This window comes from Pseudomonas sp. SORGH_AS_0211 (assembly GCF_031453455.1).
In the GTDB taxonomy this organism is placed as follows: domain Bacteria; phylum Pseudomonadota; class Gammaproteobacteria; order Pseudomonadales; family Pseudomonadaceae; genus Chryseomonas; species Chryseomonas aestiva.
Genome location: NZ_JAVIZV010000001.1, coordinates 2164591 through 2278748, shown reverse-complemented (window position 1 = coordinate 2278748; position 114158 = coordinate 2164591). Strand labels below are relative to the sequence as shown.

The window sequence follows — 114158 nt, the reverse complement described above, 5'->3', positions numbered from 1 at the left end:
TCCCGCAGGATCGCACCGACGTCGCTGGGATCGTCCAGCAGCTTTTCCCCTCCGTAATGCCGGATGCGCTCGCTGTGGGTATCGGCGGCCTGTTGCAGCGGCGCGCGAAACAGCCGCTGCAGATCCTTGAAGCCGGCGAAGCCCAGCGCCTGGGCCAGGCGGATGTAGGCGGCCGGGGCGATGTTGGAGCGCCGGCCCAGCTCGGCGACCGTGCTGAGGGCGATCTCGTGCGGATTGTCGATGAGGAAGCGGGCCGCGTCGCGCAGCCGCTCCGACAGGTGCTCGTGCTGGGCGGCTATGCAGTCGCGCAGCTCCGCAAGGGTTTCCGGTAAGGCCATGAAAAACGCTCGGCAGAGGGAAGGGAGGGGCGCCGGTCAGCGCAACTCGGTGATTGCCCGATCCAGCGCGGTGATGAGGCGGTCGATCTCTTCGAGCGTGTTGTAGTGCGCCAGGGACACCCGCACCACCCCACCCAGGGGCGCCAGGCCCAGGGCCTCGATCAGGCGCCGCGCATAGAAGTCGCCGAAGCGGATGCCGATGCGCTGCGCGTCGACCTCGAGCACCACGGCTTCCGAGCGCACGCCTTCCACCACGAAGCTGATGGTGGGGACGCGCGCCTGGACGCCGGTCTTGCCGATGACCCGCACCCCGGGGCGCTGGCGCAGAAAGCCCAGCAGTCGCTCGGCCAGCGCATCTTCCTGGATCTCGAAGGCGTCGAATGCTGCCTGCATCCGCTCGCGCTCGCTACCCTGGACGCCAAGACGGTCGCCAATGTCGAGCAGATAGTCGGAGATGCCGATGCAGCCGAAGGACAGCTCGTAGTTGACGTTGCCGGGCTGCAGTTTGTAGGGCACCACGTCCTGGCCGATGAAGAAGTGGTTGAGGCTGGGAAATTCCAGCAGCAGTTCGCGACGGCCCCAGAGCACGGCGAAGTGCGGGCCGAAGGTCTTGTAGAAGCTGTAGACATAGAAGTCGGCGCCGCTGGCCTGCACATCGACCAGCCGGTGCGGCGCATAGGCCACCGCGTCCACGCACAGCTTGGCGCCCGCCGCATGGACGCGGCGGGCGATCTCGGCGACGGGGTTGATCGAGCCGAGGATGTTGGAGGCGTGGGTCACGGCCACATAGCGGGTCTTGTCGCCGAGCAGCGCCTGCAGGTCGTCCAGTTCCAGCTCGAGGCTGTCGGGATCGACCTGCCAGACGCGCAGGGTGGCGCCGCGGTCTTCGCAGAGCCGGACCCAGGGGCCGATGTTGGCTTCGTGGTCGCAGTTGGTGACGATGATTTCATCACCGGGCGCGATCGAGGGCGCGATGGCGCGGCAGAGTATCTGCAGCAGGTGGGTGGTCGAGCCGCCCATGATGACTTCGTCGGGATGGGCCGCGTTGATCAGCTGCATGACCGAGCGGCGGGCCTGCATCACGCGCTCGCCGGCCGCGACCGAGGGCGGGTAGGAGGCGCCCAGCTGGACGCTGCTGTTGAGCAGATAGTCGGCCACCCGGTCGGCGACCCCCTGCAACACCAGGGAACCGCCAGCGTTGTCCATGAAGACGTAGTCGTCGGCCAGGCCGGGAAACTGCTTGCGAACGTATGCGATATCGAGGGAATTCACGCGACTCTCTCCAGCCAGGATCAGTGGTGCAGGATGGCCTGCAGGAAGGCCCGGGTGCGGGGTTCCTGAGGGGCGGTAAAGAAGGGTTCCGGGGTGTTCTGTTCGACGATGCGACCGCTCTCCATGAAGATCACCCGATCGGCGACGCGCCGGGCGAAGCCCATCTCATGGGTCACCACGACCATGGTGACGCCGGAGCGGGCCAGGTTCTGCATGACGTCGAGCACCTCGCCGACCATCTCCGGGTCCAGCGCCGAGGTGGGCTCGTCGAAGAGGATGGCGCGTGGCTCCATGGCCATGGTGCGGGCGATGGCGACCCGTTGCTGCTGGCCACCGGACAACTGGCTCGGGTACTTGTGGGCGTGATCGCCCATGCCGACCTTGACCAGCAGATCCCGCGCGCGGGCATGGACCTCGCGCCGGTTCAGGCCGCGCACCCGGATCGGCGCCAGCGACACGTTGTCGAGGACGCTCAGGTGGGGATAGAGGTTGAAGCTCTGGAAGACCATGCCCACTTCGCTGCGGATACCGGCGAGGCGCGGTCCGTTCTCGACCCGTTCGCCCGCCACGCGGATATGGCCCTGCTGGTAGTTTTCCAGCAGGTTTATGCAGCGGATCAGCGTCGACTTGCCGGAGCCGGACGGGCCGAGGATGACCACCACCTCGCCTTCCTCGACCTGCAGGTTGATGTCGCTCAGCGCCTGGAAATTGCCGTAGTACTTGTCGAGGTGTTCGATGTCGATCAGGGTGCTCATGCGGTCTTGCCTCCCGCGCCATTGCGTCTTTCGACCCAGCTGACCAGTTGCACCATGGGCAACAGCAGCAGCAGATAGAGCAGGGCGGCGCCCACCAGCGGGGTGGGGTTGGCCGCCAGGGCCTGGGCCTGGGTCGCCTGCTTGAGCAGGTCGGGCATCGCCACCACCGAGGCGAGGGCAGTGTCCTTCATCACGTTGATGCAGTTGCTGGTCATGGGCGGCAGCACGATGCGGATCGCCTGGGGCAGCACGACGTCGCGCATGGTGTTGAAGAAGCTCATGCCCTGGGCGGCCGACGCCTCGAACTGACCGCGGGGAATGGCTTCGATGCCCGAGCGGAAGATCTCGGCGCTGTAGGCGCAGGACACCAGGGAGAGCGCACTGGCCGCTGCCGCGAAGGAGGACAGGCGGATACCGACGAAGGGCAGCGCGTAATAGATCAGGACCAGCAGGACCAGCAGCGGGATGGACCTCATGATGTCGATGTAGATCCGCGCCAGCAGCCGCACCGGCGCGTAGGAATACAGACGCAGCAGCGCCAGCAGCAGCCCGCCGACCAGGCCCAGGACGATACTCACGAGGCCCAGCAGAACGGTCACGCTCAGGCCCCGGATCATCAGGGGCAGCGATTCGACCAGCACGTTCCAGTTGAAGAAGGTTTGCAGAAGATCCATGGGATACCTCGGTCACGGCCCGGGGCGAACGGACCTCGCCCCGGGCCTGCAGCAGCGGCGGGCTTACTTGGGCGCGGCGGAGACCTTCAGGGTGCTCGACTCCTTGTCGGCCTCGGTACCGAACCACTGTTTGTGGATGGCGCCCAGGGTGCCGTCTTCCTTCATCTTGCTGATGATGTCGTTGACCTGGTCGCTCATGGGCCAGCCTTTGGCGTGCATCAGCGAATAGCGTTCACCCGTGGGAATGCGGGCGACGATGGTGAATTGCGGCTTGTCCTTGATGTAGTAGAGGACGGCGGGGATATCGCTCAGGTAGCCATCGATGCGCCCGGAGCCCAGGTCCAGCATGGCCGGTGACAACCCCTCGTAGCGCGAGACGTCGGCGAACTTGTACTCGTTCTGGTGTTGCCCGATCCACATGTCGCCGGTGGAGCCGGTATCGACACCGACGACCTTGCCCTTCATGTCCACCAGGCTCTTCACCTTGGAGGTGGTCAGGGCGGTCAGCGACTGGTCGCTGTCGAAGTAGGGTTGGGCGAAGGCGACCGATTCCAGGCGCTTGGGGGTGATGGTGATGGACGAAATCGCGATGTCGACGCGTTTCGACTGCACCGCGCTGAACAGCCCGTTGAAGGGAATGTTGACGAAATCCACGCTCTTGCCCGCCCGTTTCGCCACTTCCTTCACCACATCGACTTCGAAGCCGACGAAGTCCCCCTTGGCGTCCTGAAACTCCCAGGGCACGTTGCCGACGTTAGCTCCCACCGTCCAGTCGGCCGACCAGGCGGGCAGGGCTACTGCGGCGGTCATGAGCACGCCCAACGCTATCTTCGCTTTCATCTTCACTCCCTATTTTCCGGTGCTGTCAGTGGCTTTTTCCTTACGACGTCGGATCGAGAGTAAGGCTGTGAATTAATTTATTCAACAATAAATTTTATTGGATTTTTTGCTCCAAAATCGTGCGAAGAGTCGCGGTGGAAGCCTCTTCGGCAGGGTTGCAGACGCGACTTAGCAGCGGAGATGCCGGCGAAAGGCCAGCGCCAGACGCCTCGGGGTCGAGCGGCTGGGCGTGCCTGAAAATGAGGCACGCGGCCTCCGGCGCGGAGCCTTGCAGGAGCCCTGGGTCTGCCGTCCGGCGGATCGGCTCTGCGGCCGCGGACAGGCGGCGCACCCCTTTGGCGCAAGGGCCACCCGCTAGCCGGCGAAGCCCGGGAGAGGTCAGGTCTTCTGGCGACAACGGCCAGGACGTGCGGGGACGGTCGGAAAATGCGCGGGTTTCCCCTATGTCCTTGTTGCGACTACAGTTGTCTGACTAATCCAACAAGGCCAACAAGGAAAGTCCGATGTCCGTTCCCTTCTTCCGCACCACCCTCGCCGCCGTTCTCAGCTGCTGCATCGCCCTGCCCGCCAGCGCCGCGCTCGATGCGCGCATCCAGACCGCCGCGGAGCAGGCCAAGGCGCCGACGCTCACCTTGCTGGAGCAACTGGTGAACATCGACTCGGGCTCCGGTTACGCGCCCGGCCTGACCGAAGTGGGCAAGCTCGTCAGCGCGGAATTGAAGAAACTCGGCGCCACGGTGCAAGAGGTGCCCAACACCGCGCCGGACAAGAGCCAGCACCTGGTCGCCACGCTCAAGGGCAGCGGCAAGGCCAGGATTCTCTTGCTGGCCCACATGGACACGGTGTTCAAGGAGGGCACGGCCAAGGCCCGGCCGTATCGCACCGACGAAAAACGCGCCTATGGTCCGGGCGTGTCCGACGACAAGGGCGGCATCGTGGTCGCCCTGGCGGCGCTGGAGATTCTCAAGAAGCTCGACTTCAAGGACTACGGGCAGATCACCCTGCTGCTGGACGCCAGCGAGGAAACCGGCTCCCAGGCCGCCACCGAGCTGATCGCCACCACTGCCAAGCAGCATGACGTGACGCTGAATCTGGAGCCGGGCCGGCCGGCCGATGGCCTGGTGGTGTGGCGCAAGGGCAGCGCCACCGCCGTGGTGGAGGTCAAGGGCAAGTCGTCCCACGCCGGCGTGTCTCCGGAGCTGGGGCGCAACGCCGCCACCGAGGTCGCGCACCAGGTGCTGCAGCTGGGCAACCTGGGCGACGCGGAGAAGAAGACCTCGGTCAATTTCACCGTGATCGAGGCGGGCGAGCGCATCAACGTGATCCCCGATCATGCCGTCGCCAAGGCCGACGTTCGCGCCGCGCTGCCTGAAGAATTCGACCGGGTGGAAAAGGACCTGGCGCGGATCTCCGCCAACAAGCAGATCCCCAATACCGAGGTGACCACGCGGCTGGAGCGCGGCCTGCCACCGATGCCGCAGACCGCGGCGAGCGATCGGCTACTGGCCATAGCCCAGGGCATCTATGGCGAGCTGGGCCGCACGTTGACCGTCGAAGGCAGTGGCGGCGCCGCGGATGCCAGCATCGCGGCGGGTGCCGGCGTACCGACCCTGGACGGCTTCGGGATTGTCGGCGGCAAGCTGCATACCCCCGAGGAATACGTGGAACTGGACAGCGTCACACCGCGCATCTATCTGCTCACGCGGATGCTGGTGGAGCTGTCCAAGGGGCAGTAACTGCCGAAGCGGCTCAGGACCCCTGGGCGGCTGCAGGGCAGCGCCCAGGGCTGGCGATCAGGGCGCGCAGTTGCCCGCCTTGGTGAAGCCTGCCGCCTTCGCCTCGGCTTCGGAGGCGAACGTGACCTGGTTCTTCGGCGACACCTGGGCGTAGCTCGGGCAGCCTTGCGGCAGGTGATAGACGTGGCTGTTGCGGTTGCCGATGATCGCGCCCTGGCTCGCCGCGGCGGGGCTATCGCGCCTGGCCGGCGCTGACGGCGCTGGCTTGGCTGCTGGCAGGGGGCTGACGATGCCGTCACCCACCGGCTGGTAGCCCAGGGTCCAGTGCCGCTCGCCGGACACGAAGGGGTTGCCATGGCCCATCACCGCGGCGATGCGACCATCCCGTTCGCGCTCCCAGGCGGTGACCGGCTGCTGCTTGTCCCAGGCCATGAGCAGTTGCTGCTGCTGGCGCGACATGTTCAGGCCGTAGCGATCGAACATGTAGAAGGTGACCCGGGCGACCAGGCCCTTGACCTCGTCGCGCGGTTCGGCGGCGCGTTCCTGGAAGTCGATCTTCGTCGTGCACCGGCCGTATTGCGGCTGAACGCCCTGGGCCATGCCGTAGTTGAAATTGGCCCGGTCACCATTCACCTCGCCCACGGCGGGGTAGAGGTTGAAGAGGTCGGCCTCCATGGCCCGGAACACCGGGTCGTCCGCCACGCAGTGTTCCCGTCCGCCGTTCTGCCAGCACTGGAGCTGATGACCGAAGGTCCAGGCCGGCACGATGTGCTCCCACTCGGTGCGTTCGCCGCGGGTTTCCTGCTTGCGCGCCTGGAATCCGCAGGAGGCGGCATCGACCCGTCCTCCGGACTTGCCGACCCATTCCCACTTGCAGCCGCAATAGAGGTCGCCCTGGGCGCTGGTGTTCTGATCGAAATAGACTTTTTGTCTGGCGATTACCTTGGCCTCGACAAAGGTATCGGGCGCCGCGGCGAGCGCGGAGGAGGCCACCAGTGTGGCCAGGAGAAGCGAAAGCAAAAGGCGCATGTATCTTCACAGCTCGATTAGGGCGCCGAATTGTATAGCTTTTGCATCGCCGATAGCGGGTGCGAGGTGCGCAGGCCTCAGCGGAGCGCTCTAGCGCGAGGGCCTGGAGAAAACGGGAGCGGAGCTTGCATTCTGCAACAATGAGATTTGCTACGATTTGTGAACCAAATCTCAAAAACTTGTCTGATGACGCAGTCTGCAATCTGTCCGGAGTTTTCTATGAATGGCCCCAACCCCTGCTGTGATCTGGGCGGCATGAGCACCTCGGTGCTGGAAGATGAGCTGGCCGAGCGCAAGACGCGTCTGGCCCAGGCCCAGGCCGATGCTCAGCGCCAGTTCCTGTCCCATGCGGACGACCACGCCTGCATCGCCGTACTGGAGCGGGCGCTGGCCAAGGCTTATCGATTCTTCTAGCGCCCGGCATGAGGTTCCCGGATTCCAGCGCTGGCGGGGCCTGTGCAGGCGCCCCTTGGCTGGCGCGACGGTGGCCGCCGCGCTTCGGTACCAGGTCGAACAACGGCTCAGTTCTGGTCGTAGCAGCCGTTGCCAGACACCAGATAGCCCAGCTCATGTTCCCTGCCGGCGTGATCCAGATAGTCGAGGTGGGCCGGCACGATCCCGCACTGGACGCTCAGGTCAGTCTGGCTGACGACCCTGTCGACGTCGAGCGGGACGAAGAAGCCGGGCTTGTCATGGATCAGGGCGGGATGGTCGGCAGCAGCCAGGGCGGAGCCGGTGGCGAGCAGACCGAAGATACCGAGCAGAAGCGCTTTCATGGAGAGTCCTCTTGAAGGGGTGGGTAGCTGGTTGCTGACCGGGCCACTCTAGGAGGACAGGGGGGACGCCAGGCTGACCGGGTGATGACAAATCGGTCATGGAGGGTGTCGCCTGGCCGCGCGGAAGCGCCGTGATACTCGCGCGGCCCCCTGGCAGGCGGCCAACGCTCAGACCGAGCAGTCCAGCGCCTTGCCCGGCACCTGGCGCCGCCCGCAGGACAGCATGACGAGCACCAGGACGCAGCCGATCAGAATGGCGCCCGCCGACAGCACGAAGAGACTGCGCCGGTCGTTGCCTTCGATGAGCAGACTCAGCAGGGTCGGCGCCGCGGCGGCCGAGGCGACCTGCACCACGCCGACCAGCTTGGTCAGGCGACCGCTTGGGTCGTGGGTCACGACCGACGACATGTAGTAGGACAGCGCCAGGTTCCAGCCGAAGTTCATCAGGAACACCGCGAGCATGAGATCCGCCGCCGTGTGGATGCGCGTGGCCAGCAGATAGATGGCGCCGAGCACGGCCAGGGAGCCGGTGAGGATCATCGGCACGCGGCCCAGGTGTCGCCCGGCCACGCTGGGCAGGGCCGCACCGGGCAGGCCGCCGAGCAGCCCGATGCTGATCGCCCAGCCGATATCCACCGGTGCCACCCCGGCATCGCGGGCGATGCCCTCGACGAAGCCCCACAGCGAGTAGATCGACAGCTGCAGGAACAGCATGCCGAGCAGGGAACAGACGCCGATCACCGTCAGACCGGACCGCAGCGGCGTGGGGAAGACCTGTCGCTCTGCCGGGCTCTGCCTGGCCGGCAGGCAGAGGCTCAGCAGGCACACCAGGGCGAACCAGGCGGCCAGGTAGTAGATCGCCCCCGCGAAACCCTGCCACTCGGCGATCATCGGCATGAGCACCGCGCTGCTGGCGAACAGGGCGGTCTGCACGAACAGCAGGATGCCGAAGGACCTGTCCTGGCCCGGCATGCTGCCCAGCCAGTAGATGGCGTAGGAGTAGAGCACGCCCGAGCAGAGCCCCGAGAGGCCGCGCAAGGCCAGTAGCGGATCGAGGACGGTGACGCTGGCGGTCGCGACGTTGGCGAACAGCAGTAGCAGGGCCGTGCTCAGGGCCAGGGTGCGCGGTCCGAGGCAGCGGATCATCGGCAGGTACAGCAGCGTCCCGACGATGGAGCCGCACATCTCGACGGACAGGGTCCAGCTCTGCTGCGCCAGGGTCAGGTCGAGGCGTTCGGTCAGCAGTCCGATGAAGATCGGCTGCACGCCGATGACGAGAATGGAGGCGGCGGCGATAGCGATGCACGCGGCGCGCACCAGGGTTTGCTTGGCGATGGTCATGGTCGTTTACCTGCCGGATCGGCCACGGCGTGGCCTGCCGCTTCAGTAGAAAGCCTGGCTGTGAGAGAGGTAGCCGGTCAGGTGAGGCGATAGCAGTGGATGGCCACCTGGTCGGCGGCGGGATAGCCCACCTTGCCGATCATCACGCTGCGGACCAGCCAGGCGAGTCTGCCGCTCGCCACCTGGAAGCGCGGTGTGCAACTGCAGTGATAGTTCTCCTCGGCGATCGGCCAGAGGCCCTGGGCGACCTGCGCCTGTCCCCTGTCGCTGAGGGTGATGAGGCCGGTGTTGTGGATGTTGATCCACTCGCCCTGGTCGCTGCGCAGGCTGTAGCGCGCGTCCAGCTCGCCCACGCCGTCGCTGCGCAGCAGATAGAAATCCGCGCCGCCGGCGATCACTTCGCCGCGCACGTTCAGGCCCTCGAAATGCCCGCCGGTGATTCGATAGTTGCTGCGCTGGCCATCCGTGCAGGCGCCCAGGCCATCGGCCGGATCGATGAGGACATGCAGGCTGAGCACCCATTCCAGCGTCGGCACGGCGATCCCGGTTGGTGTCTTGGTATTCATTACGCTCTCCTGTGCCCCACGGGGGCTGTGGTGGCTGGTGGTCAGTAGCGATAGGTGAAGTACAGCTCGAGGGCGCTGAAGCGATCGTTGTCGCCGATCGCCTGGCGGGCGGCCGACCTGGCCTGCACCCAGTTGTACGAAAGCGAGCCGTAGAACTGCCGGTTGGGCGTCCAGTCGAGGTACACCGCGGTCTCGTCGGCGAAGCGCCGATCGCTGACCGCGGCGCCGCGGAAGTTGGCCTGGTCGAGCCAGAACTGGTAGTGGATGACGCCCAGGGTGAGGGTGTCGCTAAGCCGGTTCTTCAACGAGAACTGCTGGACGCGCTCGTTGCTGTTGAACAGCAGGTAGTTGCCCACCACGTCGCCGATCAGCCAGGTACTCCAGTCGGTGAAGCCCTTGCTCAGCGGGTCCCAGGCCTTCTGGCGGTTGTCGGTCGGGTTGTCGTCGCCGGAGAAGACGACGTAGCGATAGCCGAGGGTGGGCGTGAAGGGCAGGTCCTGGAACTGGTAGTCGGCCTGGGCGTACCAGGCCCTGGCGTCGTAGCCGATGGCGCCGTCACCACCACGTTGCACCGCGTATTCGCCATTCAAGGTGAGATTCGGCAGGCCCGGCAGGTGACCGCGCAGGGCCCGCAGGTTGTACACCCGCATGCCGTCGCGGCGTGCCGCGGTGCTGTTGTTGCTGGCCAGGCTATCGACCGTCATGGCCAGGGCGCCGAGGGTCACCTGGCCGTCGAGGTCGTAATCCAGGTTGGCGCCGCTCAGGCGGAAATCGCCATAGTGATCGTCGGTGCGCAGGGTGAAGGCCTGTGCCTGGGCCGGGCCATGCCCCCATGCCAGGATCGCCGAGTCGCGGAAGGCGGTGCGCGGGCCGAGCCAGTAGGCGCCATCGCCGAACAGATCGAGGTTGCCGTCCATGACGATGAAGCCGGTGCCGACCATGAAGTTCTGGCGGCCGGCGGTGAGTTTCCAGTCACCCGCCTGTACCCCGGCGTAGCCTTCTTCCGGGGCGAAGCGGCCGTCGGAGCTACGGGTGAAACCACCGGCATCCCCGTCGCCAAGGGTGGTGGCGCCGACCACCGAGCCGCCGGCGAGCAGGTGGAGGCTGTCGCTGAGCGAATAGTCGAGGGTGACGCCGGGTTTGACGTAGAACTCCTGCCAGGCAATGCGGCTGCCGTCGTTCCTGCCGCTGCGGGCATCCACGCGACCGGCGCCGAAGTTGACGCCCCGGGTGGTGATGGAACCGGCGCCCACCGTCAGGTTGACCGCGCCTTTGAGATTTCCGTTTTCGAATGGATAGCCCGCCAGGGCCGGCTGGCTGGCCAGCGGCAAGCCGAGCGCCAGCAGCACGCCGGAGAGGCGCTTGGTGGTGTACATGTAGAGCTCCTGACTATTTTTCTTGTATTACAGGGCAGTGAAGGGTGGCCAAGGCGACCACCGAATACCTGGCGCAGCAGGAGGGAGCGCTGGCCAGCCGGCGCTCGTCGATCTCGTTAGGGATGGATCAACCGCGCAACTGGGCAGCGATGGCGCGCAGCAGCCGTACGGTATCGATGTCCAGTTCGGTGACCGCCTCGGGCAGTGACGACTGCTTGACGATCACCACGTCGGCGCTGAAATCGACGAACAGGTACTGGCCGTGGATACCGCTGGCCATGATGGCCGGACTGTGGTCGTTGAAGACGTACCACTGGCTGCGGTAGGAGGCACCCGGGGTCCAGTCGGCGAAGTCCTGGTGCACGCCATAGAGGGCCGGATCTCCACCTGCCGCGATGGCCTCGACGACCGCCTGGTCGATGACCCGCTGGCCGTCGACCAGACCGCCGTTGGCCAGCATCAGGCCGAAGTGGCCCATGTCGCGCAGGGTGGCGTTGAAGCCGGCACCGGCGACGCTACGACCCCAGGGATCGGCCATGAAGTAGGCGTCGCGCTCGCAGCCGAGTTGCTGCCAGATCCGCTGCAGCTGCTCGGCGCAGCCCAGGCCGCTGGCGCGCTCCATCACCCAGGCCAGGACCTCGGTGGTGGCGGTCACGTAATGGAAGAGGCCGCCGTGCTCGCACCTTTTGCGCAGTGACGGCAGGTACTGATACAGCGACTCGTACTGGGCGTAGTCGGGCAGGGCCGGCTTGAAGCCACAGGCGTAGCCGTACTGGGAGCTTGCCGAGGTGGGATCGTCGTAGAGCTCGGTGTAATGGACGCCCACGGCCATGTCGAGCAACTGGCGGACGCTGGCGTCGCCGAAGGCACTGCCGGCCAGTTCCGGCACGTAATGCCTGGTCAGCGCCTGGGCATCGAGCAGGCCGTCGTGGATGAGTTGCTCGCCGAGTACGCCGATCAGCGACTTGGTCACCGAGAACATGATGTGGCGGTCGGTGGCGACCTGGCCGTTGAAGTAGCGCTCGTACACTACGCGGCCTTGGTGCAGCACCAGGAAGCCGTCGGTCTTGCTGGCGCGCAGATGGTCGAGGGCGCTGACGCTGCGGCCGCAGCTGCTCTCGAATCTCAGCGCTTCCAGGGCCACGGGCGCATGGGCCAGCACCGTGTCCGGTCGCGGTCCGGCAGCCACCTCGATGGTAGGGCGCAGGCGCGCCAGATTGCGAAAGCCCCAGCGATTGAACGGTGGTGACATCCAGTTGGCCCAGGTCACACGCTGGTCCGGCTCGGCCGGAAAACCCTGCATCAGTACGGGCTCTTGTTCTTGTTGGTCGTACATCTCGCTGACTCCCCGATTGCGGGAAACCAGGGAGCGGTCGAGGCTCTGGTTCATCAGACTCATCCTGGCAGTGGCCCTGCGTAGAGCAGGTACGGGAAAATAATTAACCCTGTTAATTTCTTTAGTCAATAAAATATTTTCTCTACCGAAGCCTGGCCAGCTATCCTCTCTGGCATCCCCGGAATCAGGAGCGACGGTGAGCGGCCTACGCGAACGTCAGAAGGAATTACGCCGCACCGCCATCTCGGCCGCGGCGGTCAAGCTGTTCCAGCGTCAGGGCTTTCGCGAGACCACCGTCGAGCAGATCGCCCGCGAGGCCGGTGTCTCGGCGCCCACGGTATTCAAGTATTTCGGCAGCAAGCACGAGATCATCCTGGAGATGATCAAGGAGTCCGATCGCCGGGCCCTGATCGACGTGCGCCGGCACCTTCGCGACGTCGCGGATCCCGTCGATGCGCTCTGCCACCTCGAACACCTGCTCGTCAGCTACGCCCTGGACGTCCTGCCTGCTGCCCTCTGGCGCGAATTGCTGCCGCTGGTGCTGGTGGGGGGCGACAGCGGGCTGCCCCGGGCCTATCGGCAGATGAACCGCGGCCTGCAGGGCGAGATCGCCAAGGTGCTGCGCGAGCTGCAGACCGCAGGTAAATTGCGCGCCGATCTGGACGTGGAGCTGGCGGCCTTCCTGCTCAACGACTACTCGCATCTGCAATTGCTGCGCCTGACGGCCAGTGACGAGATGGATCGCGAAGGCCACGCGGCCACCGTGCGCAACACCACGCGCCTGATCTTCGAGGGCATGCGCGCGGTACCGGCGTGAGGCGCTAACGGCTTCATCAGCCTTCGTTGTCTTCCCGGGCCGGCTGGCGTCTCGACAGGTCTCGCTCAGGGAGCGTGGCGGGATATCCGGCGAGCCGATTGCGAGGTCAGGGGGAAGGCGAAGCGGATCGCGGCGCCAACCCAACAGTGCGCCGAACAGGATGGGTATCTTTCGCTGATCTCGGCATGGACTTGCCCAGCCATTTTCAGATGCGCCTATAGTGATGCCGCGCGTAGCCGGGGAACGTCAGACAGCCTGACCGGCAGTGATCACCGCGCTTGCGGAAGGGGCGACAGCCAACGGGCCGGTCCGGCTCGCGCCGGCCAGGCATGGCCGCGCAGCCTCACAGGCGGGTTGTTGAGAATAACAAGGTAATTTGGGGTGGCTATGAATGTAACGGGTTTCCTGACACTGGTGGGTTGCTACCTGATTGGCACCTATATGACGAGCTTTATAGGGGGCATTCCGGCCAGTGTAATAGGGATCATCGTTCTCTTCGCGCTGCTGATGTTGTTGCGCAGAGTGCCCGAAGGGGTGGAGAAGATGGCGGGCCATCTGCTTGGTTACCTTCCCTTGATGCTCGTGGTGCCGGCGGTTGGCATCGTCGATTTCAGCGGCCTCGACGCCTCGGTGTGGTTGCGCCTGGTACTGGTCATTGCCCTGTCCCTGCTGGTCACCGTGCCCCTGTGTGGCTGGCTGCTGCAGTACCTGATCGGTAGAAGCAAAGACCATGTCTGACCCAGCCCTCGCATCCCTGTTGGCCCTGTCTCTGACGCTCGCGGCCTATCAGCTGGCGCTTGTGCTGCAACAGCGCCTGCGCCTGGTCATGCTGCAACCGGTGCTGATCACCACCGCCATCGTCGCGACCGCGCTCTTGATCGGCGGGATTCCCTACGACAGGTATCGAAGCGCCAGCGGTCTGCTCTCGATGCTGCTCGGACCCACCACGGTGGGCCTGGCCGTTCCGCTCTACAAGAACGTCCAGCGCGTGACGGCACTCTGCCGGCCGCTGCTGATAACCCTCACGGTGGGCGGCGTCGTAGGTGTCTCTCTGACCCTGGCCCTGGGCTGGCTGTTTGGCCTGCCGGAGACGCTGCTGATGAGTCTGCTGCCGAAGTCGGTGACCATGCCGATCGCCTTGCCCCTGGCGGATCATTTCGGTGGCGTGGCGCCGCTGACCGCGGTGATCGTGATGCTGACCGGCGTCATCAGCACCACGCTGGCGCTGCCACTGCTCAAGGTCTTCAAGATCGAGGATCCCGCGGCCCGGGGTCTGACCCTGGGCATGAACGGCCATGCCATAGGCACCGCCCACGCCTTGCGGGAAAGTCAGGAGACCGCTGCGTTCTCGGCGCTGGGCATGATCCTGCTCGGGATCGCTACCGCTCTGGTACTGCCGCTGGTGCTCGGTTGAGCGCCAGCGGCCTGTCGAGCAGCGCGGGTGCGCCAGCACCTCGCCGCCAATAGGTGGGCCGAGCGAAATCCCGAGCCGAAGACCTCGAAGCGCTGCCAACTGCCGCTCAGTCATCATTCTCGACACTTCATGCGATAACCGTTATGTGAGTAACGCCCGCGCGAAAGATGATAGCACTAGGCCAGCCGGCGATCGGCAGCCGTGCTTACAGGGAAGACGTCATGGGCATGGAAGACAACGAATTTCAGACCACCCTCCAGCAACTCGGTCAGCTGAATCTGGACCGGATCATGGAGCAGGCCCGCGTCGATCGGGACTTCATGAAGCGTGTGGTGACCGTGCTGGAAGAGTGTGGCGTGGACGATCGTACCGACGAGGAAAATTCCCTGCTCGAATGGGCCCGTGCCTTCCAGCGCCTGCCGGGTAAGGATGCTGATCGATAGGCGTTTTCGTGCCGGCCGCCCTGGTCTGACGGGGCGCGCCAGCGACTGATTTCCGCAGCGCCGCCTGGTGGCGCTGGTGTCAGGCACGGCTCCGGTGCATTCAGTCAGCTATGTCCGGTGAATCAGCGCTGACCACTGGCGTCCTGTGCGCCGCTTGCTGTGATCGGACCCAGTTCCAGGGGCGTCAGCAGGGCCGTCTCGGCCACCATGTCGGCGACCCGCTCGTTGAGATCCTGCACGGCCTGAAGGACAGCGCGGACGTTTGGATCGTCGCAGTCCACCGTGCCCAGCCGCTTGGCGTTTTCCTGTAGCTGGCGATGAAGGCCAAGTAGCGCCTCGCGGGCGTGGCTCTGGGGATCAGGGTGCATAGGGCGGTCTCGGACTTGGTTCTACCGGGGTGGCACCGGGCCACTATGGCTCTGCTGTTTGTATATCGCAATAAACATTAAGGCGATGTCGCTGCAGGGCGACGAGCGGTGGCTGCATGCACGCGTATCGGCCGCCGAGGTCGAGCGCCTGGGGAGGCGGGCTGCTGCTACGCCGCTGATCCGCTACCAGGCAGGGGCAGGGGCAGGGCAGTGGAAGGTGTACCCGGATCGCCACGACAGGGCTGGATGTCGCTGCGGAAACTGCCCGCCCCAAGGGATCGCGCCCACCCCTGAAGGATCCTCGAATGGCGCAGCTGCGCCTCACCGGAATGCGGTCGCCCAGGGGCAGGACCACAGGCCACGGCTAGTGGCCTGGGGTGCACGGCAGCGCCGGTAGCGGCGCCGTCGCTGTCGGCTTCAGTAGCCGGCCACCAGGCCGTCCTTGCGCGGATCGGAGCCGCCCACGTAGCCCCCGGCGACGCGCTGGATGATCTGGGCACCGCCGAAGGCGAACACGCCGGAGGGCTCTTCCACGGTCACCTCGTGGCCCAGGGCCCGCAGCGCCGCCAGGGTGGCCGGATCCAGGCTGCTTTCCACGGCGACCCGGCGGCCGCCTTCGAGGCGCCAGCGCGGGGCATCGGCGGCGGCCTGGGGATTCTGCCGGTACTTGAGGATGCGCAGCATCAGCTGGAGGTGCCCCTGGGCCTGCATCGGGCCGCCCATCAGGCCGAAGGCCATCAGCGGGGTACCGTCGGCATTCATGGCGAAGCCGGGGATGATGGTGTGGAAGGGCCGCTTGCCTGGCGCCACGCTGTTGACGTGATCCGGCGCCAGGGTGAAGCCAGCGCCGCGATTCTGCAGGCTGATGCCGGTGCCCGGCACCACCACACCCGAGCCGAAGCCCATGTAGTTGGACTGGATGAAGGAAATCATCATGCCGCTGTCGTCGGCCGCGGACAGGCAGACGGTGCCACCGGGGCGCGGTGCGCCATAGCCGGGATCGCCGGCACGTGGCCCGAGCAACCCGGCGCGTTCGCGCAGGTAGCCCGGGTCCAGCAGGTGCTCGGCCTGGATGCGCATGTGCGCGGAGTCGGTGACGTGCTGGTAGAGATCGGCCAGCCCCAGCTTCATGGCCTCGATGGACCGGTGCAGGGTAGCGGGGCTGTCCACGGGATCGGCGCCGATGCCGGCGGCCTCCAGGATACCCAGGCCGGCGAGGGTGGCGATGCCCTGACCGTTGGGTGGCAACTCGTGCACCACGGCGCCGGCGAAGGGCACCGAGAGGGTATCGATCCAGTCGGCCCGGTGGGCGCGCAGGTCTTCCTCGTCCAGCACCGCCCCGTGTTCGCGGGCATGGCGGGCCATGGCCTGGGCCAGTTCGCCCTGGTAGAAGGTGGCGCCTTCGCTTTCAGCAATGGCCTCCAGGGTCCGCGCATGATCGGGCAGGCGCACCAGGGTGCCGGCGCGGGGTACGCCGTTGGCCAGGAAGCAGGCGGCGAAACCGGGTTGGTCCTTGAGCTGCTCGGCGCCACGGCGCCAGAGTTCGGCGATCACCGGGGTGAGCAGGAAGCCGTCGCGGGCATAGTGGATCGCCGGGCCGGCGAGGGTGGTCAGCGGCAGCTTGCCGTAACGCCTGGCCAGGGCGACCCAGGCGGAGACGGCGCCGGGCACCGTGACCGCGCCCCAGCCGCGGGCCGGCATGGCGCTCTGGCCGGCGAAGAACTCCGGGGTCCAGCCCCGCGGCGCGCGGCCGGAGGCGTTGAGGCCCTGCACCTTCTCGCCGTCCCAGACGATGGCGAAGGCGTCACTGCCGATGCCGCAGCCGGTGGGTTCCACCACGGTGAGCACCATGGCGGCGGCCACTGCGGCATCCACCGCGTTGCCGCCGCGGCGCAGCATCTCCACCCCGGCCTGGGCGGCCAGTGGCTGCGAGCAGGCCACCAGGTTGCGGCCCATGACCGGCGAGCGAGCCGAGGAATAGGGGTTGTGATAGTCCAGATCGGGCATGGCGAAGGGTCTCATGGGTGACGAGGATCGAGGGCGTCGCGCAGGCCGTCGCCCAGCAGGTTGAAGCCGAGAACGGTGAGGTAGATGCAGACGCCCGGGGCGATGGACATCCAGGGCGCCTGCTCCATGAAGTTCTTGGCGGTGTTGAGCATGGAGCCCCAGGAGGGCATCGGCGGTTGCTGGCCAAGGCCGAGGAACGACAGGCTGGCCTCGGCGAGGATGGCGGCGGCGATGGTCAGGGTGGCCTGGACCACCAGCGGCGAGAGGATGTTGGGCAGGACGTAGCGCCAGAGAATCCAGCGATCCGGCAGACCGATGGCGCGGGCCCCTTCGAGGTAGTCCTCGTGGCGGATGGCGAGCACCTGGCCACGGGTCAGCCGGGCGAACACCGGCATGGCGGACAGGCCGATGGCGATCATGGCATTGCCCAGGCTCGGGCCCAGAAAGGCGCCCAGGGCGATGGCCAGGACCAGGAAGGGACAGGACAGCAGCGCCTCCACCAGTCGCGAGATCAGGGCGTCCAGCCAGCCACCGAAGTAGCCGGCCACCAGGCCCAGGGGGACGCCCACCAGCAGGGCGATGGCCACCGAGACCACGCCGGCCAGCAGGGAGCTGCGCGCCCCCCACAGCAGACGCGAGAGCAGGTCGCGCCCGAGTTCGTCGGTGCCCAGCCAGTTCAGCGCCGAGGGCGCCTTGCGCACCGCCAGGAAGCTGGTCTTGAGCGGATCGAAGGGGGCCAGCCAGGGTGCCAGCAGGGCGGCCAGGGCGAAGGCCAGGATCAGGGCGGCGCCCAGCAGCGCGCCACGATTGGCGCTGAACTTGCGCCAGAAGGGCGAACGCGCCGGCCGCAGGGTGGCCGGGCGGGGCAGGGTCAGGGCGTTCATACGGCTTGCCTCAGGCGCGGATTGATCAGGCGGTAGAGCAGGTCGGCGGCCAGGTTGAGCAGCACGAAGCCCACCGCCACGCAGAGCACCACCCCCTGGACCACCGCGTAGTCGCGGTTGAACACGGCGTCGACGATCATCTTGCCGAAGCCGGGGATGCTGAAGACCTGCTCGGTGAGCACCGCGCCGCCGAGCAGTTCGCCGAACAGCAAGGTGGTGAGGGTGACGATGGGCATCAGCGCATTGCGCAGCGCATGGCGCAGGATCACCACCCGCTCGCGCAAACCCTTGGCCCGGGCGGTGCGCACGTAGTCGGCGCGCAGCACCTCCAGCATGGCCGCCCGGGTATGGCGCATCAGGGTGCCGGAGAGGCCGGCGCCCAGTACGAAGGCCGGCAGGACCAGGGTGCGCAGGTTGCGCAGCGGGTCTTCGTGGAAGGGCACGAAGCCGGAGGCGGGCAGCCACTGCAACTTCACCGCGAACAGCAGGATCAAGAGGATGCCGAGCCAGAAGTGCGGGATGGAGATGCCGGACAGGGCCACCAGGTTGGCGCCGTAGTCGACCGCCGTGCCACGGCGTACCGCGGCGAGGATGCCGGTGGGGATACCGATGAGCAGGGCGATGACGATGGCCAGCAGCGACAGCTCCAGGGTCACCGGCAGCTTTTCGGCGATCAGCGCCGTCACCGGCTGGTCGGTGCGCAGCGAGACGCCCAGGTCACCCTGCAGCACCCCGCCCATCCAGTGCAGGTACTGCACCGGCACGGGGTCGTTCAGCCGGTATTTCTCGCGCAGGAATTCCAGCACCTGGGGATCGCGCTCCTCGCCGGCCATGGCCAGCACCGGATCGCCCGGCAGCAGTTGCTGCAGGGTGAAGACGAACAGCGACACCAGCAGCAGGGTCGGCAGGGCACTCAGCAGGCCACGCAGGAAGAGGCGCAGCATGGCTATTGTCCGCGGGTGACGCCGGCCAGGCGAATCAGGCCGTCGGGGTTGGGGATGAAGCCCTTCAGGTCGGCGCGGGTGGCGATGATGCGCGGATCGAAATAGAGATAGAACACCGGCAGTTCCTCGCGCAGCAGGGTTAGGGCCTGGGCATAGAGCGCCTGGCGCTGCGTCTGGTCATTGGTGGTGCGGGCCTGGTCGAGCAGCTGATCCAGCGCCGCGTTGCAGTAGCGGCCGTCGTTCTGGTTGCCCTTGCAGGTGACGAACGGGTGCACGTTGCCATCCGGATCGGGACGGCCGGACCAGGCGCTCAGGCCGAGCTGGAAGTTGCCGGCATGCTGTTCGGCCAGCAGCGTGGCGTATTCGGTGGCGACCAGGTTGACCTCGAAACCGGCCTCGGCGGCCATGGCCTGGATCAGCTGGCCCACCTGCTGGGCGATGGGGTTGTTGGCGATCTTCAGCTCCACCTTGACCGGCAGGCTGACCCCGGCCGCCTTGAGCAGCGCCTGGCTGCGCGCCACGTCGCGGGCCGGGACGGCGAAGGCCTTGTCGTAGTAGGGACTGCTCTGCGGGAATGGCTGCACGCTGGGCGCATAGAGACCCTCGAACACCACCTGGTTGAGCGCCTCGCGATCCAGCGCCAGGTCGAAGGCCTGGCGGACGCGCTTGTCCCCAGCGAAGGGATTCTTCGCCCGGTCGCCGTTGGCCATGTTCACCATCAGCTGCATGTAGCCCAGGCCCGGGGTGTTGTAGAGGGTGAAGCCGGCCTGGCCCTGCAGGCCCTTGACGTCGGTGGGCGCGACTCGCTCGACGATGTCCAGGTCCCCCGAGCGCAGGTTGGCCAGGCGCACCGAGGTGTCGGGGATGGGCAGAAAGATCAGCCGGTCGAAGTGGTAGGCGCTGGCGTTCCAGTACTGCGGGAAGCGTTCCAGCACGATGCGGTCCTGCTGCACCCGCTGCACGAAGCGATAGGGCCCGGAGCAGACCGGCTTGCTGCCCACGTCGCCGGTGGACGCCTTGGGCGCGAGCATCATGCCGGCGCGGTCGGAGAGCTGGGCGAGCAGGGTGGCATCGGGTTGCTTGAGGCGGATGCGCACGGTCTGGGGATCGACCACCTCCACGGCATCCACCGACGCCAGTTCGCTCTTGCGCAGCGAGTCGGGCAGGGTGCGGGCGCGGTCCAGGTTGAATTTCACCGCGGCGGCGTCGAAGGCCTCGCCATCGTGGAAGGTCACGCCCGGGCGCAGTTGCAGCGTCAGGCTGCGGTTATCGTCGCCCCACTGCCAGGCGGTGGCCAGTTGCGGGACCAACTCCAGTTGCGGCGAGACATCCACCAGCTTGTCGCACAGGGCGGTGTAGACCAGGCGCCCGGAATAGGTCCGCGAGCGATGCGGATCGAGCACGTCGGGATCGTCCTGGATGCCGATGCGCAGGGTGGTCTCGGCCAGGGCGGAGCCGCCGGCCAGGAGCAGAAGGGTAGCGGTGAGCCAGGCGGAGGCTTTCATGGGGTGGACTCCAGAAGGGACTGATGACGGTTGAACAGGGCCAGGCGGCGCGTGAAGGCCGCGCTGGTGGCGATCAGCGGCGGCGGTGAGGCGCCTGCACCTGCGATCTCGCGCCAGAAATGACAGGCCACCTGGCCTTCCCCGGCGGCGGGCTGCAGCACAGGCTTGGCCTCGCGGCACAGCGACCGGGCGTGGGGACAGCGGGTGTGGAAGCGGCAGCCACTGGGCGGTGCCGTGGGGCTGGGCAGGTCGCCGCCGAGCAGGGTGCGCGGTCGCCGCGCGCGTGGATGGCTCACCGGCACCGCGGCCAGCAGCGCCTGGGTATAGGGATGCAGGGGCGTCTCGAACAGCGCCTCCACCGGCGCCAGCTCGACGATCTCGCCCAGGTACATCACCGCCACCCGGTCGCTCATGTGGCGGATCACCCCCAGGCCATGGGCGACGATGATCAGGGTCAGGCCGAAGCGTGCCTTGAGGTCTTCCAGGAGGTTCACGACCTGCGCCTGTACCGAGACGTCCAGTGCCGAGACCGGTTCGTCGCCGAGCAGCAGGCGCGGCTCGGCGGCCAGGGCACGGGCGATGCCGATGCGCTGGCGCTGGCCGCCGGAGAATTCATGGGGATAGCGGCCGGCCAGTTCCGGCGCCAGGCCCACCGTGCGCAGCAGCTCCGCCACGCGCTCGGCGCGCTGACCGCGGTCCAGCGGCTTGTGCAGCCACAGCGGTTCGCCAACGATGTCGGCCACGCTCATGCGCGGATTCAGCGAGGCGAAGGGGTCCTGGAAGATGATCTGCAACTCCTGGCGAACCTGGCGCAGCGCCGTCGGACTGAGATTGCCCAGGTTGCGGCCTTCGTAGATGACGTCGCCGGAGGTGGGCGCGAGCAGGTTGAGCAGCAGGCGGCCGAGGGTCGACTTGCCCGAGCCGGACTCGCCCACCAGCGCCAGGGTCTCGCCGCGCCGCACGGCGAAGGAGACATCGCTTACCGCCTGCACCGGTGGGCGCGGGCGTTGCAGGAAACCGGCCTGGCCGCCGAAGTGCTTGGTCAGGCCGATGGCTTCGAGAATGGGGCGTTCGACCGCTTTCATGCACTGGTCTCCAGATGCTGTTCCAGGGGCGCGCGGAGGCAGGCCACCTGCTGGCCCGGAGCGAGTTCCACCAGTGGCGGCGGGGCCAGGCGACAGGCGTCGAGGACGAAGGGGCAGCGGCTGGCGAAGCGGCAGCCGGCCGGCATCTCGGCGGGCGTCGGCACCCGGCCGGCGATGGTCGCCAGCCGACCCGTGCGCGGCCCCAGCGAGGGCATTGAGCCCATCAGGCCGAGGGTGTAGGGGTGCTGCGGATCGTCGAACAGCTGGGCGACCGGGCCGGACTCCACCACCCGGCCGGCGTACATCACCGCCATCTCGTCGGCGACCTCGGCCACCACGCCGAGGTCATGGGTGATGAGGATCATGGCGCTGCCGGTCTCGGCCTGCAGACTGGCGATGAGTTCGAGGATCTGCGCCTGGATGGTCACGTCCAGCGCCGTGGTGGGCTCGTCGGCGATGATCAGCGCCGGATCGTTGGCCAGCGCCATGGCGATCATCACCCGCTGACGCATGCCGCCGGAGAGTTCGTGGGGATAGGCCGCCAGCCGCTGCGCTGCCGCCGGCACCCGTACCTTCTCCAGCATGTGCAGGGCGCGCTGCCGGGCAGCCGACTGACTGCCACCACGATGGCGCAGCACGATCTCCATCAGCTGCGCGCCGACGGTGAAGGCCGGATTCAGCGAGGTCATCGGCTCCTGGAACACCATGGCCAGACGGTCGCCACGCAGGTCACGGCGGCGTGCCTCGGGCATGCCCAGCAGGTCCTCGCCCATGAAGCTGGCCTGGCGGGCGCGGACCTGGGCGCTGGCCGACAGCAGCCCCATCAGGGCCATGGAGGTCACGCTCTTGCCACAGCCGGATTCGCCCACCAGGGCCAGGGTACGGCCCGGCTGCACGGTAAAGCTCAAGCCTTCCACCACCGCCGCTGGAGCGCCGGCGAAGCGCACTCTGAGGTCGTTCACCACCAGCACCGGGGCGCTCATAGGGCCTGCTCCAGGTTCTGCTGCAACACGCTGTCCAGAGCCATTTGCAGGGCACGCAGATGGGCGCGCATCACCGCCGCGGCGCGGACCGGATCGCGCGCATCAAGGGTTTCCACCAGGGCCTGGTGGTCATCGTGATAGGCCAGCAGGCGCTGGGCGTTGCGTGCGCGGTGGCGCAGGTCACGCCAGGTCGGGTCCAGGCGGATGGCGTCGAGCATCTCGAAGAGGTCCAGCAACAGGCGATTGCCGGCGGCCTCGGCGATGCTGCGGTGGAAGGCGCTGTCCCACAACTCGATGGCGTCGGCGTCCTCGCTGCTGCCCAGGCGCTCGAAGGCGGTGCGCTCGGCCATGCGACGGATCAGGGCACGCTGTTCACCACTGGCACGCTGGGCGGCCAGGGCGGCGAGATTTGGCTCCAGATGCAACCGTGCCTCCATCACCTCGCTGAAGTTGGTGCGCGCGGAGAGCTGGGTGAGGGTGAGGGCCGCGCTCGGCGGCGTAGGACCCACGTAGGTGCCCTTGCCCTGGCGGCGCCAGACCTGGCCCTCGGCTTCGAGCACCGCCAGGGCACGGCGGATGGAGCGGCGGCTGACCCCGAATTCGCCAGCCAGCTCGCGCTCCGGTGGCAATGGCTTGTCGGGTACGCTGCTCTGCTGGGCGACCAGGTTGCGCAAGGCATCCAGGGCCAGGCGAGCGCTGTCATCGGTATGGATCTGCATCGAACCTTTGCCTCTTAGGTCTGGGCTGTCTCCCGAGGCGAAGCGCGCTACCAGTGCCGTCGCCGGGGAGATCCGGATACCTAGGGTGGGTGCAAGGCCGATGCCATTTGAAATTGGTTCGCCGGTTCTTTCGGCGCGAGGCTCTGGGGCGATGCCTCGATTCCGCTCGCGGACCGGACCCGTGGCATTGGTTCACGCTTGGGCGAACCTTTGCCCGCCTGGTCAGAAGGCGCTGCGCCAGGATGGAGCCAGGTTGCACCGCGGCGGCGCGTTGGGGCGCCGGCCAGGGAAGGCGAAGGTCAGCGCCGTGTGGCTGCCCATGGACTCGGGAATCAGCCCGGCGATGCTGGTGGCCAACGCGCCGATACCTGGATGAGGATCCCTCCTGCTTCGATGGCAGTCGCTACAGCGAACGCCGAGGGAACATGAACGCTGTGCGGGCAATGTAGCCGACGCCGCTGAGGTTGATGGTCGCATCACCATTCTCGGCGGCGAGCACCGCTCAGGTAGCGAGCGCGGATGGTCATGGCGGCCGCGCTCAAAAGGTGCGGGTGCTGCGGATCCTGATGTCCTTCTGTCACGCGACTACTTTCATGCCGCTTCGCTTCAACGTTTGGAGGGGCATTGATCGGGGCAAGCCATACCTTCGACTCGACAGTTCATTCCTTTGCAGCATTGAGGTGGCTTTCCACCGCGCGGAACGTCAGCAACAGCAGACCGGCGATGCCGAGCGTGAGGGGTGCGCCTATGGCGCTGGCGAGCAAGCCCGCGAGCAGGCCACCCACTGCCTCGAAGCCGAAGCGCATGGCGATGTACAGGGCGATCACGCGGCCACGCAGCGCTGCCGGGGCATCGCCCTGCAACAGCATGTTGGTGCTGACGTTGTTGGCGGTGATGCCAAAGCCCAGCAGGGCCAGCAACAACAGCGCGAAGGGAAGCGGTAGCTTGAACGCCAGCAGGCAGAGCGCCAGGGCGCAGCACAATTCGGCGATGAAGATCACGCGCCGCAGGCGGTGCAAGGCGCCGACGAGAGCGAGCATGATCGTGGCCACGAAGGCGCCGGCGCCGGCGGCCCCCCAGAGCCAACCCAGCATCCGGGCGTCGCCGAGGTAGAGCGTCTTGGCCAGTACTGGCAGCAGGACGCTGTAGTTGGAGGCGAGCAGGTTGACGGCGATCACTCCCAGCATCAGGCGCCGGACGGAGAAGGTACTCCAGACGTAGCCCAGGCCTTCACGGAACATCTGACTGGTCGAACCGCTGGCTCTGGTGGTCGCGCTGCCCTGAACCTTGGTCAGGCCCAGCAGCAAGGTGGCGAAGGCAATCGCCGTGATCAGGAAGCAAAGCGCTTCGCTACTGGCGGCGATCAGGGCGCCGGCCAACGGAGGGCCGATGAAGCGCGCGGCATTGATCAGCATGGCATTGAGTGCGAGGGCGTTGGGCAAATCGCTGGAATCGGCCACGAAGCTACCGATGAGTGCCTGTCGGAGCGGCGTTTCCAGGGCATTCAGCAAGCCGAGGAGCAGCCCCATGGCAATCAGGATCGGCGCGTCGATCCAGCCCTGCCAGCTCAATAGCGCGAGTGAAAGCGATTGGATGGCCAGCAGCGACTGCGCCGCGATCAGGAGACGGCGTTTATCGTGGCGGTCGATCCAGGCGCCGGCGATCGGACCTACGAGCAATTGCGGGGCGAGCGTGAGAAAGGTGATTACGCCCAGCAGGGTGGCGGAAGCGGTGACGTGATAGGCCATCCAAGACAGCGCGACCTGCTGCACCCATTTGCCCAGGGTCGATACGCCCTGGCAGGCAAAATAGATCTGGAAGTCACGATGGGCGAGAGCCCGTACAGCAGCGGGCCAACGTGAGGGCGTCGTAGATTTCGCCAATACGGCTGTCTCCAGATTGACTCGGCGGGAAGCGACCGGTCCGGCATGTGACGTGCGGTACCGCTACAACCAGCACGGCGATGATTGGCACGAGGGCGGCTGTCCTTGGCGCTCGTGTCATGCAGGGCGGACAGCGCGCAGAATCCCACAGTCGTCAGGCAGGCCGTTTCAAGGTGAGAGATACAATCCGCTAGCGGTTGTTTTTTAGAATGTCATTTCGTTTTGTTTTTGCAACGATCAGACGCCCTGGCAACAGCCAGCCTGCCAGCCGCCCGTGCGAGATAGCGGAAATCTGCTTCCGTTAACCAGGAACCCGGGCGATATCGCGGCTAATCCGAGCGGTCGGGCTGGCAGGCGCTGGTGCTGGCGAGACGGCATTATCCTCGCCCGGCCATAGCGGCTGGAACGGCGCTGCCATCGAGCATGCGCTAAAGAAGCCGGCCGACGTGGGAGTGAGGGTCTTCAGTCCCGGCGTGGGGTCGATGCCGGGGAGGGAGCCTCTTTTTCCGGCAACGCTCCGTGACGAAGCAGATGCACCACCTCGTCCTGCGTCTGGTTGACCGCCCCGAGCCGCTCGATCAATTCGGCCGCGCGGCTGCCGCGCAGGCCGGCGGTGGTGAGCTGGCCGGCATGGACGTAGGTGTATACCCCGGACACGGCGAAGGCCTTGAGACAGGCGATATGCCGCGCCTGTTCGGGCAGGCTGCTGCGGAAGACATCGCTGGCGAAGAAGCGCCGACGGTCCAGCGGCGAGGCGAAGACGATCTCCACCATCGACAGCATTGCGCGGATGGCATCGGCCCTGTGCGCCACCTCTGGCGATGGCGGATGTTGACCGTCGTTGACGAAGGGCACGCAAGGGTGCACGCGCACTTTCAGGACGGCCGATTGTGCGGCCAGCCAGGGGCCTAGCTGACTCAGCAGATAATTGTTCAGGTCCTTGAGGCTGTCGCGGGGATGCAGGTGCAGCTGGAGGCGATCCAGCGGGTCGGGGCCGTTATGCTGCTCGTCCGCCAGCGTGTTCTTGAGCGCGTGCGAGCCATTGGGCAGATCATAGGCAAGCGTCTCGGCGAACATGTTCTGTTCGTCACGGAACAGCACGGGGCTGGCCGCCTGGAAGGTACGTTGACGCCTCTCGTCAGCGAAGCCGATCTCGACCATCCCATCCAGTTCGTAGTCGGGAATTTCCCGGATGCCCTCGGCCAGCGGCCACAGATGGGCGTCCTGCTCTCGGTCGAAGTGGTACTGCACGTAGTGGCCGAGGCCCGGCAGGCGGGCGCACAAGGGGCCGTGCACGTCACGCCAGTAGTGCGCGAACAGGTCATGGGGGACGCGTTCGCGACGCTTGACCGTGGTGTAGCTGTTGCGGGTGATCATGGGGTGCATTCCTGTAGGCGAGGCTAGGAAAGTGGACCCCTGATTCCGGCGATAAGCTCCGGACTTTCGCGCGACATCCCTGGCCACGGTGCATGCCTGCGCGCCTGCGCCAAGACGCTCTCGACCCGTGGGGCTTGCCTGATCGGCCATGAGCGAGATGCCTGTCAGACCTGCGCCATGCCACCGTCGACCGGCAACTCGGCGCCGGTGATGAAGCTGCTCTGGTCGCTGGCGAGAAAGAGCGCGGCCGCGGCCACTTCGTCGACGCGTGCCATCCGGCCGAGCGGGATCAGCCTGTTCAGCTGCTCCCGTACTTCTGCCGAGGTCGCGGCCATCATGGCAGTGTCCGTGGGTCCCGGCGCAACGACGTTGACGCGGATGTTGCGGGGTGCCAGTTCGTTGGCCCAGGTGCGTGCGAAGGAGCGCACCGCCGCCTTGCTCGCCCCATAGACGCCATAGCCCTGGGTGCCGATCGCCGCGGCGATGGAGCCGATCAATACGATGGCGCCGCCATTGGGCATGATCGCCGTCGCCGCCTGGGTGGCGAAGAGCAGGGCACGTACGTTGAGTGCGAAGGTCCGGTCGAAGTGCTCTTCGCTGAGGGTCTCGAGCGGCGCGAACTCCGAGATGCCCGCGTTCACCACCAGGACATCCACCCGCCCGACCTCGCGCCGTACGCTGTCAAAGAAGGCTGCGAGCGCCATCACATCGGACGCATCGAGGCTGCGATCATGCAACCTGCCCGCGCCGAGTTCGACGTCGCTGGCCTGGGTGCGCCGACTGGTGGCGTAGACAGCGGCGCCCGCGGCCGCGAAGCGTTCCGCGATGGCCCCACCGATCCCGCCATGCCCACCGATCACGACGGCGACTTTTGCTGAAAGCGTGCTCATAGATCCTCACCAGGCTGCTGTGGCTGTCCAGGAACACGGTATCATTCGTATATCTAATCGCAAGAACGCACCTGAGGGTGCCTAGATAGCCTGGTGGATACCCATGTCGAAAGACGAGCTCGAACTACCGCTCGATGTCACCGCAACGCGACCTATCCTGGAGCACATAGCCAACAAATGGACCGTGCTGATCCTCAGTGTCCTGTGCACCCAGCCCGCGCGGTTCAACGACCTCAAGCGACGTCTCCACGGCATCACTCACAAATCGCTGTCCGAGGCGCTCAAGCGCCTGGAGCGTAACGGGCTCATCAGTCGAAAGGTCCTGCCGACTCAGCCGATCGGTGTCGAGTATCGAATCACCGACCTTGGCTCCTCGCTACGCGAACCCTTTGCCGCCCTCTATGCCTGGTCGCTGACTCACCGAGCCGCTTTCGAGGACGCGCAGCGTGCCTACGATCACGCGAGGGCAAGCGAAGGGCGGGAGTGGAGTGGCGAGCAGTAGCGACAGGGCGCGGCGGCTACCGTCCGGTTCCCAAGCGCCCCGGACCGGCCCGTGGCTTGTGCGCGATGCTCTGGCCCTTGCCTAGCTGTCCCGCAGTGCTCGACGCAATCCGGCCCTGGCCAGCGAAAAGGCCAGGCCGTCTTCGGCCAGGCCGAGGCCGGCATTGAGCCAGGCGTTGCTGGCGTAACCCTTGCGCAGATCGAGCGCCACCTTGGCGGCGACACAGGCAGCGGTTGCCCCGATCAGTGCAGGCAGCAATCGTGGTTGTCGCTGCGCACCGGCGAGTGCCGCGGCACTGACGCCACCGGACAGGGCACGGACCAGCATCGAGGGCGCAATGGTGCGGTCCGGCGCGAAGGGCAGCTTGTCGCCCAGAAGCTCTGCCGCAGCCAGGAGTATCCCGTACTGCCGTACTCGAGACGACGCGAGGGTACGGGCGGGTTCGTCAGCGCCCGCGATAGCCTCACGCGCCGCCAGTGCCCCGCTGACCAGGGTCGGCGCCAGCATGCTGCGCATGCCTGTCACCACACCAATGGCCAGGGCGCCCCACAAGAGGTTGTTGGCTGTCGTCATGGTCGATTCTCCCGGTAGTCATACCCATACGGACCGGGCGTGTGCGGGCCTGTTCAGATTACCGGGTCCGCAGACGGCCTCCAGGCGGGTAGCCATGGCGTGCGATGCGCTACCAGCCGCCGTCTAAGCCTGGCGGTGCAGAACAGGGCGACGTCAAGCCACCCAGTCGATCACCCTATGCCAGGCGGAGCCAGACAGGCGCGCTCCCCGTGCCTCACCGCCACACCTTACGGCTTGCCGGGGAACAAGGCGTAAGGTGCGAGGTTGAGCCGATCCAGCTGGCATTCGCGCGGCTCGTGATGCGGCGGGAGCGACGTCGAGGCCTCGCGACGTTCAGGCAGCGTTGGCGCTACGACGACTGACGCCTGGGTGGATCAGAAGCGAAATGCCTGGCGCCCGATCAGCAGCCAATGGCCTTTCTGTTTCTGCCAGATCTGAAAGTTCTCGATTTCAGTCGGCACTACCTTGCCACTGTTGACGGCCTGAGCGGAAAAGTGGTTGCGCACCAGGGCAACGTCCCCGGACAGGGTGATCTTCTGGTTGAGCATCTTCAGCTCGTTGAACGCGCTTTTGCCCGTCTCGATGTCGGCGATGAACGCCTGCTTGTCCTGGATGTTGCCGCTCGAATGTCCATAGGTCAGGTTGTCTGCGGTCAGCGCCTTGAGCTGCGCAATATCCTTGTGCCACATGGCCTGGGTCAGTTGGTCGACGGCGGAGGCGACGTCCCTTTCATCAGTCGTCGCTGCTGCGACATAGCCACTGAACAGGCAGAGGAAACCTACCGCTAGTTTCAACTTTTTCATGCTCGGATCCTTTTGTTGTAGTTGTCGGAAACGCCGGGTGACGAGAGTCACAGATCACCTAGTCTTGTCTGTCATCGTATGACTATTCGATTGTGCCTGGCTGGAAGGCGCAAGACCAGCCCTGGGTGGCTATCCAGAAAGTGCCTGTCTGGAGGCCGCCCAGCCGGCTCGCCACTGTTCGTCAGTCACCTTCGGCTTGATATCGAATCGACCTGGCATCCGCGGACCGTCAGCCAGCTGGATGGCAAGGCGGTTCCCTGGTAGTCGAGACAGGGTTCATGGCGCTTCTCGCCGAACACCCTGAGCGGAGGCCTGTTGCCGCTGGCAACAGGTGGCGCCGAGTCGAGAGGTCGGTATTGGCGACGGGATGGCCATCCGGCCGCGTTCACCTCGGCGAGGGGACTGGTGGCTCGTCTTCTGGCGTCCGGGCGCTAAAGTGCCCGATACTCGTGGCTGATCGCTACCGACTCAGCTCATAGGCGCACATGTTCACCGTGGCCGCCAGATTCAGGGACTCGATGGCGCCCGAGCCGGCGATGGTGAAGGGCTGGGCGTTCAGGGCCGCGAGGTGCTCACGGGGAACGCCACGGGCTTCGTTGCCGAACAGGTAGCAGTCGAAGGTGGCGAAATCAGCGGACTGCACCGGCGTGCCCTGCATGTCCAGGCAGGCGAGGCGTGGGAAGCGCTCCTGCAGGCCGTCGAGTTCGACGTCGAGTTCCAGCGGGGTGTGGAAGATGGCGCCCATGCTGGCGCGGACCACCTTGGGATTGTAGGGGTCGACGCTGCCCGGGCTGAGCAGGCAGCGGAAGCGTCCGAACCAGGCCAGGGTGCGCAGGATGGTGCCCAGATTGCCCGGATCCTGGATCTCGTGCAGATAGACGGCGCGTTCGCCCTCGACCGCTGCTGCCACGGGCTCCCGGGGCATGGGCACCACCGCAAGGATGCCCTGCGGGGTCTTGGTATCGGCGAGCTGCGCCATCTGGCGGTCGCTGATCAGGTGCGTCCGGAACGGACTCTGCCAGTGTTCGTAGGCGCCCGTCACATAGAGTTCGGCGCGCTGCAGCGGGGGATGCTGCAGTGCGGCCTTTTGCAGTTCCAGCGCCAGGTGCTCGCCCTCCACCAGGAAGTGACCGAATTCGGCACGGTATTTCTTCTGGTGGAGCTTCTTGATGTCGTCGAGCTTCATCAACCCGCAGCCCGAACCAGCGGGGCGCTCTGTGCATCGCCTTCCGCGAGCATCGCCTTGGCCAGGGCTTCGGCAACCTTGATGCCATCCACGCCGGCCGACAGGATGCCGCCCGCGTAGCCAGCGCCTTCCCCGGCCGGATACAGGCCGCGCAGATTCAGACTCTGCAGGCTGTCGTTGTCACGGGTGATGCGCACCGGCGAGGAGGTGCGGGTCTCGATCCCGGTCAGGATGGCGTCATGGCGGTCGAAGCCGCGGATCTGCTTGCCGAAGGCGGGCAAGGCTTCGCGGATGGCCTCGATGGCGTAGGCGGGCAGCGACGGCGCCAGATCGCCCAGGCGCACGCCGGGCTTGTAGGAGGGCTCGACTTCACCGAATGCGGTGGAGGGCACGCCGCGAATGAAGTCGCCGACCAGTTGGCCAGGCGCCGAATAGTCGCTGCCGCCCAGTTCGTAGGCTCGCGATTCCAGGCGCTCCTGCAGTTCGACGCCGGCCAGCGGATCACCGGGGAAGTCCTGCTCGGGATTGATGCCCACCACGATGCCGGAATTGGCATTGCGTTCGTTGCGCGAGTACTGGCTCATGCCGTTGGTGACCACGCGGCCCGGCTCGGAGGTGGCAGCGACCACGGTACCGCCCGGGCACATGCAGAAGCTGTAGACGGCGCGGCCGTTCTTGGCGTGATGCACCAGCTTGTAGTCGGCGGCGCCCAGTTCCGGGTGGCCGGCGTACTTGCCCAGGCGGGCCTGGTCGATCATGCCCTGGGGGTGTTCGATGCGGAAGCCGACGGCGAAGGGCTTGGCTTCGATGTACACGCCCTGGCGGTGCAGCATGCGGAAGGTGTCGCGCGAGCTGTGACCCAGGGCGAGCACCACGTGGCGGCTGTGCAGGGTCTCGCCATTGGCCAGCACCACGCCTTCGAGCTGACCGTCGTTGATCAGCAGATCCGTCACCTTGGTTTCGAAGCGGACTTCGCCGCCGAGGGCGATGATTTCCTCGCGCATGGCCGCCACCACGCCGGTCAGGCGGAAGGTGCCGATGTGCGGCTTGCTGACGTAGAGGATCTCCTGCGGCGCGCCGGCGCGAACGAATTCGTGCATCACCTTGCGGGCGTAGAACTTCGGATCCTTGATCTGGCTGTAGAGCTTGCCATCGGAAAACAGGCCCGCCCCGCCTTCGCCGAATTGCACGTTGGATTCGGGGCTCAGCACCTTCTTGCGCCACAGCGCCCAGGTGTCCTTGGTGCGGCTGCGCACCTCCTTGCCGCGCTCCAGCACGATGGGCTTGAAGCCCATCTGGGCGAGCAGCAGGGCGGCGAACAGGCCGCAGGGACCGAAGCCCACCACCAGCGGGCGCTCGGTCAGATTCGCCGGGGCCTGGCCGACCGGGTAGTAGCCGGTGTCCGGCGCCGGGCGCACGTGCAGGTCATTGGCGAAGCGCGCCAGCACCGTGGCCTCGTCGCGCACCTCCAGGTCGATGATGTAGATGAACAGGATGACGCTGTTCTTCTTGCGCGCATCGTAGCTGCGCTTGAACACGGTGAAATCGAGGAGATCGGCGTCGCTCAGCTTCAGGCGTTCGAGCATGGCCTGGCGCAGTTCGGCGGGGGTGTGGTCAAGCGGCAGAGACAGTTCGTTGAGGCGAATCATGACGATAATCCTGGCCGGTGACTCCGGCAAAGGAAGGGACGAGGAGGGGTAGGGCGGCGATTGTACCCGGCGGCCCGGGCGCTGTCAGGCCGGGACGATGGGTGCTCCTTTGGACGGTCTGACGGGCACTCGGGCGATCGCTGATTCGTCCGGCCGCGTTATCGGCTTATAATCGCTGCCACTTCGCGGCCGGCCAGACCTGGCGAACGGCCGCTTCTCACCCGCTTTCCCGTGGTAGTTCCAACATGAAAAGATCCAAAAGCAGCCGTCGCTGGCTGGATGAACACGTCAACGATCCCTTCGTCAAACGCGCTCAGAAAGACGGCCTGCGCTCGCGCTCCAGCTACAAGCTGATCGAGCTCAACGAGAAGGACAAGCTGATCCGTCCCGGCATGCTGGTCATGGACCTGGGCTCTGCCCCGGGCGGCTGGTCGCAGGTGGCGGGTGGCATCGTCGGCGAGAAGGGCCGGGTGGTGGCGACCGACATCCTGCCGATGGGGGCGCTCGACAACGTCGACTTCGTGCAGGGCGACTTCACCGAGGACGCCGTCTTCCAGAAGATCCTCGGCATGCTCGAAGGCCGCCAGCCCGACCTGATCGTCTCCGACATCGCCCCCAATATCAGCGGGGTCGCCGCGGCCGACCAGGCGGCGGCCATGTACCTGGTCGAGCTGACCCTCGACATGGTGCGCCAGGTACTCAAGCCCGGCGGCAACTATGTGGTCAAGGTCTTCCAGGGCGAAGGCTCCGACGAATTCCTCAAGGACGTGCGCACCTCCTTCGAGAAGGTGTCGATCCGCAAGCCCGAAGCCTCGCGCCCCCGCTCGCGCGAGGTCTATCTGGTGGGCAAGGGTTTCAAGGGCTGAGCCGACCCCGGCTCCAAAGGCTCGACTGCGCTTCGATCTGATCGCGTCAGTTGCGGTCGATGCCGTTATCACAGCGCCTACTGCCGGCCGCTCCATGCCAAGCATGCCGTCAACGTAAACGCCAGATCCAGCTGCGCCGCTAACCGATTTGCACCGGGTGTACTGACAATTCATGAGATTCACTATGGCCTGGCCCCATCCACTTCAATCCCGGTAATCCGGTGAGCTAATCCGTGTGATGAGGGCGGAGTAATCGAATCGTTATGCGCAGAAGCAACGCGAGACGTCAGGGTGCGCTAGGGCAAGACGCACCTGGCTATTGAGACGGACGGTCAGGAACGATACCTATCAGGTGCTATCAGACTGCCATTGAGGGTAGCTCCTGCAAGGACAGTCACCATGGATCGTGTCGTCGCACAGATCTCTCAATCTCTCAACTGGGATTATCTCATCGCCCTGGAATGCAGCCTGAAAGCGCGTGGCGTTATGACCACAAAGGTCCAGGCTGCGTTAGATCATCATTCGCACGCTCTGGCCCGTCGCTACTTACTAAAAAAGGGCCGGCTTGGGCTAGGGCCGTTCTCGGCCGCGGAGGAGGAAATTCTAGATGTCCTCGCTGACGCGGTAACCGCGTTACGGCGCTCGGGGCGCTTACCGCACAACATCATCAAGAGCCTCTGCGTCGGCGGACTCATCGCTGCAGTGCAGCGTAGCGTCGCTCACGTTGGTCTGCTTAGGTGTCGCACCGATTTTGAGTCCGATGTGGTGCTGCGGACGGTCTTCGAAGCTATTATCAATCGCCATCCGACAGCGTTCAGTGCCGAAACCGTGGAATTAGCCGGTCTGCGCCCGGTGTAGGCCGCGCGCGACACCGCAGGCGCTTGGATGGTAGGTCGCCGCCAGCCGTAACAGGATGCCTTGGGCTTGATCGATCACTGGCAAGTGCCGAGTAGGCTCGGAGTTCTCTCATAGGGACCGACGCAGGCAAGCTGAAGCTGGGCACTTCGCTGGGGACGGTAAGGTGCCTACGCCGCCGAGTACCTACCCGGAGATCACCAGGACTGACGCCGGTGTTGGCGTTGAATCTCGGGAGTGATCGGCAATCCTGCTCCCGTTGCTATCACCCTGCTCCCGTTCTGCAACGAGACTGCGGAAGCCGCTGTCGTCAAAGGAGTCGTGCATGAATGCCCAAGCACAAGCCCGCGCTGAATCGCGCCGTCGCCTCGATGCTGCCAGGGTGAAGGTAGAAGCTGAGCTGTCCAAGTCGCTGCGATTTCGTAAGCGCCAGACCAACCCGTTCTGGATCCTTTTACCTGTGATCGGTGGCATTGCCGTTGCGGCCTTCATGGCGTGCTGGGCCCAACTGATGGTGTGACCGGGACGTGAGCAGCCCTGGCGAGGGCGCCCGATGCAGGCAGCTGATCTACAGGAGTACCGCATCCGGTGTAGCCCCTTGATCGACTCAGCAGCGCCCGGCTCTTTCCCAGGTTTCCTCGCGCGCCGGCGGGAGCCTGTGGGCGGCGGGCGTTCAGTCACCCATCGCAGCCCGCTTTAGACCGATGGTGATAGTGGCCACTGAACGGCGGGCGTTATGACCCTTCTGATCTAGGGCGAATCCCGCTTATAGGAGAATACAGATGTCCAATGAATCTAACGCCCGGATAGATGCCGGAGCGAAACGGGAAGATCTGCCCCCGACGCTGGAAGAGACACAAGCCAGGAATGCAGCGCTGCGTTTGGAAAAAATGGCAAAGCAGCGCCAGCGGGATCTGTCAGATCGCTCGATAGCAGCTGACAAGAACGAAAAGTTGGTTCCCTGATTTGCGGCCGAACGAGATGGCTCTGGTCTTACTGGTTACACGTCAATCCTATCAGTTGTTATCCATAATAATGGGTTTCACTGCCTTGCTGGTCATCTCGGCTGCATTCATCATCATCTCGTGAATGGATCTCCGCCTGGGGTATTGGTAAGTGCACAAGGCGATTACGCTATGCTGCATGGAATCTTTTTATCTCAAAGCCGGCGGATCTCCTGAGCCTGACCAGGATAGCGCCGATTCGTCGAGTCCAAGACTACTGCGGATGATTGACGCGCCAGCCAGGCCTTGTCCCGCGATCGACTATTCACCGAATAGCCTCGCAGTGTGTAGCTAATATTCTGCTGCCTGTCGCAATGACCAGCGTCGGATGATCTAGCTAAAAGCGATCGAGGTCTCGTCGCCGGATGCCGCAACCCAGTTTGCCGCTTGCGTCACTAAGTGAACGGAAATATGCGTAGCCTATTGTCTCCGTTTCTGTCCTTATAAAGCAGTTACCAAATGATACGAGCGTCGCGCGCATGTAGAGGTCACAGGCATTAACTATGGGCAGGCTGGGTAACACAGGCGTGGCGGTGACAAACTGAAATTATTGTCGATGCCCATTTTCCAGCGCCTAGGGCACGGTGGTGGCATGGGCGAAGAGAAGCACCTTTAGTAAACCTGGGGCTACTGCTCTGCAAAAGGCATTGGATACGAAACTTGGTGGCAATTCGCTTCTGACTGAAAAAGCAGATAAACAGTTAAAGATGACGCGTAAAGGTATGGCATTTGGATATTGGGTCCTAGGGACAGGAGGCTCTTATGCATGCGTTTTCTTGAGTTTTCGCTGATAAACGCTTTAAAAAGTAAGTCTCCCCAACGTCATGTTGGCCAATGGTATTGCTTTGGATTTCCTGATTTTTAACCATGTCCTTTGCTGGGAGCGTCCACTGTCCTACATTGTGGTGGTCCTGAGTTTTGAATGCCTGATCCGAGGGCAGTGCTTGTTGAGCTTCGGTGTTTTGAATTATTACTGTGCTTAATGCGCGCGTATGGTTTTTGGGAGGTGGCATGCCAAATGAGTCAGCTGCTGTAGAGGGTGTATTGTATTTTCTGCTGATCGGCGTTGTCCTGCTTGTGTTGTTAGCCACTCTTGTTTTTGATTTTTGGTGAGCGGCCCTTTTGAATGCTTCACGTACCTATCTCCCTAGGACGTGATGCCCCTTTCTGCGGTTTTCCGTGATTACGAGTCTTTCAAGCGTTCAGAGTAGATGTTGATTGTGGAATGAGTAGTTTACAGAGGGGTGTAGAACGGCAGCCTCAGGTGAGCGCCTGATGCCACCTGTGATAGCTGCACTGAAACCTGCTTGCCGGTCAGAGGTGTGATGGACGTTAATCTGATGGTCGTTTCCACGAAGGCACGAGCCGCTAAGTTTGCAAAGAGTATTGGTTCGACGTCGACTGTATTCAGTGTTTCGCATTTCCCTGACATCAGTTTCGCGTTGGCTGCACTTAATGCCGGAGGATTAACCGATGTCATCGTCCTAGTGATGACAAGGCGCATCCTGAAGCCTACTAAAATCCTCGGCCTCTTAAATGCTGCCGCTAACAATACTCCTCCCATTCCTGTTGTGGTGGTAGGCGCTGAGTCCCTGCGAGCACGAGTAGATTTTTCCCTTAAACAAGGCGCATATCTCTACATAAGCGACGAGGTTTCCCATCCCAGCGTCTTGGTGCAAGCCTTACAAGACGTCTGGATCGAGTCTGAAGGCTATCGCGTGCGCAGTAGCGCTCTGTCCAGGGCACAGATCACCCTGGACTCCATCAGTGATGGAGTGATAGGTACCGACAGCGCCGGAACGGTCGAATACATAAACCCCGCCGCTGAGAAGCTGACTGGCTGGCCGAAAGAGTTGGCAAAAGGAAAACCGGTTGGCGATGTTATGAAAGTCACGCTCGATGGGGCATTCGGCGATATCCCTCATCCGGTGGAGCTGGCGCTGAGCAAGCGCGCACCTACAGGATTAAGTGCAGGCGCTGTCCTGCTGAGGCGTAACGGTGGAGCCATAGACATCGAGGACTCCACCGCGCCGATGATCGATGAAACAGGCGCTGTAACAGGGGCGGTTATCGTTTTCCACGATGTCTCGATGGAGCGAGCCATGAAAGCCAAGATGACGTATCTGGCGGAGCACGATCAGTTGACCCATCTCCCCAATCGCCTCTTGTTCCGCGACAGGGCCGCGCAATCCTTACGATCCGGCGTCAGAAATCAGTCAAGCGTCGCGATATTCTTTCTGGATCTAGATAATTTCAAGGGGATTAACGATTCCTTCGGACACTCCGTGGGCGATAAGCTTTTGATTTCCGTTGCCGCTCGCTTGTTGGCTTGTGTGCGGGAAGAGGATACGGTAAGTAGACAGGGAGGAGACGAGTTTTTAGTGTTGCTCGCAGGGCTTAAAAGTCGTGAGGCAACCGAGCGGGTTGCGCAAAAAATAATGTCCAGCTGCAGTGAACCTCATCTGATAGATGGTCATGACATCCATATCACGATCAGCCTGGGGATAGGATTTTCTCTGCGAGAGCATACCGATATAGATGCGCTTATTGCCCAGGCTGATACGGCTATGTATCGGACAAAACAGAATGGCCGAAACGGTTATACCTTCTTTAGTGATGAGATAGGCGCGCAGGTACAAGAACAGCAGAAAATCGAGGAGGGCCTTCGGCGGTGTATCGATCTTGATGAGATCAGGCTTGTTTATCAGCCTAAGATTGATCTTTCAAGCGGTGCGGTAGTCGGTGTCGAGGCGTTGATGCGATGGACCAATAAATCTCTAGGAGAGGTTGCGCCGACTCGCTTTATTCCTGTGGCGGAGACGACGAGACTGGTGATAGCGCTCGGTCGATGGGCCATAAAGGAAGCCTGTACGCAAATAGGGCAGTGGAGATCTCTGGGTTTGGGGGATATCAAAATTGCCGTCAATGTGTCGGCATTAGAGTTGGAGGACGACGCCTATGCCGACTATGTCTCCACGGTGTTGAGTGACTGCAAGTTAGATCCTGGTCTGCTGCAATTGGAAGTGACTGAAACGGTGTTCATAAAGGACTTGACTAAATGCGTGGTGAGGTTGGAGCTGCTAAAAGAAGCCGGTGTTTTGCTTGCGCTCGATGATTTTGGTACCGGCTATTCGAGCTTTTCATACTTGACCCGTATGCCCTTTGATTTTTTAAAAATAGACAGATCGTTTGTTCACGATGTCGAATTGGATAGCGGAAGAGTGGCGGTGGTCGGTGCCATGCTTTCGATGGCGAAAAGCCTTGGTTTGACGGTGATAGCTGAAGGTATAGAAACCTCTGCTGAGGCAGAGTTTTTTATAAATAGCGGATGCGATCAGGCTCAAGGATTTTTCTTTAGCAAGCCGCTGGAGGCTATGGATATGCCCGACTTCCTTCGTCAACAGCGCTCAACTGCAGGTTAATGCCGGCTGGCAACACTCTTTATAGAATGCTGAATGCATTGACACGGGCTCGGAAAAGCCAGGCTGGATGCTCCATGAGCCTTTTGCCTACGGCATGTTGCCCTTCATCCACCTTTCAAGAGCAGCCCGCGCGTCAGTTGCGTGTTGGTAGATACGACAGCAAACGATCGGTTTCCTTTTTCACCACGGCATAGCATTCGCAACTCAGTTGTTCGAGTCGGGTGCGGTCAAGCACGGTGATGTGCCCGCGGCTGTATTCGATCACGCCTTGGCGTTGCAGTTTGCCCGCTGCCTCGGTAACGCCTTCGCGACGCACGCCAAGCATGTTGGCGATCAATTCCTGGGTCATGTTCAGTTGATCACCAGGCAGCCGATCTAGAGACAACAACAGCCAGCGACACAGCTGCTGGTCTATCGAATGGTGGCGGTTGCAAACAGCGGTCTGCGACATCTGGGTGATCAGGGCCTGGGTATATCGCAGCATCAGTACCAGCATGTCGCCATGCAGGTCGAATTCTTCGGTCAGGCGCTGACCTTGCAGACGATACGCATAGCCATCGCTCTGCACTACGGCACGACTGGGTGTGCTCTCGCCGCCCATGAACAGCGAAATCCCAACCAAACCTTCATTACCCACCACCGCGATTTCCGCGGAGGCGCCGTTTTCCATCACATTGAGCAGCGAAACGATAGCGTCGGTGGGGAAGTACACGTGGCGTACCAACTCGCCAGATTCATAGAGCACCTGGCCCAGCGGCAGATGGACGAGCTCTAGGTGCGAAGAGAGCCGTTGCTGGACGTCGCCAGGTAGAGCAGCCAACAAACTATTTTGCTGCGGCATGGAGTCTTCGGGCATGGCTTCCCTTCGGCGGTGCGGTCGGATTGACCCGTCACTATACGCCTCGCGTCGCCTACGGACGATGCATTGGCGTCAGGCGCTCCTGGGATGAACAGCGTCGCTGCTCGAGGTATCGGCGATGTTGATCAGGTCCTGACCGCGCGCTTGTGCGGACTCGTAGCGAGCGAGCTCGCTGGGCGCCGCCTCGAGGTAGATGACGGTTGCGGAATCCGTCGGCCTGACGTCGCGCCTGGTGACCCGGATGATGTTGCCCGAACTCTGTGAAACGACGAAATAGGCGAGCATGACTGCTTCCTCTTGGCTGTTTGAGCAATCTTCTTAGTACCGCGCGCCCCACAGAGTTCGCGAATAGCTCTCGCGCCTTCGCGGGGCTGGTCGCAGCGTTGGTGTCCGCAAGACCAGTCCTGCGTTAGGTGGGTCTTCGGCCCCGTGCGGTTCCTTCGGCATAAAGGTGCGGCGTTACTTGCTGCCGCTGTGCACCGGCCCTTCGTCGTCGAATCCCGTACCTGTTGGCGCGACCGCCCCTGGCGAAGCGGTCGGAGCCCGCTGTCACCTGTATGGCCAGTGCACCTTGACCTGATGCTCCACGCCATCGTCGACCAAGCCTATGCTGTCGCCTGGCACCGTCACGCCGTCCATTTGGATAGCCGCCTGGGGCAGCTCGGTGGGGGAGAGCGCGATGCGGTAAAGGGTGGTGCCGAAACGGTAGTCCAGGCTGAAGGTCGTCCAGTCCGCCGGCAGCAACGGCCGGATGCGCAACTGGGTGCCGGTGCGTTGCACGCCAAGTAGTGATTCTACGATCAGCTGATACATCCAGCCGGCCGAGCCGGTGTACCAACTCCAGCCGCCTCGTCCTTCATGAGGCGGCATGCCATAGACATCCGCAGCCACTACATAGGGCTCGACCTTATAGAGGTCAGTAGCAGTGGTCCCGTGGCTGATCGGATTGATCATTCGTAATAATTCCCAGGCCCGAGAACTGTCCCCTAGCTCAGCGAACGCCATGCCTGCCCAGACGGCTGCATGGGTGTACTGGCCACCATTCTCGCGAACGCCGGGTACATACCCTTTGATGTAACCAGGATCGAGCACACCCTGATCGAAGGGCGGATCGAGCAGCTGCACCAAGCCGATGTCACGCCGCATGAGGTGCTGTTCCAAAGACTCCATGGCCGCACGTTGGCGCTGCTCCGGCGCCGCGCCGGACAGCACCGACCAGCTCTGGGCGATGGAGTCGATGCGGCACTCATCGTTGCGGGTCGAGCCCAGGGGCGTGCCATCGTCGAAGTAGGCGCGGCGATACCAGTCTCCATCCCAGGCATGTTCATCAAGGCTCAGGCGCAAGGTCTCGGCCTGCTCTTCGCAGCGCTTGGCAAAGGCGGCATCGCCCTGGAGCAGGGCGGTGGTTGCGAAGCGGCGTAGCACGTCGTAGCCGAAGAAGCCGAGCCAGACACTCTCGCCCTTGCCCCCTTCGCCGACGCGGTTCATGCCATCGTTCCAGTCGCCGTCGCCCATCAGCGGTAAGCCGTGAACGCCACGCCTCAGGCTGTGCTCAATGGCCCTCACGCAATGCTGGTACAGAGTCTCTCGTAAAGGAGAGCGGCTCGGCAGGTCGTAATAGGACTGTTCACCGCTGTTGAGCGCGCGGCCTTCCAGGTAACCCACGTCTTCCGACAGTACGCTGGCATCGCCCGTGACCTTGACGTAACGGCTGGTTGCCCAGGCCAGCCAGAGATAGTCGTCGGAGCAGCGGGTACGCACGCCGCGATCCAGGGGCGGGTGCCACCAATGCTGCACATCGCCTTCGACGAATTGATGGGCGGCGGACAACAGCAGGTGCTGACGAACCGCAGCCGGGTCGGCATGCAGCATGGCCATGCTGTCCTGTAACTGATCGCGAAAACCGAACGCACCGCCGGACTGGTAATAGCCACTGCGGGCCCAGAAGCGGCAGGCGATCACCTGATACATGAGCCAGCCATTGACCAGTACGTCCACGGCCGGTTCTGGAGTCTTGATCTGCAGCTTGCCCAGCGTGTCGTGCCAGTACTCGCGTACGCCTTGCAATTCCGCTTCCGCGGTGGCGTTGCCCCGCATGCGCAGCACCAGACGCGATGCCAAGGTAGCATCCTGCGCCGCGCCTAGCCGGAAAGTCACGCTACGCTTTTCGCCGGGCGCTAGCGGCATATCCACCCGTAGGGCTGCGCAGGGATCGAGCCCAGGGCCGCTGCGCCCGGACAGATGGGGCTGTGCCATCGCTGCCGGTGCCGCGAGATTTCCGTTGCGTCCGATGAAGTCACAGCGGCCGGCGGTACTGCTGGTGATCGGCATATCGACATCGAAAAAGGCCACCCGGCTTGGAAACTCGATGGAGTAGCTATTGCGTGCGAAGAGCGCACCGCTGTTCGGGTCGGCCTCGCTGACCACATGCATGCAGGATTTCTCGCGAAGATCTCCGAGCACCCAGGCCACGTAGCCGGTAATAGAAAGCCGCCGCGGGCGATCTGAAGCGTTAAAGATTTTCAGGTGCGAGAACTTGACCGGATCCCGTAGCGATACGTAGACCCACAATTCGCTGCGAATGCCGTCTTCTTCGTGTTCGAAGACGCTGTAGCCGAAGCCGTGCCGGGTCACGTAGTTGCCCTTGCCAGAACGTGGCAAAGGCGTTGGCGACCAGTAGTGGCCGCTGTCCTCGTCGCGCAGGTAGAGGGTCTCGTCGCCTGGGTCGCTGACCGGATCGTTGCGCCACGGCGTCAGGCGGAATTCGTGGGCGTTTTCATACCAGGTGTAGGCGTTGCCGCTTTCCGAAATCACGCTGCCGAAGTCGGGGTTTGCCAGCACGTTCACCCAGGGCGCTGGTGTGCGCTGGCCAGCCTGCGAGTGAATGACGTATTCCTGGCCATCGGCACTGAAGCCGCCATGGGCATTGCTCAGGATCAGGGATGCATCAGCCAGTGGGATCGCAGCAGTCGGAACGACAGCAGGCAACAGCTTCGCATCGAAAACCGTTAGTCTCGGCTCCGCGCGGCGCCGGTGGACCTGCTCGGCGAGACTGCCGCGCTCATCGCTGAGCACCAGATGAGCGACCGCCAGCATCAGCACGCGATCCTCATGTGAGAGCTGTTGCGCCGGACGCACAAAGATGCCACCTGGCCGATCGATCAAGTGCGCCTCGCTGCCCGAGGTGACCAGCTCCATAATCGAGTCCTGCAGATCCTGCCGATAGCCCGCTTGGTCTTCGTTCCAGATCACCAGGTCGACACTGAGCCCTTTGTGTCGCCAGTAGGCGTGAGCCTGCACCAGCTTGCGCACCAGATCGATATGGATAGCCGTGGAAATCTGCAGCAGTACTATGGGTCGGTCGCCCGAGATCGCCTGACCCCAGAGGCCGCTTTGATTGCGCTGATTGGCCGCGAGGATACTCGGTGCGGCCCGCAGTGAGGGATTGGTATAGATGATCGACGCAGCCATTTGCTCGAACAGCCGCGCCTCGGCGTGGGAGGTGTTGAGCTGGCGTAGTAGCACCTGGCTATGGGTCCAGCTCAGGTCAAAGACCCGATCAGCCAGGCGTCGGTCTCGGTACTTGTTGATCAGCTCAAGGCAACCCTCGCGGTTGTCGCTCACGCCGGTCACCAGGTCGATAGTGGCGATCTGGCCGGGATCGAAGGTAATCCGGCAACGGATGGCAACGATGGGATCGAGCACCGCGCCGGCGGTGCACGAAAGTGTCTCACTATCCATCGCTGCAGGGTGCGTCAAATTCCGCCCGCGCCCGATGAAGCGAGCCCGATCGGTTTCGTAGGAAATCGCCACGATGTCCGCATCGTGGACGGCCAGCACGTGGCACAACCACGGCACCTTTTCGTCACTGGAGCGTGGCCGACGGCTGCACAGAATGGCCTGCAGCGGGGTGATCAGCTCGCTTTGCACGAATAGCTTACTGAATGCCGGGTGCAGCGCATCGCCTAACGCGGGGGCCAGTACCACTTCCGCGTAGCTGGTGAGCTCCAGGGTTCGGCGCTGCCCACTGCGATTGCTGATGTGCAGGCGCCGCAATTCGATGTCGTCTTCCGGCGAGACGACGATCTCGGTATGGACGTCGAAATCACGTTCGCGGACCCGAAACTCGGCTCTGGCATCGGTAAAGATCGCCTCGAAGCTTTCCGTCTTGCGTAGGGTGGGCTGGTGCGCCGAAGACCAGAAATCGCCGCTGTCGACATCGCGCAGGTAACAGAAGGTACCGCTGTTGTCGCAGGTGATGTCCTCCTGCCAGCGGGTGACGGCCAGGTTATCGCGGCGGCTGTAGCCGCCGCCGGCATTGCTGATCATCACATGGTAGCGGCCGTTTGATAGCAACTGCACCGCCGGGTGCCGGCGGCCAGGGTCGGTGTAGACCCGCAGCTTGTTTTCACTGGCCTGCAAGATCTGACCCTCCAGCGAGGCATTAGCGGTATGCAGGTATTGCGCAGCACTTTTAGGCGCGCGTTCCTGCAGCAGCAGGGACGTGGCCTGGAACTGCGGATTGGCTTCAAAGCGACGCTGCATGGGCCGTTCGAGGAGGACATGGGTCAGCGACAACAGGCTCATGCCCTGATGGTGCGCCATGAACGACTGGATGAGTCCGGCATTCTGCCCCGGAGGGAGACGGGCGCTGGTGAAGTCAATAGCTTCATAGAGGCCATAGCGACCAGCCATGCCCATACCGGCCAGGCGCTGGAGATTCTTGCAGGCGGCTTCTGGCGCTACCATCAGCGCCAACACCGACGCGTAGGGCGCCATCACCACGTCTTCGCCAAGACCGCGCTTTAGACCCAGGCCGGGCACGCCGAAGGCCCGGTACTGATAGTTCAGTTGTGTATCCAAGGTGCTGTAACCAGACTCGGATACGCCCCATGGCAGGCCCAGTTGCTGGCCGTATTCGATCTGTCTCGCCACCGCCGCGCGGCAGGTCTGGTCGAGCAGGGTGCCGGCATAATTGGGCATGATCAGCAGCGGCATCAGGTATTCGAACATCGAACCGGTCCAGGACAGCAATACGGGATTCCCGCCATTGCTCGTCAACAGCCGGCCCAGGGTGAACCAGCTCTCCTGTGGCAGTTGTCCCTGCGCGATGGCCAGGAAACTGGTCAGGCGTGCTTCCGAAGCCAGGAGATCGTAGTAGCCGCCGTCCAGGCGTTGTTCCTCGACGTTGTAGCCAATGGTCAACAGCTCGCGTTGCGGGTTGTAAAGAAAGGTGAAGTCCATGTCGGCCAGGTCGGCCGTGAGATCCGCCAGGCGTAGCGCGGTGGCGATACGCTCGCTGGCATGGGCGATCACCGCACGTACCTGAGGCTGTTCGGCAACGGGCCACTGCGTGAAATCCAGCTGCGCCAGCTCATGCCAGCTGGCCGACCCCAGGGGCGAGCCGGGCAGGGTCAGGCTGGCCAGTTCGCCGTGGAGATCCTCGCATTGAGCGAGTAAGGCCAGGCGCCAGTAGTCGGTTTCGGGAGCCACCCTTAGCGTGGACTCCAGCGCCTGTGCCTGCACGATCAAACGCTGTAGGACAGTGATGATATCGTCCAGATCTTCAAGCGTAAGAGCAACTGCCAATTCGCCGTGCACACCGTCGAGCAGGCGCTCATCCAGGTCGCTCTCCAGCACGGCTTCTTGCAGTACGGCGAGGCAGTCCGCCAGGCCATCGCGCCAGTTAGGGTTGAGCAGTGGCGCGTGCGGCAATTCATAAAGCCCGGATCTCAGGGTCAGTAACAGGCCAGCCAGATTGCCGCTATCCACCGTGGAAACGTAGCGCGGTGACAGCGGTTGCAGTGTCTGGGTGTCATACCAGTTGTAAAAGTGGCGGCGATGACGCTCCAGCCGCGCCATGCTGGCGAGCGCATTATCCAGTCGCGTGAGCAGACGACCCCCGCTCAGGTAGGCGAAGTCATGAGCCGCCAGGTGGGACAGCAGCGCCATGCCCATGTTAGTCGGCGAGGTGCGGTGGGCGGTCACCGCCGTGGGCTGTTCCTGAATGTTGTCCGGTGGCAGCCAGTTGTCTGCAGGGCCTACATGATCGTCGAAGAAGGCCCAGGTCTTGCGCGTCAGACAGCGCAGTAACTGATGCTCGACGGGTGACGGCGTGAATACCGATTGGCCGGTTGGTTTACTCAACCAATAGGCGATGGCCGGTGCCAGCAGCCAGGCCAGCAGCCAGGGTGCGGCGATTGCCAAGACCCCGGGTCTACCCAGCAGCAAGGCGGCCAGGGCGATAGCCAGCAGCGGCGCCACCCACATCAACCGATACAGGCCTGACAGGTCGTTGCGACCGCTGCGCTCCACTTCGCGAGACGAATTCCATTGCAGCAGATGGCGCCGGCTGACGGTCATCCGCCATAGCGTGCGAGCAATGGCGTCCAGGCTGCTGAAGGTTTCGAAGGGTAGCCACACCAGGCTCAGCACCGCCCGCGTGAAATGCTGGGTAGCGCTGCGAAGGACGACCTTCAGGTGCTGGCCGAGAGAGATGTCCTGGGCTTCGTGTAGCAGCTCCAGGGAGGCGCTGATCAGGGGCTGGGCAATCACCAGCAGAAATACGCCCAGGCTCCACGCCAGTGGCTGGGAGCTGACAAACCAACCCCATAGCAATACCCCAAGAAAGGCTGCCGGCTCCAGGCTACGACGCAGGTTGTCGATGATCTTCCAATAGGCCAGGTGGGTGAGGCGATTCTGCTCCAGACCACCGTCGGATTTCGGTGTCCAGGGCATTAGCCATGGCAGCAATTGCCAGTCGCCACGGATCCAGCGATGACGGCGTTTGGCGTCGGCGCTGTAGCACGCCGGGTGCTCTTCATAGAGCTGTACATCACTGATCAGCCCGGAATGGGCATAACAGCCTTCGATGAGGTCGTGGCTGAGGATACAGTTTTCGGGAAAGCGATCCCGGAGGGCATGCTCGAAGGCATCCACGGCATAGATTCCTTTGCCGATGAATGAGCCGTTGCCGAACATATCCTGGTAGACGTCGGATACGGAGCGCGTATAGGGGTCCACGCCTGCGTCGCTGCCGAACAGCTGAGCGTACGTGGAACGGGCGATGCTCGGCAGGCTGATACCGATACGAGGCTGCAGGATCGCGTAGCCGCTGGTGATGCGTTTCTGTCGCCCATCGAAGCGCGGCTGATTGAGTGGGTGACAGATCGCACCGAGGAACTGCCGCGCCACATCGCGCGGCAGTTGGGTGTCGGTATCCAGCGTGATGACGTAGCTGATCCTTGGTAGAGCAGAGAGGTTGCCGACGATTAGGGAGAAGCGTCCATCGCCATGCCCACGTAGCAGCGCATTGAGGTCTGCCAGCTTGCCGCGCTTGCGCTCGTGACCTATCCAGCTTTGTTCGGTAGGGTTCCAGCGCCGTGGGCGATGTAGCATGAAGAACCGCGCCGCGCCAGTTTCCGGGTACTTCAGGTTCAGGGCTTCGATAGCCTGGCTTGCGTAGAGCAGTACTGGCGCGTCGCCGTCGAGCACTTCGCTCTGGGCATCCATGAAATCGGTGAGCAGGGCGAAGTGCAGGTTGGCATCACGGTTGGCGAGAAAGCGTACCTCCATGCCATCAACCAGTTCTTCCACATCCTGAACGCTGCCGATCAGCGTTGGCACCACCACCAGTGTGCGCGCATCGGAGGGAATGCCGGCGCTGAAATCCAGGCGCGGCAGAATATCCGGCAGCAAGGTCAGGGTCACCAGGCGATTGACCAGCGCGATGGCCAGTTGGCTGGTCATCACCACTATCGGCCCGCCGAGCAGCAGTATCGCCCAGAGCCCCCATCCGTCCGCTCTCGACCAGGTGAAGAAAGGCCAGGCCAACAGCACGCTGAGCATCACGACGGGCACGACAAAGAACGCCATGGGCGCGCCGCGCAGTATTCGCCGGCAACGCTCCACCAGGGAGCGCTGGGCACCCAGCTGCGCTTCCAGGGTGGTCAGTCCCGCGCCCACCAGATAGAAACCGACGTGCCTCTTCAGCGGATCCCGTTCGGACGCGGCGTCGCAGAGGGCGATGGCCGCCTGCGCGATGTCAATCTCGGAATGCGAACAGCTGCGCGCCAGGCGCTCGATGGCGTGACGGTAGTGATCGCGGGTAGCGAAATCCATTTGGCTGTAGATATCGGCCGGGTCCTTGGCCAGAGCCTGTTCGACGCCGCTCAGGCGCTCGACGAACTCGCGCCAATCCGCCGCTGAAAGCAGGCGCAAGCTGTTGATGCTGTTACCGATCGACACCTGCTCCGTGGCTTGCAGTTGGCCATCAAGGTGGATGAGGCGTTCGACACTTTGGCCGGACTCCGCCAGGGCCTGTTCGATCCAGCTCATCGGCAGCACCAGAGACGTGCTTTGGCCCTGCAAGCGTCGCGAGAGCTCCGCAACGAAGGCGCTGGTCAGCGGCGGCGCCGAGCGGGCGAGGTCGGCCACCAGCAGCACGACGCTTTTGGCGTCGTGCTCTGCAGTCGAAATGAAACGGTCGGCCCAGTCGTTGGCGAGATTGCGATCGGTCCAGCTAGCCATCACCTGCGACGCGACACGACGCAGATTTTCGATCAACGCCAGGCGCAGCATGATAGGAATGGCCCACAACTCGCCCAGGGTCAGGGGCATGACCGCCTGATAAGCGGCGACGAAACGGCTCAGATTATCGCTATCGACGCGGCCGTCGCCATGGGAGATGGTTTCCAGCGCGATGTCATACACCCGCGGAAAGGTACGAGATGGCCCATCCTCCAGACCTGGCAGCTGACGGCAGTAGCCTTTGGGCAGATGTTTCTGGGCGGTGCGTATCTGTTCTTCGACCAGATAGAAATTGTCGAGTAGCCACGCGGCTGCCGGCGTGCTGCGTTGATTGGACAATGCGGCGACGGCCATCGCGTGGCAACTGCTGGCTAATAGACCGGTATTCTCAACAAGGCGGTGAAGCAGGGCGTCCGAGGTGGTATGGACGCTCAGCTGATGTTGTCGGGCGAGATGAGCGCCGTGGGCCGCCATCTGATCCAGACTGAATAGTTCTGCGCGTAAGGCCGGCTCGTACTGGAAGGTGCGCGGCGCGGGATGCCACAGCCGTTGGATCGCTCGAAGCCATTGCCTATCCATGTTTTCCTTAGCATTCAGCGCGAAACACAAACAGCGGCGCAGAGATGCCTTCCACGCAGATGCCGCGGGTACGCCGTCTGGAGACGGTGCGCATGCAGTGTGGAAGTCTATGGAGGGTGGCGTCTGTCTGCTGGCACACATAGCGTTGTGCCGTGATGGCGGTGAGTCGCTGCTGACGTAGCCCCAATCCGAAGCACCATCTTCTCTAGCGCCATCCATCAGCGGTTTAGGTAGTAGGCCCTATCCTTTTGCCCAGAGGGTCAAAGAAGGCGCTGAAGTGGCTTGGCCTGCTGTCTTGCCGACGCAGATGCTGACACGGTGATCAGCATCTGCGGGTCAAGGCCGAAGCACTACGGAGCGGGTCTCAGGCGGGCTCTTCGAAACGGCAGTAGCCAGCCGGCACGGTGCCGTGCGTTGCATGCCGCGAGGGGGCGGTCAGGGACGCAGCCCGCTTGCGTAATCTCGACTCTGGTTGCTTGGTAGCGGGACGCGGCAGGGCTGATGCGGTCAAGGCGCTGTTCAGGGTAAAGAACTCCATCAGTTGCTGGAGCAATTCGGCCTGGCTGCTCATCTCTTCGGCGGTGGCGGCCAGTTCCTCGGACGCCGAGGCGTTCTGCTGGGTCACCTGGCTCAGCTGCAGCATGGCGCTGTTGATCTGCTCGACGCCGGAGGTCTGTTCTTCCGAGGCGGCAGTAATCTCCTGCACCAGGTCGGAGGTCTTGCTGATGGAGGGCACCATCTCGTCCAGCAGCGAACCGGCACGCTCGGCCAGAGCCACGCTGCCTTGGGCGACGTTGCTGATCTCCTGGGCGGCGACCTGGCTGCGTTCCGCCAGTTTGCGCACTTCGGAGGCTACCACGGCGAAGCCCTTGCCATGCTCGCCGGCCCGCGCCGCCTCGATGGCAGCGTTGAGGGCCAGCAGGTTGGTCTGGTAGGCGATGTCGTCGATGATGCTGATCTTGGCCGCGATGGTCTTCATGGCCACCAGGGTGTCCCTGACGGCCTGGCCGCCTTCGTTCGCCTCGCGGTTGGCCTTGCCGGCCATGCCGTCGGTAACCTTGGCGTTCTCGGTATTCTGGGCAATGGAGGCAGACATCTGCTCGACGCTGGCACTGGTCTCCTCGACGGAGGCGGCCTGTTCGGTGCTGGCCTGGCTGATGCTCTGGGCGGTGGCGGAGATCTCCTCCGAAGCACTGGCCAGGCCATCGGAGGCGCTGCGGACATCGCTGATGATCTGCGACAGGCGCTGGTTCATGCCGTCCATGGCGCGCAGCAGGGCGGCGGTCTCGTCACGACCCTCGGCGTCGATGCGCTGGGTGAGGTCGCCTGCCGCCAGGCGATCGGCGATCTCGACCGCAGCGCGCAGGGGCCGGGTGATGCTGCGGCTCATCAGGAAGCCCAGCAGGATGCCAAAGGCCACGCCCACCGCGATGATGCCGATCAGCATGACCCGGCTGCGGGCATAGATCTGGTCGGTGAGGTCGTTGGCGTCGCTGGCGTTCTGCTCCTTGCGCTTGGACAGCTCGGTCATCAGCACACCCACCTGGTCGCCATAACGACGGACGCTGACCAGTTGATTGTCCAGCTCAGGATCGGCGTCACGCAGCGTCCGCTTGCCGGCGATCGCCATGGCCTGCTCCAGCTGGGAGGTATAGCTGCCGAGCAGCTCGTCGATCTGCCGGAAATTGGCGGCTGATGCTTCGCTGCTAAAGAGGGGGCGGGCCTTGGCGAGATTGTCCCGCACGTTGGCCAGACCCAGCTTGACCTCGGCCTGGGCACGAGTGCGCTCCTCTTCGGAGGTTGCCAGCAGGAAGTTGCTGCGCGCGCGGCCGATGAAGACCAGATTCATGTTGGCCTCCTTGATATAGGACAGGCCAAGCAATTCGTTCTGATAAAGCTGAGTCGCCAGATCATTGATCTGACTGCTGTTGTTCAGGCCCGCCAATCCCACCACCAGGCTGATGGACGCCACGGCGATGAAGGACACGATGAGGCGGGTGCCAATCCGGAAATTCTTGAACATCTGAAAGCTCCTGCTGAGGGACCAGCGATCAAGACTGGTCGCATGTGACGACGGGATAGTGACGTCAATAGTTAGGCTTTCGGATCGAATATCTGGAAGTTTATGGTGGCGCTTTGCCTTGGTGGTCAATTACTACATGTTCGCCGAATTTTCCTGAAGTTAGGTCAATAAGCGTTGTTGCAATAGCTTTCCTGGAGGCAACAGGTGTAGCAAGGGCGGTTCGAGACCGCATCGACTAATTGGCCTGATCATTTGTCTTTGCACCCGAGAGAATCGCTTGCTCCTTGTCCACGACCGCCCTGGCGGATGAGCCTCCGCGCCTGCGCTAGGCGGCGATGGCAGCACCCGGCGTTACACCTGGCGTTGCCACAGGGCCTCGACGAAGCGGCGAATCTCCTGTGCCACGTCTTCGTCTTCCGCCGTTGCCCCCATGAAACCACCGTGCGGCATGCCTTCGCCGAGGTAGAGCTCGACGGGCACCTGGGCGCAGCTCACGATGCAAGCGCGCCGCGTTGGACAGGAACAGGTCGCGGGTACCCGTTTGCAGGACGGTAGGCGGCAGTCCCTCAAGCTGGCCGAACAAGGGCGAAAGATAGGGGTGGGCGAGATCCGCGCCGCTTGCATAGAGTTGATTGATGGGCATCAGGGGGAGGGGCAGCATCACATCCACATGGCGGTTGGTATGGAAGCTGTCGCCGGATTCGGTCAGGTCGACCTCGGGTGACAGCAGCACCAGGCCGGCGGGCATTGGCAGGCCTTCATCACGTCCGCGCAGCAGCATGGCTAGGGCGAGGTTGCCGCCCGCCGAACGCCTGATGAGAAGGATGTCGGTGGGCGAGTGTCGGGTCAGCGCATGCCGATAGGCCAGGAGACAGTCATCCAGCGCGGCGGGGTAGGGATGTTCAGGCGGTAAGCGATAGTCCACGCCATAGCAGCGGATACTGTAGCGGTCCGCCTGTTGCCGCGCGTTCACGCGGCAGGCCTCGCCACCACCGAACAGAAGGGCGCCGCCGTGCAGGTCGATACAGGCCCGCTGGGGGTGTGCCGATCCTTCAGGCGTAGCCACATGGATCTCGGTATCGCCAAGAATCAATGTCTCGACGCGGGCGCGAAGGTGTTTTGCCAGGCCTTTCATGGCTACCGCGTACTGGCTGTTCACCTGATCCTTGAGTGCCTGCCAGGCGCCCCTGTCCTCTGCCGCGGGCAGGTCCAGGTGTGCATTCACCGGTCTGCCCTCGGCAGTGACCAGGCGTTGCAACGCCGCCCTTGCCTGGGCGCTGATCGATGTCGGAAAGGGAACGATACGTTCCGGCACCGATACGCCGTGGCCCAGATGAGAAGGCTTGGTCTCTGCCATGAGCGGCTCCGCGGTGAGGTGACCAGCAGGGTGTCGAGGTCGAGGGAAGAACTGGACGAGGCGGCAGGCTTCAGGCGTGTATCACGGACACCGTAGAGCCGAGCGGTCCGAGCACCTCATCGCCAGGCGCCGTATCCGTCACCAGGGCGCTGATGTCAGCCAGCGGGATGATCCCGTAGGGGGAGGCCGCGCCGAGCTTTTCGCGCGTCGCCAGAACGAAGGTCTCCGCCGCCTGGCGGCTGATGATCCGCTTGATCGCGGCTTCCTCGCCATTGCCCGTAGTGGCGCCCGTTTCCGGATGCAGGCCGGTCACGCCCATGAAGTAGCTATCCACGCGCACCCGGGCGATGGCCTCCGCGCAGGCCGCCCCCAGGGTGACGATGGAATGCTTGAACAGGCGGCCGCCCACGAGCTCGACCTCGATCAGCGGATGCTCGACCAGCTCCACCGCGATGTTCGGGCTATGGGTTACCACGGTGATCGCAAGATCCTTGGGCAGCTGGCGGACGAGTTGGACATTGGTCGTGCCGCCATCGAGAAAGACGATCTGCCCTGGCTGGATCAAGCGCGCACCCGCCCGGCCGAGGGCCACCTTGCTGGCCGTGGAAGCCTCTTCGCGCTTGGCGTAGTCCGCGACTGCCGCCGAAGCCGGCAAGGCACCGCCATGCACGCGTTGCAGCACACCGTCAGCCGCCAGTTCCCGCAGATCGCGGCGAATGGTGTCTTCCGAAACCCCCAGCTGCTGGCTGAAGGTCTTGGCGACCAGCCGTCCTTCCTGACGCAGTACCTGCTGGATAAGCGCCTTACGTTCACGGGTGAGCATCCGGGACTCCTGCACGAAAATTCTTGACGTTGCACGAAACTGCACGAATTCTAACGCGAAGCCCCAGGGCGGTAAACACCGCTCGCCAACCCAGAGGACTGCCCATGAGCATCGCCCCGCGTATTCGTGTCGAAGAGGTCGAGGTTTTATCTGACGACTGGTTCGTGCTGAAGAAAACCACCTTCGCCTTCCTGCGCAGTGACGGCACCTGGCAGCGGCAATCGCGAGAGACCTACGATCGCGGCAATGGCGCGACCATCCTGCTCTACGATCCCCAGCGGCGCACCGTGGTGCTGACGCGCCAGCTGCGCTATCCGGCCTTCGTCAACGGGCACGACGACCTGCTGATCGAGGCGCCCGCCGGCCTGCTCGACGCCGCCGAACCCGAGGTACGCATCCGCGCCGAGGTCGAGGAGGAGACGGGCTTTCAGGTGCGGGAAGTGCGGCAGGTGTTCGAGGCCTTCATGAGCCCCGGCTCGGTGACCGAGCGGCTGCATTTCTTCGTCGGCGAATACGCCCCGGGCGATCGCAAGTCGGCCGGAGGTGGCAATGTCGCGGAAGGCGAGGACATCGCCGTGCTCGAGGTCGAGCTGAAGGAGGCGCTGGCGATGATCGATGCCGGGACCCTGCGCGACGGCAAGACCATCATGCTGCTGCAGTACGCGGCCTTGAGGCTCATGCCGCGCCTGGCGGTCAGCTGATCGCCAGGGCTGCCTCGGGCGTTCGCCGCCTGGCGGCTAGGACGACGCCCCGGGGCGCAGATAGGGCAGCACATGGGCGACATAATCGGCCTTGCCCAGCTCGACGCCCTGGGCGCGCAGGATGGCGTAGGCGGTCATCACATGGAAGTAGAACTGCGGCAGGGCCCAGTCGCGGACGTACTGTTCGGCCGTGAAGTCGAATACCAGGCCCTGGGGCAGTTCGTGGGCGACCGGTGCCCCTTCCTGGATGGGAAGGCCTGTGCCTGCGATCGCCTCTATCCTGTCCAGGGTTTCGCGGATGCGGGTCTGTGCCTGGGCGAGGGTGCCCGGTTGTTCGCCGGCGTTGCGGCCTTCGTTGAGCAAGTCGGTCAGTTCGGGCGGAAAGGCCTGGTCGTGCAGTCTCAACATTCCTTCCTGGGCCTGGACGCAGGCGAAGCGGATCTGGGTGGCGAGGGGAAACATGTCGGGCGCCAGGCGGGCGGCCAGCAGCGTCTCGGCCGTGCCATCCGGCCGTTGGGCCTCGGCCTTGCCGAGCCAGGCCGACAGGGCGCCAAGCAGATTCCTGTAGGTGGGAACGAGGATGTCCGTGAAGGTCATGGCAGGTCCTTGCTGGGTCTGAAGCAGGGTGGGTCGGTCTAGTAGAGGGTGTTGGCGATCCGCTGCGGCAGGGCCTGGTCGTAGGCATCGCCGTCTATCTGGGTCGGACATAGCTGCTTGAGGATCGACCCGGGAGAGGGCAGGGCACTGCGCGGCAGGTGCCTGGTGGCATCCCACAAGCCGGCCCTGATCACCGCGCGGCTGCACTGGAAGTAGACACTGCTGACTTTGATCTCCAGCACCGTCCGCGGGCGCTGGCCCTTGACCTCGAAGCGCGCCAGCAGCGCGGGATCGACGGCTATACGGGCGGTGCCGTTGATCCGTAGCGTCTCGCCAATGCCGGGAATCAGGAACAGCAGCGCTACCTGGGGATCCTGGAGGATGTTGCGCAGCGTATCCAGGCGATTGTTGCCCCGGCGATCCGGCAGGTAGAGCGTCCTGGCGTCCTCGACCTGCACGAAGCCGGGCGCATCGCCGCGCGGCGAGGCATCCAGTCCCTGGGGGCCTGAGGAGGCCAATACCACGAAGGACGCTGCCTCGATGAAGGGCTGGTAGGCAGGGTGAATATGGTCTGTTTCCTTGAGGATCGAGGGTGCCGCAACCTCGCCGTAGAGGCTTTCCAGCGATTCCAGCGAGGTGATGTAGTTTGGCGCCTGGTTGTCCTGCTCCATGTGAGACTCCTGGTTTGAGGTGCTTTGCGCGCCTTCTCACGCGTGGCTCTTCCGGTGCCAGGCGTTCGCAACAGGCGAAGGGTTGGCTGAACTGTAGCCGATACGGTGGAGCAGAGCCCGGTCGGTGGGCAGGTTCCCGCGAGCGTCGCTTGGCTAGCGCCCTTCGCCTGCCAGATGGAGAGTCCGTCCGGCGAGTACAGCGTTCGTCATGGCCAGGAGGTGGGAGGTCGTCGAGAGCCTGGGTGGACGGCTGTCGGGGGAGCCGAGCTAAGGTCTGCCGTCGGTTGCTGCAATTCAGTCAAGCGATACATGAGCCACTGGCGAGGGGAATGGCTATCGAGACTGCGTTTGGGCGCGATTGCGCCCGTTCAGATCGTCAGTTTCCGGCTGAACTTCGTTTCCATCACGATGTGCGAGGCGGTGTGGGCGACACCCTTGATCATGTTGATGCGGGTGAGCTCCGCATTCAGCTCGCCGAGCGTATGGGTAGCGAGGTGGATGATGAAGTCGGATTCACCCGACACGGCATACACGGCCTGTACCGCTTCCATGTTGCGCAGGTGCGTCATGACATCGGTGTAGCTCTTGTTGGTGCAGGAGGTCATGGTGAAGCAGTTGATCACCTGCTGCAGGCGATCCTGGTCGATGCGGACGCTGTAGCCGGTGATCACGCCAGCCCGTTCCAGGCGGGTGATCCGCTCCTGTACGGCGGAGCGTGAGACGCCGAGCTTGCGCGCCAGGGCCGCAGTGGGCTCGCGGGCATTGGCCTGCAAAAGCGCCAGCAGCTGCCGATCCTTCTCCGTCAACTGAAACAGCGCTCCGGTGTTGCGTGCGTCCATGACCTTTCCTCGGCTCAACGGTGTCCGTGCGCCCGGGCTTCCTGAAATCTGTCCATCAGCTTGAGATAGGCATAGACGGTCTGCGCGGCTGCTGGTCCGACCGGACCGCCATTCCATTCGAGGCCGTAGGCGGAGAACAGCCGATAACGATCCGTCTCGCCACAGATGGCTTCCGCTATCACGCGGCCCCCGATCGGTGCGGTGTTCATACCATGGCCCCCAAATGAAGTACAGGTCCACACCCCTGTCGCCAGGCGACCGATGTGCGGCATCTTGTGGCGCGCATAGCCCATCAGTCCGGACCAGGCTTTGGCGATCTTCAGACCCTGCAGCTGGGGATAGACAGCGAGGATGTCGCGGGTGAGCAATTGCCCGAGCCGCTGCTCGTCCTGCAGGTTGTGAGTGGTGATATGCCCGCCCCAGAGCAGACGATCGCCTTCGACGATGCGGTAGTAGTCCGAGGCGCGTCGGTTGTCGCCGACCGCATCCGTGGTGGTTACGGCACTCGCGAGCCGCTCGCCCAGAGGCTCGGTCAGCACCACGTAGGTGGCGATCGGCAGGAAGGCGCGGCGGAGTCGTCCGAATTCCGTACCGCCATAGCCTCCGCAGCAGTAGACCACGTCGCGGCAGGTCACCGAGCCTTGGTTGGTCGTGACCCGGTGACGGTCCGCCTGGCTCACCACCTCGCGCATTGCCGTGCGCTCGTGGATCACGCCGCCGCCGGCCTCGAATAGCTCCGCCAGACCCAGGCAGTAGTTCAAGGGGTGGAAGTGAAAGCCATGGGTGTCGCGTAGCGCCTGAAAATAGCGGTCGGTCTTCAGACGCTCCCGGATCTGCTGGGTGCCCAGATACTCCAGTTCGAAGTCGAAGTCCCGCGCCATGCGATCGCGGGTCCGTTGCAGATTGATGCCATCCTCGTAGCGCACCACGCTGAGCTTGCCGGCCGTGGGTGCACAGCCGGGCAAGTGGTGGCGGGCGATGGTGTCCCGGACGATGTCGACACCCTCCAGCGACAGCCTGAACAAGGCGGCCGCTGTCTGACGGCCGCAGCGCCGTTCGATCGCGGACAGGCCTTCCGACCAGCCCTGCAGGACGAATCCGCCGTTTCGGCCAGAGGCTCCCCACGCTACGCGATTCGCTTCCAGCAAGACCACCGAACGGCCACGCGCCAGCAGCTCCCAGGCCGTGCTCAGACCGGCCAGGCCGCCGCCGATGACGCAGACGTCCGCCGCCACATCGCCTAGCAAAGGCGCGCGTTGCGTGGTCGCGCGCATGGTTCCGGTGTAATAGTTGTTGCTATAGGCAGCCATCAGCGGGTGTCCTTTTTCGGGCAGCAGCGGTCCACGCACCCGCCGCATGACGGGTACGGGTGTCTGAAGCGATGGTTACTGAATCAGGGTGAGGTCAGTGCCGTACCATTTCTGCGAGAGTTGCTTGAGCGTACCGTCGGCCTTCATGTCGGTGATGGCCTTGGCCAGCTCCGCGTTGAAGGCCTCGTCGCCCTTGTCGACCGCGATGGCGAGGGGTTCGTAGTAGGCCGGTTTGCCCGCTACGGCGGCGATGGGGTAACCCGCCTTGATGGCGCCCAGCACGGTGGGCAGTGCCGACAGGGTGGCGTCCAGCCGGGTGCCGTTGCCCATGCGCAGATCGTCGAGCGGACCCATGCTGTCGCCATAGGTGAGGACTTCGCCAGGCTCCACCTCGTAGGTGAACGCGGGCACATCGGCGGCATCGATCTTCAGACGCCTGTTAATGTAATCCTCTGAAGTGGTACCGGCTTCGACGCCGATCTTCTTGCCATTCAGCGCGGAGACCGTCGTCTTGGCCGCGTCCTTGTGCACCGCGAACACATAGGGTGTGTAGTAGTAGACGGCAGGGAAATCCAGTACTCGCGCCCTGGCGGTCGTCGGCGTCATGGAACCGACGGAGAGATCCCAGCGATTGGCCCAGCGACCGGCGGTGATGATGCCGTACTCGGGCGTCACGAAGGTCACCTTGGTCCCGAGTCGACGCCCGATCTCGGTCGCCACGTCGATGTCGAAGCCGCGCAGCTGATTGTCCTCGCCGAGAAAGGACTGCGGCGGCCAATTGGCTGCGGTCGCCACCTTCATGACCTTGGTCTGGTGAATGCGGTCCAGGGTCGCGCCGGCCCAGGCGGAGGGCAGGGCGGCACTCAGGGCGGCAGCGGCGGCGACAGCGGTGAGAAGACGAGCGGCTGGGATCATGGTGATGTCTCCGGATACACGTTTGTTGTTGTCGTGAGGGGTGTAACGGCGGTGGTCAGTGACTGAGGATCTGCGAGAGAAATTCACGCGCTCGCGGCTGGCGCGGATTGTCGAAGAATTCGTCCGGACGGGCCTCTTCGATGATCTGGCCCTGGTCCATGAAGATGATCCGGTCGGCCACCTTGCGGGCGAAGCCCATCTCGTGGGTGACACAGAGCATGGTGATGCCGTCCTGAGCCAGCTCGCCCATTACATCCAGGACTTCCTTGACCATCTCCGGGTCGAGCGCCGAGGTCGGTTCGTCGAATAGCATGATGCGTGGCTTCATGCACAGCGCCCGGGCAATGGCGACCCGCTGCTGCTGGCCGCCGGAGAGCTGGCCGGGATACTTGTCCGCCTGGTTGGCGATCCGTACCCGCGCCAGGTATTGCAGGGCCAGTTTTCGTGCTTCGGCCTGGTCGAGCTTGCCGACCAGGCGCGGGCCCAGCATCAGGTTCTCCAGCACCGTCAGGTGTGGGAAGAGGTTGAACTGCTGGAACACCATGCCGACCTGTCGGCGGATACTGGCCACGCTGGCCGCTTCGCGGGTCAGCACCTGGCCGGCGATCCGCACCTCGCCCTGCTGGAAGTCTTCCAGCAGGTTCAGGCAGCGGATCAGCGTCGACTTGCCCGAGCCGGAGGGACCACAGATCACGACGATCTCGCCGTTGCCAATGTGCAGGTCGATCCCCTTGAGGACCTGGAAGTCGCCATACCATTTCTGCAGATCGCGTACCGCGACGGCCGCATTGAGGTTGGATGGAGCCGAAGTTTGATGCATTGGGTGCTCCCGGGTTAGCGATGGGCGCGGTCGAAGCGCTTTTCCAGACGGGCCTGCACGGTTTCGAGCAGGATCGACAGCATCCAATAGAGCACTGCGGCCGTGATCAGCATTTCCAGGTGGCGGAACTCCGCGCGCCCCTGGGTACGCGCCAGGAACATCAGCTCCCAGACCCCGATCACCGACACCAGCGAGCTGTCCTTGAGCATCGAGATGAACTGGTTGCCGGTCGGCGGAATGATGAGCCGCATCGACTGCGGCAGGATCACGCGGGTCATGGCCTGGAAGGGCGTGAGGCCGATTGCCCGACAGGCCTCCCACTGCCCGCGCGGGATGCTGCTGATCCCGGCACGAAAGATCTCGGTCATGTAGGCGCCGTAGCACAGCGACAGCGCCAGCACCCCCGCTGGCACCGCGCCCACGACATAGCCCAGTTGGGGAATGCCCAGGTAGATCAGGTAGATCTGGATCAGCAGCGGTACGCCGCGAAAGAACGAGGTATAGAAACTCGCAATGGCGACGGCGAAGCCGTTGGCCGAAAGACGCGCAGTGGCGCCCAGCAAGGCCAGCACGAAAGCGATGGCGATGGATAGCGCCGAGACGTAGACGGTGGTGAACACCCCTTGGGTGATCATGAAGCCGACTTTGCTGAAGATGAAGCTGTAGGACAGATCGAAGGTATCGAAGAACAGCAGGAACAGCAGCAGCAACTCGCACCAGACGGTGGCCACCTGAGCCTTCAGCGGAAATCGGCCAAGGATGAACAGGTTCAGCATCAGGGTGAGGGTCAGCGTCCCGGAGACCGCGATGTTGCGCAGCATGGGGGCTTCCAGGTCGAGCACGATCGGTCCCATGAGACGGGCCAGACCACCTTCGCCGACGCCATAGACGCAGGCCAGCAGAAAGACGGCGGCGGCTACCGCGGCCATGAACGGAAGGCTGTCTGTCGCGCGAGGTTTGACGATGTGGTCGCGATACATGGTTCGGTCCTCACGCGCTTGGCGCTTTTCTTGTTGTGAGGCCATTGTAGGGAGGCGTTGTGCAGGGCAGTACCCGGCGAAACGGGTCATTTCGCTGGTAACTGATTGAAAATCGACGGTCATGACCTGTCGTTCTGAAGGCTTGGTTGGCGAATGGATGGAGCGGCGATAGTGGCTGAGCGCTGTAACCCGACCTCTCTGGAAGGCCAGGTCCTCTGCCTGACGACCGTCTCGGAGCGGTCGGCACTCGGGCCATGACAGTCATCTCGGCGGCCGATTTCTGCGGTGATGCATTCCTCGGGTCCCCTGTCGGGGAGCGGTTGCTCGCGGCCTGGCGATCCCACCCGAGCTGGACACTTGCGGTCGAGGCGTGGTCCTAGCAAGGTGAGAGCAGCCGCCGCGCTGGTCCGACCCTCCTGCGGGCTGCCGTTTCTGGATGGCTTGCTGAACAACCAAAAGGAACCTCCTGATGACCCAACCCTTACGCCTGTACGAGCTGACCGGCGCCGACGACAGCTGCCGCTTCAGCCCCTATTGCTGGCGCATACGGCTGGCGCTGGCGCACAAGGGGTTGCCGGTGGAGACCGTGGCCTGGCGCTTCCACGAGAAGGAGGCCATCGCCTTTTCCGGCCAGGGCAAGGTGCCGGTGCTGGTCGACGGCGACCAGTGCGTGAGTGACAGCTGGACCATCGCCGAGTACCTGGATCGCCAGTACCCTGAGCGGCCTGCCCTGGTGGGCGATGCCTCGCTCAAGGCAACGACGCGCTTCATCAACCAATGGGTCGCGGACAGTGTCCATCCGGCGCTGGCGCGGTTGATCCTGCCCGACGTCCATGGGGTTCTGGATGAAGCCGACCAGGACTACTTCAAGCGGACGCGCGAGGCGGCATTTGGCGTGTCGCTGGAGGCCCTGGCTGGGCAACGCGAAACCTCGCTGCAGGCCTTTCGCGACATCCTGAAGCCCCTGCGCAGCACCCTGGCGGTGCAGGATTACCTGGCCGGCGAAGCCCCGGCCTATGCCGATCACATCGTCTTTCGGCGCCTTTCAGTGGGCGCGGATCGTCAGTGCCCAGGCGTTGCTGGCCCAGGACGATCCCATCACCGCCTGGTGCGAGCGGATGCTCGACGCCTACGCTGGCGTTGCGCGCCAGGTACCCGCGGCAGCCGCGCGGTAGGCCGCTGCCGCGCCTGAGCCGGCGGCTCGCCCGGGCGCTGCCGTCGAGGCGTCCACCAGGACGAACGCCCCGACGGCAGCGCCGGCACCCCTTGGTTGGCGGATTCCTACTGGATCACTGGCCGGTGCTGGCCAACCGATTCATTCTCTTCCTGCCGATCCCGCTCGGCCATGAAGTCCCCAGGCAGGGATTCGACATACAGGCTTCTGCTGGAGAGGGCGAAGCGCACGCCGATCTTGGCGAAGGCTTCCATCATCTCCAGATTGATCGCCTGCTGGATGTCCATGTACAGGTTGTAGCTGGCATCCAGGACGATGTAGACGACCTCGAAGTCCAGCGAGCTGTCGCCGAAGGCCAGCAGATGAGCCCGGTCAAAGCGCGTCTTGTCCTGCCGTTGAATGATGTCCTTCAGGGCGGCGGTGACCTGCCTGATCTGCTTCGGCTGGCTGGCATAGGTCAGGCCGAACTTGAAGACGATGCGACGCTCCTGCAGCTTCTTGTAGTTCTGGATGGTGCTGCCGATCATCTCGGCGTTCGCCATGACGATCTGCTCGCCGCCCAGGCTTCTGATCCGCGTGGTCTTCAGGCCCACGTGTTCGACGGTGCCCGCCAGCGAGCCGACGACGATGAAGTCGCCCACCTCGAAGGGTTTGTCGACCGCGATCGACAGGGAGGCGAACACATCACCCAGGATGTTCTGCACGGCCAGGGCGATGGCGATGCCACCCACGCCGAGGCTGGCGACAAAGGCGGTGATGTTGACGCCGAGATTGGACAGCATGGCCAGGCCGACCACGGCCCAGAGCAGCACCTTGGCGCCCCACAGCGACAGGGTGGCCAGGGCGCTGCCCTGGTAGACGTCGGCCTGGCTGTGCTTGACGAAGTAATGGTGCACCGCCAGGGCGACCGCCCGGTTGGCCCACAGCCCGACCTGCAGGGCCGCGACCACGAACCAGAGGCTGCTGACCCGCGTCAGCCAGCGCTCGGGCAGGTCCAGTATCCCCACGCCGATCAGGATAGCGGCCAGCAGCAGCAGGGTATTGCTGGTGCTGGAGAGCACCTGGATGGCGATATGGCTGACATGGGCGCCCGGTTTCTCGGCGCGGGTCCGCAGGTTTCTCAGGACGAAGCCGATGACGGTGCGGGCGAGGGTGAAGCTGAGCAGGATGATGCACAGCATGGCGAGCCAGTTGGCCAGCGAGATGCCGAGCAGACTGGTCGATAGCAGGGTGTTGAAAAATCCGAGATCCATAAAGCAAAGGGGTCTTCTAGCCGGTTCAGAAATCGCCACGACTCGGCCGCGCAGGCGCGGTCGCGACTCGTTTTATCCCAGCGCTCTCGTGGCCAACTGGAACACAGGACGCCATTCGCCAGCTCGGCCGTTCAGCCAGGAACCCGTGAATGGCATCAGCCAGGTTGGAGTCCATCGCGGCGGTGCCGTGCACTTTTTTTCATGGTCGGGCGCAGTTCGAGACGTGTCGATCGGGCGACTGGCAACCCTGAGCGCCTCTGGCCCGGTCGTTACGGCAGGCGCTGCCGAGTCGAAAAAAACTGGGCTCACCTGATCTGTCGATCGGGTGTTGCTAGTGGCCGCCGGCAGCACCGAGGAGTGAGCGCCGGTCACGCTCGAAGGGGCAAGGGAATGGCGGTTTCGCGAAGGGGCGGACAGCGCGGCAGGGGGCCGGGCTCCGGCGGCGATCACCTGGCCTGCGGGACGCCAGACCCGATAGCTCCCGGGAGCCCACCCGGGCTCAGTGGCTGTAGCCGGTCGGCTTGTTGCGGATGGTCTTGAGCAGGTCTTCCGGGCTGATGCTGGCCAGCGCCTTGGCAGCGGCCTGGCTGCCCGGCAGCGGCAGGTCGAGGATATGGCCCTTCATCTTGCCCACCACGTGCATCTCGCAGGGCTTGCAGTCGAACTTCAGGGTCAGCACCTCGTCGCCGTGGACCAGCTGCATGGGCGCGACCTTGGTGCGTACGCCGGTGACGCCCTTGGCCTGCTTGGGGCAGAGGTTGAAGGAGAAGCGCAGGCAGTGCTTGGTGATCATCACCGGCACCTCGCCAGGCTCTTCGTGGGCCTCGTAGGCCGCATCGATCAGCTGCACGCCATGGCGGTGGTAGAAATCGCGGGCCTTCTGGTTGTAGACGTTGTAGAGGAACGACAGGTGCGACTCGGGGTACACCGGCGGCGGACTGGTCTCGGCCTTGCGACGGCCGCGCGGGTAGGCGGCGACGCGGGCGGCGGTCAGCTGCTCGATGGCCTCGCGGCGCAGCGCCTTGAGCTGCGAATTGGGTACGAAGAAGGCCTGGGGGGCATCCAGGGTCACGTCCAGCGCATGGTATTCGGTGGTGCCCAGCTGGGTCAGCAGGTCGCGCAGGCCGTCCAGCGCCTGCTCCGGCTTGTTGGCCACGCCGAAGGGGCCGTCCAGGGTAACCGTGACGCTCAAGCCTTCCTCGCTGGTGGCGGTCAGCTGTAGCCGCTGCTCGCGCAGCTCGGCCTGCCAGCGCACGCCGATGCGGCGCTCGGCGCTGGTCTTGAGCAGGGCCTGCTGCCAGTTGTGGTCCAGATTGCGCGACAGCGGGTGATTCGGCCGCAGGCGGAACAGCCCCTCGGGCATCTCGTTGGGTTCGACGCGATAGCGATAGCGCTTCGCCCCGTCCTCCTCGAATTCGCCCTTGAGCTCGGCGACGTTGGCGCGAAAGCCCACCACCTCGCGCTTGACCAGCACATTGAGGCCGTCGCCGTTGGACAGCGGCTCTTCGGTCACGGCGATGAAGTCGCGCTTGCCGACCTTTTCCACCTGACCCACCGGCAGCCCGGTAAAGGTCGGCGAATCGAAGGCACCGATGTCCACCTTGCGGTCGGTGACGAAGTAGTCGGTGCTGCCGCGGTGGAAGGTCTTGTCCGGATCGGGCACGAAGAAGTGCGCCGTGCGACCGCTGGAGGCGCGCGCCAGGTCGCTGCGGTCTTCGAGGATCTCGTCGAGCAGCTGGCGGTAGTAGGCGGTGATGTTCTTCACGTAGCCCATGTCCTTGTAGCGCCCCTCGATCTTGAAGGAGCGCACGCCGGCCTCGACCAGGGCGCGCAGGTTGGCGCTCTGGTTGTTGTCCTTCATCGACAGCAGGTGCTTCTCGAAGGCCACCACCCGACCCTGGTCATCCTTCAGGGTGTAGGGCAGGCGGCAGGCCTGGGAACAGTCGCCGCGGTTGGCGCTGCGGCCGGTCTGGGCATGGGAGATGTTGCACTGGCCGGAGAAGGCCACGCACAGGGCGCCATGGATGAAGAATTCGACGGCCGCGTCGGTCTCGGCGGCAATGGCCGAGATCTCCTGCAGATTCAGCTCGCGCGCCAATACCAGCTGGGAGAAGCCGGCCTGGTCGAGAAACTTGGCCCGCGCCAGGGTGCGGATGTCGGTCTGGGTGCTGGCATGCAGCTCGATCGGCGGGATGTCCAGTTCCAGCACGCCCAGGTCCTGCACGATCAGCGCATCCACGCCGGCGTCGTACAGCTGGTGGATCAGCTTGCGTGCCGGCTCCAGCTCGTCGTCATGCAGGATGGTGTTGATGGTGGTGAACACGCGCGCGTGGTAGCGCCGGGCGAACGCTACCAGCTCGGCGATCTCGCTGACCTCGTTGCAGGCATTGTGCCGCGCCCCGAAGCTCGGCCCGCCAATATAGATGGCATCGGCCCCATGCAGGATGGCCTCTCGCGCGATACCGACATCGCGGGCCGGGCTGAGCAATTCCAGATGGTGCTTGGGCAGGGACATGGCGATTCTTCTCGGTCAGGCGTGGCACGGCAAGGCACGCATTGTAGCGGGCGAGGGGGAGGAGGGCACGCCTGGGGTGCTGGGTGGTTGGCGCCAGTCCATCAACCGGAAAGAGGATCTACAGACTCGCCCGTTGATTAAGGGTTATCCGTGTTTCCGGCCGGCATCCCGGTGCGGGGAGCGCAGCGGGGCAGACGGAGTTGCGGCTGCCAAGGGCTCAAGCACCGCCATCCTACCGGATATGACGTAAGCGCATTCCAAAGGGGAATGAATGCCTGTGCCTCTTTATCGCTTTTTTCCATTAATAGGGCGTCGTAAAACCTCCGTCACTTCAATAAACATAAAACTCGGAGGACTCATGACCGAATCCCTGGCTTCAAAGCCGGCACCGGCAGTAGCGGAACGGTCAGCGCTGCAGACGCGGTCCAGGACCCGCTATCGCTGGGTGGTGCTGACGGTCATCGTGGTCGTGTACATGCTCGCTGCAGCTGATCGGGCCAACATCGGCATCGCCTTGCCCTATATCCAGAAGGAGTTCGGCGCGACCAATGCCGAGGTGGGTCTGCTGGTCAGTGCCTTCTTCCTGTTCTACTCGCTCGGTCAGATACCGGCAGGCTTTCTGCTGAGCAAGGTCAGCGTGCGTGTGGTTGCTCCCGCGGCGATTGGCATGACATCGCTCGTGACGCTGCTGATCGGCACCTCCCATAGCATCGGTATGCTCAAGCTCTATCGCTCGGCTCTGGGCGTCGCAGAAGCTGCCTTGCCGCTGTCGATGTTGAGCACCATCAACCGCTGGTTTCCGCCGCGGGAAAAGGGCACGGCTACCGGGGCGTTCCTGTCCGCCGCGAAGATGGGCGCGGTGATCGCACCGCCCCTGGGAGCGGCGCTGATTCTGCTCGATGGCTGGCGCACCATGTTCATCGCCTTCGCCCTGCCGGGTGTGTTACTGGCCTTGCTGTGGTGGTGGCTTGTCCCCAATGACCCGCGGGCCTGCAAGCAGGTCAGTGACGCCGAAGCCGAGCACATCGAAGACCAGACGACTGCGCACAGCGAGTCGGTCCGCAAGCACCGGGATTTCGGCAGGCTCGACCGCGCGCTGCGGTATGAGCGTACCCCCATCCTGGATACCTCCCGCTCCGTGTTCAGATCCTGGAACATCTGGGGGTGTGGTCTGGGCTACCTGCTCATGACCGGTGTGGTGAACGTGCTCCTGGCCTGGCTCCCCAAGTACCTGGGCGAAGTGAAGCACTTCGAGCTGATGCAGGTGGGCTTCGTGGCGTCCTTGCCCTTTGTCGGTGGAGTGCTTGGCAATATCGTCGGCGGCTGGCTATCGGATCGAATCCTGGACCGCCGGCGCAAGCCGACCATGATGATCAGCGCGGTGGCGACCTGCGTGATGATGGTCGCTCTGGTCTATGCGCCCAATGGACTGCTCGCGGTCGGTCTGTTGCTGTTCGGTACCGGCTTCCTGCTCAACATCGGCTACTCGTCGTTCTCGGTCTATTCGATGGGGCTGACGACCAGAACGACCTATCCGGTGGCGGCATCCGTGGTCAACAGCGCGGGCCAGGCCGGAGGCGCCATGGCGCCGCTGATCACCGGCTTCCTGCTGGACAGCTACAGCTGGACCGCGGTGTTCATCTTCCTCGGCGTCTGTTCCCTGGCCGCGCTGGCCTTCGTGCTGACCATTGCCGAACCGGCTACCGCGCCCGTCGAGGCCTCCGCTGCCTAGGGGTGGCGCATCCTGATTCACGGTCGCGGCCGCCTGTGGCGCTGCCGTTCCGCTGGCAGCGAGGCGGTCTGGCGATACCGGACTAGCGCTGCAACTGTTTCGTGAAGTCGCAGAGGTGCGTCGCCAGCGTGGCGATCTCGGCGACGAAGGTCGAAGGTCGATCGTTGCGGTACATCGCCATGTAGGGAACCGGTGGCAGCTCGGGATCGGTCTCGACGATGACGAGCTTGCCTTCGTCCACCAGCGGGCGGAAACATTCGCGCGGCAGATAGGTGACGCCCAGGCCCGCCGAGGCCAGGCCGAGCATGGCGGTAAGGCTGTCGGAGGAGAGGATCCTGGGCAGCTCTATGCCCCGGGCATGCAGCCAGCGATTCACGAACAGGCCCGATCCTGACTTCTTGCCCTGCATCAGCATGGGATACTTGGCCAGCTCGGCCAGGCTCACCACGCCTGAATTCCGCACCAGTCCCGGCGCGGCCATCCAGGCATTCTCCACGGTCGCCAGGGGGATGCTGGTGACCTCGGGGGCGGTGAAGGTATCCGGGATCACGATGAGGTCGACCAGGTCGTCCATCAGCCGCTCATGCAGGTTGCGACTCATGTCGACCTCGGGCTCCACGGTAAGCCCGGGAAAGTCCGCGACCAGTCGTGTGACCAGGCGCGGTAGCCAGGTCCAGGCAGTAAGCTCGGTAACGCCCAGTCGCAGGCGGCGCGTGGTGACGTGCTTGCCGTCCTTGAGCGAGGTGATGCGCTCGTTCAGATCGAGCATCTCCCGCGCAATGACCAGCAACTCCTCACCCTCGGCAGTGAAGCGGGCACCCCGCTGCGAGCGATCGAACAGTTGCAGGCCGGTGGAGGACTCCAGCTCCTGCACGCGTTTCGAGATGGCCGACTGAGTCGTGTTGAGATGCTCCGCAGCCCTTTCGAAGGTGCCCAGCCGTTCGATCCAGTGCAGCGCCAGTAATTGCCGTAACGTGACCATTGGCATTCCTTCAGGGCATGAGTGGCCATACCTTAATATCGCTTTTTCTATTTGGCCAGCGGCCTATCCTTGACGTTATCCAACAAGAGGAGCCCCCATGAACGTCATCGCTTCCCGTCCGACCGCGCTGGTCGAAGCCTTCGCCCGCACCTCCACCTCGATCATCAGCGACTGTCTCGACCGGCTTCCGGGCGCTCGGCTGCGACCCTTCCACCGGATCGAAGGCACCATGGCGGGCCTTGCCCTCACCGTCAAAGTACCGGCCGGCGACAATCGGGCGATCCACCAGGCGCTGGAGCTCCTCGTCCCTGGGCAGGTGCTGGTGGTCGATGGCGGTGGCGACCTGAGTCGTGCCCTGATGGGTGACATCATGGCGGCTATCGCGGAAAAGCGCGGTGCCGCAGGGGTCGTCGTCGATGGAGCGATTCGCGACCTGGCGACGATCAGCCAGGGCAGCTTTCCCATCTTCGCGCGTGGGGGCTATCACCGTGGCCCCTACAAGAACGGCCCGGGCGAGATCAACGTGCCGGTGACCATCGGCGACATGATCGTGTCTCCGGGAGACCTCGTCGTGGGTGACCATGACGGCATCGTCGCCTTTCCCATCGCCCAGGCGGCGGAGCTGCTCGATCGGTGCCTGGCGACCGAGCGCAAGGAAGCGGAGATGCTCGCGCAGATCGCCGCTGGAACCTACCGGGGCGCCTACGCGGCCCACTGATTACGGAACACGCAAATGAAGCTAGCGATTATCGGCGCAGGCGAAGTGGGCCTTACCTATGCGCACCCCTGGGTGGCAGCCGGCCACGAAATCCTCTTGTGCGACCTCAAGCCCTCACCCAGAGCCCAGGCCTTTGCCAAGGAGCACGACCTGGCACTCGTCACCTCGGTAGAAGACGCGGTCGCCGAGTGCGACGCCGTCGTCTCCTGCGTGTTCGGCACCGTCTCGCTCCCGGTCGCCGAGCAGGCGCTCGCCCTTATGCCGGCGGGTGCGCTGTTCATCGACATGACCACCGCGGATCCTGAGCAGATCAGGCGAGCCGCGGCCATCGCGGCCGAGCGCTCGATCCCCTATGTGGACGTGGCCATCCTGGGGGCCATTGCGCTGACGCACGCGAAAACCAATCTGCTGGGCGCCGGCTTCGGTCTGGAGCGCGCGGTTGCGCTCTTCGCCGAAGCCGGTGCACCGCTCAAGCCCGTCGAGGGAGGCGCCGCGGGCGATGCGGCCGCCCTGAAGATCCTGCGCAGCGTGTTCACCAAGGGGCTGGAAGCCCTGACCATCGAGTGCTTCATGGCGGCCGAGAAGCAGGGCGTCACGGAAAAGCTCCACGATGCTCTGAGCGATATCGATCAGGCTTCGCTCAGGGACTTTCTCGGCGCCCTGATCAGGACGCATGTGGTCCACGCTCCGCGCCGTCTCAAGGAAGTGGAAGAGGCCGAACGCCAACTGCGGGCTGCCGAGCTGCCGGTGGCGGTGCTGCCCGGGGTCAGGGAAGTGTTTGCGCGGACAGCCGCGCAGCTCGCACGCGAGCCTGTCGACACGGCATCGCCGACTCTGGACCAGGCCTTTGCCTGGCTGTTCAAAGCCAATGGCGTGGTGAGGTAGCGGGTACTTGATTAAGCACCGAGCGGCTATGACCGCTCGGCGATTTCAGTACCTGGGGTCAAGGCGCCTCTGGCCCAGAGGTCGCATCCGGCACCGCCGCCCGCCCCAGCAACTCCTCCAGAATACTCAGGCGAAATTGCCGCTGCAGCGTCACCGCATAGAAGCGTTCGGCGATCTCGGGGACTTCGGCGTAGAGCTGCAGCGCGCCGCTGCGCAGTTCGTCCTGCACCACCACGGCGGGCAGCAGGGCCATGTCGCCGGAGTCGCGGGCCAGCAGGCGCAGCAGGGCCATGTCGTCGACCTCGGCGCAGATGCGCGGCGTCAGCCCCTGGCCGCTGCAATAGACGTCGAACTGGCTGCGCACGTCGCTGCTGCGCCCGGGCACGATCAGCCGTGCCTGTTGCAGATCCCGATGGACGTCGAAGGGACGGCTGTCCTGGCGGGGCGGGCCGATCAGGCACACCGGCTGGCGATGGAGCAGGCGGCATTGCCAGGTGCGCTGGCTGTCGGCGCTCACCGCCTGGTTGGTCAGCACCACGTCCAGCTTGTGCAGGGCCAGGCGCTCCAGCAATTCGTCCACGCTGCCGGATTCGAGCGTCAGCACCAGGTCTTCACGACCGAGGAAGGGGCGCAGCAGGTTCTCCTGGAAGTTGCGCGAGAGGGTCGCCACGGAGCCGATGCGCAGGGTCTGGTTGGCTTCCTGGGTGTTCTGCAGGGTGTCCTGCAATTCGCTGCCCAGGGCGAAGATGGTGTCGGCGTAGTCCAGCACCAGCTGCCCGGCTTCGGTCAGCCGCAGACTGCGTCCGGAGCGGATGAACAGGGGGTGGCCAAGCTGGTCTTCCAGCACGCGGATCTGGGTGGAGAGGGCGGACTGGGAGACATGCAGCGCCTCGGCGGCGCGGGTGAGATTGCCTTCCTTGGCGACGGCCCAGAAGTAGTGCAGGTGATGGAAATTGAGTCGGCGCATGTTTCGTTCTTCAAGAGTGAACGTTAGGTTCTGATCAATCTATTTTAAATAATTCGTACACATCCGGACACTGTCGGTATCTGGTGTTCATGGAGTGTGCACGATGTCTAGCCTGCTGTTTTCCCTCGCCCCACTGTTGCCCTGGGTCTATGCCCTGGCGCTGTTGCCCGCGGTCTTCCTCGCTGCACCGAGCCGCCTCTGGGTACCTGCGCGGGTCGCGGGTTATCTGGGTGTCTTCCTGGTGCTGGCGGCCTGGCTACAGGCGCTCGTCGGCACCCAGCACCCTGATCGCCTCGGCCTGGCGATGGCCGGACTCATCAGCCTGCTGGCGCTGGTGATCATCGAGTATTCCCGGCGCTATCTGGAGGGGGAAGCCGGGCAGCGGCGCTATGTGCTCGCGCTGCTGGGCACCCTGGCGGCGGTGGCCACGGTGGTCACCAGCGGCAACCTCCTGTTGATTGCCGGGGCGTGGATCCTGTCCAGCCTGTGCCTGCACCAACTGCTGACCTTCTACCGCGAGCGCCCGCAGGCCGTCGTCGCGGCCCACAAGAAATTCCTCGCCAGCCGCCTCGCCGATGTCAGCCTGCTGCTGGCGATCCTGCTGCTGGTGCAGGCCGGCGATAGCAGCCAGCTCTCGCTTATCCTCGCCGCGGTGAACGCCCAGGTGCAGGCGGGGGGTGTGCTCGGCTGGGAGCTGCAGGGCGCGGCGCTGCTGCTGGCGCTGACGGTGATTCTGAAGTCGGCCCAATTGCCGGTGCATGGCTGGCTGATCCAGGTGATGGAGGCTCCCACGCCGGTCTCGGCCCTGCTGCATGCCGGGGTGGTCAACCTGGGCGGCTTCGTGCTGCTGCGCTTCGCCCCGCTGTTTTCCGCCGCGGTACCGGCGCAGAGCCTGCTGGTGCTGGTCGGCGGCCTGACCGCGGTCCTGGCCGCGCTGGTGATGATGACCCGGATCAGCATCAAGGTCCGCCTGGCCTGGTCGACCTGCGCGCAGATGGGCCTGATGTTGCTGGAGTGCGGGCTGGGGCTGTACGAACTGGCGCTGGTGCACCTGCTCGCCCATTCCCTCTACAAGGCCCATGCCTTCCTGGCCGCGGGTGAGACGGTCGCCCACGCCCGCCAGCATGCCCTGCAGCCGCAGGCCGCGGTGCTCGAACTGGGCGGGCTGTTGCGCGCACTGCTGGTGGCCGCGCTGATGCTGACGCTGCTGCAAGGGCTTTGGGCCTGGCTGCTGCCCAGTCATGCGCTGCCCCTGGTGGCCCTGACGCTGCTGGCGATCGGCCTGGCGCCCTGGACCCTGCGCCGCGACCAGCCCGCCTATGGCTTGCTCATGTTCGGCCTGCTGCTCGGCGCTTACCTGCTGTGGCATCAGGCGGCCGGCTGGATCCTCGGCCAGCACCTCGCCACGGCGCCGCTGCCGCTGGCCCTGGTGGCGATGGTCATGCTGGTCGGTCTCTATCTGCTGCAGGGCCTGCTGCTGGCCCGGCCGCGCGGCGCCCTGGCGCAACGTCTCTACCCGCTGGCCTTCGCCGGCTTCTACCTGGATGAGCACTTCACCCGCCTGACCTTTCGCCTGTGGCCGGCGCGTGCGCCCCAGCCCCTGAACGCCACCCTTGGAGACCACGCATGACCGTCCTTGAAACGCTTTCCAGCCTTTACCCGGCGTTGCACGAGGCGGCCCGCCAGGCCTGTGCGCGTATCGCGCCGACCTGGCCGCTGGACCGCATGATCGCCGTCAACCCGCTGTGGGAACGGCGCGATCAGGCCTGGCAGAGCGTGGCCGCGCAGCTCTGGCAGCGCGCCGGCAGCCGCCTGACCCTGGGCGCCGCCGACTATCGCCAGGCCTGGCAGGACGGCCGCATCGCCGAACGCCATCTGCAGCAGGCGCTGGCCGAGCAGGGGGAATCCTGCAAGCCGGCAAGGCTGCTGGAGGTACTGGACGCCCCCGCTGAGGTCTGCCACGGTCTGCCGCTACTGGAAGACCTGGCCGAACCGGGGATTCCGCTCCCGGGCTGGCCGGCGCTGATCACCCACCAGATCGGTCAGAGCTGCGCGGCCTGGTTCGATCACGAACAGGCGGACTGGCATCCGCCAGAGGGTGGCGGGCTCTATCAGACCTGGCGCGCCAGTCTGCTGGCCGACCGGGGCCTGAGCATCCTCAGTGGCTGCCAGGATCTGCATCAGCGGATCGCAGCGTTGCCGGCGCAACCCCAAGATGCCCTGGAGGCGGCGGTCGAACACCTGGGACTGCCGGCGCAAGACTGGGCCGCCTGGTTCGACTGCCTGCTGCTGCGCAACCTGGGCTGGGCCTCCTGGTGCGCCTATCGGCGCTGGCAGGCCCGGCTGCAGGGCGAGGACGACCAGACCTTGCTGGAGCTGCTGGCCATCCGCGCGGCCTGGGAGTGGCTGGTGGATGATCGCCGGCGCGGTGCCGATAGCCGGTGGCACAGTTGGCGTGCGGCCTGGCAGGCGGCCCTGCAGCAGGCGCCCTCGGCCAATTGGCGGGCCCTGCAACTCTGGCAGCGTGCCGACGAGCTGGCCTGGCAGGAGCATCTGCAGCAGACGCTGTGCCAGCGCATCCCGGCAGCCGTGCCCCCGACGCCGCTGGCCAAGCTGTTCTTCTGCATCGACGTGCGTTCCGAGCCCCTCAGGCGTGCCCTGGAGCAGACCTGTCCGGCACTGGAAACCGGTGGCTTCGCCGGCTTCTTCGGGCTGCCCATCGCCTATACGCCGCTGGGTACCGGGGCCACGCGCCCGCAGTTGCCGGGCCTGCTCGCGCCGCAGCTGCAGGTAAGTGACGGCAGTGGCGATGCCACCCGGGATCGCCAGCTGGCGCAGGTGCGTCAGGGGCGTCTGGCGCGGCAGGGCCGCTGGCGGCTGTTCGAGCGGCTGCCGGCCTCGAGCTTCACCCTGGTGGAAAGTGTCGGGCTGGGCTACGCCGGGGCGCTGCTGGGACGGACCTATGGCCTGGCGGGTGGCGCGCCCTCGCCCGAACTCAGCGCCTGGCGCCGTCACGAACGGCAACAGTTGCAACCACAGCTACCGGCGATGTCCCGGCTGCAGCAGGTCGACCTGGCCGAGCGCATTCTCAAGGCCATGGGGCTCGACGGGCCGGTGCCGCCCCTGTTGGTGCTGCTCGGCCATGGCAGTCAGAGCGCCAATAATGCTCAGGCAGCGGGTCTGGACTGCGGTGCCTGCTGTGGCCAGAGCGGCGAGATCAATGCGCGGCTACTGGCCGGCCTGCTCAACGAACCCGAGGTGCGCGACGGGCTGCGGGTGCGCGGCCTGGACCTGCCGCCGCACTGCCAGGTGCTGGCCGGGCTGCACAACACCACGACGGATGAGGTGCAGGTCTTCGGGTACGAGGGGCTTCCTGCAGCGCTCCAGCCCAGCTGGCAGCGCCTGCGGCGGGCTCTGGACACCGCCAGCGCCGAGGTGCGGCGGCAGCGGGCGGGCAAACTGGGCCTGGCACCGCTGCCGGGACAGCCGGACAGATTGCTCGGGCAACTGCGCCGGCGCGCTCGGGACTGGGCGCAGACCCGGCCGGAATGGGGCCTCGCCGGCAATGCCGCCTTCATCGCCGCGCCGCGGGCGCGCACCCACGCGGTGGACCTGGAGGGTCGCGTCTTCCTGCACGACTACGATTGGCGGCAAGACCAGGAGGGCAGGGTGCTGGAGCTGATCATGACGGCGCCCATGGTGGTGGCGCACTGGATCAACCTGCAGTACTTCATCTCGACCACCGACAACCTGCGCTTCGGCAGCGGCAACAAGTTGCTGCACAACGTGGTGGGCGGCCATATCGGCGTGTTCGAAGGCAACGGCGGCGACCTGCGCATCGGTCTGGCGCGCCAGTCGCTGCACGACGGCCAGCAGTGGATGCATCGTCCGCTACGCCTGCACGTGGTGATCGAGGCGCCGCGCGCGATGATCGATCAGGTGATCGCCAGCCATGCCGTAGTGCGCGATCTGGTGCGCAACGGCTGGCTGTACCTGCTGCGTCTGTATGGCCAGCCGGCTTGCCTTGAGGTGCGTACGGCCGGGGGATGGCAGCCCTTGCCCAAGGTCTGACGCTGGCCGGCGCCAGGCCGCCCGAGGCTTCAGGCAGTCTGGCATGGCAAAGCTGAAGTCCGTGGCCAAGGGATCGACAGCGCGTGCTAGTAGGTCAGCAGTCGCTGCTCCAGCAGTGGAAGGATCACGTCGCGGGTCAGGGGCGCCAGCGGCAGATCGCCGGGCCCGTCTACGGCTACCCACACCGCCTCTTCGATTTCGGCGGCGGGTACCGCCTGGTCGCCCGCGCCCATGGCTACCTGATACAGCGCGCAATCGACCCTGAAACCGGGTTCATTGGCGGCCGGCGCCTGGAAGTTGCCGAGAAAGGTCGCAGCCTCTGCCGTGATGACCAGGCCAAGCTCTTCCCCCAGCTCGCGGATCAGGGCCTCCAGGGGTTGCTCCCCCGGATCCACCTTGCCGCCCGGTTGCATGAAGGCGGTGGTGCCCCGCTTGCGTACCAGCAGCACCTGCTGGCGTTCGTTCAGGAGGATGGCGGCGGCGATGTGCAGGGTAGGGGTCAAGGTGAGCGTCCCGGTCAAGGTGGGCGGGTCACCGTGCCGTGAAGCGAGCGAAAAGGCAATTGTCGGTGGTCCTGGTCCAACTCACCATGAGTGCCTGTGGTGCCTGTCAGAAGTCGAGGGCATCGAACAGGGTCCTGAACGGCTCGCCTTTGGGAAACCGGCTCATGGACAGGTGCGCCTCCTGAAACCAGGACTCATCGGCTTCGGGATGGGGGCCGCTCAAGACCACGACGCCTGCGCCAAACCGGTAGCGCGCCGCAGCGATGTCACCATTGCCATAGCTGCCGATCACGCGAAAACCGTCGCCCGATCCAGGCGGTAGATAGGGGCCATCCTGGAAGAACACCTGATCTTCACGACCGCCCCACCTCAAGAGCACCACGCTGTCGTCTGTGGAGGTGACCGGAAAGCCCGGGCGGCCAACCTCCGAATCCAGCTCGGCATCGAGCAGGCCGAGATTGGCGGCATCCGCGAGGTAGGCGCCCATGCAGATCCCGAGATACTGACCACCCTGGGCGACATAGGCGCGTATGGCAGCGATCCTGTCCTTGCCCAGACTGGCCAGGGCAGCCGGTATGTCCTGACCACCCCCCGGCTGGACGTAGGCTTCGTAGCGTTGCAGGTTTGCACTGGAAACATCCAGGCGTTCGTCCGGGCCGAGAAAATCAACCTGGTAGGCCGACCCAAGCCGTTCGATGGCATCCCTTACCGCCTCGGCACAACCCTCGCACGTGGCCGGACCTCGATAGATGGCGATCCGTATCACGTCGGCCTCGTCGAGGTCGACCAGGCCGAGCACGGTGGACAGGAAGGCCAGCAGCAGAATCATCGAGACGCCGAAGGAACGCATGGCCAAGGCTCGTGAAATGTCCTGGAAGCTGAGACGTTTTCCCGTGGATCGACGAAAGGAGAGGTCGCGTCGGTCTCACAGATCGGTATGCAGTGAATAGCCATTGAAGCCGGCGGCAAACAACATGGCGCCCCAGAGAAAGAAGTCGGTTTGCAGGAACTCACGCTTTATCGAAACCAGCTTTATGCCGTTGTTCAAGGAGACGGTAGGGTCTATGAGCCACCCCACGAGTACGGCCGCCACGCCCAGTATCATGGCGATGAAGCCGATGCTTTTTACGACGTGCCTCACTAGCGTCTCCTTTTGTGTGCGCGCCTTCGGTAGATGGCGCCTGAAAATCAGGATATCGATCGGTAGAACGGCCCGTGTAAAACCTCATGAAGGCCGGTAAACAAGTGTTAACGCGAGGCCATGGGCGACGGGGTCGTAGCGGGTGGAGCGGAAAGATCCGCTTCGCCGCTCCGCTCCCATTCGCCGCCCAGTGCCCGGAACAGGCCGACGTGGGCGATCATCAGCTGCAGCCGGGTTTCGATCAGGGCGTTATCGGCCTGGTAGAGGGTGCGCTGGCTGTCGAGCAGAGTCAGGTAGTTGTCCAGCCCCTGCCGATAGCGCTCGCTCGCCAGCTCGACACTGCGCGCGGTGATGTCATGCAGGCGCTGCTGGGCCGCGAGCTGCCGTCTCAGGGGCGCCTCGGCAACGAGTTGATCGGCCACCTCGCGGAAGGCGACCTGGATGCTCTTCTCGTAGCGAGCGATATCCTGATCGCGCCGCACCTCCGCCAGATCCAGGTTGGCGCGGTTGCGACCGCCGTCGAATAGCGGAACCTGCAATTGGGGGACGAAGCTCCACACCTGATTGCCGAGGTTGAACAGGCAGTCAAGGTCGGAACTCAGGTAGCCGGCGCTGGCCGTCAGGGTGATGCGCGGGAAGAAGGCAGCCCGAGCGGCGCCGATGTTGGCGTTGGCCGCCCGCAGGCGGTATTCGGCCGCACGAATGTCCGGACGGCGTTGCAGCAGGTCGGAGGGCAGGCCCGCCGGGACGGGCAGGTCGAGACCCTGGCGCGCGAGCGGCAAGGGCGCGGGCAGATCGCCGCGCGGCTCTCCGCCGAGCAGCAGGCGCAGGGTGTTGTCTACCTGCGCCCGACTCCGGTCCAGGACGGCGAGATCGGCTTCGGTGGTCTCTAGCGCCGTTTGAGCCTGGGCCAGGTCCAGTGCCGAACTCACGCCGGCAGCATGGCGCTGCTCGATCAGGGCGAGGCCTCGCTGGCGACTTTCCAGCGTACTGCGACTCACGAGCAGTCTCTCATCCAGGGCGCGCTGATTCAGATAGGCCGTCGTCACCTCGGCGATCAGTGACAGCTCCACCGCGCTGCGCGTCTCGCGTTGGGCCAGGTACTCGTCCAGGGCCGCATCGCGCAGATTCCCCAATCGGCCGAACAGATCCAGTTCGTAGGCGTTCGTACCCAACCCGACGCTGTATCTGCTGGCCATCTGGCTACCGCTTCGCTCCTGATCGGTGCGCGAGGCGCTATCCAGGCTCCCGGTCCGTTCTCGCGTCCGGCTTGCGGTGGCACCCAGTTCGAACATGAGGTCGGCACGGCTGATGCGATAGCGGGCGCGCGCTTCCTGGATATCCAGCGCGACCAGCCGCAGATCCCGATTTCCGTCCAGGGCCTGATCGATCAAGGCGTGCAGGTGCGGGTCGGCGAACAGGCTTTGGCGGTCAGGCGACAGGTCCGTGGACGCCGTCAGGACGGGATAGCGCTCCGGGACCGGCGGCTGCGGTCGTTCATGGCGGGGTGCCAGGGAGCAACCCGCGAGCAGGACACTCAGGGCCAGGACGGTCACTCCAGTCAGGACGAGCTTGCCTGCCGCGAGCTGTTTGCCCAAGGACAGGGATGGGTGGCGGGGCCGAGCCAAGGTGCGTGATGGCATCAGGATCCGCTTTTTTCCGGCTTGGCAGTAAGGGAAGAGTGGGTAGTGAAACATCGTACGTCCTCGTGGAGAACGCCATGGTAGAGGGCCCGCCTGGGCGGCCTTGTAAAGGTCTGTAGGTCTCTTGTGAAAGAGTGTTAAGGGCTGCCCTTGAGGGCTTGGCGCTCCGTTATGCTCGCCGCCTCCTTGCCCTGGGACCTACCTGTGAAACTCTTTTTCAACGTCGAAAACGTCACCATCCCCGCCGCGCCGGTGGCCACCGATCAGCGTCGCCGATGCGCGTTCGTGACCTTGCCTGGCCCGCACCAGGAAGGCGCGGGCTACGGCTCGTGCTGGCCGTCGTTCAAGCTGGCAAAACGGTCCGGACGCGACCCTCAGGTAAGACCTCGCCGCGGCGTCGAGTCCTGCTAGATGCTCAAGATCTTGATAAGGCTCTACTGCGTGCTGCTGGTGACCTATGGCGCAGCCAGCTATCTGGTCCCGGAAGCCCTGCAGCAGATGTTCAGTGATCGCTATAGCCGCGTCAGTCTGGAGCAGATGAATGGCCCGCTGAAACTGGTGGAGCGAACCTTCGTGGAAACGCCGCTCGCCCGCTGGCCGGCGCTGCTGGCTGAGCTGAACGCCGACATCGCGCCCGTCACCTTGCAACTGGGGCTACAGACCGATCCCCAGTTGACGAGCGCCGAGCGCCACCGTTTGGCCAAAGGCGAACGACGCGTCCGCCTGACCGACGATGGCGATCCCAGCGTGGCCTTGATCCCCCTGCCGGGCGGGCACGTCCTCTGGGTCGGCTTCGCCGAGGTTCCGACCGACATAGCCCTAACGTATTGGGCCATGAACGCCCTGATCGGTGCGGCGCTGCTCATCTGTCTGTATGTCTGGCTGCGACCGCACTGGCGCGATCTCGAGCGGCTCAGGCGCACGGCGGCGCGCCTAGGCAAGGGGCATCTGCAGGAGCGTACCGCGATCTCGCCGCGCTCGGACATCGGCCAGCTGGCGCGGGCCTTCGATGACATGGCCCAGGATCTCGAAACCCTGATCGTCCAGCAGCGCGACCTGCTCAATGCGGTCTCCCATGAGCTGCGCACGCCGCTGTTCCGTCTGGAATTCGGCCTGGCCCTAATGCAGGCCGACCCGCTGCCCGCTGAAACACAACGACAGCTGGAGCAGCAGGTTCGCCACGTGCGTGAACTGGATGCGCTGGTGAACGAACTGCTTTCCTACGCCCGCCTGCAGTCCAGTCAGCAGCCACCCGAGCGTCAAGCACTCAAGCTCGGTGCCTTCCTGGACAGCGTCCTGGCGGATTTCGGCGAGGAACAGGAAAGGCGTGGCGTCACCTTGAGCCTGGACATGGCCGCTGCGCCCGAGCAAGCCCTCTTGGCACCAAGACTCACGGCGCGCGCGTTGCAGAATCTGATTGGCAATGCCCTGCGCTATTGCCAGCGTGGGGTCTGGCTGACCGTTCGCCACGACGCCGACGCTCTGTTGATCACTGTCGAGGACGATGGCGAGGGTATTCCGCCGGGCGAACGGGAGCGGGTGTTCGAGCCCTTCTATCGCCTGGATCGCAGTCGGGATCGCGCTACCGGAGGCTTTGGCCTGGGGCTGTCGATCAGCCGTCGCGCCATAGAAAAGCAGGGCGGGCAGCTGGCGCTGACGCAAAGCGAAAGAGGTGGCGCACGCTTTGACATCCGGCTGACCGACGCCCTCGCGTCCTGACCAGCAGCAGCCCAAGGCCTCCTTGGCACCCGATGACGCGGACCCGAGTCCGCTCCTTCCTCTGACCGACCTGAAAGCAAACAAATGTCCAGTTCCTCTTCTTCCCCACGGTCGCCGGCTGAAACCGAGACCCTCGACGACTATGGCAACCTGGCCAGGCGTCATGTCACGTTCGCGCGGATTCTCGAACTACTGGCTCCGCATCGGGCCGCACTTGTGCTGGTGGTGTTGCTGATCGCGGTCGCCGGGATCAGCGGCGTGATCAGTCCCTTCCTGATCCGCAGCATCGTCGACGATGCCTTGCCGGCAAAGGACCTGACGCTGCTGGTCTGTCTGGCCGCCGGTCTGGTCGGGGTGGCGCTGTTCAATGCCATCGCCAACCTGACCCAGACCTATGTCGCGGTTCGGGTGGGCCAGAGCGTCATGCACGACCTGCGGACCCGCCTGTACGGCCACCTGCAGAACCTCTCGCTGGGGTTTTTCGCCGGTACCCGCGCGGGCGAGGTGCAGGCGCGCCTGTCCAGCGACATCGCCGGTCTGCAGACCCTGTTGACCCACTCCGCTACGGATCTGGCGAGGCATCTGAGCGTCGTGGCGGCGACCCTGGTAGCGATGCTGTTGCTGGACTGGCGCCTGGCATGTGTGTCCTTCGCCGTCATTCCCCTGCTGGTCTGGATCAATGGCCGCGTCGCTCAGCTGCGGGAGCGAGTGACCTACCGGCAACAGGAGCAGGTGGCGGACCTTTCCGCCAACATCGCCGAGTCCCTGTCGGCCGGCGGCATCATCCTGTCGCGTACCCTGGGCCGCGTGCACTATCTCGTGCAGCGCTTTCAGCGTGACTCCGCGCAGCTGGCGCGCCTGGAAACCCAGGCCAGCACGGCGGGACAATGGGAATTCGCGCTCGTCTTCCTGGCGCTGGATCTCCTGCCGGCGCTGACCTTCCTGGGCGGCGGTCTGTTCATGGGCCTGGGGCTGCAGGTGTCGATTGGCACCCTGGTGGCCTTTATCGCCTTGCAGGAGCAATTGCTCTGGCCGCTGCTGGAGATCTTTGAAACGCGGATCGAATTCGCCAAGGGACGCGCCTTGCTGGCGCGGGTGTTCAGCTACCTGGATACGCCGGCGACGGTCGTCGAGGCCAGCTCACCGACGAATCTTGCGCGGCAGGATTTCCAGCAGGGCATCCGTTTCGAGAACGTCGGTTTCGCCTATGGCGACCGCGTCGTACTCAGGGATCTGACGTTCGACATACCGGCCGGAAAGCACACGGCGCTGGTTGGCCCCACCGGCTCTGGCAAGACCACCATCTCCTATCTCCTCGCGCGCCTGTACGACGCCGATCAGGGCTGTATCCGCTACGACGGCATCGATATCCGCGAGCTGAGCTTTGCGACGCTGGCCAGCCTGGTCGGCATCGTGACCCAGGATACCTTCCTGCTCAACGCCAGCATCGAAGCCAACCTGCGCTTCGCCAAGCCCGACGCAAGCGAGGCGGAACTCTGGTGGGCGCTGGAAAGGGCACAGCTGGATGCCACGGTGCGAAGACTTCCCGAGGGGCTGGGTGCCGGTGTCGGTGACCGGGGGTATCAGCTGTCCGGTGGCGAGCGCCAACGTCTGTCCCTGGCGCGTATGCTGCTGCGTGATCCACCGATCATTGTCCTGGATGAAGCGACCAGCGCCCTGGACAGCAACACCCAGGCGGCGATGGCCGCAGCCCTGGCCTCGTTGCAGGGGCCGCGGACCCTGATTTCCATCGCCCATCGCCTCAGAACCGTCAGGCAGGCGGATCGGATTCTGGTCATCCAGGCTGGGCAACTGGTGGAGCAGGGCACTCATGAAGAGTTGATGAAACAGGGTGGACTCTATGCGGTCATGGCACTGAATGCCTGAATGCCTGAATGCCTGAATGCCTGAATGCCTGAATGCCTGAATGCCTGAATGCCCCTTGGCAGATGAGCGCGCGCTCAGCGCATCGCCCGAAAGGCTTCCCGCAGGTGCGCCACGAACTGCTGCGGATTTTCCATCGCCGCGAAGTGCCCGCCCTGATCGGCTTCCGCGAAGAACCGCAGATCGGCGAAGCGCCGCTCGGCCCAGCGGCGCGACAGCCGCAGTTGCTCGCCAGGGAACATGCTGACGCCCGCGGGCAGGGGCAGCGGCGCGCTGGGCATGCCGTTCGCCAGCTCGCGCCTGGCCTCCCAGTAGAAACGTGCCGAACTGGCGCCGGCATTGGGCAGCCAGTAGAGCATGATGTCATCGAGCAGATGATCCAGCGGCAGGACGCGTTCGGGTTCGCCCGCGGTGTCCGAGACGTCCTGGAACAGGGCGTAGATCCAGGCCGCCAGGCCTACCGGCGAGTCGGCCAGGGCGAAGCCCACCGATTGCGGGCGGGTGGTCTGCACCTTCATGTAGCCCGAGTATTCGCGCTCGTAGCGGGCGGCGTCGGCGAGCATCCGCTGCTCGTCCGGCGTGGTCGCCGCGACCTCCTGGGCAGTGGGCTGGAACATCACCATGTTCAGGTGCACGCCGGCCAGGCCCGCCGGGCGCATATGGGCCAGGGCGGTGGTCACCGCGGCGCCCCAGTCGCCGCCCTGGGCCAGCCAGTGATCGCCGTAGCCGAGTCGGCGCATGAGTTCGATCCAGGCCAGGGCGGTACGGCCCACGCCCCAGCCAGGCTCGCTGGGCTGGTCCGAGAAGCCGAAGCCGGGTAGCGCGGGAATGACCAGGTGAAAGGCGTCCGCGGCTTCACCGCCATGGGCGATCGGATCGCTAAGCAACCCTATCACCTCGCGAAACTCCAGCACCGAACCTGGCCAGCCATGGGTGAGCAGCAGGGGTGTAGCCGTCGGTTCAGGAGAGCGCACATGCAGGAAGTGGATGCCGAGGCCGTCGATCTCGGTACGGCTGCTGCCCCACCCGTTCAGCAGGGTCTCGGCCGCCCGCCAGTCGTAACCGCCGCTCCAGCGTTCCACCAGGGCTTGCAGGCGCTCCCGTTGCGGTCCCTGACTGCCATCGCTGACCGTCTCGCGGTCGGGCCAGCGCGTGAGTCTGAGTCTTGCTGCCAGCCCGTCGAGCTGGGCTTGAGGCACGCGGATAGGAAAGGACTGGATGAGATCGGTCATGGAGAGCCTCAAGGAAGGGCGCAGTCGAATAACTGAACGTTATCGTTCAGTTTACAGGCGCTGTCAATCCGCTTAAGGTTCGCCCATGACCGAAATGACCAAACCACGCGGTGGGCGACCCCGTCGCGAAGAGGCCGGCGATGTCGATCGCCGCCTGCTGGACGCTGCCTTCGAACTCTTCCTCGCCCAGGGCTTTGCCGGGACCTCCTGCGAGGCGGTGGCGCGGCTGGCCGGTGCGGGCAAGGCCAGCCTCTATGCGCGCTTCGCCAACAAGGATCAGCTGTTCGAGGCGGTGATCCGCCGTCATTCGGGAACCCTGCCGCAGATCGAGCCCTTGCCCTCCGGCCTGCCGCTCGCGGAGCGTCTGCAGCTGGCCGGTCAGGACATGCTGGAGCACGCCTCGCGGCCGGAAACCCTGGCGATGATGCGCCTGGTGATCGCCACGGCCGATCGCTTTCCGGCAGTAGCGGCCGAGGCGACCCGGATCGGCTGGGAGGCCGGCCGCCTGCGGGTGCGACAGGCCATCGAGGCGGGCCCGGATCAGCCGGACGACAGCGAGCGGCTGCTCGAGGGGTTCATCGATCTGGTCTTCGCGCCGCATCAGTTGCGGGCGCTGCTGGGCGATGATCCGAGGGCGCTGCAGGCTCAGGCCGCAGAGCGGATCGAGCGGGCGATCCGGCTGTTGCTGGGGTGAGGGTGTCAGGCGGCTCCCACTCGGTCGTTGACTGGCACATCGAACCGCCCATGCCCGGATCGGAATAACCCGGCAGTTTCCCAGGTTCGCAAGGAGGAGATCGGCTACTGCGCGGCGTTCAGCCCCGCACTCGCCGCTGCGGTCTGCCCGCCAGTTGCCGGGCCAGGACGATGAAGTTCTGCAGGGCGGGAGAGGGATTGAAGGCGCGGCAGGCCAGGGTGATCGGGGCGGCCAGCCGGGGGCGGGCGTCCAGGATGGGGCAGTAGCAGATGCTGGACCTGTGCAGTTCGGTCATGGACGCCGGTACCGCGGAGATGCCGGCGCCGGCCGCCACCAGGCTCAGGTTGGTGAGCATGCGGTCGACTTCGAAGGCTACCCTTGGCTCGAAGCCGGCATGGCGACAGGCGTCCAGCAGCTTGGCATACATGCCCGGCGCGCCCGGCTTGCGCACCAGGATGAAGGCTTCATCAGCCAGGGCCGCCAGTGGCAGTCCGCGTTGCACCAGGCTGTCCAGCGCCGCTGCGCCGATCCCCGTGATGAGTCGATGATTACTCGGCAAGGCGAGCAGCATCGCCTCGTTGAGCAGGCGGTGGTAGGTTACGCCTTCCGGCGCGCTGACCGGCGCGCGCAGGATGCCGAGGTCCAGGCGGCCTTCCGCCACCCGCTGGGTGAGGCCCTGGGCGTTGTCCTCGGCGATGGCGATTTCCACGTCCGGATAGCGCTCCCGGTAGGCGCGGATGACGCGGGGGATCAGCGCATGGGCGGCCGCCGAACTGGTGAAACCCAGCGTCAGGGTGCCGTCGATGCCCCGGGCGACCCGTGCCGCGCGATGCGCGCCCTGGCCGACCCGGGCCAGGATGTCGCGGGCGTCCTGCAGGAAGGCCGCGCCGCCGGCGGTCAGGGCGACGCCCTTGGGGTGACGCAGGAAGAGGGGGAAGCCGAGTTCGTCTTCCAGGGCCCGGATCTGCTGGCTGAGCGGCGGCTGCTGCATGTGCAGGCGCGCGGCGGCGCGGGTGAAATGCTGCTCCTCGGCCACCGTGACGAAGTACCTCAGATGTCGCAATTCCATTCGCTCGCTGACCTCGCTGACGCCGGTCTGGATGACCGATCGGTTAGGATGGGACGCAAGGTGTCTGGCGCCACCCACAATAATAACGACAGGAATCCGGATGATCGCGCGGATCGCTCGCAACGGCAGTGTGCAGATAGGCGTGGCGCTCGCCAGCGGGCTGCTGCTCGGCCTCTGGCGTCCCGAGCTGGCCGCGGCCATGAAGCCCTTGAGCGATCTGTTCCTGCGTACCCTTGGCCTGGCCGTCCCACTGCTGATGTTCGCGCTGATCGTCTCGGCCATTGCCCGCCTGGGCCGCGGCGTCGGCGTCATGGCGGCGCGCATGGTGCTGTACTTTCAGGTGATGTCCCTGCTGTCCCTGCTGTCCCTGCTGTCCCTGCTGGTCGGTCTGATCGTCGGCCTGGTGATCCATCCCGGCAGCGCCGTCGCGCCTGGCCCGATACCGATCAATTGGGGCAGTGCCGAACCGGCTGACCCCCTGTTGCCGGCTGCTCCCTCGTCGATGCCAGGTCTGCTCGACAGCCTGCCAGGCACGCTGCTGGGCGCCTTTACCCAGAGCGCCATACTGCCTGTGTTGTGCCTGGCCATCGTCCTGGGACTCGTCCTGCGTACCCTAGGTGACCGAGGCGCTTCCTGGCTCGCCGGGATCGAGCGGGCCCTGGCGTTCATGCTGCGGCTGCTGCGCCTGTTCCTCCGCCTGGCGCCCCTTGCCGCCTTTGGCGCCATGGCCTTCACCGTCTCCCGTTATGGCGGCGCCTCCCTGTGGCCGCTGTTGAAGTTTCTGCTCGCGGTCTATCTCGCCGCCCTGTGTTTCATCTGCGGCGTGCTGGTGCTGGTGGCGCGCCTCTGTGGCTTTTCCCTGCTGCGCCTGATCCTCTGGCTGAAGCACGAGTTGCTGCTGGTGGCGGTGACCGGTTCCTCGGTCGCGGCCTTGCCCCTGCTGATCGGCCGCCTCGAACGCGCCGGTTGCCCGACGGAGCTGGTGCGGTTGTCGCTGACCACCGGCTACACCTTCAACCTGGCAGGCTCGAATCTATACATTGCCGTGGCGATGCTATTCCTGACCCAGTTCGCCGGGATCGAGCTGTCGGTCGCGCAGTTGGTGATCTTCCTCGTCGGCCTGATCACCACCCTGGGTTCGACGAGTGTCGCCGGCTCGGCCTTCCTCACCCTGGCAGCGACCCTGTCGATCCTGCACTTCGTGCCGGTAGAGGCGGTCGGCCTGTTGCTGGGCGTCGAGCGGCTGATGAAGTGCCGCTCGCTCACCAACGTGCTGGGTAACTGCGTCGCCTGCCTGGCGCTGGCGCGCTGGCAGGGGACGCTGGACCGACCGCGACTGGCGGCGGCGCTCGCCCGTGGACGGCACTAGGCGATCACGGCTTCAGCAGCTTGGCAAAGGCCTGATCGAGCGCGCTGTCGGCCTCGGCCAACCACTGCCGCCGGGCCTTGGTCCAGTCGACATCGGTCTGCAGGGCCTGCTTTGCCTCGCCGAGCATGCGCTGCACCTCGGCCGGTTGCGGACCGCCGGTGCCGACCCGCGTCCTGACCATGCTGGTCGGGGAGAGGGCATTGCGGAATTCGGCTTCCTGCAGCGGCAGGCTGGTCTCCTTCCACTGGTACTTCTCAGCGGCCTGGGTGTAGAGCTGGCGGGCCTTGGCGAAGGGGAAGGTCTTGGGCGTGTAGCCTTCGTCGCGCGCCTCGGTGACGATCAGCGAGGCGAAGCTGTGACCGATGCGGAAGGGCGCCTTGTGCGCCCGCTCCAGGGTGTCGGCCAGCTCCATCGAGGTGGTCCATTCGTTCTCCAGCTCTTCCAGGGCGCGCTGCGGATTGACCTTCAGGGCGTCGAGCACGCGGTCCATGCTGGTGAACATGCCGATGGCCGAGTCATAGAAATTCAGGTCGTCGAAGGCGAACTTGTAGTCCGTCATGCCGGTGGTCACGTTGTGCGCGCGCAGGGTGATGGTCTGCGCCAGGCCGATGGTGTCCGAGGCGGCTTCCCGGGTGCGCATCAGCAGTCCGGGATTGCGCTTCTGCGGCATGGCGCTGCTGGTGTAGGTGGAGCCTTCCTCCAGCAGCAGCCAGGGGCGGATCTGGTGGTACTGGGTATGGATGTCGCCGATCATCGCCCCAAGCCGAATCGCCGAGGAGGCGGCGATGTCGGCCGCCTCGATGGGGATGTCGTAGGTGGAGACCTGGCTGGAATCCAGCGAATTCTGACGCACCCCATCGAAGCCGAGCAGGGCGGCGAGACGCTCGCGGTTCAGCGGATAGGCGGAATTGGCCAGCACGGCGGTGCCCATCGGACTGAGGTTGAGGCGCTGATAGAGCTGGGCGATGCGCTGCGCGTCGCGGGCGAAGGAATCGACGTAGGCGAGCAGATAGTGGGCGTAGGAGATCGGCATCGCCTGGACGCCATTGGTATAGGCCGGCACCAGGGTATCGACGTTGGCGGCGGCGAGGGTCAGCAGGCGCTGACGGGTCGCGTTCACGGCGTCGCTGTAGGCCAGCACCTGGCTACGCAGGGACGCCAGGCGGTAGGTGGCGTAGATGTCCTGGCGGCTGCGGCCCGAGTGGATCAGCGAGGCTTCCGGACCGATCTTGTCGGTCATGATCTTTTCCAGCTGAAGGATGTCGGTGGGTCGCTTGCCGTCCGGCCGACCACCCTGGTCGATGGCGAACTCGACCCCGTTGGCGATCTTGCGCCCCATTTCCGGGGTAACGATGCCTTCCTCGGTCAGCATCACGATGGAGGCCTTGTTGATGCGGTTCAGCCCGTCGAACTGGTCTTCGACGCCGCCGGCGCGGGTGCCACCGTGGGTCACGGTGCCGCCGATCCTGGCGACCTCGGCCTTGCACTCGGCAGTGGTCTTGCAAGGGGCGTCAGCGGTGTTGGCGGCCAGCGCCGGGGTACCGGCGGCCAGGGCGACGAGCAGGGCGAGCGGCAACAAACGCGAGGTAGCGGGCATGGAGGAAAGTCCTGTCGGGAGGGGATCGAGGCCGGCGCGGTCCGCGGCCGGCGGTGGGGTCAGAGTAGGGACAGGGTGTAGCTGAGGATCAGGCGGTTCTGGTCGAGCTCGGTGTCGTTATGGCTGCGGTAGCTGCCATTGCGCCAACGCACCTTGAAGTTCTTCAGCGCGCCGGTCTGGAAGGTGTATTCAAGCTCGGTATCGCGCTCCCACTCCTGACCGGCGACACCGCCGGGCCCGTCGAAATGGTCGCCCCTGAGATAGCGCGTCATGAAGGCGAGGCCCGGGAGGCCCCAGGCCGCGAAGTCGTAGTCGTAGCGCACCTGCCAGGAGCGCTCGCCCGGATTGGCGAAATCCGGCGACAGCATCACGTAGTTGACCAGGTACGAATCGGTGCCGTTGAGATGGGGAAAGCCGGTCTCGCCGTGCATCTGCTGGTAGGCGGCGCCGAAGGCATGGCGACCCAGGTTGTAGGTGAACTTGGCGCCATAGGCATCGTTGTCGACGTTGCTGCCGCCGTCCTTGCGCGAGCGGGCATAGCGCAGATCCGTCTCCAGCGACTGGTCCTTGCCGAGCGGCAGGACGTGCAGCACGTTGAACATATGCTGTTCGTAGTTCTGGTCGAGGTGACCGTAGTCGTAGACCGTGGTGAGCTGCCGGCTCCATTTGTAGCTCAGGCCGGCGAAGTCGAACTGGTCGGACGCGCGGCCGCCCCTGATACCGCTGCCCGCTACGGTCATGTCCTCGTTGGCGCTGTCGTTGCGAACCCGGTTCCGGGTCAGCCGCCCGGCGTTGAAGGTGAGGTTGTCCAGTTCCTTCGACACCAGCTGGGCGCCCTGGAAGATCTGCGGCAGCAGGCGGGAGTTGCTGCTGCGGATGGTCTGCAGCCGGGGGATCAGGGTGCCGACCTTCAGGGTGCTCTTGGACACCCGCACCTTGCCGGTCAGTCCGAGCTTGCTGTAGTCGTCGGGCGCTCGCCGGTCGCCCACCGGCAGCAGACCGGTGTTCTGCCGGTCCGGCCCCGAATCCAGCTTGAGGCCGAGCATGCCCAGGGCGTCGACACCGAAGCCCACCGGCCCCTCGGTGAAGCCGGATTCGTAATCGAGAATGAAGCCCTGGGCCCATTCCTCCCGCTTGGATTGCCGGGCACCGGCTTGGCGATAGTCGCCGTTGAAGTAGAAGTTGCGCAGTTCCAGGTCGGCCTTGCTGTCGGCGAAGAACTCGGCGAAGGCATCGGAGGGTAGAAAGGAGGCGAGGGCGGCGGTACCGACCTCGAGGGCTAGCGGTGGCATGCGCATGGTGAGATTCCTTGACGCGTTATTGTTATTGGGCGCGTTTCGTCGTGAGGCGGTGGCCGCTCACGACGGGAACCTTAAGGACTTTGCTGGAAGATTAAAAATATATGAAAAGTCGGTGCTTGATACTTTGAGGATATGGTGAGCGCGGATAGCTTTCTGCCAGCCCGATTGATCGCCGAATGGGCGTAGCCCACCAGGACGCCGGTGGGGCCTGGCGTCCCCCGAGGTGACGCCCGGCAATCGCGACTCAGCCCAACCGTGTTGCCAGCTGTGCGGGTACCCAAGGGCCCCGGAGCGGGATGTGGGGATAGGCGTCGTCGAGGATGCGCAGCTCGGCGTCCTTGGGCGTGTTGTCGCCTTCCCCCTGGATGCTGACGATATCCTGGGGGCAGGCTGAGAACGCCACGAAGCAATCCATTTCCGCGCGCAGGGTGATGAAGTCACCCGGACGGGTCACCGTGGGCAGGGTGTCCAGGTGGATATTGTCCGGCTGTACCCGGATGTTCATGAAGATATTGAAGGAGGCGAGGGTGCGCCGGGGCGGTGTGACACCCAGTTCCAGCATGCCCTCGACCAGGTTGTCGGTGCAGTTCCGGTGGTAGTGGCTGCACCCGAGCAATTCATAGCGACGGCGGTCGCAGGCCGCCATGAAGGTATCGTGGACCCCCGGGGAGGTGTCTTCGACCACGGTCAGGATCGGGTGGCGCTCGCTGGTGACGAAGCTGTCGCCGACCACGGGATTGAGGTGCTGCGTATAGACCCGGGTGGCCTCCATGCACATGTATTCGTTGAGGTCATAGGCGTTCCAGGCCCAGCAATCGACGACCTGGGTACCGTGGGTATTGATGACCTGCACGCTCTGGCCGGTGCGTAGCCGGACGGCCTTGCCGTGACCGGCGGGTATGACGATGGAAGCGGCGGGATGGGACATGGCTGAACCTCGTGGGTGACTAGTGGATGCGATGGCGGGTGAGGCGGCGCTCCCAGGCGCCGGCGGCCGCATCGATGGCGAGCGTGACCAGCCAATAGCTCAAGGCGACCGCGAGATAGATTTCCAGGGGGGCGTAGCTTTCCGAAATGGCCTGCTTGGCGGCGTACATGAACTCCTCGACCGAGACCACCGACAGCAGCGCCGAATCCTTCAGCAGGCCGATGAACAGGCCCGTCGCCGGGGGCAGGGCCACGGGTAGCGCCTGGGCCAGGGCGACATGGCGAAAGCTCTGCCAGCGCGACATTCCCAGGGCGCTGCAGGCCTCGAACTGGCCGGGAGGAATGGCGGCGAAGGCGGCGCGCAGCACCTGGGCGAGATAGGGTCCGTAATACAGGGTCAGGGCCGTCACCCCGACGAGGGGCGAGGACAGGGTGAGTCCGTATTCCGGCAGGATGAAGAAGAGCACATAGATCAGCACCAGCAGCGGCAGGCCCAGAATGAGGTCGGTGTAGCCACGCGCCAGCGTCTGCAGCAGAGGATGGCGTCCGCGCAGCCGGATCCAGGCCAGCAGGGCAGCCAGGAGCAGGGCGGGCAGCGCCGCGAGCAGGGAAAGCTGCAGGGTGTAGGCCAGGCCGGCAAGCAACGACGGGGCGTAGGCCAGGATGATGCCCGGATCCATCAGGTGGTCCTCGCGGTGGCGAAACGTACTTCCAGACGCCGAGCGAGCAACAGGATCGGCCAGCACACCAGCAGGTAGCCGGCGACGACCGGCAGCATCACCGGTCCGGCCTCGTAGGTCCGGGCGATGATCAACTGCCCGGCATAGGTCAGCTCGGTCACGGCGATCACGGACGCCAGGGGCGTGGTCTTGACGATCAGCGTGAATTCGTTGACCAGCGCCGGCAGGCTGCTCCGCAGCGCCTGGGGTGCCAGGACGTGGCGCCAGCACTGCAGGCGGGAGAGTCCCAGGGCCAGGGACGCCTCGGTCTGGCCGCTGGCCAGGTTGCGATAACTTCCCCGCAGGATCTCCGCGGTATAGGCGGCGCTGTTCAGGCCGAGCGCGAGCACCGCTGCCAGCAGCGGTTTGCCGCCCAGGCCGAGCAGCGGCAGCGAGAAGAACACCAGGAACAGCTGGACGATGGAGGGCGTTCCGCGCATCAGGCTGACGTACAGGCGTCCCAGCCGGCTGGGCAGCCAGGCCTGGCGTTGGCGAAGCCACCAGATGACGTGACCGACGCTGAAGCTGAGCAGCGCTGCGGCCAAGGTCAACTCGAGCGTGACCAGCAATCCGGGTCCCAGCTCCGGCAGGATCTTGAGCATCTGTTCCAGCACGGGTTACTCCGGGAAGTCGCTCAGGCTTTCCGCGACCGCAAGCACCACGGCGCCGACCTGATCGTTGCCGGGAATGCCGGTGCAGCAGGTCGAGACGACGAAGAGCATGTCCTGCACCACGCGGCAGGTGATCCGGTCGCCCGCCCTCGTCTGGTTCGGCTGGGGATGCAGGCTGCCATCGCGTTCCAGCGCGACATGCATGAACAGGTTGATGGGGTCCGGAAGCTTGGGCTGTTGCCGACCCAGCCGCGCGAGCTCGGCCTGTACCGCTTCGACGCAGCCGGTCTGCGCATAGCCGCGGCTGCGCAGGAAGGCGCTGGTGGAGGCGGGCAGCAGCAGGTCGTGAGTACCCAGGCTGTCCTGGCCCAGGACCATCACCGGGCGCCGCCGGTTGTTCACCAGCCGCATGCCCGAGCCCAGGACATAGGAGTTACTGAATACCCGGGTGTGATGGACCGAGAGATGCACCATGGGATCCCTCTCGCTGAAGCCGAAGAGGCTGGCCACCACACCGGCGTCCCGGGCTTCGATGCGCAGCAACTGACCCCGCTTCACGGCGATCGAACCGGCGCTTCCGGCGCGGACGTCGACACGCTGCACGGGCAGCGGCGCGCGTTCGTCGAGGTGTTCTTTCATCAACAGCATGGGGCGGTCCTCAGGCGGGGGTGGGGGCGGTGTCGGCGATACGGATATCGATGGGCGTCACGTGCAGGCCATTGCCCGGAATGATGTCCTGCGGACAGGAGGACACGGCGCAGACCAGGTCCTTGAGCGCCCGGAACACCACGTGATCGCCCGCCTTGCTCTTGGGGTCGGTGACCTGCATGCGGCCGTCGGCGGTCACCGGTCCGTTCTGGAACAGGTTGAAAGGCTCCGGTACGTTGATCGCCAGCAGGCCGTAGCCGGCCAGCCCTTCGTGCAGGTTGTCCAGGCAGTTGCGGTGGCCGTCCACACCGAAATCGACGCTGAAGCGGGTCGGGTCGCAGGCGGGCACGTTGGCATCGTGGACGCCGATGGTGTCGGCGATCACTTCCAGCAGCGGCTCGTCGGCGGTGGAGTAGAGGCAGTCGCCGACCCTGAAGAACAGCGAATTGAGTCGACGGCGGGTGTGCACCGGGGACAACTGCTCCTCGAGCTGGCCCAGCACGACGGCGACGAAGTCAGCCGCCTGCTGTCCGTCGGTGTCGATGATGGTGAGGTACTGGCCGGCACGGATCTCGAACGTCCGGCCGTGCCCGGCGGGGACGTGCACGTGATGGGTTGGGCAAAGCATGGGAAGACTCACTGGCGGGGGATGAAGTCGGCGGTGGGCAGGTCGAAGCTGACCCCGAGATAGCGCTGTTGCAGCGTTTTCAGTTCGCCGGATTGCGCAAGGGCAATGATTTCGTCGCTGATCACCTTGTTCAGGCGCGCGTCGTCCTTGCGGGTGGCCCAGCTGATCCACTGGCTGTCGCCCAGTTCGCCGACCTGCTTGACCTTGCCGGGCAGCTGCTTGGTCAGCCCGCCCAGCACGGTGAGATCATCGAAGACGAAATCGGCGCGGCGGGTCATGAGCGCGGCCAGGGTCTGGTCGACGCTGTCGACACTGATGATCTTGATCGGAGGGCGCTGCCGGGCCTTCAGTTGGGCATTGAACTGCCTGAGCAGCTGTTCCGACGCGGTGGTGGCCTTGACCGCAGCGGTCAGGCCGGAGAGGGCTTCGACGGTCAGCGGGGTGGCCGTCACCCGGGTCTCGTCGGCTCGCACCAGGACCGCGTTGACGCTCTTGCCGAAGGGGACGGTGAAGAACACCTTGGCGGCGCGCTCGGCGGTGACGTTGAGCGAGGAGCCTTCGGCGTCGACGGAGCCGGCGATCAACGCCGGGATGATGCCGCTGAAGGCCATCTTCTGGTACTCGAGCGTGACGCCCAGTCTGGCGGCCACCCGCTGCATGATTTCCGGTGTATAGCCGACGATGGTGCCGCTGGCATCCGTGTACTCGTAGGGTGCGAAGGTGGGATCTATGGCCACCACCAGCTTGCCCCTGGCTTTCACGTCATCGAGGGTGTCGGCGCTGGCAGCGCCCAGCAGGCCGAGCCCAAAGGCCAGGGCGGAAAGCGTCACGGCACAGCGATAAGCAAGAGAGGTCATGGGAGCGCCTTGGTCGGAGGGGTGACCCAGGCTTCATCGCAGAAAGCATGCCAGCTAGGGCACCTGCCGTAGCGAGCGCCGTAACCCCTTGAAGAAACTAATGTTTCTAGACAATTTTACTTGAAACATCTGTTTCTTAGGTTCCGGCACGGATCTGATCCGCTGCCTTTATCCGGTGCATGACGAATTGAAATGGTGCGTCAGCGGGGGTTGTCCAGCTCTTCCAGTTGCTGGTGCAGACGCTCGGTGGTCTCCAGATGGGAGGTCTTGCGGCCTGTCAGTTCCTTGCCGACCAGGGAGCAGAGCAGGTTGGTGATGGCCGAGACGCTGCTGTTGCTGTCGAACATCAGGGTGCTTTCGGTGTGGCAGCGGATCACCCAGGTCGCCAGCTGAGCGGGGCTGCCGGCCAGGACATCGGCCAGATAGAGCATGCGGACCCCCAGCTGACCCATCACGGCCATGGTCTTCTCGAGTTGCGGCATCCGCCGCCGCAGCCCGATGCAGATGGCCACATCGTCCGGCCCCAGGCCAGCGAGATATTCGGCCAGGCTGTCGCCGGGCGAGGGTAGCAGCAGGATGTCGTCGCGAACCTGGATCAGGTGGCTGCGAACCATGTGGGCGATGGTCTGGCTATGCCGAAAGCCGATGATGACCACCCGCCGGGCACCGACGATGGCGTGCACGGCGGCGAAGAGTTCGTCCTGATTCAGCGACTGATAGGTCTGCCGGACATTGGCCAGTTCCTGCTCCAGATGATGCTGCAGGAGGTCATCGACCGAGTGCTCGGCGGCGCCGCGGTCCTGCAGATAGAGCGGTGAGCCCCCTCCACGCAGCGCGCGGGCCTGGCGCCGGGCTTCCTCGTAGGAGCCATAGCCGAGCGTACGGAAGAAGCGTGTGGCGGTGGCCTTGGAGACGCCGGCTCGGGTGGCCAGCTCGGTGGCGGTCTGCATGGCGAGTTGGCCAGGAGCGGCCAGGATCACGTCGGACAGCTTCTGCTCCACGACCGACATCTGTTCGTAGCGTGCCTTGATCCGACTTTCCAGGGCGGTGGGTGTCGGTAGCCGAGTCTTGTCGGATGGCAGCATCGAGCGGCTCTGGTCTGCGAAGGGAGGCTGCAGTCTAGCGGCAAAGGCGCTGTCGAGCGTAGTGCTCCCAAGTAGCCGTCGAGCCTGGCGGTTCGGCAGGTATTCGGCCAGGCCCTCGGACGCAGCGCCCTCAATCCTCGCTGGAGGCGAAGCCCTCGAGCCAGCGCGCTTCCGAACAGAGCAGGTGGTGGCGCATGGCGGTCTGGGCACCGATCAGGTCGCGGGCTTCCACGGCGCGCAGGATGGCTTCGTGCTCGGCCACGGCGACGCCCCAGGTCTTCCGGCTTTCCGTCTGCTCGGCGACGTGGGTGGAGAGGGGGCCGTGGCGCTCGTCGAACAGCGAGGTGATGATGCGCACCAGCGTGGAGTTGCCGCTCATCCGGGCCAGGCGGCAGTGGAACTTGCGATCCTCCTCCATGGGGGACAGCCCCTGGGCGATCTTGTCGCTCATGTTCTGGATGCACTTCGCCAGGTAGCGGTAATCGGCCTTGCCGCCCAGGGAACAGGCCAGCACGATGGTCGCGCCCTCGATCATGGCCCGGGCGTGCATCAGCTCCGAAGGACTCTCGCCGAGGGTGGAGGTCCGGGCGCCGTTGTGCAGCAGCGCGGCGTTCACATAGATGCCGGAGCCCTGGCGGACCTCGATGCTGCCTTCGATTTCCAGCGCGATCAGGGCTTCGCGCAGCGACGGCCGGGAGACGCCCAGCGACTGCGCCAGGTCGCGCTCCGGCGGCAGGCGGGTGCCGGCTTCGATGGCGCCCTCGCGGATATGCTGGCGCAGGCGATCCGCGATCTTCTGGTAGAGCTTTCTTTCGGTGGTGGCGGTGGGTAGCGTCATCGGTGAAACCTGCATCTTCAAGGGCTTCAGTATCTCATGGGCTACCCGGAGTGGCGCCAGCGACCTAGGGCAGGGCGGCCAGCTCGAACAGCGGAGTCGCCAGCTGCCACTTCTCCGATCCCGCCTCGGGTGAGGACAGCTGATAGCGCGCCATCAGGGTTTCCCATTCCTGGATCCTGGGATTGCGCTGTTCCAGCTCGTGCAGGCGGGCAAAGGAGAAGTCCGGCCCGGCTTCGAGCAGCATGGTCAGCCGACAGCCGAGGCGCCAGATGGTCATGTTGGCGACGCCGGCTTCGCGCAGATGGGCGATGACCTCGGGCCAGACCGCCGCGTGCTGGCGTTCGTATTCGGCGATGAGCGCGGGATCGTCCCGCAGGTCCAGCAGCAGACAGTAGCGTGTCATGTTCTCGCTCCTCGGCCAGGTGCTGGCCGATCAGACCGTTCAGATTTCGACGATGGCCTTGACGACGCCGCGGGCCGGGTCCAGCAGCTCCGCGAAGCGGGTGGGCAGCTCGGCCAGGTGCAGGCGATGGGTATTGAGCGCCTGGTCCGGGATCAGCCCCTCGCGCAGGCAGCGCTCGACGTGCTGGAAATCCTCGGCGGTGGCGTTGCGACTGCCCAGCAGGGTGGTCTCGCGCTTGTGGAATTCGGGATCGGCGAAGCGAATGTGATCCTTGACCACCGAGATCAGCACATAGCTGCCGGCATGGGCGACGAATTCGAAACCGCGCTCGATGGCCCGGCCGTTGCCGGTGGCGTCGAACACCACGTCGAAGAAGTCGCCCTCGGTCAGCCGCGCCAGTTCGTCCTTGTCGCCGTCACCGACGGTGACCGTGGCCGTGACCTGCAGGTGCTGGCGGCAGAATTCCAGGCGATCGGTGCGGGTGTCGAGGACGGTGACCTGGGCCCCGGCGATGCCGGCGAAAATCGCCGCCGCCATGCCGATCGGACCGGCGCCCACCACCAGCACGCGCTGTGCCTGGCCCAGCCCCGAACGGCGCACGGCATGGGCGCCGATGGCGAGAAATTCCACCATCGCCGCCTGGTCGAGGGTGAGGCCCTCGGCCTTGAAGACGAAGCGGTCGGGCAGGCTGAGGTACTCGGTCAGGGCGCCGTCACGATGCACACCCAGGACCGCGATCTTGGTACAGCAGTTGGTCTTGCCCTGGCGGCAGGCGATGCACTGGCCACAGGAGAGGTAGGGCACCACGTAGACGATATCCCCCGCCTGCAGGCGCCCGCTGTCGTCGGTTTCCTCGACGACGCCGGAAATCTCGTGGCCCATCACCCGCGGGTATTCCAGATAGGGCTGGTTGCCTTCGTAGATGTGCAGGTCGGTCCCGCAGACGCCGACCCGGCGGATACGGATCAGGGTTTCGCCTGCGCCACGGGCGGGCTTGGGGGTATCGCGCGAGACCAGCAGGCCGGGTTTTTCACAGATGACGGTCAGCATAGGGAGACTCCGCATCGCTCGGGATGCACATTGGATTCGGGGCGAGACGCTCGCCGGGCGGGACAGCCAGCGTCCGGCGCCCGGGAGCTGGGTGGCAAGGGCTGTGCGGCTTCATGCCGGGGCGCCTGCCACGGGGGCGTCGGCGTCCAGCAGGCCGCGCTGTTTCAGGGTGCTCCAGAAGTCCGCTGGAATGGGCGTCTGCAGCCAGGCCACGTTGCTGGCCACCTGCTCGGCGCTGCGCGCGCCGATGACCGCCGAGGCGACCGCCGGATGCGCCAGGGGAAATTGCAGGGCCGCGGCGGCCAGCGGGATCGCGAAGTCGCGGCAGACCTCCTGCAGGGCCCGCACCTTGGTCACCACCGCTGGCGGCGCGGCGCCATAGTCGAAGTGCTGGCCACCGGCGAGGATCCCGGAGTTGAAGACCCCGCCGGCGACGATGACGTGGCCCCGGGCCAGGCAGCGATCGAGCAGGGGACTCAGGCTCTCCTGCTCCAGCAGGGTGTAGCGACCGGCCAGCAGGGTGCAGTCCAGCGGGCACTCGTCGAGGCTGTCGACCACGACTTCCCATTCGTTGACGCCCAGGCCGATGGCCTGGACCTGGCCACCGCTGCGCAACTCTTCCAGCGCGCGGAAACCGCCGCCGCGGGTCAGCGCCTGCCAGTGCCGGTCATGCCGCTCGCCGTGGGTGCGGCGGCCGATGTCGTGCACATAGAGGATGTCGATCCGCGCCAGCCCCAGTCGCTGCAGGCTGTCTTCGTGGGACCTCAGGATGGCGTCGTAGCTGTAGTCATAGACCGGCTTGAAGGGCAGCGGCCGGGCCCAGCCGTCATCGTTGGCGCGCTCGCTGCCGTTGGGCGCGAGCAGCCGGCCCACCTTGCTGCTGAGCACGACTTCATCCCGCGGCAATTCGTCGAGAAAGGCCCCGAGGCGATGCTCCGAGCGGCCATAGCCATAGAAGGGCGCCGTATCGAAATAGCGGATGCCCTGCCGCCAGGCGCCGGCCAGGGTGTCGACGGCCTGCGGCAGTGGCATGTCCCGGTACAGTCCGCCCAGCTGGGAGCAGCCGAGGCCGAGCACCGGCAGGGCCAGCGGGCTTTTCGCCAGGGGACGCCGTTCGGAGAGATTCATCGCCAGGCCTCCGCTCAATAGAGCACGTTGCGCGCGTCAGGGCTGTCCAGGTTGGCCTTGTCGATGAGCAGGACGCCGGTGTCGATGAACTTGGGCACCTTCTGCTTCTCGATGACCTTGATCACCGTGGCGACCGATTCCAGGCCCATGCGATAGGAGCTCTGCACCACGATGGCGTCCAGGGTGCCGTCGCGCACGAAGCCCTGCAGGTCCTCGTTGCCGTCGAAGCCGATGGCCTGCAGCTTGCCGGCCTTGCCGGACTGGGCGATGGCCCGCGCCATGCCGACCGCGGTGGGTTCGTTGGCGCCGTAGATGCCCTTGAGGTCGGGGTTGGAGGCCAGGACGTCGGTGGTCTGGTTGAGGGCGTTGGCCATCTGCGACTGGGAATAGAAGGGGCCCACCACGGTCAGCTGCGAATGCTGCTCCAGGTATTTGCGGAAGCCGCCGACCCGGCCCACTTCCGAGCCGGTGCCGGGCACATAGGACATGATGGCGATCTTGCCGGTCTTGCCGACCTTCTCGATCATGCGCTGGGCGGACAGCTCGCCGGCCTTGTTGTTGTCGGTGGAGAGAAAGGACTGGTAGTAGGGCGCGCCGCTTTCCGCCACCGAGGAGTCGATCAGCACCACCGGGATATGGGCTTCCCAGGCCTGCTTGATGGCCGGGACCAGGGCGTCCGGGTCGGACGGCGCCAGCACGATGCCCGAGACGCCGCGGTTGACGGCATTGACCACCATGTTCACCTCGTCGGCGATCGCCGATTCCGAGGCCGGTCCCTGGAAGGTGACCTTGTAGCTGGTGTGCTGCTTGGCGGTTTCCTGCACGCCCTTCTGCACGTTCTGCCAGTAGTTGGAGTTGGCACTCTTGACGATGACGGCGATCTCGCCGTTACCGGCCAGCGCCAGGGAGGTCGCGGCGGAGAGGGCGACACCCAGGACCACTTTCTTGAAGTTTTTCATCGGTCGTTCCTTGTTGTTGTTATCGAGGGTTCACTTCTTGCGGTTGCGGAGCTGGTCGATACAGACGGTCAGCAGGATCACCAGGCCGATGATGATCTGCTGGGTGAAACTGGAGACGCCGAGCATGTTGAGGCCGTTGCGCAGCACGCCGATGGTGAAGGCGCCGATCAGGGTGCCCGACACGCTGCCGATGCCACCGGAGAGGGAGGTGCCGCCGATCACCGCGCTGGCGATGGCGTCCAGTTCGTACATCACCCCTTCGTTCGGCTGGGCGGTGACCAGGCGCGACATCAGCACCGCGCCGGTCAGGCCGGCCAGCACGCCGGACAGCACATAGGTGAAGAGAGTGACCGCGCGCACCTTGACCCCGGAGAGCCGCGCCGCTTCGGCGTTCGAGCCCACGGCATAGATGTGGCGGCCCAGGCGGGTGCGGCTGAGCACCAGCCACAGGGCGATGGCCAGGACGATCATGATGATCACCGGGTAGGGGATGCCCGGAAAGATCACGTTGGGAAAGCCGTCGTCGCCGATGCGCTCGATGCGGCCCAGGGTGCCGTTGCCGAGCACCCCGAACGCGGCACCAAGTCCGGAGACGGGCTGGGCGTCGGTCAGCCGCAGCGCCAGGCCGCGGGCCACCAGCATCATGCCCAGGGTGGCGATGAAGGGCGGCAGCTTGACCAGGGTCACGAACAGGCCATTGATCGCGCCGCAGATCCCGCCGACGATCAGGCCGACCAGGATGCCCACCTCGATGGACGCGCCGGCCTTGACCGCCATGGCGTTGGCCACGCCGGCCAGGGCCAGCACCGACCCCACCGAGAGGTCGATGCCGCCGGTGATGATCACCGCCGTCGCACCGAGGCCGAGAAAGGCGATGGAGGTGACCTGCAAGGCCACACTCATGCCGTTGCCCATGGTGAGGAAGGCACTGCTCATGGAGGAAAACACCGCGATCAGGGCCAGGAGGCTGACCAGGGCGCCAAACTTCTGCAGAAATTCTTTTTGTTTTTCGGTCATTTCTCTGTCTCGCTCGACACGCGTGGGCGAGCTGCCGTCAGTGCGACGTGCAGCCGGAGGCGTAGTGCATGATCTGGTCCTGGGACGTGGCCCGGGTCTCGACGTCACCGGTCAGGCGACCTTCGTGAAAGACCAGGATCCGATCGCTCATGCCCAGCAATTCCGGCAGCTCAGAACTGATCAGGACGACGCCGATGCCCTGGGCCGCCAGCTGGTCCATCATTTCGTAGATGGCGTACTTGGCGCCGACGTCGATACCCCGGGTGGGCTCGTCGAAGAACATGATCCGGGCGTCGCGGAACAGCCATTTGCCGATGATGATCTTTTGCTGGTTGCCGCCCGAGAGGTAGCGGGTGACCTTGTCGATCGAGGGCGTGCGGATGTCCAGCCGCCGCACGTAGTCCTGGGCGACCCGCGCCTCCTCGCCGAAACGGATGAAGCCCAGCGGCCCGCAGAGGGCATCCAGATTGGCCAGGGTCAGGTTGTGCGCCAGCGTCATCTTGACCGCCAGGCCGTCCTTCTTGCGGTCTTCGGACAGGTAGGCAATGCCCTGGTCGATCCCGTCGCGCGGACTGCGGAGGGTGACCGCGCGGCCGTTGATCTCCACCTGGCCGGCATCCAGCCGATCGGCGCCAAAGATCGCCCGGGCGATCTCGGTGCGCCCGGCGCCCATGAGGCCGGCGAAGCCGAGGATCTCGCCGCGGCGCAATTCGAAGCTGATGTCCTGGAAGACCCCCTTGCGGGTCAGGCCCTGCGCCCGCAGCAGCACCTCGCTGGTGGGCACCGAGGTGCGCGGCGGGAATTTCTCATCGAGGGAGCGCCCGACCATGCCCGCCACGATGGCGTCGACACTGGTGTCGGCAAAGCGCTGGGTGGAGACGTAGCGACCGTCGCGCAGGATGGTCACCCGGTCGACGATGTGGCGCATCTCGTCCAGCCGGTGGGAAATGTAGAGCATGCCGACGCCGCGCGCCTTGAGGTCCTGGATGACCTTGAACAGCGCCTGGGTCTCGCTTTCGGTCAGCGAGGAGGTCGGTTCGTCGAGGATGAGCACCCGGGCGTCCAGCGACAGCGCCTTGGCGATCTCCACCATCTGCTGCTGGGCCACCGACAGCTTGGCCACCGGGGCGCGGGGACTGATGGCCACGCCCAGGCGGGCCAGGCAGGCTTCGGTGTCCGCCTGCATCTTGCGCCTGTCGATCAGGCCGAAGCGCACCGGCTCGCGGGCCAGGAAGATGTTTTCCGCCACCGTGAGGTGGGGCACCAGATTGAGTTCCTGGTGAATGATGGCGATGCCCACATGCTCGGCTTCCGACACGGACTTGAAGTGCCGCTCCTCGCCGAGGTAGTGAATCCGTCCCTCGTCGGGCGGCTGCTGGCCGCTGACGATCTTCATCAGGGTGGACTTGCCGGCGCCGTTCTCGCCGCAGATGGCGTGGACTTCACCCGGGTAGAGGCTGAGGCTGACGTCGTCGAGGGCCACGACGCCGGGAAAGCGCTTGGAAATGTTTTCGAGCGTCAGGCAGGGCGCGGGCGCGGCCGGTACGGGGCCGCCACCTTCGCCGCGGGGCGATGGGGTATCCAGCATGGTGCTCTCTCTTGTTGTTGTTCTAGGGGTGTGCCCTATGTGAGATCCATGGCAGGGAAAGCTACACCCCCGTTCGGATATCTGGCAAGACCAATTGGATTTTTTCGAATTGGTCTTGCCAGATTGCGGCCTGGTTGATGAAAACCTCATGGCGCAGGGCAGGCGATGGGTGACGGACGGACCAGGCGTTCAGCACGGCGCGGCTTGGCGGGGAGACAGGCGCGGGATAGCGACGGATGGGGCTGACCAGTAGGCGCAGCGCCTGGTCCATGGGCCCCTCTGAAGTGCATGGGGAAAGGCGCTTTGGGTGGCCCGCCGCTGTTCAGGCCGGGCCACCGAGCGAGACGCCCTAGCGCACGGGCGCAGCCGCCGCGGCGCGTGCCGGACGGGCGTCGCGGAAGGTGACCAGAAAGGCCAGCAGCACGCCCAGGGAGAACACCGCCGGGAACAGCCAGATGCCCTGCCAGTCATGGCCGGCGGTGCTGGCATAGTGATCCGAGACCATCCCGGCCACCCGGAAGCCGACCAGCATGCCCACGCCGTAGGTGGCCAGGGTGATCAGGCCCTGGGCCGCACTCTTGTTCGCCTCGCCGGCCTTGGCGTCGGTATAGATCTGCCCGGAGACGAAGAAGAAGTCGTAGCAGACGCCATGCAGGGCGATGCCCAGCAGCAGGTAGGCGAGGGCGTCACCCTGGGCGCCCAGGGCGAAGCAGCCATAGCGCACCGCCCAGGCCAGCATCCCCACCAGCAGGGTGCGCTTGAGGCCGAAGCGGCGGATGAACAGCGGCAGGAGCAGCATGAAGCCCACCTCGGACACCTGGCCGAGGGTCATCATGCCGGTGGGGTTGGCGACACCCAGTTCGGCGAGAAAGAGGTTGGCGTTCTGGTAGTAGAAGGCCAGCGGAATGCAGATCAGCACCGAGGCGGCGAAGAACACCGCGAAGCTGCGGTCCTTGAGCAGGCGCAGGGCGTCCAGGCCAAGCATCGCGCCCAGGCCGCCGCGGGTGGCCGGCAGCGGCGCGGTGCGCGGCAGGCTGAAGCTGTAGAGACCGAGGAGGAGGGAGGCCGCGGCGCCGAGCAGGAAGGTGTTGCGCAGGGCGCCGGCGGCGATGCCGCTGCGGCTGTCCCAGGCGAAGACGAAGCTGATCGCCAGCCCGGCGGCGATCCAGCCCAGGGTGCCCCAGACGCGGATCCGGGCGAACTGCCGGGCCGGATCGGCCAGATGGCGGAAGGCCACGGAATTGGCCAGCGCCAGGGTCGGCATGTAGCAGAGCATGTAGGCCAGCACCAGCGGATAGAAGGTGGTGAAATCGGCCGCCGCATAGAGCTGGTAGAGCAGCACCGCGCCGGCCAGGTGCAACAGGCCGAGGATGCGCTCGGCGTTGAAGTAGCGATCGGCGATCAGGCCGACCACGAAGGGCGCCAGGATCGCGCCCCAGGACTGGGTGGCGAAGGCCTGGCCGATCTGGCCACCATTGGCGCCCAGGGTGTTGCCGAGAAAGGTCGCCAGGGTGACGAACCAGCTGCCCCAGATAAAGAACTGCAGGAACATCAGGGTGCTCAGGCGTAGCGAAAGTGCGTTCATCGTCGATTCCTTGTTGTGGGTTATGTGACGAAAAAACGAGCGGGGTCCTTACTCCAGGCCGAGCATCCGCCGATTGCGCGCCGGGTCGGCGTCGCTGCCGGCGAAGTCGTCGAAGGCGCGGGTGGCCGGCTGGATCAGGTGACGCTGGATGAAGGGCGCCCCTTCGGCCGCGCCCTGGGCCGCGTCCTTGAGGCAGCATTCCCATTCCAGCACCGCCCAGCCGTCGAAGCCGTACTGGGTGAGCTTGCTGAAGATGGCGCCGAAATCGACCTGCCCGTCGCCCAGTGAGCGGAAGCGCCCCGGCCGCTCGGCCCAGTCCTGGTAGCCGCCATAGACGCCGCTGCGCGCATCGGGACGGAATTCCGCGTCCTTGACGTGGAACATGCCGATGCGCGCGTGATAGCGGTCGATGAAGCCCAGGTAGTCCAGCTGCTGCAGGACGAAATGGCTGGGGTCATAGAGGATCCGCGCCCGGGGATGGTCGTCCACCGCCGCCAGGAAGCGCTCGAAGGTGGCGCCGTCGTGCAGGTCTTCGCCCGGATGCAATTCGAAGCAGAGGTCGATGCCTTCTTCGCCATAGACGTCGAGGATGGGGCGCCAGCGACGGGCCAGCTCGGCGAAGCCATCGTCCACCAGGCCCGCCGGACGCTGCGGCCAGGGATAGACATAGGGCCAGAGCAGGGCGCCGGAAAAGCTCGCCACCGCCTTGAGGCCGAGTCGGCGACTGGCCTTGGCGGCCAGCTTGAGCTGCTTGACCGCCCAGGCCTGGCGCTCTTCCGGGCGGCCGCGCAGTGCCGGCGGGGCAAAGGCGTCGAAGGCCTCGCTGAAGGCCGGATGCACGGCCACCAGCTGGCCTTGCAGATGGGTCGAGAGTTCGCTGATGGCCACTCCGGCGTCGGCGCACTGCCCGAGCAGTTCGTCGCAGTAGTCCTGGCTGGCGGCGGCGCGTTCCAGATTCGGGCACTGGGGGCCCAGCGTCGGTAGCTGGATGCCGCGGTAGCCGAGGTCCGCCGCCCAGCGCGCCAGATTGGGTAGGGTGTCGAAGGGCGGTTTGTCGTCGAGAAACTGGGCGAGAAAGATCGCCGGGCCCTTGAGGCCGGGACGAGCGTTGGCGGCCATGTTCAGGCTCCTGGGGTCGGTAGGGGGGTCCAGGCGCCCTGGTGCCGATGGCTGGCCAGGGCGGTTTCGATAAAGGCCAGGCCGCGCCAGCCCGTGCGGATGCCGGGCTGGCCCGGCGCGGGATCGGCAGGATCGCGAATGGCCGCGGCCAACTGGCGATAGAGATTGGCCAGGGCTTCGAGATAGCCCTCTGGGTGCCCGGCGGGCAGGCGCAGGCGCTGCTGGGTGCCGGCACTCAGCCAGGGCAGGCCGAGGCCGGCGCGCAGGTCCTGTGGCGGTTGGTCGAGGCTGCGCTGCAGCAGGCTGTTGGGCTCCTGCTGCCGCCATTCCAGACTGCCGCGTTCTCCGTAGAGGCGGATGCGCAGGCCATTTTCCTCGCCAATGCAGACCTGGCTGGCCAATAGGCTGCCGCTGGCGCCCGCGGCGGTCTCGAACAGCACCATGACATCGTCGTCCAGCCGCCGACCGGGCAGGTGGCTGCGCAGGTGGGCGCTGAGGCGGGTGATGGGCTGGCCGCCGATGAATTCGGCCAGGCTGAAGGCATGGGTGCCGATGTCGCCCAGGCAACCGCCCGGGCCGGAGGCGGCCGGATCGTCGCGCCAGGCCGCCTGCCGATTGCCGGTGGCGGCCAGATCCATGGCGAGCCAGCCCTGGAGGTATTCCACATGGATCTTGCGCAGTGCCCCCAGCTCACCCCGGGCGACCCGCTCGCGGGCCTCCCATACCAGGGGATAGCCGAGGTAGCTGTGGGCCAGGGCATAGCGCAGGGGCTGGGGCAGGGTGGCCAGCGTGTCCGCCAGGCTCTGTACCTGGGCCAGCGAGATACCGGCGGGTTTTTCCGAGAAGACGTGGAAGCCGGCGGTCAGGGCCGCCTGGGCGATGGGTACATGGAGGTCATTGGGTGTGACGATCACCAGCAACTCGACCCGCTGCTCGGCGGGCAGCCGGGCCTCTTCGGCCAACAGGTCCTGCCAGGAGGCATAGACCCGCCGGGGCGCCAGGCCGAGGTCGCGGCCGGTCGCGCCGTTGTTGGCGGGATCACGGCTGAAGGCGCCGCAGACCAGTTCGAGGGCGCCATCCAGGGCCGCGGCGCGGCGGTGGGCCGCGCCGATGAAGGCGCCCTGGCCGCCACCGATCATGCCGTAGCGGACCTTGCCGCCGGTTTGAGCCTGCATCCTCTTACCCTCGGTTTATTGTTGTGTTGAGTGTAACCGGTTACATCTGGGGATATTTGGAGCCCGTGGCGGTCGTTAGTCAAGCGCCCGGCGGACGTACGGCTTGCCCGCACGCAGGGCTTTGCGCACAGTGACAACCTTTCCCACGCCAACCGAGGCCGCATGTCCAATATCCGCAGGGTCGCCGAGCTGGCCGGGGTTTCGGTCGCTACCGTGTCGCGCACCCTGAAGAATCCCGAGGTGGTGGCGCCGGCGACCCGCGAGCGGGTGCAGGCCGCCGTGACCGCGGCCAACTACCGGCCCAATGGGATGGCGGTGCAGTTCCGTTCGCGACGCACCAGCAATCTGGTGGTGCTGGTGCCGCTGATCGCCAACAGCTTCTTCGCCCGTGTCATCGCCGGGATCCAGCAAGCGGCCCAGGCGGCGGGGTATCGGGTGTTGCTGTGCGATACCGCGGGCGACGAGGCCCGTGAGCGCGAGTACGCCGAGCTGGTCTATGCGCGGCAGGCGGATGGGGTGATCCAGTTGCGCGCCTTCGATCCCTTCGCCGGTGACCCCGACGCGCCGCCGGTGGTGAATGCCTGCGAGGTGCTTGCCGAGCACTCCTGGCCCAAGGTGCGGCTGGACAACCGTGCCGCCGCCCGCTGCCTCACCGAACACCTTTTGGCACTGGGTCACAGGCGCATCGCCCTGATCAAGGGCCCGGAAGACAGCCCGCTGACCCTGGAGCGCCTGGCCGGTTACCGCGAGGCGCTCACCCGGGCCGGTATCCCGCTGGACCCGGATCTGCAGCACCCGGGCGATTTCACCCTGGCCGCCGGCGCCGCCGCGGCCCGGGCGCTGCTGGGACTGCCGGAGCGACCAACCGCGCTGTTCTGCTGCAGTGACGAGATGGCGATCGGCGCACTCCAGACCCTTCGCGGCGCTGGGCTGCGGGTGCCCGAGGACCTGTCCCTGGCCGGCTTCGACGACATTGCCTTCGCGGCCTACAGCGATCCTCCGCTGACGACCATCGCCCAACCCGCGGAGGCCTTCGGCCAGCGGGCCGTCGCCCTGTTGCTGGAGATCCTCAGCGGCGCGGCGCCGACCCAGCGGGAGGTGGTGTTGCCCTTCGAGCTGGTGGTGCGGGGCAGCACTGGCGCCTGCGGCCTCCGCTGAGGTCTCGGGGAGCGGCTAGTCCGTGCGGGATGCACGGACCAGCGCCAGCCGCTCGCGGATGTAGCTGTCGTTGTTGATCGCCTGCGTATCGAAGGGGATGGCCACGGCCCGGGTGTCGGAGCGCGAATACAGGCGCGCGAAGATCGAACCGTCGGGGCAGGTGGGGCTCACCAGAACGGTCCAGTCGGCCAGTTCACGACTCAGACGCTGCATCAGGAACTGCGTCGGCAGGGTTGCGGGATTGACGTTGTTCATTGGTCTTGCCTTGGCTTGTTGCAATGGTTTCGACGGGTACTCGGCGCCTCTCCGCCTGCCGATCACCGCGCATGATCGATTCGGGTTTGGTTCCCAGCCTCTCCAGTACGCGGCACAGCGGCGACGGTCGCGCCCGGCTGCGACGCACCCCGGTGTCGGTCGAGAGGGTTGGCTGCCGGGGCACGTTCTCGAGGTTCAGTTTTTCCAGGATGGCATCGTGCGGGCGGCGAGCGCTTTGGCCAGCAGCGGCGGGTGGGCGCTCACCCCGGTCATGCGTGGGTGTCTCCCTGGTCAGGGTGAGGACGCAGGCAACGCTGTCCATGCGGGTGCGGTGACCCTTGTCCGGCACGGCGCCGGGCTGCGCCTTGCCGGGCAGTACCGCGGCAGTGGTGAGCTAATGCGCATCGGTCGCCAGTCTCACTGCCACTTCCTCGACCAGTTGTATGGTTTCCGCCGTCAGGGCTTCGAACTGGAAGAGGATCTCCTGCAGTTCCGAACTGCCCATGTCGACATTGCGCAATTGATCGATTCTCAAGGTAAGCAGTCGGTGAATATTCAACAGGCAATCGCGGTCGGGATTTTGGGGTATGGCGAAGCGGGCGCTCATCGTTGTCTCCGTGGAAGTTGACCACCATGACTCTCGATATCGCCTAACTGGCTTGTTTTTTAAGGCAATTGGTCGCCGACGGCCTACCTGGAAACGCCGCTTTTCGTGCTTGACTCCAAGTGTCCGAAGAGCACTCCCAGGCACTTTGTCGCGTTAATGACCTTATCTTCAAACAGTGCGTCAAGAAGGCGTGAAAAATTCGTTAAAAACGCTGATCGACAATTATTTTAGTGGAGTGTGGTTCTACGAAACTGGTCGCCAAGTTGACCTTGAAAGCGACGAACGAGCGCGTCGCTTCAGGCCTGGCAGACATCCACTATCCGGGCTTTCAACAGATTCGCCAGTTCATCGAAGAGAATCTGCACCGAGCGCAGCGACAGGTTGTCGGGGCGGGTCAGCAGCCAGATATCGGTGTCGCAGCCGGGCAGCGCCGGGCCCAGGCGTTCGACGCCGTCGAGGCTACTGATCATGAAGTCGGGGAGGGCGGCGATACCGAGACCGGCGCCGACCAGGCTGCCGACCGAGGACATGCTGCTGCAGCGATAGCGCGGGGTGAGGCTGGGGTAGGCCTGGCGCAGCCAGGTGACCGAGACATGATCGGCGAGGGAATCGTCCGGGGCTATCCAGGGCAACTCGGTGGCCAGCTGGCCGTAACCGGCGCGATGGCGCTCGTGGCCGCAGACGAAGTAGGAGCTGCGGCCGAGCCGGCGGCCGATCAGGTGTTCCGGCGGCGCGTTGGACAGGCGCAGAGCGATGTCCGCATCCCGCCGGCTCAGGCTGGCGAAGGTGTTGGAGGTGGCGACTTCCAGGGCGACCGCGGGATAGCGCGGCATGAGCTCGGCGAGCGCTGGCAGGAGCAGGCTGCGCAGGACGGCATCGGTGCAGGTCAGGCGGACCGTGCCGCTGATGACGTTCTCGCCCTGGGTGAGGGCGATCCGCGCCGCCTCCAGCGCCTGTTCGGCACGCTCGGCCTGTTCGGCGAGGGCCTTGGCGCTCTGGGTCGGGGTATAGCCGCGGCGGGTCTTGTCGAACAGCGCCACCTGCAGATTGGCTTCGAGCTTGCGGATCGCGCGAAAGACCGTGGAGACGTCCACCTGCAACTGCTCGGCCGCTCTGGCCAGGGTCCGGCCGCGCACCAGGGCGAGGATCAGCCTGAGATCGGCATGGCCTATCTGATATTGCATCCGTGCATTCTTCCTTTGCCGATTTGCCGATATGGGTTGCGCTCATGCCAATTTATACTGGCCCAGCCCGTCGAGGGCAATCAGGTGGAAGGGCGGACCCTGGCAAAGAGGGTCGCCGCCTGCAGCAACCACCGCCCACAGCCACGCTGCAAGACCCGCACGACCAAGCACAACGAAGCGGGCCAGCGTCAAGGATGCCTCCCATGAATGCGATATCCCCCCGCGTCGTCCAGCTCACCGAAGCCAACGGCTTTCTCAAGGAGCACCCGGAAATCCAGTACGTCGATCTGTTGATCACCGACATGAACGGCGTCATCCGCGGCAAGCGCGTCGAGCGGGCCAGTCTCTCCAAGGTCTATGAGCGCGGCATCAATCTGCCGGCCTCGCTGTTCGCCCTGGACATCAACGGCTCCACGGTGGAAAGCACCGGCCTGGGCCTGCACATCGGCGATGCCGACCGCACCTGCTTTCCCATCCCCGGCACCCTGAGCTACGAGCCCTGGCAGAAGCGCCCGACCGCGCAACTGCTGATGACCATGCACGAGCAGGACGGCTCGCCGTTCTTCGCCGATCCGCGCGAGGTGCTGCGGCGGGTGGTGAAGAAGTTCGACGACCTGGGCCTGATCATCTGCGCCGCCTTCGAACTGGAGTTCTATCTGATCGACCAGGAGAACGTGAACGGTCGGCCGCAGCCGCCGCGGTCACCGATCTCCGGCAAGCGACCGGTCTCCACCCAGGTCTATCTGATCGATGACCTGGACGAATACGTGGACTGCCTGCAGGACATGCTCGAAGGCGCCAAGGAGCAGGGGCTGCCGGCGGATGCCATCGTCAAGGAATCCGCGCCGGCGCAATTCGAGGTCAACCTGCACCACGTCGAGGACGCCATCAAGGCCTGCGACCATGCGGTGCTGCTCAAGCGGCTGATCAAGAACATTGCCTACGACCATGAGATGGATTCCACCTTCATGGCCAAGCCCTATCCCGGTCAGGCCGGTAACGGTCTGCACGTACACATCTCGCTGCTGGACAAGCAGACCGGGCAGAACATCTTCGCCACCGATGATCCCGAGCATCATGGGCCGCTGCGCCATGCCATCGCCGGTATCCTGGAAACCCTGCCGGCGTCGATGGCCTTCCTCTGTCCGAACGTCAATTCCTACCGCCGCTTCGGCGCCCAGTTCTATGTGCCCAACGCGCCGAGCTGGGGGCTGGACAACCGCACCGTGGCGGTGCGCGTGCCCACCGGCAGCAGCGAGGCGATCCGCATCGAGCACCGTGTCGCCGGGGCCGACGCCAATCCCTATCTGATGATGGCCTCGATCCTCGCCGGCATTCACCACGGTATGACCCAGCGCCTGGAGCCCTGCGCCCCGGTCAGTGGCAACTCCTACGAGCAGCTCGAACAGAGCCTGCCGAACAACCTGCGCGACGCCCTGCGCCGGCTGGACGACAGCGCGGTGATGAACCAGTACATCAGCCCCGAGTACATCGACATCTTCGTCGCCTGCAAGGAAGCCGAGCTGGAAGAATTCGAGACCACCATCTCCGATCTCGAATACAACTGGTACCTGCATACCGTCTAGGAGGCGTGATCATGACCGTGCTGACGCAACAGGACTGGGAGCAGCGCGCCCAGGCATTGACCGTCGAAGCCCGTGCCTTCATCGACGGTACCTACCGCGATGCCCTGGGCGGTGCGACCTTCGACGACCTGAGTCCGGTGGATGGTCGGCACCTGGCGCGGGTGGCCAGTTGCATGGCCGAGGATGCCGAGCTGGCCGTACGGGTCGCCCGGGCGAGTTTCGCGCGAGGCGACTGGGCCCATCGGGCCCCGGCGCAGCGCAAGCGGGTGCTGATCGCCTTCGCCGAGCTGCTGCTGGCCCATGCCGAAGAGCTGGCCCTGCTGGAAACCCTGGACATGGGCAAGCCGATCAGCGACTCGCTCGCCATCGACGTGCCGGCGGCGGCCAATGCCCTGCGCTGGAGCGCCGAGGCCATCGACAAGGTCTATGACGAGGTGGCGCCCACCCCGCGCGACCAGCTCGGCCTGGTGACCCGCGAGCCGGTCGGGGTGGTCGCGGCCATCGTGCCCTGGAATTTCCCCCTGATGATGGCCTGCTGGAAGCTCGGGCCGGCACTCGCCACCGGCAACTCGGTGATCCTCAAGCCGTCCGAGAAGTCGCCGCTGACCGCCATCCGCATCGCCGCCCTGGCGCTGGAGGCCGGCATCCCGGCGGGGGTGTTCAACGTGCTGCCTGGCTACGGCCACACCGTCGGCCAGGCGCTGGCGCTGCACCCGGACGTCGATACCCTGGTCTTTACCGGTTCCACCCGCATCGCCAAGCAGCTGCTGGTCTATGCCGGCGAGTCGAACATGAAGCGCGTCTGGCTGGAGGCGGGCGGCAAGAGTCCCAACATCGTCTTCGCCGATGCTCCGGACCTAGCCGCCGCGGCCGAGGCAGCCGCGGCGGCCATCGCCTTCAACCAGGGCGAGGTGTGCATCGCCGGCTCGCGGCTGCTGGTCGAGCGCTCGATCAAGGAGCGCTTCCTGGCCTTGGTGGCGGAGGCGCTGCAGGCTTGGGCGCCCGGCCATGCCTTGAATCCCGATACCCGCGTCGGCGCGCTGGTGGACGAGGGCCATCTGCGCACCGTGCTGGGCTTCATCGAAGCGGGCCGCGCCGAGGGTGCACGACTGGTGAGCGGTGGCGAGCGTGCCCTGGGCGAAACCGGCGGCAGCTACGTGACCCCGACGATCTTCGAGGGGGTGGACAATGCCATGCGCATCGCCCGCGAAGAGATCTTCGGCCCGGTGCTGGCGGTGATCGACTTCGACGGCGAAGAAGAGGCCTTGCGCATCGCCAACGATACTCCCTATGGCCTGGCCGCCGCCGTCTGGACGAGAGATCTCTCCCGCGCCCATCGCGTGGCCCGCGCCTTGCGTGCAGGCAGTGTCTGGGTCAACCAGTATGATGGCGGCGACATGACGGCGCCCTTCGGTGGCTTCAAGCAGTCCGGCAACGGACGCGACAAGTCGCTGCACGCCTTCGACAAATACACCGAACTCAAGGCGACCTGGATCAAGCTCTGAACAGGCGCGGCGACTCGGGCGTTCGCGCCGGAGTCGCAGGCAGAGGAATCTCACCATGCAACAACATGTCGGCAGTTACTACGCGGCTTCGCGCAACATCCACACCGAATACCCGGCGCTCCAGGGCAGTGTCGAAAGCGACGTCTGCGTCATCGGCGCCGGTTACACCGGGCTTTCCACCGCACTGTTTCTGCTGGAGCACGGCTTCAGCGTGACGGTGCTGGAAGCGGCGCGGGTCGGCTTCGGCGCCTCCGGGCGCAACGGCGGGCAGATCGTCAACAGCTACAGCCGCGACATCGATGCCATCGAGCGGCAGTTGCCCGCCAAGCAGGCGCAACTGCTGGGGGAGATGGCCTTCGAAGGCGGACGGATCATTCGCGAGCGTATCGCGCGCTACGACATCCAGTGCGATCTCAAGGACGGCGGCGTCTTCGCCGCCCTGACCGGCAAGCAGCTCGGTCACCTGGAAGCCCAGCAGAAGCTCTGGGAGCGTTATGGCCATACCCAGCTGCAGTTGCTCGACGAGCGCGGCATCGGTGAGGTGGTCGGTACCAATCGCTATCTGGGCGGGCTGCTGGACATGAGTGGCGGCCACATCCATCCGCTCAACCTGGCCCTGGGCGAAGCCGCCGCGGTGGCGTCCCTGGGCGGCAAACTCTATGAACAGAGCGCGGCCGTGCGTATCGACCGCGGCGCCAATCCGGTGGTGCATACCGCCAATGGCCAGGTGAAGGCGCGCTTCGTGGTGGTGGCCGGCAACGCCTACCTGGGCGGGCTGGTGCCGGAGCTGGCCGCCAAGTCCATGCCCTGCGGCACCCAGGTGCTCACCACCGAGCCGCTGTCCGAGGACATGGCGCGCAGCCTGCTGCCCCAGGACTATTGCGTGGAGGACTGCAACTACCTGCTCGACTACTTCCGCCTCAGCGCCGATCGCCGGTTGATCTACGGCGGTGGCGTGGTCTATGGCGCGCGTGATCCGGCGGACATCGAGGCGATCATCCGACCGAAGATGCTGCAGACCTTCCCGCAGCTCAAGGACGTGAAGATCGACTTCACCTGGACCGGCAACTTCCTGCTGACGCTGTCGCGCCTGCCGCAGGTGGGCCGCCTCGGCGACAACATCTACTACTCCCAGGGTTGCAGCGGCCACGGCGTCACCTATACCCACCTGGCGGGCAAGGTGCTGGCCGAGGCCCTGCGCGGCCAGGCCGAGCGTTTCGATGCCTTCGCCGGCCTGCCGCACTATCCCTTCCCGGGCGGGCAGCTCCTGCGCGTGCCCTTCACCGCACTGGGCGCGACCTACTACCAGCTGCGCGATCGCCTCGGTATCTGACCCTGTCCGCCCGCCGTGTACCGGCGGGCTCCCTGGAGATAAGCCATGTCCCCTATGCCCCTGATCGGCGTGACGGCGTGCCGGCAGACGCTCGGCAAATACGATTCCCATACCGTCGGCGACAAGTACGTCGAGGCGGCGGGTCATGCCGGCCTGCCGGTGGTGCTGCCGGCGCGCAGCGTGCCGAGCGATCCGCAGGCGCTGCTGGAGCACCTGGATGGCCTGCTGTTCACCGGCTCGCCCTCCAACGTCGAGCCCCATCACTACCAGGGACCGGCGAGTCTCGTCGGCACCCAGCACGATGCCGCGCGCGACGCCTACACCCTGCCGCTGCTGCGCCTGGCCATCGACCGCGGCATCCCGGTGTTCTGCATCTGCCGCGGCTTCCAGGAACTCAACGTGGCCCTCGGCGGCAGCCTGCACCAGCGGGTGCAGGAACTGCCGGGACATGACGACCACCGCGAGCCCCAGAGCGAGCGGCTGGCCGCGCAGTACGCGCCCACCCATCCGGTCACGGTGCCGCCGGGCGGGGTATTCGAGCGCCTCGGCCTGCCGGCCAGCTTCCAGGTGAATTCGCTGCACAGCCAGGGCATTGATCGCCTGGCGCCCGGGCTGCGCATCGAGGCCCAGGCGCCGGATGGCCTGGTGGAAGGAGTATCCCTGGCCGACGCTCCCGGTTTCGTCGTCGGCGTGCAATGGCATCCCGAGTGGAATTTCCGCGAGAGTCCCGAATCCCTGGCGCTGTTGGACGCCTTTCGCGACGCCTGCCAGCGCCATGCCGCCGCGCGTTAGGCACCTTGCGGCATCCGCCGGACTCTGAATAACAATTCCAACAGCAGGGCAGCGACCTATGACTGAACAGCGCAAGGGCACGCCGGCAGGCGGCTCGAATGCCGCCGGGCCGGAAGCCCTGGCCGATCCGTCCGCCAAGGGCCTGGCTGCCGGCTCCCTCGGGCTGCTCGCCTGCGTGGTGCTGGGCATTTCCACCATCGCCCCCGTCTACACCCTGACGGGCGCCCTGGGTCCCACCGTGCGCGAGGTGGGCGTCTATCTGCCCGCCGTCTTCATCGTCGGTTTCCTGCCGATGCTGCTGGTGGCCCTGGGGTATCGCGAGCTGAACGCGGTCGATCCGGACAGCGGCACCTCCTTTACCTGGTCCACCCGCGCCTTTGGTCCCATGATCGGCTGGATCGGTGGCTGGGGGCTGGTGACGGCCACCACCATCGTCCTTTCCAACCTCGCCGGCGTGGCGGTGGACTTCTTCTACCTGTTCCTCGCCCAGCTCAGCGGCCGGGCGGAGCTGGCCGCGCTGTCGCAGCACCTGCTGGTGAACGTCGTCACCTGCTGCCTGTTCATCGCCATCGCGGTCTGGATCAGCTGCCGCGGCATCGGCATGACCATGAGCGTCCAGTACGGCCTGGTAGCCCTGCAGCTGCTGGTGCTGATCGGCTTTTCCCTGGCGGCCTTCAGCGCCGCGCCGCAGGCGGCGCCGGTGGTCTTCCATCCGGAGTGGTTCAACCCCTTCAACGTCGAATCCTTTTCCGCCTTCGCCGCGGGCCTGTCGCTGTCGATCTTCATCTTCTGGGGTTGGGATGTCTGCCTGACGGTGAGCGAAGAGTCGGTGGGCAGCCAGAAGGTGCCAGGGCGGGCGGCCACGGTCACGGTGCTGCTGATCCTGCTGCTATACCTCTTCACCGCCGCGGCGACCCTGCAATTCGCCGGCATCAGCGACGCCGGCCTGGGCCTGGGCAATCCGGAGATCCAGGAAAACGTCTTCGCCCACTTGGCCGGACCGGTGATGGGGCCGCTGGCGATCCTGATGTCCATCGCGGTGCTGGCCAGCACCGCCGCCTCGCTGCAGTCGACCTTCATCTCGCCGGCCCGTACGTTGCTGGCGATGGGGTACTACGGCGCGGTGTCGCGGCGCTTCGCCCACATCTGCCCAAGATCGCGCACGCCGCGCTATGCCACCGTTGCCGCCGGCATCGCCACCGGCGGCTTCTATGTGGTCATGCGCATCCTCAGCGACAACGTCCTGGCGGACACCATCACCGCCCTGGGCATGATGATCTGCTTCTACTACTCGCTGACCGCCTACGCCTGCGTCTGGTATTTCCGCCGCAGCCTGTTCGCCAGCCTGCGCCACGCGCTCCTGCGCGGCCTCTGCCCGCTGCTCGGCGCCATCATCCTTTCGGTGATCTTCTGGCAGACCGCCATCGCCAGTCTCTCGCCGGACTTCGGCAGCGGCTCCCACCTCGGCGGCATCGGGCTGGTGTTCATCATCGCTGTGGTGATCCTGGGGCTGGGTCTGGCGCTGATGCTGTTCGCCCGCTGGCGGGCGCCGGCCTTCTTCCAGGGCGAGACGCTGGAGGCGGTCCCGCACCGGGGCTGAAGGGCTGGGCAGGGCGCCCGCGCGGACGGTCAGTGACCCAGGACGGGGGTACCGCTCGCCCGGGTGCCGGCGGGAAAGCCGTGGCGCCGGGCATTGGCGGCGATGGCCAGGGCGCCCAGGGAGAGCGCCAC

At 65.2% G+C, this 114158-nt stretch carries 102 protein-coding genes (2 of these 102 only partly in view); 29 read left to right on the top strand and 73 right to left on the bottom strand.

The features are described from left to right. The 5 genes from QE393_RS10610 to QE393_RS10590 form a co-directional block, all read right to left on the bottom strand. A protein-coding gene (locus tag QE393_RS10610) for a MurR/RpiR family transcriptional regulator (RefSeq protein ID WP_310043363.1) crosses the window boundary here: on the bottom strand, window positions 1-338 show its beginning. It extends 532 nt beyond the left edge of the window; only the first 338 of its 870 coding nucleotides appear in the window; the start codon lies at window positions 336-338; its stop codon lies beyond the left edge, outside the window. A 36-nt stretch (window positions 339-374) separates the two neighbouring features. After that, a complete protein-coding gene (locus QE393_RS10605; protein ID WP_310043361.1) occupies window positions 375-1610 on the bottom strand; it encodes a cysteine desulfurase-like protein in 1236 nt (411 codons plus the stop codon). Window positions 1611-1630: 20 nt separating this feature from the next. Next, the gene (locus QE393_RS10600) at window positions 1631-2365 is read right to left on the bottom strand and encodes an amino acid ABC transporter ATP-binding protein (protein WP_273806092.1); all 735 of its coding nucleotides are present in this window, start codon (window positions 2363-2365) and stop codon (window positions 1631-1633) included. After that, window positions 2362-3039 (bottom strand): amino acid ABC transporter permease, encoded by a 678-nt coding sequence (locus QE393_RS10595; RefSeq protein WP_310043359.1) that lies wholly within the window; start codon window positions 3037-3039, stop codon window positions 2362-2364. Before QE393_RS10595 ends, QE393_RS10600 begins: the two co-directional genes overlap by 4 nt. A gap of 63 nt (window positions 3040-3102) precedes the next feature. Further along, window positions 3103-3879 (bottom strand): transporter substrate-binding domain-containing protein, encoded by a 777-nt coding sequence (locus QE393_RS10590; RefSeq protein ID WP_310043357.1) that lies wholly within the window; start codon window positions 3877-3879, stop codon window positions 3103-3105. A 503-nt stretch (window positions 3880-4382) separates the two neighbouring features. Here QE393_RS10590 and QE393_RS10585 point away from each other — a divergent pair. Further along, the gene (locus QE393_RS10585; protein ID WP_310043355.1) at window positions 4383-5615 is read left to right on the top strand and encodes a glutamate carboxypeptidase; all 1233 of its coding nucleotides are present in this window, start codon (window positions 4383-4385) and stop codon (window positions 5613-5615) included. A 57-nt stretch (window positions 5616-5672) separates the two neighbouring features. Here QE393_RS10585 and QE393_RS10580 read toward each other — a convergent pair whose 3' ends face one another. Then, entirely contained in the window at window positions 5673-6635 is a 963-nt protein-coding gene (locus tag QE393_RS10580; protein ID WP_310045625.1) for an endonuclease, read from the bottom strand. Window positions 6636-6863: 228 nt separating this feature from the next. Here QE393_RS10580 and QE393_RS10575 point away from each other — a divergent pair, with 228 nt between their 5' ends. Further along, entirely contained in the window at window positions 6864-7058 is a 195-nt protein-coding gene (locus QE393_RS10575; protein WP_273806096.1) for a hypothetical protein, read from the top strand. Between the two features lie 107 nt (window positions 7059-7165). On the opposite strand, the gene QE393_RS10570 is transcribed toward QE393_RS10575, so the two are convergent. From QE393_RS10570 to QE393_RS10550, 5 genes are all read right to left on the bottom strand, one after another. Next, on the bottom strand, window positions 7166-7420 hold the full coding sequence (locus QE393_RS10570) for a DUF2790 domain-containing protein (protein ID WP_310043352.1): 255 nt from the start codon (window positions 7418-7420) through the stop codon (window positions 7166-7168). A 168-nt stretch (window positions 7421-7588) separates the two neighbouring features. Beyond that, window positions 7589-8761 (bottom strand): MFS transporter, encoded by a 1173-nt coding sequence (locus tag QE393_RS10565; RefSeq protein ID WP_273806098.1) that lies wholly within the window; start codon window positions 8759-8761, stop codon window positions 7589-7591. 77 nt (window positions 8762-8838) lie between these two features. Beyond that, window positions 8839-9327: a DUF3237 domain-containing protein gene (locus QE393_RS10560; RefSeq protein WP_273806099.1), complete on the bottom strand. Its 489-nt coding sequence runs from the start codon at window positions 9325-9327 to the stop codon at window positions 8839-8841. Window positions 9328-9368: 41 nt separating this feature from the next. Further along, complete coding sequence (locus QE393_RS10555) at window positions 9369-10703, bottom strand: alginate export family protein (protein WP_273806100.1); 1335 nt, start codon at window positions 10701-10703, stop codon at window positions 9369-9371. 127 nt (window positions 10704-10830) lie between these two features. Continuing rightward, window positions 10831-12093 (bottom strand): serine hydrolase domain-containing protein, encoded by a 1263-nt coding sequence (locus tag QE393_RS10550; protein ID WP_405046243.1) that lies wholly within the window; start codon window positions 12091-12093, stop codon window positions 10831-10833. 142 nt (window positions 12094-12235) lie between these two features. On the opposite strand from QE393_RS10550, the gene QE393_RS10545 reads away from it, so the two are divergent. The 4 genes from QE393_RS10545 (at window position 12236) to QE393_RS10530 (ending at window position 14713) form a co-directional block, all read left to right on the top strand. Next, entirely contained in the window at window positions 12236-12856 is a 621-nt protein-coding gene (locus QE393_RS10545; RefSeq protein WP_310043347.1) for a helix-turn-helix domain-containing protein, read from the top strand. Window positions 12857-13243: 387 nt separating this feature from the next. After that, entirely contained in the window at window positions 13244-13594 is a 351-nt protein-coding gene (locus tag QE393_RS10540) for a CidA/LrgA family protein (RefSeq protein ID WP_273806102.1), read from the top strand. Further along, on the top strand, window positions 13587-14270 hold the full coding sequence (locus QE393_RS10535; protein ID WP_273806103.1) for an LrgB family protein: 684 nt from the start codon (window positions 13587-13589) through the stop codon (window positions 14268-14270). The genes QE393_RS10540 and QE393_RS10535 overlap by 8 nt, the downstream gene beginning before the upstream one ends. Before the next feature lie 221 nt (window positions 14271-14491). Then, entirely contained in the window at window positions 14492-14713 is a 222-nt protein-coding gene (locus QE393_RS10530) for a hypothetical protein (RefSeq protein ID WP_310043345.1), read from the top strand. Between the two features lie 122 nt (window positions 14714-14835). On the opposite strand, the gene QE393_RS10525 is transcribed toward QE393_RS10530, so the two are convergent. From QE393_RS10525 to QE393_RS10470, 12 genes are all read right to left on the bottom strand, one after another. After that, a complete protein-coding gene (locus QE393_RS10525; RefSeq protein ID WP_273806105.1) occupies window positions 14836-15081 on the bottom strand; it encodes a hypothetical protein in 246 nt (81 codons plus the stop codon). 417 nt (window positions 15082-15498) lie between these two features. Continuing rightward, window positions 15499-17088, bottom strand: coding sequence for a gamma-glutamyltransferase family protein (locus tag QE393_RS10520; protein ID WP_273806106.1), 1590 nt, complete (start codon window positions 17086-17088; stop codon window positions 15499-15501). An 11-nt stretch (window positions 17089-17099) separates the two neighbouring features. Beyond that, window positions 17100-17972, bottom strand: a complete 873-nt coding sequence (locus QE393_RS10515) for an ABC transporter permease (RefSeq protein WP_310043343.1) — start codon at window positions 17970-17972, stop codon at window positions 17100-17102. After that, window positions 17969-18916 (bottom strand): ABC transporter permease, encoded by a 948-nt coding sequence (locus QE393_RS10510; protein ID WP_273806108.1) that lies wholly within the window; start codon window positions 18914-18916, stop codon window positions 17969-17971. Before QE393_RS10510 ends, QE393_RS10515 begins: the two co-directional genes overlap by 4 nt. Window positions 18917-18918: 2 nt before the next feature. Beyond that, window positions 18919-20421, bottom strand: a complete 1503-nt coding sequence (locus tag QE393_RS10505) for an ABC transporter substrate-binding protein (protein ID WP_273806109.1) — start codon at window positions 20419-20421, stop codon at window positions 18919-18921. Next, the gene (locus tag QE393_RS10500) at window positions 20418-21506 is read right to left on the bottom strand and encodes an oligopeptide/dipeptide ABC transporter ATP-binding protein (RefSeq protein WP_310043339.1); all 1089 of its coding nucleotides are present in this window, start codon (window positions 21504-21506) and stop codon (window positions 20418-20420) included. The genes QE393_RS10505 and QE393_RS10500 overlap by 4 nt, the downstream gene beginning before the upstream one ends. Beyond that, on the bottom strand, window positions 21503-22489 hold the full coding sequence (locus tag QE393_RS10495) for an ABC transporter ATP-binding protein (protein ID WP_310043337.1): 987 nt from the start codon (window positions 22487-22489) through the stop codon (window positions 21503-21505). The genes QE393_RS10500 and QE393_RS10495 overlap by 4 nt, the downstream gene beginning before the upstream one ends. Further along, a complete protein-coding gene (locus QE393_RS10490; protein WP_310043335.1) occupies window positions 22486-23208 on the bottom strand; it encodes an FCD domain-containing protein in 723 nt (240 codons plus the stop codon). The genes QE393_RS10495 and QE393_RS10490 overlap by 4 nt, the downstream gene beginning before the upstream one ends. Before the next feature lie 222 nt (window positions 23209-23430). Further along, window positions 23431-23565 (bottom strand): hypothetical protein, encoded by a 135-nt coding sequence (locus QE393_RS10485; RefSeq protein ID WP_310043333.1) that lies wholly within the window; start codon window positions 23563-23565, stop codon window positions 23431-23433. Window positions 23566-23867: 302 nt separating this feature from the next. Then, entirely contained in the window at window positions 23868-25091 is a 1224-nt protein-coding gene (locus QE393_RS10480; RefSeq protein WP_310043332.1) for an MFS transporter, read from the bottom strand. Between the two features lie 462 nt (window positions 25092-25553). After that, window positions 25554-26468 (bottom strand): EthD domain-containing protein, encoded by a 915-nt coding sequence (locus QE393_RS10475; RefSeq protein WP_310043331.1) that lies wholly within the window; start codon window positions 26466-26468, stop codon window positions 25554-25556. Between the two features lie 164 nt (window positions 26469-26632). Then, entirely contained in the window at window positions 26633-27358 is a 726-nt protein-coding gene (locus QE393_RS10470) for an SDR family oxidoreductase (RefSeq protein ID WP_310043328.1), read from the bottom strand. Window positions 27359-27461: 103 nt separating this feature from the next. On the opposite strand from QE393_RS10470, the gene QE393_RS10465 reads away from it, so the two are divergent. Further along, window positions 27462-27860, top strand: a complete 399-nt coding sequence (locus tag QE393_RS10465) for a helix-turn-helix domain-containing protein (protein ID WP_310043326.1) — start codon at window positions 27462-27464, stop codon at window positions 27858-27860. Window positions 27861-27941: 81 nt separating this feature from the next. On the opposite strand, the gene QE393_RS10460 is transcribed toward QE393_RS10465, so the two are convergent. From QE393_RS10460 to QE393_RS10445, 4 genes are all read right to left on the bottom strand, one after another. Next, a complete protein-coding gene (locus tag QE393_RS10460; protein ID WP_310043324.1) occupies window positions 27942-28433 on the bottom strand; it encodes a DUF4126 domain-containing protein in 492 nt (163 codons plus the stop codon). 374 nt (window positions 28434-28807) lie between these two features. Then, window positions 28808-29236, bottom strand: a complete 429-nt coding sequence (locus QE393_RS10455) for a nuclear transport factor 2 family protein (protein ID WP_273806118.1) — start codon at window positions 29234-29236, stop codon at window positions 28808-28810. 460 nt (window positions 29237-29696) lie between these two features. Beyond that, window positions 29697-30422, bottom strand: coding sequence for an RNA methyltransferase (locus tag QE393_RS10450; protein ID WP_310043322.1), 726 nt, complete (start codon window positions 30420-30422; stop codon window positions 29697-29699). Next, window positions 30422-32071 carry an NAD(P)/FAD-dependent oxidoreductase gene (locus tag QE393_RS10445; RefSeq protein WP_273806120.1) on the bottom strand — a complete coding sequence of 550 codons (1650 nt, stop codon included), beginning with the start codon at window positions 32069-32071 and terminating at the stop codon, window positions 30422-30424. Before QE393_RS10445 ends, QE393_RS10450 begins: the two co-directional genes overlap by 1 nt. A gap of 245 nt (window positions 32072-32316) precedes the next feature. Between QE393_RS10445 and rlmE the strand changes: the two genes are divergently transcribed. The 5 genes from rlmE to QE393_RS10420 all read left to right on the top strand — a co-directional run bounded on the left by rlmE (window position 32317) and on the right by QE393_RS10420 (window position 38218). Beyond that, window positions 32317-32937: a 23S rRNA (uridine(2552)-2'-O)-methyltransferase RlmE gene (gene rlmE, locus QE393_RS10440; protein WP_059315259.1), complete on the top strand. Its 621-nt coding sequence runs from the start codon at window positions 32317-32319 to the stop codon at window positions 32935-32937. Between the two features lie 399 nt (window positions 32938-33336). Further along, entirely contained in the window at window positions 33337-33795 is a 459-nt protein-coding gene (locus QE393_RS10435) for a hypothetical protein (RefSeq protein WP_310043320.1), read from the top strand. Window positions 33796-34117: 322 nt separating this feature from the next. Further along, complete coding sequence (locus QE393_RS10430; protein WP_273806122.1) at window positions 34118-34312, top strand: hypothetical protein; 195 nt, start codon at window positions 34118-34120, stop codon at window positions 34310-34312. 262 nt (window positions 34313-34574) lie between these two features. Beyond that, entirely contained in the window at window positions 34575-34757 is a 183-nt protein-coding gene (locus tag QE393_RS10425) for a hypothetical protein (RefSeq protein ID WP_273806123.1), read from the top strand. Between the two features lie 1364 nt (window positions 34758-36121). Continuing rightward, window positions 36122-38218, top strand: coding sequence for a bifunctional diguanylate cyclase/phosphodiesterase (locus tag QE393_RS10420; protein WP_273806124.1), 2097 nt, complete (start codon window positions 36122-36124; stop codon window positions 38216-38218). 133 nt (window positions 38219-38351) lie between these two features. On the opposite strand, the gene QE393_RS10415 is transcribed toward QE393_RS10420, so the two are convergent. From QE393_RS10415 to QE393_RS10390, 6 genes are all read right to left on the bottom strand, one after another. Continuing rightward, window positions 38352-39074, bottom strand: a complete 723-nt coding sequence (locus QE393_RS10415) for a Crp/Fnr family transcriptional regulator (protein WP_273806125.1) — start codon at window positions 39072-39074, stop codon at window positions 38352-38354. Between the two features lie 75 nt (window positions 39075-39149). Continuing rightward, entirely contained in the window at window positions 39150-39362 is a 213-nt protein-coding gene (locus QE393_RS10410) for a hypothetical protein (RefSeq protein WP_273806126.1), read from the bottom strand. A gap of 264 nt (window positions 39363-39626) precedes the next feature. Continuing rightward, complete coding sequence (locus QE393_RS10405; protein WP_273806127.1) at window positions 39627-48185, bottom strand: GH36-type glycosyl hydrolase domain-containing protein; 8559 nt, start codon at window positions 48183-48185, stop codon at window positions 39627-39629. A 364-nt stretch (window positions 48186-48549) separates the two neighbouring features. Beyond that, window positions 48550-50208 (bottom strand): methyl-accepting chemotaxis protein, encoded by a 1659-nt coding sequence (locus QE393_RS10400; RefSeq protein ID WP_273806128.1) that lies wholly within the window; start codon window positions 50206-50208, stop codon window positions 48550-48552. Window positions 50209-50533: 325 nt separating this feature from the next. Further along, complete coding sequence (locus QE393_RS10395; protein ID WP_273806129.1) at window positions 50534-51565, bottom strand: alpha/beta hydrolase; 1032 nt, start codon at window positions 51563-51565, stop codon at window positions 50534-50536. 70 nt (window positions 51566-51635) lie between these two features. Beyond that, window positions 51636-52388 carry a DeoR/GlpR family DNA-binding transcription regulator gene (locus QE393_RS10390; RefSeq protein ID WP_273806130.1) on the bottom strand — a complete coding sequence of 251 codons (753 nt, stop codon included), beginning with the start codon at window positions 52386-52388 and terminating at the stop codon, window positions 51636-51638. Window positions 52389-52492: 104 nt separating this feature from the next. On the opposite strand from QE393_RS10390, the gene QE393_RS10385 reads away from it, so the two are divergent. After that, window positions 52493-53089, top strand: a complete 597-nt coding sequence (locus QE393_RS10385) for an NUDIX domain-containing protein (RefSeq protein WP_273806131.1) — start codon at window positions 52493-52495, stop codon at window positions 53087-53089. 36 nt (window positions 53090-53125) lie between these two features. Here the strand turns inward: QE393_RS10385 and QE393_RS10380 are convergent, their stop codons facing one another. The 7 genes from QE393_RS10380 to QE393_RS10350 form a co-directional block, all read right to left on the bottom strand. Beyond that, window positions 53126-53686 (bottom strand): DUF1993 family protein, encoded by a 561-nt coding sequence (locus QE393_RS10380; protein WP_273806132.1) that lies wholly within the window; start codon window positions 53684-53686, stop codon window positions 53126-53128. Between the two features lie 38 nt (window positions 53687-53724). Next, entirely contained in the window at window positions 53725-54357 is a 633-nt protein-coding gene (locus QE393_RS10375) for a pyridoxamine 5'-phosphate oxidase family protein (RefSeq protein ID WP_273806133.1), read from the bottom strand. 368 nt (window positions 54358-54725) lie between these two features. Further along, complete coding sequence (locus QE393_RS10370) at window positions 54726-55196, bottom strand: Lrp/AsnC family transcriptional regulator (RefSeq protein ID WP_133860947.1); 471 nt, start codon at window positions 55194-55196, stop codon at window positions 54726-54728. Window positions 55197-55210: 14 nt separating this feature from the next. After that, window positions 55211-56506: an FAD-binding oxidoreductase gene (locus QE393_RS10365; RefSeq protein WP_273806134.1), complete on the bottom strand. Its 1296-nt coding sequence runs from the start codon at window positions 56504-56506 to the stop codon at window positions 55211-55213. Between the two features lie 75 nt (window positions 56507-56581). Further along, window positions 56582-57421 carry a transporter substrate-binding domain-containing protein gene (locus QE393_RS10360; RefSeq protein ID WP_273806135.1) on the bottom strand — a complete coding sequence of 280 codons (840 nt, stop codon included), beginning with the start codon at window positions 57419-57421 and terminating at the stop codon, window positions 56582-56584. Window positions 57422-57476: 55 nt separating this feature from the next. Then, window positions 57477-58241 (bottom strand): amino acid ABC transporter ATP-binding protein, encoded by a 765-nt coding sequence (locus QE393_RS10355; RefSeq protein ID WP_273806136.1) that lies wholly within the window; start codon window positions 58239-58241, stop codon window positions 57477-57479. A gap of 14 nt (window positions 58242-58255) precedes the next feature. Beyond that, a complete protein-coding gene (locus QE393_RS10350) occupies window positions 58256-59221 on the bottom strand; it encodes an amino acid ABC transporter permease (RefSeq protein WP_133860943.1) in 966 nt (321 codons plus the stop codon). 469 nt (window positions 59222-59690) lie between these two features. Here QE393_RS10350 and QE393_RS10345 point away from each other — a divergent pair, with 469 nt between their 5' ends. Next, on the top strand, window positions 59691-60413 hold the full coding sequence (locus QE393_RS10345; RefSeq protein ID WP_310043313.1) for a glutathione S-transferase N-terminal domain-containing protein: 723 nt from the start codon (window positions 59691-59693) through the stop codon (window positions 60411-60413). Window positions 60414-60502: 89 nt separating this feature from the next. Here the strand turns inward: QE393_RS10345 and QE393_RS10340 are convergent, their stop codons facing one another. Both QE393_RS10340 and QE393_RS10335 read right to left on the bottom strand, forming a co-directional pair. Beyond that, entirely contained in the window at window positions 60503-61648 is a 1146-nt protein-coding gene (locus QE393_RS10340) for a mechanosensitive ion channel family protein (protein WP_310043311.1), read from the bottom strand. Between the two features lie 499 nt (window positions 61649-62147). Next, the gene (locus tag QE393_RS10335; RefSeq protein WP_310043308.1) at window positions 62148-64163 is read right to left on the bottom strand and encodes a U32 family peptidase; all 2016 of its coding nucleotides are present in this window, start codon (window positions 64161-64163) and stop codon (window positions 62148-62150) included. Window positions 64164-64521: 358 nt separating this feature from the next. On the opposite strand from QE393_RS10335, the gene QE393_RS10330 reads away from it, so the two are divergent. Continuing rightward, the gene (locus QE393_RS10330; RefSeq protein WP_310043306.1) at window positions 64522-65895 is read left to right on the top strand and encodes an MFS transporter; all 1374 of its coding nucleotides are present in this window, start codon (window positions 64522-64524) and stop codon (window positions 65893-65895) included. A gap of 82 nt (window positions 65896-65977) precedes the next feature. Here QE393_RS10330 and QE393_RS10325 read toward each other — a convergent pair whose 3' ends face one another. Beyond that, entirely contained in the window at window positions 65978-66877 is a 900-nt protein-coding gene (locus QE393_RS10325; RefSeq protein ID WP_273806141.1) for a LysR family transcriptional regulator, read from the bottom strand. A 97-nt stretch (window positions 66878-66974) separates the two neighbouring features. Between QE393_RS10325 and QE393_RS10320 the strand changes: the two genes are divergently transcribed. Beyond that, the gene (locus QE393_RS10320) at window positions 66975-67595 is read left to right on the top strand and encodes an RraA family protein (RefSeq protein ID WP_273806142.1); all 621 of its coding nucleotides are present in this window, start codon (window positions 66975-66977) and stop codon (window positions 67593-67595) included. A 15-nt stretch (window positions 67596-67610) separates the two neighbouring features. Then, window positions 67611-68480 carry an NAD(P)-dependent oxidoreductase gene (locus QE393_RS10315; protein ID WP_273806143.1) on the top strand — a complete coding sequence of 290 codons (870 nt, stop codon included), beginning with the start codon at window positions 67611-67613 and terminating at the stop codon, window positions 68478-68480. Window positions 68481-68538: 58 nt separating this feature from the next. Here QE393_RS10315 and QE393_RS10310 read toward each other — a convergent pair whose 3' ends face one another. After that, the gene (locus QE393_RS10310) at window positions 68539-69447 is read right to left on the bottom strand and encodes a LysR family transcriptional regulator (protein WP_310043303.1); all 909 of its coding nucleotides are present in this window, start codon (window positions 69445-69447) and stop codon (window positions 68539-68541) included. Window positions 69448-69550: 103 nt separating this feature from the next. Between QE393_RS10310 and QE393_RS10305 the strand changes: the two genes are divergently transcribed. Together QE393_RS10305 and QE393_RS10300 are read left to right on the top strand one after the other, a co-directional pair. Continuing rightward, window positions 69551-71077, top strand: coding sequence for an NADH-quinone oxidoreductase subunit L (locus tag QE393_RS10305; RefSeq protein ID WP_273806146.1), 1527 nt, complete (start codon window positions 69551-69553; stop codon window positions 71075-71077). Next, window positions 71074-73518: a DUF2309 domain-containing protein gene (locus QE393_RS10300; RefSeq protein ID WP_310043301.1), complete on the top strand. Its 2445-nt coding sequence runs from the start codon at window positions 71074-71076 to the stop codon at window positions 73516-73518. Before QE393_RS10305 ends, QE393_RS10300 begins: the two co-directional genes overlap by 4 nt. Window positions 73519-73604: 86 nt before the next feature. Here QE393_RS10300 and QE393_RS10295 read toward each other — a convergent pair whose 3' ends face one another. From QE393_RS10295 to QE393_RS10280, 4 genes are all read right to left on the bottom strand, one after another. Continuing rightward, window positions 73605-74021 (bottom strand): NUDIX domain-containing protein, encoded by a 417-nt coding sequence (locus tag QE393_RS10295; protein ID WP_273806148.1) that lies wholly within the window; start codon window positions 74019-74021, stop codon window positions 73605-73607. A 106-nt stretch (window positions 74022-74127) separates the two neighbouring features. Next, the gene (locus QE393_RS10290; protein ID WP_310043300.1) at window positions 74128-74871 is read right to left on the bottom strand and encodes a BPL-N domain-containing protein; all 744 of its coding nucleotides are present in this window, start codon (window positions 74869-74871) and stop codon (window positions 74128-74130) included. A gap of 75 nt (window positions 74872-74946) precedes the next feature. Further along, complete coding sequence (locus tag QE393_RS10285; RefSeq protein ID WP_133860929.1) at window positions 74947-75162, bottom strand: hypothetical protein; 216 nt, start codon at window positions 75160-75162, stop codon at window positions 74947-74949. Window positions 75163-75269: 107 nt separating this feature from the next. After that, window positions 75270-76718, bottom strand: coding sequence for an efflux transporter outer membrane subunit (locus QE393_RS10280; RefSeq protein ID WP_310043298.1), 1449 nt, complete (start codon window positions 76716-76718; stop codon window positions 75270-75272). A 498-nt stretch (window positions 76719-77216) separates the two neighbouring features. Here QE393_RS10280 and QE393_RS10275 point away from each other — a divergent pair, with 498 nt between their 5' ends. Both QE393_RS10275 and QE393_RS10270 read left to right on the top strand, forming a co-directional pair. Beyond that, window positions 77217-78524, top strand: a complete 1308-nt coding sequence (locus QE393_RS10275; protein ID WP_310043295.1) for an ATP-binding protein — start codon at window positions 77217-77219, stop codon at window positions 78522-78524. 84 nt (window positions 78525-78608) lie between these two features. Further along, window positions 78609-80411 carry an ABC transporter ATP-binding protein gene (locus QE393_RS10270; protein ID WP_273806153.1) on the top strand — a complete coding sequence of 601 codons (1803 nt, stop codon included), beginning with the start codon at window positions 78609-78611 and terminating at the stop codon, window positions 80409-80411. A gap of 74 nt (window positions 80412-80485) precedes the next feature. Here QE393_RS10270 and QE393_RS10265 read toward each other — a convergent pair whose 3' ends face one another. Then, complete coding sequence (locus QE393_RS10265; protein WP_310043294.1) at window positions 80486-81640, bottom strand: epoxide hydrolase; 1155 nt, start codon at window positions 81638-81640, stop codon at window positions 80486-80488. Window positions 81641-81725: 85 nt separating this feature from the next. Here QE393_RS10265 and QE393_RS10260 point away from each other — a divergent pair, with 85 nt between their 5' ends. Continuing rightward, window positions 81726-82334 (top strand): TetR/AcrR family transcriptional regulator, encoded by a 609-nt coding sequence (locus QE393_RS10260; protein WP_273806156.1) that lies wholly within the window; start codon window positions 81726-81728, stop codon window positions 82332-82334. Window positions 82335-82452: 118 nt separating this feature from the next. Here QE393_RS10260 and QE393_RS10255 read toward each other — a convergent pair whose 3' ends face one another. Beyond that, the gene (locus tag QE393_RS10255; RefSeq protein WP_273806157.1) at window positions 82453-83403 is read right to left on the bottom strand and encodes a LysR family transcriptional regulator; all 951 of its coding nucleotides are present in this window, start codon (window positions 83401-83403) and stop codon (window positions 82453-82455) included. Window positions 83404-83503: 100 nt separating this feature from the next. Here QE393_RS10255 and QE393_RS10250 point away from each other — a divergent pair, with 100 nt between their 5' ends. Further along, window positions 83504-84772 (top strand): cation:dicarboxylate symporter family transporter, encoded by a 1269-nt coding sequence (locus QE393_RS10250; protein ID WP_310043292.1) that lies wholly within the window; start codon window positions 83504-83506, stop codon window positions 84770-84772. A 4-nt stretch (window positions 84773-84776) separates the two neighbouring features. Here the strand turns inward: QE393_RS10250 and QE393_RS10245 are convergent, their stop codons facing one another. From QE393_RS10245 to QE393_RS10155, 19 genes are all read right to left on the bottom strand, one after another. Beyond that, window positions 84777-86369, bottom strand: coding sequence for an argininosuccinate lyase (locus QE393_RS10245; protein ID WP_273806160.1), 1593 nt, complete (start codon window positions 86367-86369; stop codon window positions 84777-84779). A gap of 59 nt (window positions 86370-86428) precedes the next feature. After that, the gene (locus QE393_RS10240) at window positions 86429-87667 is read right to left on the bottom strand and encodes an OprD family porin (RefSeq protein WP_273806161.1); all 1239 of its coding nucleotides are present in this window, start codon (window positions 87665-87667) and stop codon (window positions 86429-86431) included. A gap of 247 nt (window positions 87668-87914) precedes the next feature. Then, window positions 87915-88598, bottom strand: coding sequence for an urea carboxylase-associated family protein (locus tag QE393_RS10235; RefSeq protein ID WP_273806162.1), 684 nt, complete (start codon window positions 88596-88598; stop codon window positions 87915-87917). A 19-nt stretch (window positions 88599-88617) separates the two neighbouring features. Beyond that, window positions 88618-89277, bottom strand: coding sequence for an amino acid ABC transporter permease (locus tag QE393_RS10230; protein WP_273806164.1), 660 nt, complete (start codon window positions 89275-89277; stop codon window positions 88618-88620). Then, window positions 89277-89930: an amino acid ABC transporter permease gene (locus QE393_RS10225; RefSeq protein WP_273806165.1), complete on the bottom strand. Its 654-nt coding sequence runs from the start codon at window positions 89928-89930 to the stop codon at window positions 89277-89279. Before QE393_RS10225 ends, QE393_RS10230 begins: the two co-directional genes overlap by 1 nt. 3 nt (window positions 89931-89933) lie before the next feature. Next, entirely contained in the window at window positions 89934-90575 is a 642-nt protein-coding gene (locus QE393_RS10220; protein ID WP_310043290.1) for an urea carboxylase-associated family protein, read from the bottom strand. Window positions 90576-90585: 10 nt separating this feature from the next. Further along, window positions 90586-91203, bottom strand: coding sequence for an urea carboxylase-associated family protein (locus tag QE393_RS10215; protein WP_310043287.1), 618 nt, complete (start codon window positions 91201-91203; stop codon window positions 90586-90588). An 8-nt stretch (window positions 91204-91211) separates the two neighbouring features. Next, window positions 91212-92060, bottom strand: coding sequence for a transporter substrate-binding domain-containing protein (locus tag QE393_RS10210; protein WP_310043286.1), 849 nt, complete (start codon window positions 92058-92060; stop codon window positions 91212-91214). Between the two features lie 200 nt (window positions 92061-92260). Next, window positions 92261-93145 carry a MurR/RpiR family transcriptional regulator gene (locus tag QE393_RS10205; protein ID WP_273806169.1) on the bottom strand — a complete coding sequence of 295 codons (885 nt, stop codon included), beginning with the start codon at window positions 93143-93145 and terminating at the stop codon, window positions 92261-92263. 130 nt (window positions 93146-93275) lie between these two features. Beyond that, on the bottom strand, window positions 93276-93983 hold the full coding sequence (locus QE393_RS10200; RefSeq protein ID WP_273806171.1) for a FadR/GntR family transcriptional regulator: 708 nt from the start codon (window positions 93981-93983) through the stop codon (window positions 93276-93278). Between the two features lie 64 nt (window positions 93984-94047). Further along, window positions 94048-94386: an L-rhamnose mutarotase gene (locus tag QE393_RS10195; protein WP_310043283.1), complete on the bottom strand. Its 339-nt coding sequence runs from the start codon at window positions 94384-94386 to the stop codon at window positions 94048-94050. Between the two features lie 39 nt (window positions 94387-94425). After that, complete coding sequence (locus QE393_RS10190; protein ID WP_273806173.1) at window positions 94426-95436, bottom strand: zinc-binding alcohol dehydrogenase family protein; 1011 nt, start codon at window positions 95434-95436, stop codon at window positions 94426-94428. 111 nt (window positions 95437-95547) lie between these two features. Next, the gene (locus tag QE393_RS10185) at window positions 95548-96564 is read right to left on the bottom strand and encodes an aldo/keto reductase (RefSeq protein ID WP_273806174.1); all 1017 of its coding nucleotides are present in this window, start codon (window positions 96562-96564) and stop codon (window positions 95548-95550) included. Between the two features lie 14 nt (window positions 96565-96578). After that, the gene (locus QE393_RS10180; protein WP_273806175.1) at window positions 96579-97523 is read right to left on the bottom strand and encodes an ABC transporter substrate-binding protein; all 945 of its coding nucleotides are present in this window, start codon (window positions 97521-97523) and stop codon (window positions 96579-96581) included. Between the two features lie 30 nt (window positions 97524-97553). Next, window positions 97554-98540 carry an ABC transporter permease gene (locus tag QE393_RS10175; protein ID WP_273806176.1) on the bottom strand — a complete coding sequence of 329 codons (987 nt, stop codon included), beginning with the start codon at window positions 98538-98540 and terminating at the stop codon, window positions 97554-97556. Window positions 98541-98577: 37 nt separating this feature from the next. Continuing rightward, window positions 98578-100128 carry a sugar ABC transporter ATP-binding protein gene (locus tag QE393_RS10170; protein ID WP_273806177.1) on the bottom strand — a complete coding sequence of 517 codons (1551 nt, stop codon included), beginning with the start codon at window positions 100126-100128 and terminating at the stop codon, window positions 98578-98580. Between the two features lie 349 nt (window positions 100129-100477). Then, window positions 100478-101713, bottom strand: a complete 1236-nt coding sequence (locus QE393_RS10165) for an MFS transporter (protein ID WP_310043281.1) — start codon at window positions 101711-101713, stop codon at window positions 100478-100480. 48 nt (window positions 101714-101761) lie between these two features. Beyond that, on the bottom strand, window positions 101762-102832 hold the full coding sequence (locus QE393_RS10160) for a sugar phosphate isomerase/epimerase family protein (protein WP_310043280.1): 1071 nt from the start codon (window positions 102830-102832) through the stop codon (window positions 101762-101764). A gap of 2 nt (window positions 102833-102834) precedes the next feature. After that, window positions 102835-104007 (bottom strand): Gfo/Idh/MocA family oxidoreductase, encoded by a 1173-nt coding sequence (locus QE393_RS10155; RefSeq protein ID WP_310043279.1) that lies wholly within the window; start codon window positions 104005-104007, stop codon window positions 102835-102837. Between the two features lie 162 nt (window positions 104008-104169). On the opposite strand from QE393_RS10155, the gene QE393_RS10150 reads away from it, so the two are divergent. Continuing rightward, window positions 104170-105165, top strand: coding sequence for a LacI family DNA-binding transcriptional regulator (locus QE393_RS10150; protein WP_310043278.1), 996 nt, complete (start codon window positions 104170-104172; stop codon window positions 105163-105165). 15 nt (window positions 105166-105180) lie between these two features. Here QE393_RS10150 and QE393_RS10145 read toward each other — a convergent pair whose 3' ends face one another. From QE393_RS10145 to QE393_RS10135, 3 genes are all read right to left on the bottom strand, one after another. Beyond that, window positions 105181-105420, bottom strand: coding sequence for a hypothetical protein (locus QE393_RS10145; RefSeq protein WP_273806183.1), 240 nt, complete (start codon window positions 105418-105420; stop codon window positions 105181-105183). Between the two features lie 394 nt (window positions 105421-105814). Next, window positions 105815-106027 carry a hypothetical protein gene (locus tag QE393_RS10140; RefSeq protein WP_273806184.1) on the bottom strand — a complete coding sequence of 71 codons (213 nt, stop codon included), beginning with the start codon at window positions 106025-106027 and terminating at the stop codon, window positions 105815-105817. A gap of 296 nt (window positions 106028-106323) precedes the next feature. Next, entirely contained in the window at window positions 106324-107211 is an 888-nt protein-coding gene (locus QE393_RS10135; RefSeq protein ID WP_310043275.1) for a LysR family transcriptional regulator, read from the bottom strand. Between the two features lie 203 nt (window positions 107212-107414). Between QE393_RS10135 and QE393_RS10130 the strand changes: the two genes are divergently transcribed. The 5 genes from QE393_RS10130 to QE393_RS10110 are packed head-to-tail and all read left to right on the top strand — an operon-like array spanning window position 107415 to window position 114027. Next, on the top strand, window positions 107415-108797 hold the full coding sequence (locus QE393_RS10130) for a glutamine synthetase family protein (RefSeq protein WP_273806186.1): 1383 nt from the start codon (window positions 107415-107417) through the stop codon (window positions 108795-108797). A gap of 11 nt (window positions 108798-108808) precedes the next feature. Then, window positions 108809-110302 (top strand): aldehyde dehydrogenase, encoded by a 1494-nt coding sequence (locus tag QE393_RS10125; RefSeq protein WP_310043272.1) that lies wholly within the window; start codon window positions 108809-108811, stop codon window positions 110300-110302. 55 nt (window positions 110303-110357) lie between these two features. Next, window positions 110358-111635: an FAD-binding oxidoreductase gene (locus tag QE393_RS10120; protein WP_273806188.1), complete on the top strand. Its 1278-nt coding sequence runs from the start codon at window positions 110358-110360 to the stop codon at window positions 111633-111635. 45 nt (window positions 111636-111680) lie between these two features. Continuing rightward, window positions 111681-112427 (top strand): gamma-glutamyl-gamma-aminobutyrate hydrolase family protein, encoded by a 747-nt coding sequence (locus QE393_RS10115; protein ID WP_310043270.1) that lies wholly within the window; start codon window positions 111681-111683, stop codon window positions 112425-112427. Window positions 112428-112485: 58 nt separating this feature from the next. Further along, window positions 112486-114027 (top strand): APC family permease, encoded by a 1542-nt coding sequence (locus QE393_RS10110; RefSeq protein ID WP_310043268.1) that lies wholly within the window; start codon window positions 112486-112488, stop codon window positions 114025-114027. A gap of 29 nt (window positions 114028-114056) precedes the next feature. Here the strand turns inward: QE393_RS10110 and QE393_RS10105 are convergent, their stop codons facing one another. Then, window positions 114057-114158: the end of an MFS transporter gene (locus tag QE393_RS10105; protein ID WP_310045624.1), read on the bottom strand. It continues 1044 nt past the right edge of the window; 102 of the gene's 1146 nt are visible here — the last part of the coding sequence; its start codon lies beyond the right edge, outside the window; it ends in the stop codon at window positions 114057-114059.

What these genes read in the sequence shown, in the direction of transcription:
- QE393_RS10405 (WP_273806127.1), bottom strand. Translation starts at nt 48,185, where the DNA reads ATGGATAGGCAATGGCTTCGAGCGATCCAACGGCTGTGGCATCCCGCG.
- QE393_RS10410 (WP_273806126.1), bottom strand. Translation starts at nt 39,362, where the DNA reads ATGCTCGCCTATTTCGTCGTTTCACAGAGTTCGGGCAACATCATCCGG.
- QE393_RS10260 (WP_273806156.1), top strand. Translation starts at nt 81,726, where the DNA reads ATGACCGAAATGACCAAACCACGCGGTGGGCGACCCCGTCGCGAAGAG.
- QE393_RS10185 (WP_273806174.1), bottom strand. Translation starts at nt 96,564, where the DNA reads ATGAATCTCTCCGAACGGCGTCCCCTGGCGAAAAGCCCGCTGGCCCTG.
- QE393_RS10270 (WP_273806153.1), top strand. Translation starts at nt 78,609, where the DNA reads ATGTCCAGTTCCTCTTCTTCCCCACGGTCGCCGGCTGAAACCGAGACC.
- QE393_RS10245 (WP_273806160.1), bottom strand. Translation starts at nt 86,369, where the DNA reads ATGCCCGCTACCTCGCGTTTGTTGCCGCTCGCCCTGCTCGTCGCCCTG.
- QE393_RS10115 (WP_310043270.1), top strand. Translation starts at nt 111,681, where the DNA reads ATGTCCCCTATGCCCCTGATCGGCGTGACGGCGTGCCGGCAGACGCTC.
- QE393_RS10120 (WP_273806188.1), top strand. Translation starts at nt 110,358, where the DNA reads ATGCAACAACATGTCGGCAGTTACTACGCGGCTTCGCGCAACATCCAC.
- QE393_RS10550 (WP_405046243.1), bottom strand. Translation starts at nt 12,093, where the DNA reads ATGAACCAGAGCCTCGACCGCTCCCTGGTTTCCCGCAATCGGGGAGTC.
- QE393_RS10135 (WP_310043275.1), bottom strand. Translation starts at nt 107,211, where the DNA reads ATGCAATATCAGATAGGCCATGCCGATCTCAGGCTGATCCTCGCCCTG.
- QE393_RS10560 (WP_273806099.1), bottom strand. Translation starts at nt 9,327, where the DNA reads ATGAATACCAAGACACCAACCGGGATCGCCGTGCCGACGCTGGAATGG.
- QE393_RS10110 (WP_310043268.1), top strand. Translation starts at nt 112,486, where the DNA reads ATGACTGAACAGCGCAAGGGCACGCCGGCAGGCGGCTCGAATGCCGCC.
- QE393_RS10235 (WP_273806162.1), bottom strand. Translation starts at nt 88,598, where the DNA reads ATGTCCCATCCCGCCGCTTCCATCGTCATACCCGCCGGTCACGGCAAG.
- QE393_RS10125 (WP_310043272.1), top strand. Translation starts at nt 108,809, where the DNA reads ATGACCGTGCTGACGCAACAGGACTGGGAGCAGCGCGCCCAGGCATTG.
- QE393_RS10220 (WP_310043290.1), bottom strand. Translation starts at nt 90,575, where the DNA reads ATGCTGTTGATGAAAGAACACCTCGACGAACGCGCGCCGCTGCCCGTG.
- QE393_RS10385 (WP_273806131.1), top strand. Translation starts at nt 52,493, where the DNA reads ATGAGCATCGCCCCGCGTATTCGTGTCGAAGAGGTCGAGGTTTTATCT.
- QE393_RS10320 (WP_273806142.1), top strand. Translation starts at nt 66,975, where the DNA reads ATGAACGTCATCGCTTCCCGTCCGACCGCGCTGGTCGAAGCCTTCGCC.
- QE393_RS10210 (WP_310043286.1), bottom strand. Translation starts at nt 92,060, where the DNA reads ATGACCTCTCTTGCTTATCGCTGTGCCGTGACGCTTTCCGCCCTGGCC.
- QE393_RS10300 (WP_310043301.1), top strand. Translation starts at nt 71,074, where the DNA reads ATGACCGTCCTTGAAACGCTTTCCAGCCTTTACCCGGCGTTGCACGAG.
- QE393_RS10370 (WP_133860947.1), bottom strand. Translation starts at nt 55,196, where the DNA reads ATGGACGCACGCAACACCGGAGCGCTGTTTCAGTTGACGGAGAAGGAT.
- QE393_RS10520 (WP_273806106.1), bottom strand. Translation starts at nt 17,088, where the DNA reads ATGCCCGATCTGGACTATCACAACCCCTATTCCTCGGCTCGCTCGCCG.
- QE393_RS10395 (WP_273806129.1), bottom strand. Translation starts at nt 51,565, where the DNA reads ATGGCAGAGACCAAGCCTTCTCATCTGGGCCACGGCGTATCGGTGCCG.
- QE393_RS10145 (WP_273806183.1), bottom strand. Translation starts at nt 105,420, where the DNA reads ATGAACAACGTCAATCCCGCAACCCTGCCGACGCAGTTCCTGATGCAG.
- QE393_RS10435 (WP_310043320.1), top strand. Translation starts at nt 33,337, where the DNA reads ATGGATCGTGTCGTCGCACAGATCTCTCAATCTCTCAACTGGGATTAT.
- QE393_RS10195 (WP_310043283.1), bottom strand. Translation starts at nt 94,386, where the DNA reads ATGACACGCTACTGTCTGCTGCTGGACCTGCGGGACGATCCCGCGCTC.
- QE393_RS10585 (WP_310043355.1), top strand. Translation starts at nt 4,383, where the DNA reads ATGTCCGTTCCCTTCTTCCGCACCACCCTCGCCGCCGTTCTCAGCTGC.
- QE393_RS10515 (WP_310043343.1), bottom strand. Translation starts at nt 17,972, where the DNA reads ATGAACGCCCTGACCCTGCCCCGCCCGGCCACCCTGCGGCCGGCGCGT.
- QE393_RS10230 (WP_273806164.1), bottom strand. Translation starts at nt 89,277, where the DNA reads ATGGATCCGGGCATCATCCTGGCCTACGCCCCGTCGTTGCTTGCCGGC.
- QE393_RS10335 (WP_310043308.1), bottom strand. Translation starts at nt 64,163, where the DNA reads ATGTCCCTGCCCAAGCACCATCTGGAATTGCTCAGCCCGGCCCGCGAT.
- QE393_RS10130 (WP_273806186.1), top strand. Translation starts at nt 107,415, where the DNA reads ATGAATGCGATATCCCCCCGCGTCGTCCAGCTCACCGAAGCCAACGGC.
- QE393_RS10310 (WP_310043303.1), bottom strand. Translation starts at nt 69,447, where the DNA reads ATGCGCCGACTCAATTTCCATCACCTGCACTACTTCTGGGCCGTCGCC.
- QE393_RS10360 (WP_273806135.1), bottom strand. Translation starts at nt 57,421, where the DNA reads ATGATCCCAGCCGCTCGTCTTCTCACCGCTGTCGCCGCCGCTGCCGCC.
- QE393_RS10525 (WP_273806105.1), bottom strand. Translation starts at nt 15,081, where the DNA reads ATGCACCCTGATCCCCAGAGCCACGCCCGCGAGGCGCTACTTGGCCTT.
- QE393_RS10400 (WP_273806128.1), bottom strand. Translation starts at nt 50,208, where the DNA reads ATGTTCAAGAATTTCCGGATTGGCACCCGCCTCATCGTGTCCTTCATC.
- QE393_RS10380 (WP_273806132.1), bottom strand. Translation starts at nt 53,686, where the DNA reads ATGACCTTCACGGACATCCTCGTTCCCACCTACAGGAATCTGCTTGGC.
- QE393_RS10340 (WP_310043311.1), bottom strand. Translation starts at nt 61,648, where the DNA reads ATGGATCTCGGATTTTTCAACACCCTGCTATCGACCAGTCTGCTCGGC.
- QE393_RS10600 (WP_273806092.1), bottom strand. Translation starts at nt 2,365, where the DNA reads ATGAGCACCCTGATCGACATCGAACACCTCGACAAGTACTACGGCAAT.
- QE393_RS10200 (WP_273806171.1), bottom strand. Translation starts at nt 93,983, where the DNA reads ATGACGCTACCCACCGCCACCACCGAAAGAAAGCTCTACCAGAAGATC.
- QE393_RS10375 (WP_273806133.1), bottom strand. Translation starts at nt 54,357, where the DNA reads ATGGAGCAGGACAACCAGGCGCCAAACTACATCACCTCGCTGGAATCG.
- QE393_RS10475 (WP_310043331.1), bottom strand. Translation starts at nt 26,468, where the DNA reads ATGATCACCCGCAACAGCTACACCACGGTCAAGCGTCGCGAACGCGTC.
- QE393_RS10190 (WP_273806173.1), bottom strand. Translation starts at nt 95,436, where the DNA reads ATGCTGACCGTCATCTGTGAAAAACCCGGCCTGCTGGTCTCGCGCGAT.
- QE393_RS10180 (WP_273806175.1), bottom strand. Translation starts at nt 97,523, where the DNA reads ATGAAAAACTTCAAGAAAGTGGTCCTGGGTGTCGCCCTCTCCGCCGCG.
- QE393_RS10175 (WP_273806176.1), bottom strand. Translation starts at nt 98,540, where the DNA reads ATGACCGAAAAACAAAAAGAATTTCTGCAGAAGTTTGGCGCCCTGGTC.
- QE393_RS10155 (WP_310043279.1), bottom strand. Translation starts at nt 104,007, where the DNA reads ATGCAGGCTCAAACCGGCGGCAAGGTCCGCTACGGCATGATCGGTGGC.
- QE393_RS10250 (WP_310043292.1), top strand. Translation starts at nt 83,504, where the DNA reads ATGATCGCGCGGATCGCTCGCAACGGCAGTGTGCAGATAGGCGTGGCG.
- QE393_RS10510 (WP_273806108.1), bottom strand. Translation starts at nt 18,916, where the DNA reads ATGCTGCGCCTCTTCCTGCGTGGCCTGCTGAGTGCCCTGCCGACCCTG.
- QE393_RS10505 (WP_273806109.1), bottom strand. Translation starts at nt 20,421, where the DNA reads ATGAAAGCCTCCGCCTGGCTCACCGCTACCCTTCTGCTCCTGGCCGGC.
- QE393_RS10570 (WP_310043352.1), bottom strand. Translation starts at nt 7,420, where the DNA reads ATGAAAGCGCTTCTGCTCGGTATCTTCGGTCTGCTCGCCACCGGCTCC.
- QE393_RS10495 (WP_310043337.1), bottom strand. Translation starts at nt 22,489, where the DNA reads ATGAGCGCCCCGGTGCTGGTGGTGAACGACCTCAGAGTGCGCTTCGCC.
- QE393_RS10140 (WP_273806184.1), bottom strand. Translation starts at nt 106,027, where the DNA reads ATGAGCGCCCGCTTCGCCATACCCCAAAATCCCGACCGCGATTGCCTG.
- QE393_RS10355 (WP_273806136.1), bottom strand. Translation starts at nt 58,241, where the DNA reads ATGCATCAAACTTCGGCTCCATCCAACCTCAATGCGGCCGTCGCGGTA.
- QE393_RS10265 (WP_310043294.1), bottom strand. Translation starts at nt 81,640, where the DNA reads ATGACCGATCTCATCCAGTCCTTTCCTATCCGCGTGCCTCAAGCCCAG.
- QE393_RS10555 (WP_273806100.1), bottom strand. Translation starts at nt 10,703, where the DNA reads ATGTACACCACCAAGCGCCTCTCCGGCGTGCTGCTGGCGCTCGGCTTG.
- QE393_RS10350 (WP_133860943.1), bottom strand. Translation starts at nt 59,221, where the DNA reads ATGTATCGCGACCACATCGTCAAACCTCGCGCGACAGACAGCCTTCCG.
- QE393_RS10490 (WP_310043335.1), bottom strand. Translation starts at nt 23,208, where the DNA reads ATGCAGATCCATACCGATGACAGCGCTCGCCTGGCCCTGGATGCCTTG.
- QE393_RS10315 (WP_273806143.1), top strand. Translation starts at nt 67,611, where the DNA reads ATGAAGCTAGCGATTATCGGCGCAGGCGAAGTGGGCCTTACCTATGCG.
- QE393_RS10430 (WP_273806122.1), top strand. Translation starts at nt 34,118, where the DNA reads ATGAATGCCCAAGCACAAGCCCGCGCTGAATCGCGCCGTCGCCTCGAT.
- QE393_RS10165 (WP_310043281.1), bottom strand. Translation starts at nt 101,713, where the DNA reads ATGAACGCACTTTCGCTACGCCTGAGCACCCTGATGTTCCTGCAGTTC.
- QE393_RS10595 (WP_310043359.1), bottom strand. Translation starts at nt 3,039, where the DNA reads ATGGATCTTCTGCAAACCTTCTTCAACTGGAACGTGCTGGTCGAATCG.
- QE393_RS10330 (WP_310043306.1), top strand. Translation starts at nt 64,522, where the DNA reads ATGACCGAATCCCTGGCTTCAAAGCCGGCACCGGCAGTAGCGGAACGG.
- QE393_RS10325 (WP_273806141.1), bottom strand. Translation starts at nt 66,877, where the DNA reads ATGGTCACGTTACGGCAATTACTGGCGCTGCACTGGATCGAACGGCTG.
- QE393_RS10255 (WP_273806157.1), bottom strand. Translation starts at nt 83,403, where the DNA reads ATGGAATTGCGACATCTGAGGTACTTCGTCACGGTGGCCGAGGAGCAG.
- QE393_RS10450 (WP_310043322.1), bottom strand. Translation starts at nt 30,422, where the DNA reads ATGAAGCTCGACGACATCAAGAAGCTCCACCAGAAGAAATACCGTGCC.
- QE393_RS10425 (WP_273806123.1), top strand. Translation starts at nt 34,575, where the DNA reads ATGTCCAATGAATCTAACGCCCGGATAGATGCCGGAGCGAAACGGGAA.
- rlmE (WP_059315259.1), top strand. Translation starts at nt 32,317, where the DNA reads ATGAAAAGATCCAAAAGCAGCCGTCGCTGGCTGGATGAACACGTCAAC.
- QE393_RS10290 (WP_310043300.1), bottom strand. Translation starts at nt 74,871, where the DNA reads ATGCGTTCCTTCGGCGTCTCGATGATTCTGCTGCTGGCCTTCCTGTCC.
- QE393_RS10445 (WP_273806120.1), bottom strand. Translation starts at nt 32,071, where the DNA reads ATGATTCGCCTCAACGAACTGTCTCTGCCGCTTGACCACACCCCCGCC.
- QE393_RS10275 (WP_310043295.1), top strand. Translation starts at nt 77,217, where the DNA reads ATGCTCAAGATCTTGATAAGGCTCTACTGCGTGCTGCTGGTGACCTAT.
- QE393_RS10150 (WP_310043278.1), top strand. Translation starts at nt 104,170, where the DNA reads ATGTCCAATATCCGCAGGGTCGCCGAGCTGGCCGGGGTTTCGGTCGCT.
- QE393_RS10575 (WP_273806096.1), top strand. Translation starts at nt 6,864, where the DNA reads ATGAATGGCCCCAACCCCTGCTGTGATCTGGGCGGCATGAGCACCTCG.
- QE393_RS10345 (WP_310043313.1), top strand. Translation starts at nt 59,691, where the DNA reads ATGACCCAACCCTTACGCCTGTACGAGCTGACCGGCGCCGACGACAGC.
- QE393_RS10530 (WP_310043345.1), top strand. Translation starts at nt 14,492, where the DNA reads ATGGGCATGGAAGACAACGAATTTCAGACCACCCTCCAGCAACTCGGT.
- QE393_RS10590 (WP_310043357.1), bottom strand. Translation starts at nt 3,879, where the DNA reads ATGAAAGCGAAGATAGCGTTGGGCGTGCTCATGACCGCCGCAGTAGCC.
- QE393_RS10160 (WP_310043280.1), bottom strand. Translation starts at nt 102,832, where the DNA reads ATGGCCGCCAACGCTCGTCCCGGCCTCAAGGGCCCGGCGATCTTTCTC.
- QE393_RS10540 (WP_273806102.1), top strand. Translation starts at nt 13,244, where the DNA reads ATGAATGTAACGGGTTTCCTGACACTGGTGGGTTGCTACCTGATTGGC.
- QE393_RS10500 (WP_310043339.1), bottom strand. Translation starts at nt 21,506, where the DNA reads ATGAAAGCGGTCGAACGCCCCATTCTCGAAGCCATCGGCCTGACCAAG.
- QE393_RS10205 (WP_273806169.1), bottom strand. Translation starts at nt 93,145, where the DNA reads ATGCTGCCATCCGACAAGACTCGGCTACCGACACCCACCGCCCTGGAA.
- QE393_RS10465 (WP_310043326.1), top strand. Translation starts at nt 27,462, where the DNA reads ATGTCGAAAGACGAGCTCGAACTACCGCTCGATGTCACCGCAACGCGA.
- QE393_RS10305 (WP_273806146.1), top strand. Translation starts at nt 69,551, where the DNA reads ATGTCTAGCCTGCTGTTTTCCCTCGCCCCACTGTTGCCCTGGGTCTAT.
- QE393_RS10455 (WP_273806118.1), bottom strand. Translation starts at nt 29,236, where the DNA reads ATGAAAAAGTTGAAACTAGCGGTAGGTTTCCTCTGCCTGTTCAGTGGC.
- QE393_RS10535 (WP_273806103.1), top strand. Translation starts at nt 13,587, where the DNA reads ATGTCTGACCCAGCCCTCGCATCCCTGTTGGCCCTGTCTCTGACGCTC.
- QE393_RS10365 (WP_273806134.1), bottom strand. Translation starts at nt 56,506, where the DNA reads ATGGCTGCCTATAGCAACAACTATTACACCGGAACCATGCGCGCGACC.
- QE393_RS10240 (WP_273806161.1), bottom strand. Translation starts at nt 87,667, where the DNA reads ATGCGCATGCCACCGCTAGCCCTCGAGGTCGGTACCGCCGCCCTCGCC.
- QE393_RS10565 (WP_273806098.1), bottom strand. Translation starts at nt 8,761, where the DNA reads ATGACCATCGCCAAGCAAACCCTGGTGCGCGCCGCGTGCATCGCTATC.
- QE393_RS10170 (WP_273806177.1), bottom strand. Translation starts at nt 100,128, where the DNA reads ATGCTGGATACCCCATCGCCCCGCGGCGAAGGTGGCGGCCCCGTACCG.
- QE393_RS10420 (WP_273806124.1), top strand. Translation starts at nt 36,122, where the DNA reads ATGGACGTTAATCTGATGGTCGTTTCCACGAAGGCACGAGCCGCTAAG.
- QE393_RS10390 (WP_273806130.1), bottom strand. Translation starts at nt 52,388, where the DNA reads ATGCTCACCCGTGAACGTAAGGCGCTTATCCAGCAGGTACTGCGTCAG.
- QE393_RS10215 (WP_310043287.1), bottom strand. Translation starts at nt 91,203, where the DNA reads ATGCTTTGCCCAACCCATCACGTGCACGTCCCCGCCGGGCACGGCCGG.
- QE393_RS10470 (WP_310043328.1), bottom strand. Translation starts at nt 27,358, where the DNA reads ATGAGCACGCTTTCAGCAAAAGTCGCCGTCGTGATCGGTGGGCATGGC.
- QE393_RS10460 (WP_310043324.1), bottom strand. Translation starts at nt 28,433, where the DNA reads ATGACGACAGCCAACAACCTCTTGTGGGGCGCCCTGGCCATTGGTGTG.
- QE393_RS10415 (WP_273806125.1), bottom strand. Translation starts at nt 39,074, where the DNA reads ATGCCCGAAGACTCCATGCCGCAGCAAAATAGTTTGTTGGCTGCTCTA.